The following is a 115,343-nucleotide window of genomic DNA, read 5'->3' on the forward strand; positions in this document are numbered from 1 at the left end:
TTTTGATAAAAATTATAATATTTCAACTGTAATTGAAGAAAACAATAACAATGAAGTACTAAGCGCCAATCTAAGTAATAAAAAGATAAAAGAAATAGAAAAATTTGATTATAATACTTCAGAATTCGAAGAAATAAAGAGTTTTTTCGCCGCAGAGCAAAATTAGTGAGAAGTATAAAATCTCACAAGATTAATTACTAATTAAATCTCACTCTTAGAGTGAGATTTTTAATTTTAAAAAGATATAAAGTTGTAGAATTACTTGCTATTTAACGAGATTTTGGAAGGATAATTCTTTCCTCCTCATCAGGTGGGAGTCCATGTTAAAAATTAAACTTTGCCTTAACAAAGATGACTTTGTTAAGGCGAATCGCCTTCCAAAGTCACTCTATAAAATGAATTTGTTTATTATTTAACTACTTATGCGGATAATTTTTCTTAAAGAAAGGTAACAATAAGAATATGATGGCAATGAATTACTATAGAAAATTAATTTAATTCTTTTCAGTGTAAACAATTAATAATTATAGTCTTATTTCTGAAGGAGTATAAAGTGATTTTTATAGTTGAGGAGATAAAAATATGAAAGAGATAGACATTTCTGGTGGTTCCTATACCTATAAAGTTTATATAGATGAAAGCACAAGCAATTTTAATAATGCATTAAAAAAAAATGATATTCAAATTAATAATAAGTTTTTTATTATAACAGATCATCAAGTTCATTCTATATACAGAGATAGGATAGATGAACTCTTTGAAGAAGTAAATTATAAAGTATTAGCTATACCTTCAGGAGAGAATAATAAAAATTTTAATACCATAGAGAGTATATACAAATTTTTAATGGAAAACTCCTGTGATAGAAGCAGTACTTTAGTGGCTTTTGGGGGAGGAATAGTAGGAGATTTAGTTGGATATGTAGCTGCTACATATATGAGAGGAATGAAGTACATAAGTATTCCTACTACTATTATATCTATGGTAGATAGTTCAGTAGGAGGAAAGGTTGGTTATAACTTTGAAAATATAAAAAATGTCATTGGAACTTTTTATACGCCTATTTTTGTTTTTATATCTATAGATTTTTTAAGAACTCTACCCAACAATGAGTTTATTAATGGTATTGCAGAAGTGATAAAATATGGGATAATTAAAGAAAACCAATTATTATATTATTTAGAACATAATCTGGAAAATATTTTAAATCTAGATAAAGATAAATTGCTTTATATTATTGAAAAATCCTTAAGGATAAAACATGAAGTAGTATCTGTAGATTTCAAAGATAAAGACTATAGAAATATATTAAATTTTGGTCATACAATCGGCCATGGCATTGAAATAGTATCAAATCATGACATAGCACATGGATATGCAGTTGCCTTAGGTATGTTAGTAGAATTGAAACTATCCCAATACAAGTTAAACTTTAAGAAAGAAGACTATGATTACATATATTACCTTATAAATAGCATAGGATTCCCAACAAAGTACAAAGTTGACAATATGGATTTGTTTATGTATGCTATAAAGCATGATAAGAAAACAGAGAACAATCAAATAAAATTTTCATTAATTGAAGAAATAGGGACATCTAAAACTGGAATAGTTATAGATGAAAGTCTTATACAAAAAGCAATGGAAGATAGTATTGAAAGGAGATATTTATGAAATTTGGAATAATTGGAGCCATGGAAGAGGAAGTAGCATCATTAATAGAGGAAATGGAAGTAAGTAGTAAAATAGCAAAAGCTAAAATGGTTTTCCATAGTGGAATTATATATAATAAGGAAGTTGTTATAGTAACAAGTGGCATTGGGAAAGTTAATGCTGCAGTATGTGCTCAAATTTTAGTAGATAAATTTGATGTAGATTACATAATTAATGTTGGAATTGCTGGAGGAGTGGGAGAAAAAATTTATCCAGGTGATATAGTTATTGCAAATAGCCTAGTTCAGCATGACGTTGATACATCAGCATTTGGGGATAAATTAGGTCAAATCCCAAGAATGGATGCCTATGATTTTAAGTGTAGTGATCTTTTAATTAGTCATGGTAAAATTGCTTGTAGTTCAATAGAAAATGTAAATACTTTTGTGGGAAGAATTGTATCTGGAGATCAATTTATTGCCAATAGTGAAAAAATAAAATGGTTAAACAAAGAGTTTAATGCTTTAGCTTGCGAGATGGAAGGTGCAAGTATAGCTCATGTAGCATATCTGAACGATGTGCCTTTCCTTATAATAAGATCCATATCAGATAATGCAAATAATGGAGCTCATATGGACTATGAGAAGTTTAAACCGATTGCAGTTAAAAATTCTAATATTATTTTGAGAAGTATGTTAAAGTCGATGTAGGTGATATTTAATGAAAAACTTACTGGTAGATAATAATAGTGGGCCTAAAATAATGGTTAAAGTTAGGGATGTAATTATTGGTGGTGATAAACCAGTTTTTATATCAGGGCCCTGTTCGGTAGAAAGTTATGATAAAATGAAGGAAATAGCTAGAGAGTTAAAGAATATTGGAGTACATATTTTAAGAGGCGGCGCTTTTAAACCAAGAACTTCACCTTATGATTTTCAGGGATTACACCTAGAAGGAATTAAAATTCTTCATCAGGTAGGAAAAGAGTATGATCTTCCTATAGTCACTGAGATAATGGATGCACGAGATATTGAGAAGTGTATTCCTTATATAGACATGATACAAGTTGGTTCAAGAAATATGTATAACTATACTCTTTTAAAGGAATTAGGAAAGTACCCTCTTCCAATATTATTAAAAAGAGGTATTAGCGCTACGGTATCAGAGTGGTTATATGCGGCAGAGTATATTATGAGTAGTGGAAATTCCCAAGTTGTACTATGTGAACGTGGAATCAGAACTTTTGAAACTTATACAAGGAATACTTTAGATTTAAATTCTGTTGCTGTAATTAAAGAAAATTATAGGCTGCCTATAATAGTTGATCCTAGCCACGGTACTGGAAAGAGGGAATTAGTTCAGTCTATGAGTTTAGCAGCTTTAGCTTGTGGAGCAAATGGACTTATGATTGAAAGTCATGTTTGTCCTGATAATGCTGTATCCGATGCAAGACAAACAGTGAACATGGAAACCTTAAGAAACATAGTTAATAAGGGGAAAAATCTTAGTAATCTATTAGAGTTATCATAGATTATAACTATGCAAATATTTGCTGAGAGATCCTATATAAATTTCTGACACTAAGTATATACTTAATTGATAGCAGTAGAAGTTTATGGTTTCAGGTTAAAGCTAAATTTTGTATTAATATAGTTTTAACTAAGGATACTTAGATAAACTACATGATAATTTAAAATAAAGTTAAGTATTTCAAGTACTTGAGAGAGAAAATACTTAACTTTTTCTGTAGTATATCTATTGGGAAACAAAGTCAAGACATAACTTACACATTACTCCTATCTTGGTTTATTTAAGTCTTTGATGAATAAATTAATCTTTGATTAAGGAAACCTATAGGACGGAGGATGCTAAAGGTTATAGACATATTGAGGTAAATTATGAAAGCGATTTTAAAAGGATGCAAATCAAATTGTAATATAGAAATAACAATTCCAGGAGATAAATCAATTTCACATAGGTCCTTAATAATTGGGGCTATTCCTGAAGGTTCTTATGCTATAAGAAATTTTTCTAATAGTGAAGACTGTAGAACTACTATGGAAGTTATGAAAGTTTTAGGAGTTTCCATTGTTTCACGTGAAAACCAAATAATGGTAAACTCTCCTGGGATTCATAGATTCAATAAGAATGTTGGAATGTTGGATTGTGGAAATTCTGGAACCACAGCAAGACTTATTAGCGGACTAATTTGTGGTGGAAACATTGTTGCAACTCTTATTGGGGATGAGTCTTTGAGTAAAAGACCTATGAAAAGGGTAGTTGATCCATTGACATCAATGGGTGGAAAAGTTAAAAGCTTTAAAGGCACACTTCCAATAAAATTCATAAGTAATCAGGGGTTATCTGCTATAGAGTATGAAATGCCAGTGCCATCAGCACAAGTAAAATCTGCGATTTTAATTGGAGGTTTTTTAGCTAAAGGTAAAACTAAGGTGATAGAAAAGATTTCAACAAGAAATCATACAGAAAATCTTTTTAAGTATTTAGGAGCTAAGGTAACACAAAAAGGAAGGGAAATTTCTATTGAGAACTCTTCTATACAAGCTAAGGATATTTTTGTACCAGGAGACCCATCTTCGGCTTCTTTTTTAGTTTGTGCTGCTCTTTTAGGGGATAATATAAAACTTACTATAAAAGATCTGCTTTTGAATGAGGGTAGGAAAAGTTACTTAAATATATTAATAGCAATGGGTGGAAAAATTGAAGTAATATCTAAAGGTATTGTCAATAATGAACCTATAGGTGATATTATTGTTTATAGTAGTAAACTTAAGGGGATTAAGATACAGCATGATCTTGTACCAAGCATTATAGATGAAATTCCTGTACTTAGTGTAGTTGCAGCCTTTGCAGAAGGCACTACAGTTTTTGAAGGTGTAGAGGAACTAAAGTTTAAGGAAAGTAATAGAATTTCTGGCATAGTTAGAAATTTAAAAGTAATTGATATTGAAGCGATATATAATGATAAGAATTTGATTATTAAGGGTTCAAATAATGTGGCTGAAAAATTGGAAGAAAAAAATGTAGAAATAGAAACAGATAATGACCATAGAATTGCCATGGCTTTCTCCCTCTTACCAATGAAATTAAAAACTGCAATTACAATTGATAACTGGAAGTGTACGGAAATTTCTTTTCCAAAGGCCACAACTTATTTTAGTAAATTTATTAATTTCATCAAATAATGTAATAAAAATTTCAGTAAGGTAGAAAATAAGTAAGGTAGATAGTATAACCTTTATTTAAGGAGTTGATATTATGGATAATACTAAGCTTAACTACTTTAGGGAAAAATTATTAGATGAAAAGAAAGATGTTAATAATTTATTAGAACAAATGAGTGATAATGATACAATTACACCTTTAGTAGAAAGAAACACAGAACTTTCATATTATGATAATCATGGAGCTGACAATGGCGGAGAGCTAAACGATTTACTGAGAGGCCTTGCTTTAGAAGGAAATGAAAAGTCTATAATTGGAAAGATAGACAGAGCTCTTAGGGATATAGAAAATGGAGATTATGGGGTATGTAAGGTATGTGGCAAAAAAATACCAGAAGAGAGATTGGAATTTATTCCTTATGCAGAACATTGCGTTAGCTGTCAAAATAGCATAAATAACGCTATTCCAGAAGATATTTCTGATGCGGCAAGACCTGTAGAGGAAGAGGTAATAGGAAGACCTTTCAGATTAGATAAAGATAGTAGAGATTACACTGGTTTTGATATAGAGGATAGCTATCAAGCGGTTGCCATTTATAATGATAGTGATGGGTTCTATGACACTTTTGAGGACGATGATGTTGAGCACCGTTATGTAGATCCTATGGATTTAATTAGTAATGATCAATATAAACGACAGCTTCCAGATTAGTGGTTAATATTTCTGACAGCTAAAAGCTGTCAGAAATTTATTGTGATTATAGGGGGATAATTATGTTATTAGAAGTAGTTATTATAGTTTTAGGACTATTATTAGACAGAATAAGTAAGCTATGGGCTTTATCAACGTTAAAAGATAGCTTAGGTATAACGATAATTAAGAACTTTTTTGCCTTTGAGTACTTGGAAAACAGAGGTGCAGCTTTTGGAATCCTTCAAAATAAGTTATGGTTATTGGTAGTGATTACAATACTAGTGGCTTCTGGCATGATATTTTATTTAATAAAATTCAAACCTAGTTCAAAGCTTCTTAGAATTTCAATAGCTATGATAGTTTCAGGTGCTATTGGTAATCTTATAGACAGGATATACTATAATTTTGTGGTAGACTTTATTTTAGTTCATTATAAAGAGGCGTATTATTTTCCTACTTTTAATGTAGCAGATATACTTGTTAGTGTAGGAACCTTCTTTTTAATAATTTGTATATTAAAGGACGAGATTTAATGAGTGTTGAAAAATTTGTAGCAAGTGATTTAGAAAAAAATAAAAGAGTTGATTTATTTTTAAGCGAAAAGCTTGAAAATATGTCAAGGTCTTATATTCAAGGAATTATAGAAAAAGAAAGTGTTAAAGTTAATGGGAAGATTATAAAGAGCAATTATAAATTAAGAACCAATGATGAGATATTGGTTGAAATACCAAATCCCATAGAGCTAGAAATAATAGGGGAGAATATTCCCATAGATGTAGTTTATGAAGATAGTGATGTAATAGTGGTAAATAAACCTAAAGATATGGTTGTTCACCCTGCCCCAGGTAATTATACGGGAACTTTAGTAAATGCACTTTTATATCATTGCTCTGACTTATCAGGAATCAACGGCGTCATAAGACCTGGAATAGTCCATAGAATTGATAAAGATACTACTGGAATACTAGTTATTGCAAAAAATGATAATGCTCACAATAAATTGGCTGAACAATTTAAAAATCATAGCATGACTAGAACATATTATGCTTTGGTAGAAGGAAACATAAAAGAGGATGAAGGAACTGTAAACGCACCAATTGACCGTCACCCTGTAGACAGAGTGAAAATGGCAGTTGTAAAAGATGGAAGAGATGCTGTTACTCATTATAAGGTTCTGGAGCGTTTTGGACAATACACATTAGTTAAGTGTAATTTGGAAACGGGAAGAACACATCAAATTAGAGTTCATATGGCATACATTGGACATCCTTTAGTAGGTGATAATGTTTATGGTTACAAGAAACAAAAATTTAATCTTCGTGGACAAGTGCTTCATGCTAAAGAGCTAGGATTCAATCATCCTACAAGTGGTGAGTATGTTCACTTTGATTCTGATCTTCCAGAATACTTTGAAGCAATACTACAAAATTTAAGAAATAGAAAATAAAATATTAAAATTATAAAGGTTTTATAATAAAAGCAATAAGATTTAGGAGTTGTAATAAATATGGAATTAAAATCTGTTTTATTAGATGATAAAGCTATAAAAAGGACTTTGACTAGAATTTCTCACGAAATCATTGAGAAGAACAAAGGTGTTGAAAATTTAGTTCTTGTTGGGATAAAGAGCAGAGGTGTTCCTCTTGCAAATAGAATTGCAGATTTGATAGAACAATTTGAGGGGAAAAAGTTAGAAGTAGGGTCAGTGGACATCACCTTATACCGAGATGATTTAACAACCTTGGGAGAACAGCCTACACTGAATAGTAAAGAAATTGGAATAGATATTAAAGGAAAGAAGATTATACTAGTTGATGATGTACTGTATACTGGACGTACAGTTAGAGCAGCAATTGATGCTATAATTGATATTGGAAGGCCCGAAATGATTCAGCTAGCAGTACTGGTAGATAGAGGGCATAGAGAGTTACCAATAAGAGCAGATTATGTAGGCAAAAATATTCCTACATCAAGAAAAGAAGTCATATCTGTTAAGTTGGAAGAATTTGATGGAGAAGATTTAGTGAATATATTTGAAAATCATTAGGAGATTAAATTATGTATGATATAATTGCAACTACAACTTTTGGGCTAGAAGCTATAACAGCTAAAGAAATAAAAGCTTTGGGATATGAAGACATTATAGTGGAGAATGGTAGGGTAACCTTTCAGGGAGATGAAATGGATATTGCTATTTGTAATATTCATCTTAGAACTGCAGAAAGAGTTTTTATTAAGATGGCAGAATTTAAAGCTACTACTTTTGAGGAATTATTTCAAGGTACTAAAGCAGTAAATTGGGAAGAACTTATACCCATAGATGGTAAAATGCATGTCATTGGAAAATCAGTTAAGTCTCAGCTACATAGTGTTCCGGATTGTCAAGGTATAGTTAAGAAGGCTATTGTAGAAAAAATGAAAGAAAAGTATAATACATCTTGGTTCACTGAGGAAGGACCAGTGTATAAAATTGAAGTTGGGATTTTGAAAGATATAGTGACTCTTTCAGTTGATACTTCAGGAGTTGGATTACATAAAAGAGGTTATAGAGAAAATGCTGGTGAGGCTCCTTTAAAAGAAACTCTTGCTGCAGCTTTAGTACTTTTAACAAAGTTTGATGGTTCAAGACAGCTTATTGATCCATTTTGTGGCTCAGGAACTATAGCCATAGAAGCTGCAATGATTGCTAAAAATATAGCTCCAGGATTAAACAGAACCTTTGTAAGTGAAACTTGGCCTACAATGGATAAGGAACTATGGAAACAGGTTAGACAGGGGGCAAAAGCTGCTGTAAATAGCAAAGATTTTAAAATCCAGGGATCGGACATAGACGGAAGAGTACTAAGAACTGCAATTAATAATGCAGAGAAAGCTGGAGTAAGCAACTATGTGAACTTTCAAAAGCTTCCAATGCAAAGTGTAAGTTCAAAAAAGAAAAATGGATTAATTATTACTAATCCTCCTTATGGTGAAAGATTAGGAGAATTAGAAGAAATAAAAGTTCTTTATAAGGAATTTTCAACCATGTACTCAAATCTTATGGACTGGTCTTGCTACATACTAACATCATTCGAAGAGTTTGAAAAAACTTTTGGTAAAAAAGCAGATAAAAATAGAAAGTTATATAATGGTAGAATTCAATGTTATTACTATCAATATAATGTTAAATAAGTGATAAAAGAAGAACAACTGAATTTCATTAAGGAGTTTAGTTGTTTTTTATTGAAAGCAGATTAAAAAAATAATTGGTAAATTAAAGCATTAAATATTTGTGAAGGGTATTGCTAATATAGTATAATAGATTCATGAGAGTTGAGAGGAGTATGAGGGGGAATATTATGTTATCATATGCTTTAAAAAAATACTTTAAGGGGTTTCACAATTTCTTACCTTTTTTAGTAATTAATTTAGTTTTAAATTTGATCAGTCTTAAAATATTTGATTTGCAATTTGGGGGAAGCTCACTAATGAGAGCAATTAACTTAGGCGAAGAAATAGATTGGAATACTATCGCTTCTGACCCAAAATCCCAAGGGTTAACTATTACGATTTTTGTGGTTATTGGGTTAATGATACTCATAGGTCCAATACTCAATAGCTATATAACTTTAGTTATAAAAAAGTTGATAGACAAAGAGGATATAAATCATGGACATATTCTTAAGGAAAGTTTTAAATTTTACTTTCCTTATTTGGGAGTTATGCTAGCGATTTTTCTTATGATATTAGGTTTGGCAATCGTTACAGGTATAGTTGCAGTGTTGATACCTGTTTTAGGTATAATTGGTGCTATTGCAGGGGGGATATTTATTATATATCTGGCAGTAACATATACACCAAGCGTTTCGTACCTAATTTATTATAACAGCACAATTTCAGAAGCACTTCACTATGGAAAAGAAGTAGGAAAAAAATATTTTTGGAGGATTTTTGGGTTTTTATTAATTGTAAATATAGTAAATAAAATAGTCAGTCTTCCAGACTCATCAAACATAATGGCTTATATAATTGCAACTTTATTAACCTTAGCAATAAATATATTAAATACAACTTATATGGTTACTCTTTGCAAAGGGTATAAAAATCCTGAAATAGAATATGATAATGATTGCCAATAAAGGGTTATAGTAATACTTTTCAAGCAATATAAAACAAATAGCCTTNNAAGGCTATTTGTTTTATATTGTTAAATTGTATTTAAATTAAGGTCTTTAGGTGTTACGTAAATAGTTTTATTTGTATAATAAATAACCATTCCAGGCTTTGCCCCGGAAGCTTTACGAACATTTCTAATTTCTGTATAATCTACAGGAACATTGGAAGAATTTTTAGCTTTGCTATAAAAGGCAGCCAAGGTAGCTGCTTCTAGCAAGGTCGATTCAGGAATATCTCCATTATTTTTAATTATAACGTGAGAACCAGGTATGTTCTTGGTGTGAAACCATATATCATTTTTATTTGCAAATTTTAAGGTTAAATAATCATTTTGGATATTATTTTTGCCTACATATATTTCAATACCATCAGAGGAAATGAAATGTAGTGGCTTTGAAGGCTTTGCTCTTTTATCCTTTATAGATTTTTTAAAAGCCACATATCCAGTTTCCATAAGTTCATTCCTAATATCTTGTATTTCAGTATAATTGTCAGCATTTAAAATATGAGATAATACAGATTGAAGATATTGTTCCTCTTCTTCTGCTAATTTAATTTGAATATTAGCGTTTTCTTCAGATTTCTTTAACTTATTGTATTTCTTAAAATAAGCCTGTGCATTTTCAGAAGGAGATTTGTTTTCCTTAAGAGGAATTTCAATATATTCTTCGGTATCACTATAATAATTTAAAAGAGTTGCACTTTTATCTCCCTTTTTTATACTATAAATATTTGAAGTAATTAGCTCACCGTAAAGATTCAGCATTGGCATTTCTTCACATTCCTTTAAGGTTTGTTTAAGGATATTAATTTTTTTTGTTATCCTATCTAAGTTGTTAGTTACTATTTTCTGAAGATCTGCGCTTCTAGCATTTAGTCTATCTGACTTATCCTTTTCATGGTAATAATCCTCTATGAGCTCACTAGGAAAATCAAATTCTTTATAGTTGAATCCTTTATCAATAAGATTAGTTAATTTTAAGCAATGAAAGTCTTTTAGAATTCCATCATTGCTATAAGACCCCATATTAAAGGCATTTTCTTTAATACTGCTAAGACAATTATTAGTAAAACTAAAGAGTTCCTCTAAATTATCTTTAGAAACAGGGATATTATTAACCTCAGCTCTATAACAAAGTTCTTTAGAAAGAGGTGTACTAATACCAGTTATGATTGTACTAAATAATTTGCTATCTAATGATGCCTCAGCATACTTTTTATTAATTATCTCAATAAATTGGTCTTTTCTGAAAGAGAAAGCATTTAGTTTATCCGATTTGGGAGGATAAATATATTCCATTCCTGGGTAAAGAACTCTGTAACTATTTATATCAGCAGATAAATGCTTTATGCAATCCATAATTTGATTATCTCTTTTTCTAACCAGCGAAATATTACTGTGTCTCCCCATTATCTCTATGATTAAACTATAAACACTATCAAAACCTAGATCATCAGTGCTTTCAAAATCCATAATCAAGATTCTATCACTTTCAACTTGTGTTACATTTACTAATGTAGCAGTATTTAAATATTTTCTTAAAACCATACAGAACATTGGTGGTTGCATAGGGTTTTCTTTAGAATCCTTTGTAAAGCTAACTCTAGCATAATTAGAGCTTGCACTTATTAATAATTTCTTGTTTTTTCTGTTTACTTTAAAGCTTAAAATAATTTCATCTTTTTCAGGCTGATTAATTTTATCTACTCTGCAATTTAAAATTTCATCTTTAATTTCCTTAATTAAGCTATAAAGATATATTCCATCTAGTGCCATATATATCATCCTTTCTAACAGGTAACTAACAGTAGTATATATAGTATAACATTATAGGTAAATATTGAGAATAGTATACCACCATAAATAATAATTTCTCATATACATATAATATGGTAATATTAGTGTATAATATTAAGTTTTGAGGTGGTATCATGAAGTCATTAAAATTTACAAAAATGCATGGAGCAGGTAATAATTTTATTGTTTTTGAAGATATGAATAATAAATTTGAAGATTTAAACACATTAGCTAAAGATTTATGTGATGGAGCCTTTGGGGTAGGTGGTGATGGGATACTAGTAGTTAAAAAAAGCAATACTGCAGACATAGACATGGTGATAATTAATGCAGATGGTTCCTATGCTGCAATGTGTGGAAATGGTATAAGATGTTTTGCTAAGTATGTTTATGAAAAGGGCATTGTTTCAAAAGAGGTAATGAATATTGGGACTGGTGACGGCATTAAAATTGCAAGGTTAGCTGTAGAACAAGGAATAGTTAAAGAAGTAACTATAGATATGGGAATGCCTACTTTTCAGCCAAAAGAAATTCCTGCCTTTGTAGAGGAACCTATAATCAATAAATCTATACGAATTAAAGAAAAGGATTATGTGATTAGTACAATGTTAATGGGAGTACCTCATACTGTAATTATAGACAAATTAGATAATTACGAAGTAGAAGAAGGTAGATTAATAGAAAAATTAGATGTTTTTCCAAAGGGTACTAATGTAAACTTTTGTGAAGTAATAAATAAAAATGAGATAAAAGTTAAAACTTGGGAAAGAGGAGCAGGAGCTACACTAGCTTGTGGAACTGGAGCTTGTGCTTCTGTGGTAGCTTGCAATAACCTTGGTTTAGTGGAGCGAAAGGTAAAAGTTTATATCCCAGGTGGAGTTTTAAATATTGAAGTAACGAATAATGGAATAATGATGACAGGGCCTGCAGTGACAGTTTTTGAAGGAGAAACACTATAGTAAATATATAAATGTAAACATAAATTTAGTAAATTTACTATTCAAGAATTTAAAGTCGCTTAAATTAAAAGTAAATATAAATTTAGTTGAAGGAAGGGATTGTAAAGTTTGCAGTCTCTTTTTGTTACCCATAAAAATCAAATCATTGGTATTCATCTGAAATCTAGATGTCAGGCTTCTTAGAGAAATTACAATGAATTTAAGTAACTCACATTAATTACAAAATAACATTAAACAGTTAATAATTTATTTACAAACTTTAGGTTTATTATAAAAATATAAGGACAAACTTTAAAACAGTTAAATATATTATTCTAATAAATGTTAATTATGTTTAAAAAGGGCTTTTTAGAAGGGAAATGGAGAGGGAGTTGGAAGATATAAACTTTTATTTAGATTTAGATAATGAAAAAATTAATGAAGAAGCAATAAAGTGTTTAACTAAGGAATGTTGTGAGAAGTATATAATATTTCCTTACAAGATTCAGGAAAACATTTTATTCTTAGCTACAACAAGGCCACTGGACAAAAGTGAGGTTAATAAGTTGAGATTCAAGGTAAAAAAAGAGATAAATTATTTTATAGCTGATAAATCACAAATTATTAATTTTATAAACTATTATTACGAAAAGGATTATACAAATAAAGTCTTGCAGGAGCTTAAATGCGAAAAAATTTCAAGTAAAAATAGTAGTGAAGAGGAAAAAGATAAAACAAAGCTATTAAGTGGACCTGTTATAAACCTTGTGGATTCTATTATTTTTAATGGTGTAGCTAAGGGTGCAAGTGATATACATATAGAACCATTTAAAAATAATGTTTTTGTAAGGTTTAGAGTTGATGGAGAATTAGAAGAGTTTAATGTGTATCCAAAATCTATATACGATGCTGTAACTACAAGAATTAAAATTATTTCACGGATGAATATTACGATAAAATACTCACCACAAGATGGAAAATTTTCTAAAGTAATTAATGAAAATGAATATGACTTTAGGGTATCTTCCCTTCCAACTATAAATGGAGAAAAGTTTGTTATAAGAGTTTTGCATAGAAATGATACAGCTCTAACCCTCAGTAATTTAGGGTTTACACTAAAAGGCTGCAATATATTAGAGGGGTTATTAAAAAATAGACAAGGGCTTATTTTAATTACTGGACCAACAGGCAGTGGTAAAACTACCACACTATACTCAATGCTAAAAGAAATTAATACTGTTAATAGAAACTTAGTTACTGTTGAAGAACCAGTGGAATATCATTTAGAAGGTATAAATCAAGTTCAGGTAAATAATCTAAGTGGATTAACTTTTGCAAATACATTAAGGACAATTTTAAGACAAGATCCTGATGTAATTATGGTTGGTGAGATAATTGATGAGGCAACTGCTGAAACAGCAATTCGCGCCGCTCTAACAGGACACTTAGTACTAACAACACTTCATACAAATGATGCAGCAAGCACCATAAACAGGTTAGTTGATATGAGTATACCAACATATCTTATCAGCGACTCGATATTAGCAGTGATTGCACAACGCTTAGCAAGAAGAATATGTAATTATTGCAAAGAAAGTTATAAACCCAATAGTAGTGAAAGGCTAATTTTAAATTTAAATGAGAAACAACAGCTTCATAGGGGGGCAGGGTGCGTAAAATGCAATGGAACAGGATATAAAGGAAGAATAGTGGCCTATGAAATTATGTTAATTAATGAAAATCATAGAAGAATTATTTGTGGTAGTCACAGTAGTGAAGACTTACGAAAATACTCTATTAATAATGGAATGATACCTCTAAGAGATTACTTTAGACAGTTAGTTACCAATGGAGATACAACAGTTGAAGAATACTTAGGTAATCTCCAAGAATTTAACCTCAAGCAGTTTTTGGAGGCAAACTATGCAGTATAAATATGTGGCTACAAATATAGAGGGTAACTATGTTAGAGGGAATAAAAATGCCAAAAATCCTGAAGAACTAATTAAATTATTAAAAGGGGAAAAGCTATTTTGTATAAGTTATAGGAAAACTATGGAACTTGACCTCATGAGCTTCACTAAAGGAACTTCTCACAAGGATATAGCCTTATTTTGCAAATATATGAGCACTTCTTTAAAAGGTGGCATGAATATTTGTGACATATTAAATTTAATATGTTATCAATTCAAGAACAAAAGATTATCTAAAGGTCTAAATAATATTAAAGAAAACATTCAAATAGGAAATACTTTTTCAGAGACCTTAGAGAAATTTCCCAGGGTATTTCCTCCATTCTTCAGAGAGATGGTTTATATAGGAGAAGAAAGTGGAAATTTACAAGAAATTTTTTATAACATGGAGAATTACTATAGTTCAAATTATAAAAGAACTAAAAAACTAATTAGCTCCTTAATTTATCCAGCATTTACATTTTTTTTAACTATAGTTATTACCTTCTTTATGATTACCCAAATCTTGCCTAAATTTATGATACATATTATTAATCTTAAAGGAGAACTTCCTGCTATCACAAGATTTTATTTAAGTATAGGAGACTTTTTAAATAAGTATGGAATGATATTTATATTAGTAGTAATTTTAGCTTTTATTGGAGCTTATTATGCACTGAAAAAATTATACATAAAGGATTTTTCCTTCATACTTGTGAAATTTCCATTCATCAGTTCTATATACAAAAAAGTATTTTATGCTAGGTTTAGTTATTCTATGTACATGCTACTTAGAAGTGGCATAGATGTTATATTAGCTTTAAATATGATTATAAAATGTGAGAGAAAACAATTTTTCAGCGAAAGGATAAAGAAAGCTTCAAAAGCCATTGAAGAAGGAAAATCCATTTATGAAGCGTTTAATTCTACAGGTATTTTCCCTAAGTTTTTTATTTCAATGGTTCATATAGGTGAAGAAAATGGTACTTTAGATAATATGTTAAATACAGCAAATGAGATTTTTGAACAGGACTTAAGTGGAGCTCTAGAAAGATTATCTGTACTTATTGAACCAATACTGATCTTAATCCTTGGAGGAATTGTAGGTACTATTGTACTTGCTATAATGATACCCATGATTAAGTTATCTACAGGGGGAATTTAAGAGTGAAAAAAGGATTTACGCTAATTGAGCTTATAATAACAATTTCATTAATTTCTATTATAGTAACAGCTTCCTTAATATCATTGAAAGGATTTAAGGAATTTAAGGATAATTGTGAAATGGACTATACAGTAAACTATATAATAGAGTTTATTAATAGTGCAAAATGTTTTTCAAGGAGTAAGGGTACCTCGTCAATTATTGTAATAAATGAAGAAGAAAGTGACATACAACTATATTTCAATAGAAGAATGCTTAAAAATTTTAAATTACCCAATAATATAAAAATTAACAGCAATAACGATGACATAGAAATAAGTAGTTTAGGAAAAATTCGTAGTGGTGAGGCGTGTACTATTACCTTAACAAATAGAAGAACAAATGATGATGCACAAATAACTTTAAAGGTAGGAACAGGATATGTCAGTGAAAAAAAGTAAGGGTTTTACACTAATAGAAGTTATAGTGAGCATAAGTATCATTGCTATAGTTTTAATTACTATAATATCTTCTGAAATGTTGACTTTAAAACTAAAAAATCAACAAGAAGTTAAGGATAAAGGCATAATGATTTTAGAAGCTACTAATAAAATAGTGACAAATAATTTATCTTATGGGGAAGTTTTAAATAATTTTGGCAATAATGTAAGATATATTACAAGTTCAAATACCAATATTGACCTAATTAAAAAAAGTAATATTATAAGTCTTTGCACCACAAGTTCAGAACTATCATACCCTTATATGAAAATAAGTGGAGAAAAGGATAAGGATTTTGATGTAATAAAAGTGGTATTGAACTATGTAATTAATAAAAATGAGGATCTAACCTATGTATTTTATAAAGGGAAATATTAAAAAGAATCAGGGCTTTACTCTTATTGAGGTTATAATTTCAATATGTCTTATAACACTAGTGTTTTCACTTCTATTACCAACTTTTTCTGTTCATAGTAACACCTATAATTATCTTTCAAATTACGTTAAAAGTGATATTGCAATAAAAGAAGCTCTGGGATTTATACAGCAGGAAATCCTAGAAAATAGCGAAGAAATAGAAATTAAAGATAATGAAGTACATATTAAAAAAGGACTTAGTGCTAGTGAAACTAACCACAAGCTATATTTTAAAACTGTTAGAAAAGTTGTTTTTCAAGGCTCGGTTATATATGTGTATTTTAAGAATCAAAGCAATGATTTTAGCTTTACACCCCAACCACTATTGTATGAGGTAGAAACTTTCAATGTGGAAGAAAACTTCGGTGTAATTTTTATAAAAATAAAGACTAAGGATGGAAATACTGGTGAAAAAGTTTTTAGTAGAAGTTAACAAGAAAAAGATGAAGCATAAAGGCAGTGTGTTGGTGCTAACATTAATTATTACAAATATAATATTAATGTTCTGCTTATATATAATTGTGAGAGTAGAGAATTTAGTGGTATACAGTGAAAATTTGGCTAGTTATGTGTTGAAAGAAGATAAGAATTTGAAACAAAGAGAGTATGTTTTAACACAACTTAACAACTTGGTCATGACAAATATAGAGGGAATCACAAGGCAGAGTAATACTATCATAGGTATAGATGAATTCTTCAAGGTATATAACAATAATGCCATAGTAACTTATGAAAATTGTATTGCTAAATATAACAGTGCTAAAAAGGAATTCTTAATAGAGACTTTAATTCAAGATGGCTCATCTGTACAAAGTGTGCTTACAGAGAAATTCTATATAGATATTAGTGAGGGAAAACTTAAATACAACTTTTTAAAATTATAAAAAGGAAGGAGAGATTAATATTAGTTCAAATTATTTGCTACAAATAAGTAACGATGCAGTTAGAGCTGTGCCTTTTAGGAAAAATCCTATAATAAGGAATGCAAAACTTTTTAATGAAGCTTTTGTAGATAGAGATTTTTTTATAAGGGTAAAAAACAGAAAACTTACAATAGTTATTGAAGGAGAAGAAATATATATTGAACCTATTACTATTCCGAAGGTAAGAAATTTTCGCATTTATGACTTAGTAAAGAATGAACTAGTCTATAAATTTGACAATATTGATAATATTATATTTCACTATAAGGTTATTGGAGAAAGCGATAAATGTATTAATGTTATAGTATATTGTGCTAATATAGAAAATTATCATATGCTAAAAAAGGAAAGCTATAAGGGTGGTACTTTTACAAAAATTAATTTATTGCAAAATTATCTTCTTAATTATCTTTCTAAAATGATTAATGAAAAAGACTATTATATTGCCTTTAAATACAACAGGTATATTTATTTTTTATTAGTAAGCAAAAACAATTTAATTGCAAATAGGGTTATGAAATTTGATAAAACTTTGAGCACCTACACAGAGGATTTTAAAGATTTTTTAGAGGAGTACAAAGAAGAATATAGTTATATAAATAAAATTTACACCCTAGAAATAGGTTTATCAAATATAGAGTTAGATAATTTTATTGTTACAAAACTAAAGGCAGTAAATAATAGAGAGTTTTTAAATTATATAATTTTAAAGGGGTAAAACATGCGTAAAGATTATATTCCGAATTGGTATATAGAAAAAATTGAAAAAAAAGAAATAAAATATTATAAGTCTTTAACCTTTTCACTTATTTTTATAGTTTTAATTATGGCTGGTTACGCTATGAAAAATATTAGTACATATAATAGTTTGATGTTTGAAAGTAGTAATAAGTTAAATACAAAAAAGGATATTGCTCAAGATGCTGTAGAAAAAAATATAGATATTAACACATTGAAGTATCTTCAAGAGAATATTATTAATAATTCAATAAATCTTGATAAAATAACTATTGATAAGAATACTATTTCAATGATAATTGATGTGAAGGATATGAATGACTATTTAGTTAATATAAAACATTTGGAAGCTAACAGTGACATAATCTATGTATCAAATATAATGGAAAAAGAAAAGCAAAAGTTTTTTGAAGTAAAGGTGAATATTAGAAATGAAAAATATTAAGTATAAAGTAGTAATAATCCTATTAAGTTTTTTATGTATAGCTACCTGTATAACTAATAATAGTTATGAAAGAAAAATTCGTAACTATTATTTACAAGTTAATAATGTTACTGTAGATGCAAAACCTAAAAAAAGGTATACTTTGTACGATGCATTAAATATACTTAATAAATATGATTCTTTAGAAATTCAGAAAATAAACTTAGAGGGAAACAATGAATGTGATATACAAATTAAGTATTGTGGGGACTTTAAAACTTCTTTAGATACTATAGAAGAAATATGCAATATTGAGGAAGTTAGTAAAATAGAAAATATAACAATAAACACGAAGGATAATACTGCTATTTTTAATGTGAAATTTTTACTAATGAAGTAATAGTTAAAAAAATTATAGTTTCTTGAATAGTTTCCTAGTATTGAGTAGAATATATTTAGGAAACTATACAAATGTACATAGGAGATAAGATGAAGGAAAATATAATATTAGTAGGACTAAGCACCTGTGGAAAAACTACTCTAGGAAAAGAAGTTAGTAAAAGGTTAAAAGTAAATTTTATAGATTGTGATAATGTAATAGAACATAAAGAAGGTAAGTGCATAAGTGAAATATTTAAAGTTTCGGGGGAAAACTATTTCAGACAATTGGAAAAGGAATTAATAAGTAGTTTTTTTCAATTACAATCTACTGTTATTAGTACAGGAGGGGGAATGCCTATATACAACAATAATATGGAGTTGTTAAAAAAAATAGGCGTTGTTATATTTTTAAATACCCCAATTGATACACTGATTAGTAGAAATTTAAAAATAAATAATAGACCCCTTATAATAGGAAATACAGCAGAAAAAATAAAGAATATGTATAATCATAGAGTGGATATATATAGAAAGGCTCATTATACTTTAGACACTAGCAATCTAAATATAGAGCAATCTGTGGATGCTATAATTAATTTAGTAAAAACCCATATGAATTTGCAGTATATAAAATAATATATTTGCAAATAGTGTTGAGTTTTGGTAAAATAATTTTGTTAGCGAAAAAAAGAATGTGGATACTTATGAAAAATATAGTATTTTTGGATTCTTATGTACATAGCTAATAAAAGAGTTGACAAAAAATTAACATGAAATAAGGTTTGGTATTAATTTATTTTAATAGGTTATAATAAATGTAACTAACAACGCAATTATACAGGAGGTAACACTGATGATATCAGCAGGAGATTTAAGAAAAGGAACAACTTTTGAAGAGGGTGGACAAGTTTATACTGTAATAGACTTTTTACATGTTAAACCAGGTAAAGGAGCTGCTTTCGTAAGAACTAAATTAAGAAATGCGGTAACTGGTGGGGTTACTGAAACAACTTTTAACCCAACAGCTAAATTACAAGAAGCAGTTATTGAAAGAAAAGAAATGCAATACTTATATTCTGATGGAGAATTATACTACTTCATGGATCAAGAAACTTATGAGCAAATTCCACTTAACTATGAAAAAGTTGAAGAAGCAATTAAGTTCTTAAAAGAAAATATGTATGCTGTTATTAAGTTTTACAAAGGAGAGGCTTTCTCTGTTGAAGCGCCAAACTTTGTTGAATTAGTTATAACTCACACAGAACCAGGAGCAAAAGGAAACTCTACTTCAAACGTTATGAAGCCAGCTACAGTTGAAACTGGTGCAATAGTTCCAGTTCCACTATTCGTAAATGAAGGTGAAACAATTAGAATAGACACAAGAACAGGTGAATATATGGAAAGAGTTTAACTCTTTCATAAAAAGCTAATCGAATTAATTCGATTAGCTTTTTTTCTTTTTGTAATAATAGCATCATTTTTTATGACCTTAGGAAAGAAAACTCTCTCAGCCTCTTCAGATGAGAGCCTTGTGCTAAAAATTAAACTTTATTGTATCAAAGATAACTTTGTTGAGTTAAATCTCCTTTCAAAGCCACTTTGAAAAATGAACTTGTATTATTTAAAAGGGTTTATATTTTTAAAAATAAATTTATATTTTGGTAATAATTGCAGTAGTTACTTAATAACAATTAAGTAAGAAAGGATGATGCTTATGTTAACTAAAGATATATCGGATATATTACCAAACACAATAAAAAATGAAATTCAACGATGCGATAAATTGGACAAGATTCAAGAAATTAGAGTAAAAGTGAATAAACCCTTGTTTTTAGTTTGTGACAACAAGGAATTAAAATTAAATTATAGTTCAACTCTTGAAGATGTAAAGATTATTCTTCAAAGAATGAGCAATTATTCTATTTATGCATTTGAGGATGAAATAAAACAGGGGTATATTACTATCCAAGGTGGACATAGAGTTGGACTGTGTGGAAGCTGTGTTTTGGATAAAAACTCTATTAAAACAATTAAAAATATAGCATCTATAAATATCAGAGTAGCAAGAGAGGTAATAGGTTGTGGAGATAGGATAATACCCTATATTACAAAGGATAATAGAATTCTTAATACTATTATAATTTCTCCACCCAAATGCGGTAAGACTACAATTTTAAGAGATTTAGCAAGATTAATTTCTTATGGAGTTCCTAAGCTTAATTTGTCAGGTAAGAATGTTTCAGTAATTGACGAAAGAAGTGAAATTGGAGCTTGCTTTAGGGGGATACCTCAAATGGATATTGGTATAAGAACAGATATTTTAGATGGATGCCCTAAAAGTGAAGGCATAATCATGGCTATTAGAAGTATGGCTCCACAAGTAGTTATTTGTGATGAAATAGGAACTTATAAGGATATGGAAAGCATTATTTTAGCATTAAATTCAGGAGTGAATCTAATTACTACCATACATGGATTTGATGTTGATGACCTTTATAGAAGACCAGTATTTAAAGAAGTAATGGAAAATAAAGTTTTTGATAAAGCAGTGGTTTTAAGTAATAGAAGGGGTATTGCCACCATAGAATATATATATGATTTTACTAAAGGTGAGAAAGTAAGGGGGGAGAGTTATTGATAAAAATACTGGGAATACTTTTGATTTTAATTTCTTCAACTGTAGTTGGATTTATGTATGGAGAAGGAATGAAGAAAAGAGTTAAGGATTTGAATGAGCTTTTAAGAGGCGTGTATATATTAAAAAATGAAATTAATTACATGCATTCCTTACTACCAGAAGCTCTTATGAAGGTGTCAGAAAAGTGTACAGGTATTATTAAAAAAATATTTGTTGATGCATCAACAATACTTCTAAGTAATGAAGAAGTAGATGTATATACAAGCTTTAAGAAGTCTATTGACATAAATAAATCTAATATAAATCTTACTAAAGAAGATTTAAGTATTTTTTTAGACCTAACTAAGAGTTTAGGAGAACTAGATGTAGACGGGCATAACGATATATTCAGTTTAGTAACTGAAAATTTAAACAAAGCAATAATTGGAGCAGAGAGTAATTTAGAAAAAAGCATTAAGATGTATAGATATCTTGGGTTTTCCTTTGGGGCCATGATTGCAATAGTTTTAATTTAGGAGGGGTAATATGTTAGACATGAGTACAATTTTTAAAATAGCTATAGTGGGAATTGTAATGATAATTCTTGAAAAAGTTTTAAATAGTGGAGGCAAATCAGAATATGCTGTCATAAGCAATTTAGCAGGAGTAATAATTATATTGATGCTTGTAATTAGCTTGATTAGCAAGCTATTTAACTCAGTTCAAACACTATTTTATTTTTAGGAGGGTACTATGGAAATAATTAAAGTAGTTACCTTTGCTCTAGTTGCACTTATAATTGTCATGGTGGTTAAGAATGAAAGAAATGACATAGCGGTGTTCTTAAGTTTGGTTGCTGGAATAATGATTTTTATCTTTATGATTAGTAAGCTCACTATAGTGATAAACTTTTTACAAAGTTTATCCAACAAGGCAAATATAGACGTGGTTTATTTAGATACAGTTTTTAAAGTCCTTGGTATTGCATATTTGTCTTCCTTTTGTAGTGAGGTATGTAAAGATGCTGGTGAAGGTAGTATTGCAGCTAAGGTAGAGTTTGCTGGAAAGATATTAATATTAACCTTAGCCATACCTATACTAATGGCTGTAATGAGAAGTATATTAAAAATAATGTAGAGGTATATTATGAAAAAAATATTATTAATTCTGATGATGATTTTATGGATACCCTTAAATGTCCAGGCCTCGGAGGAAATAAAAATTGACCAGGAACAAATGAATAAAGTTAATGGATTATATAATTATATTTCTAACATGCAAAATGAATATGATTTATTAAGAGATATGTCGCCAAAAGAATTTGTTGAAGCGTACATGAAAAATGGACAAGGATCTTTACAGGAAAAGAAAATCACTAAAATAGCACTAAGTTATATTTTTAAAGAAGTAGTAGCCTCTTTTAAAATAATTGGGGGACTTATTATCATTGCAGTAGTATGCGCCCTTCTAAATAACTTACAAAGTGCATTTAGCAATGAAAGTTTGTCTAATATTGCATATTTTGCGTGCTTTGCAGTGATGATTACTATAATAGCTAAGGGGTTTTATGTGGGGGTAGATTTAGTTCATGATGTAATTTTAGATATAAGCAATTTTATGGCAGCCTTAATGCCGGTTTTAATTGCACTTCTTGCCAGTGTTGGTAGTTTTACGGAAGCTATCGTTATGGATCCTATAATAATGGCAGCCTGTAGCATAGGTGCAAATTTATATTCTACTATTATTATACCCATTATTTGCATGAGTTTTGTACTAGAGTTTGTAAATAATATTTCAGATGGATATAACATTGATAAACTCACGGCTTTATTAAGAAAATGTGCCCTGTGGTCTCAAGGAATAATTCTTACGATCTTTGTAGGAATAATAACTATAAGAGGAATAACTTCAAGTAGTTTAGATTTGGTAACTACGAAGACAGCAAAGTATGCAGTGGATAGCTTCATTCCAGTAGTTGGAAAAACCTTGTCTGATGCTTTTGCTACAGTAGCTAGCTACACAATGCTACTTAAGAGTTCTGTAAGTGTATTAGGGGTACTAGTGTTAATTGGAATTGTGTTAGTTCCAATAATAAAAATAGTTACTATGGCATTTATGTACAAGCTAACTGCGGCATTATTACAACCCGTAAGTGATAAAAAGGTTACTGCTGTAATTGATTCTGCTGGAAGTTCCTTAATTCTTTTGGGATCATGTTTAATAAGTGTGACTATAATGTTCTTTATTATGATAACTATAATTGCAACTACTGGAAAAGGCTTAATACTAGCATAAAACTTTGTAAAAGCAGGTGGTATTATGATTGAAGCATTAAAAACCTGGATAATAACAATTTGCACTGCAGTGTTTTTTACAACTGCAGTACAAATGATACTTCCAGAAGGATCATTAAAAAAATATTCTAATTTTGTTTTAGGATTAATAATATTAGTTGTCATGTTAAATCCCATTGTAAAAATATTTAACCCTAATATAAGCATTAATAATTTAATAGAAACCTCATCAGCCTATATCTCAAAAAAAGAATACGAAGGTGATTTTGAGAAGTATAGGGATGCCAATATTAATAATACTCTTAATGCTTTCAAAAACAATTTAGAAAAACAATGCATTAGGGATTTAGAAAAAACTTTTGGAAAAGATAAGTATAAAGCTAAAGTTAATGCACAGTATGATAAAAAGGACAATATATTCCTAATAAATAGCATAGAAATCGGAATAAATGATGGTTCTGTTGAAAGGGTTAAAAACGTTGAAATAGGCAAGGAAAGTGTTACAGTAGACAGTCCAGATAAAGTGGATAATAAAAAAGCTACGGAAATAAAAGATTATATTAGTTCTAAATATGATATATCCAAAAATAAAATTTATATATACAGAGCAAATTCTGTATACAAAATAAATTAAAACTCATGATTAAAAAGGGGGGAATTTAAATGTTAGAGGAGCTAAAAAATAAGATAACCAGGATACTTAAAGGGGAAGTTAAATTAGTAGAACCTTCGCCAGAAAAACAAGCTGATGATAAAAAAACACCAAAAAACAAAGGGAAAAACTTTATGACAAATATGATGATTTTATTCTTATCAGGAGTACTTTTAGTAATTGTTAGCAGTATATTTAAGCCAGAAATTTTACCTACAGATGAAAACAAATCCAAGGATAAGGCTGTTCAGACAAGTAGCGATGGAATAAACTCACCTACCACAGAAAACTCTTATAAGGAAAAGGTGCAAAATGAGTTAATATCTACTTTAGAACATATTGATGGAGTTGGCAGTGTTCGTGTAATGATTTACTTTGAGGGAGGAGAGGAGCAAATTCCTGCATTTAACACTAACGATTCTACCAGCACTACAGATGAAAAGGATCCTTCAGGAGGGACTAGAAAAATTACACAGGACAATGGAGGGAATACCGTAGTAATGACAAATGAGGGAGACAATCAACAACCCTTTATCCTAAAAAAATATAATCCTAAGATTACTGGAATATGTGTTGTGGCTGAAGGGGCAAGTGATAAGGTTACTGAGCTTAGAGTTCGTCAGGCGGTAACTATACTATTTGGACTGCCAGAAAATAAAGTTCAGGTATATCCTATGAAAAAGTAGCATATAATGTGTTAGAAATAAAAATTTGGGGGGAATAAAAATGAATAAAAAACAAACTATAATTATTTCTGTACTTTTAGTATTAATCGTGTTTGCTGGTTATCTTGCAACACAAGTAAATGGTCCACTTTATGTAACTGATGATCAATTTGTAGGTGAAACTGCAAAAACTTCAACAAAGAGCAATTTTTTCACTGAAGCTGCCTTAAAGCGTGATCAGGATCAAGCTAAAGCTATTCAAAGTTTAAAGAGCTTACTTGATGATGCTAATGTTCCAGCAGAGCAAAAAGCACAAGTTTCAATTGAATATAAAGATTTAGCTCTACAAACTGAAAAAGAAGGCGAAATTGAGTTAACACTTAAAGCTCAAGGTTATGAAGAAGCTTTATGTACACTAGACAAAGAAAAAGCTACAGTATTTGTTAAATCAGAAAAAGAATTAAGTGACCAACAAGTAAGACAAATTAAAGACGTAGTAATGAGTAAATCTAACATAAAAAATATAGAAATTAAGGTTGCTCAATAACATTTGTAAAATTATTCTTAATCTGATATAATGACCTTAGTAACTTTTACCTAATTAAAATAAGGGGGTACTGATATGGAAGAAAATATTTATAATGAACAAGAAGTTGGAATTGTAAAAATTTCAGATGAAGTAGTAAGTGTAATAGCAGGATTAGCAGCAGCTGAAGTAGAAGGTATTGCAGGCATGAGTGCTAGCATAGTTGGTGAAATTAGTCAAATCTTTACTGGTAAGAAAAATGTGTCCAAAGGCGTTAAAGTAAGTGTAGAAAACAACAATGCAATTATTGATTTATATACAGTAGTTGAGTATGGAGTTAGAATACCTGAGCTTGCGCAAAAGGTTCAAACCAATGTAAAGAAGACAGTGGAAACTATGACTGGTTTGACTGTATCAGGTGTTAACATTTATATTCAAAATGTTATACTCCCAAAATCAGATAAAGAAGAGGCAATAGATTAATAAATAAACACCCTCTGAATTCAGAGGGTGTTTCCATGTTTTCATTTTTATTTTCTTCGTAGCTAAAAATCTGTAAAAGTATATGTAAGTCTGTAATTTAAATGAAAATATGGTTAAGATATTATATAGATTACTTTTTAGGTAAAAATATAAAAGCATATACTTGTAAGTAAAAGTTATAATACAATATAGTTATCTACAAAAAAAGAAAATTTTAAGTTTAATTTTATATAAACAACATTTATAATGTTAATACACAGTTTAGATATCATAATATACGGAGGTACAACATGAATAGAAGAAAATCAAGAGAAATAGCAACGCAGTTATTATTTGAAATGTCAATCAATAAGGAAGATTATAGTTTTATTATACATAATTTTAAAGAGAATTCTGATTTAGAGTTACAAGATATAGATTTTCAGTACATAGAGAGAATTCTAAGAGGATTCCAAGTTAATGGTAAAGAAATAGATTCTACCATAGAAAAGTATTTGGTTAAGTGGAAACTAGAAAGATTGCCTAAAATGAACTTAGCAATTTTAAGAATGGCAACTTGTGAGATATTATTTGAAGAAGATATTCCAGAGAGGGTATCAGTAAATGAAGCTATAGAACTTGCTAAGACCTATGGTGATGACAATGCTCCATCCTTCATTAATGCAGTTTTAAACAATCTTGTTAAGAAATAGTTAGGTGTAAGTATGGGAATAAAATTAAGTGGTACAGAAATCGCAAAAAGATTTAGAGCAGAAATAAAAGAAACAATAAGTAGGGAAAAGAATACAGGTAAGAGAGCTCCTTTTTTAGCATCTATAATCATTGGAGAAGATGGAGGCTCTTTATCTTATATTAAAAATCAAATTAAGGTTAGTGAAGAACTGGGAATTAACTACGAAGTATTAAGATTTTCAAAGAACGTGGACGAAAGTGAAATAATAAAGGAAATTATGGAGCTTAATAATAGTGATAAAGTGGACGGAATAATACTACAACTTCCCTTACCTAGCACACTAGACGAAGGCAGGATAACTGAAAGTATATCCTACAAAAAAGACGTGGATAGTTTAACAAATGTGAATATTGGTAAGTTTTACAAAGGAGAAGAGAGTTTCATACCTTGTACAGCAAGAAGTGTACTACAACTAATAAAAAGCAGTTGTGATGAATTAAAGGGAAAAAAAGCAGTGGTTGTGGGAAGAAGTAACATTGTTGGAAAACCAACTTCATACTTATTATTAAATGAACATTGTACAGTAACTATATGTCATTCTAATACTAAAGACTTAAAAACTATTTGTAAAAGTGCAGACATATTAGTCACTGCTTTAGGAATTCCTAACTTTATTACTAGGGAATATATAAAAGATGAAGCTATTGTTATTGATGTTGGGACTACATTAGTAGACGGTAAAATAAGAGGAGATGTAGACTTTGACGATGTAATTGAAATAGCAGCTTGTGTAAGTCCTGTTCCAGGTGGAGTAGGAGCAATGACAACAACTATGTTAATGAAAAATACCTGCGAGGCGTGGTTAAAAAATGTATGCAAAGATACTTACAGTTACAGCAGTAAATAATTATATAAAAAAAATAATAGATAGTGACTTCATACTTAATAACTCCAATGTAAAAGGTGAGTTATCAAATGTAAAAATACATAGTAGTGGACACATTTATTTTTCACTAAAAGATGGATTTAGTAAAATTAATTGTGTTATGTTTAAAAGCAATGCAGTTAGCTTAAATTTCCTTCCTAAGGAAGGAATGAAAGTTATAGTTTCTGGTAAAGTGTCTGTATATGAAAAAGAAGGAAGTTATCAGTTGTATTGTAATTCAATGCAGCTAGAAGGTGAAGGGGAATTATTTATTGCCTTTCAGAAACTAAAAACAGCCCTTGATGAGGAAGGGTTGTTTGACTTTTCAAGAAAAAAGACCTTACCTGTATTTCCAAGAAGAATTGGCATAATTACCTCACCTACAGGTGCAGCGGTAAGAGATATTATTAATGTATCAAAAAGAAGAAATAAGAATTGTAATCTTTTGATATACCCTTCTCTAGTTCAAGGTATTGGAGCTATTGATGAAATAGTGAAGGGCATAGAGACTTTAAATGCAATGACAGATATTGATGTGATTATTTTAGCAAGAGGAGGGGGCTCTATTGAAGAATTATGGGCCTTCAATGAAGAAAAGGTGGCTAGGGCCATAGCAAAATCTAAAAAGCCAATAGTTACTGGGATTGGACATGATACTGATTTTACTATTGCAGATTTTGTAAGTGACAAAAGAGGTGCAACACCATCTCAAGCAGCAGAAATAGTTGTAAGTAATTATGAAGAAATGGCTTATAAGCTAAACAGCTATAAGCATAGAATAGCATCTTCAATGGAAAAAACTATACAAAGGGAATATACAAATTTAGGTATAAATCTAAGGACTTTAAAGTTATATAGTCCTTATAATTATATTGTAAATCAGTATGATAAACTAGAAAACCTTAAAAACAAATTAAGTTTTAATATGAAAATCTTAGTTAATAATAAAAATAATAAGTTAAGTAGTATTGAGAACATTTTAAATTTACACAACCCCCTGGCTATACTTAATAAAGGGTATAGTATAATTCAAGATGGAGATAAAAAAACTATTTCATCTTTAGAAGCACTAAAACAAGAAGCTAAGGTTACAGTTAGATTAAAGGATGGTAATGCCTTGTTTAATATTCAATATTTGGAGGAACAAGATGGCTAAGAAAAAGGAAAGTTATGAAGAAAAGATGCAAAGGTTAGAAGGAATAGTAACTCAAATGGAGAGTAGCGAATTGACCTTGGATGAATCTATTACAAATTATGAAGAAGGCATAAAACTATACAGAGAACTATATAAACTACTAGAAGAAGCTGAAGGAAAAATAAAACTTCTTAGTGATAAGGGAGAAGTTGACTTTATAGAAGAATAAATTATTATAAAGAGGGAAAAAGATGAATTTTAATGGTTATAAACATGAAATAGAAAAGTGGATAGAAAATTATTTTGCTAGTAAACCTAAAAACCATCAAACATATTTTGAGCCAATGAACTATAGTTTAAGTATCGGGGGAAAAAGGATCAGACCAATGCTCATGGTACTTACCTATAATATGTATAATAGAAAGATGGAAGGAGTACTTCCTTTTGCTGCTGCAATGGAGATGATACATACTTATTCTCTTATACATGACGATTTGCCCTGTATGGATGATGATGACTTAAGAAGAGGAAAGCCGACAAATCATAAGGTGTTTGGAGAAGCTATGGCTACTTTGGCTGGTGATGGCCTTTTAAATGAAGCTATGATAATTATGTTTCACCAATGTATGGATGGAGATTTAAAGAAAATAAAAGCAGGAAACATTATTTCAAAAGCAGCTGGTGCAGAAGGTATGATCAAAGGTCAAATTATAGATATAAATAGTGAAGGAAAAGAAATTAGTGAAGATACATTATTAGAAATGCACAGAAATAAAACAGGTGCGCTTATTAAAGCTTCTATTTTAGCAGGAGCTGCTCTAGGGGATGCCTCCGAGGACCATCTTAAAATTCTAGGTGAGTTTGGAGAAAAGTTAGGTTTAGCCTTTCAAGTTAAAGATGATATATTAGATGTAGAAGGAAATTTAGAAACTCTAGGAAAAACTCAAAGTGATTTAAATAATCATAAGACTAATTTTATCACTATGTATGGATTAGATAAATGCAAAGATATATGCAAAAATCTAACTGAAGAATGTTATGAATTGCTAAGTAAAATAGAAAAGAATACAGAAGAATTAAAATCCATAACAAAGTTTTTATTAGAGAGACAATATTAGTTATAGTGTGAATATTTTTTAAGTACAAGGTTTATTCATGTTGTGCTATAATTTGTTCTAAAGGCGGTGACCATAAATATAATGGGAAAATATTTAGAAAGTTATAATGACTTCAATGAAATTAAAAATATGAATATAAAGGAACTTAACTTGTTTGCCGAAGAGATTAGAGAGTTTTTGATAGAAAAGGTTTCTAAAACAGGTGGGCATCTAGCATCAAATCTAGGTGTGGTAGAATTGACATTGAGCTTATATAATGTGTTTAATTTTGATAAAGATAAACTTATTTGGGACGTAGGTCATCAATCCTATGTACATAAGATACTTACTGGAAGAAAAGACCAGTTCGAAACCTTAAGGACTTTTGGAGGTTTAAGTGGGTTTCCTAAGAAAGAGGAAAGTAAGTATGATATGTTTGACACAGGACACAGTAGCACCTCCATTTCTGCAGCAGTAGGAATGGCGAGAGCAAGAGATCTTCACGGCGATAAGTATGATGTTGTTGCTGTGATTGGGGATGGTGCTTTGACCGGTGGAATGGCTCTTGAGGCATTAAATGATGTAGGATATAATAAATCAAAAATGACTATTATTCTTAATGATAATCAAATGTCTATATCCAAAAATGTAGGAGGACTTTCTACATATTTAAGTGAATTAAGAATGGGAACCATATACAATAGATTTAAGAATGATTTTAATTCAACCATAGAAAAAATACCAGGTGTAGGAAAAGGAGTAGTAAACTCCATTAATAAAATTAAAGATTCCTTAAAGCAGCTAGTAGTACCAGGTATGCTTTTTGAAGATATGGGAATAAAGTACTATGGACCTATTGATGGTCATAACATTAAAGAACTAAGCAAAGCTTTTAAGAATGCTCAAAAAGTTCAGGGACCTGTGTTAATACATGTAATTACAACAAAAGGAAAGGGCTATAAGTATGCTGAAAAGTTCCCACATAAGTTTCATGGAGTTGGACCCTTTGATTGTGATAGTGGAGAATTTAGTTCATCAGGAAACAAGTCTTATTCTTCAGTTTTCGGAACTTCTTTAATTCAAGCAGCAGAGGTTAATAAGAATGTTGTTGCCATAACGGCAGCAATGCCAGAAGGAACAGGCTTAGATGGTTTTGCTAAGAAGTATCCAAAAAGATTTTTTGATGTAGGAATTGCAGAACAACATGCAGTAACTATGGCAGCAGGGATGGCGGCTCAAGGGTTAAGACCTGTATTTGCAGTATACTCTACATTTTTACAAAGAGCATACGATCAAATCTTACATGATGTGGCTATACAAAAGCTCCCTGTTATTTTTGCAATTGATAGAGCGGGAATTGTAGGGCAAGATGGTGAAACTCACCAAGGGATTTTTGATCTTTCCTATCTAAGTCATATGCCTAATATGACTATAATGAGCCCTAAGTGTACTGACGAAATGAAAACTATGATTAATTTTGCATTAACTCAAAATTATCCAATTGCCATAAGATATCCTAGAGGGGGCGATGGCTGCAATATTCACTTATCTCCTATGACTACTTTTAAAAAGGGAAAGTGGGAAGTTGTCACTGAAAAGCAAGGGAAAGTTGCAATAATTGCTACTGGAAAAATGGTGCAAAATGCTGTGATTGTTAAGGAAAAACTTCAAAGAGTAGGCATTGAGTGTACTGTAGTAAATGCTTGTTTTATTAAGCCTATTGATAAAAACTTAATTCAGCAGTTTATTGATGAAGGATTTTCATTTGTAACTATTGAAGATAATGTAATAACTGGAGGACTTGGAAGCTTAGTTTTACAATTTATTTCTACTAAAAGCTCAAAAACTAAGGTTTTGAATCTTGGATTTAAGGATGAATTTGTTCCTCATGGCAATGTAGACATATTATATAAAATTTATAATCTAGATGTAGATGGCATATATAGTAGCATTTTAAATATGTTATAGACTAAGGAGAAGCTATGATTGAGGAAAGAATAAGACTTGATGTGCTAGTTTCAGATAAAAAATTAGTACCATCAAGGGAAAAGGCTCGAGAGTATATATTAAGTGGAATAATTTATGTGGATGGGAAATTAGAGAAAAAATGTGGCAGAAAAGTAAACTTAGATGCTAGTATAGAAATAAAAGGCGAAATCTTACCCTATGTAAGTAGGGGGGGACTTAAGCTTGAAAAAGCTATAAAAAAATTTAATATAAACCTTGAGAATAAGGTTTGTTTAGATATTGGTGCATCTACTGGAGGGTTCACTGATTGCATGCTTAAATTTGGAGCTAAAAAAGTTTATGCTATAGATGTAGGTAGTGAACAATTAGCGCATGAATTAAAAGAAGATTCTAGAGTAGTTTCAATGGAAAACACTAACATACGAAATGTAACTAAAGAGCAAATTAGTGAGCTATGTAATTTTGCATCCATAGATGTTTCTTTTATTTCTTTGGATAAAGTAATTCCAAGTGTACTAAATTTAATTAGCCAAGATGGTTCTATTGTGGCATTGGTCAAACCTCAATTTGAGGCAGGAGTTGGAAAGGTAAATAAAAAGGGTGTAGTTAAGGGTAAAAATATACATATGGAAGTATTATATAAAGTGATTACTTTTCTAAAGGAAAACAGTTTAAAGATAATAGGGTTAGACTACTCTGGTATTAAAGGTCCAAATGGAAACATTGAGTATCTAATATATTTTACAAAGGATAATAGCTATATAGGAGAATTCAATACCAATAGTATTTCTGATGTAGTATTTAAGTCACATGAAATACTAAATTCGGAGGATATATGAGAAAAATAGGTATAAATATAAATTCTAATAAAGATGAAGATGGGGAAATATTAAAATATGTATGTAGTGTAGTACAGAAAAATTTTCCGGAAAGTGAGTTATTTATATATAAGGATTCTATACAGCTCCATGAAGAGTTTAGCAAGGGGTTAGATGTAGTCATAGCTCTTGGTGGAGATGGTACCATATTACGAGTAGCTAGAGCATTAGAAAAATATGAAGTACCAATACTAGGTGTTAATATTGGTCATTTGGGATTCTTGGCTAGTGTAGAAATGTCTGAATTTGAAGATGCTATAAAAAATCTTAAAGCTGAAAAATTTCATTTAGAAAATAGGATGATGATAAAGTGCACTTTGCCAAAAAGAGATGATGAAAAGTATTATATTGCTCTAAATGATATTGTAATAAGTAGAGGAACTTTATCTAGAGTTGTGAATTATGATATTTATATTGATGGTAGTTTTTATGCTAAATACAAAGCTGATGGATTAATAATATCTACACCTACAGGTTCTACTGCTTACTCGCTTTCAGCAGGAGGTCCTGTTATTTATCCAACTTTAGATGTAATAACACTTACGCCAGTATGTCCAATTTCCTTTGGAATTAAAACTATAATTCTAGATTCACGTAATAAGATAAGCATTAAGATTAAAGCAAATCATGAAAGTGTGTATTTAACCTCTGATGGACAAAAACTTCTACAGCTTAATAATGACGAAGAAGTTTTTGTTGAAGTACTTTCAAGAAAATGTAAACTCATTAAGTTTGATAACTATGATTATTTTAATATATTAAGAAAAAAAATAATATTAAGATCTAGAGATTGTGAAGGAGACAATTTATGAAAGAACAACGTCATGAGAAGATTTTAGAAATAATTAAAAGCATAGAAATTGAGACCCAAGAAGAGCTGGCAGAAGAACTTAAAAGTAGAGGTATAAATGTAACTCAAGCTACAGTATCTAGAGACATAAAGGAACTAAACCTAATTAAAATACTTTCACATAATGGAAAATATAAATATGCTCAAGTAGCTCAAAACAGAAATGCTAACATCAGCGCATTAGCTACAATTTTTTCTAATACAGCCATTTCAGTTGAGAGAGTGGATAAGATTTTAATAGTAAAAACTATTTCCGCTTCGGCATCACTAGCAGCTGAGGCAATTGATTCATTTAACCTAGAAGGAATTGCAGGCACATTAGCAGGGGATAATACAATTTTTATTGCTGTTAGAACTGACGAGAAGGCAGAGGAATTGCTTCAAGAAATAAAGAAAATGATTAATGAATAGGATGGTAATTAATGCTATTACAATTAAATATTAATAATTTTGCACTTATTGAAAGTTTATCAATAGATTTTCAACAAGGTTTTAATGTTCTTTCAGGGGAAACAGGAGCAGGTAAATCTATACTTATAGATGCTATAAACTTTGTTTTAGGAGGAAAATTCAATAAAAGCCTTATTAGAACTGGTGAAGATAAAACTGTTGTAGAAGCTGTCTTTTCAATAGAGAATATAAAAACAAAACTTGTATTAGATGATCTAGATATTCCCTACGAGGACTTAGTAATTTTAAGTAGAGAAAGCTTTCAATCAGGAAAAACAGTGGCTAAGGTCAATGGAAAAACCATGCTTTTAGCCAAAATTAAAGCTATTAGTGAAACTTTGTTAGATATTCATGGGCAACATGAAAATCAAAATCTTTTAGACAATAATAATCATATCAAATATATAGACTCCTTTGGAGAAAATAAGTTAAAGAAGGTCTTAGAAGAGTATAAAAAAAATTATGAAAAATTATCTGAAATAGAAAGCAAAATAAATGAACTTCAAGGAAGTGAAGGAGAAAAAGAAAAAAATATAGATTTTCTTAAATATCAGATTGAAGAGATAAATAACATTAATCCCAAGGTTGGAGAAGATGTAGAACTAGAAGAAAAATTTTCCTTACTTTCTAATGCAGAAAGAATTGAAAAAAGTTTGAGCATTTCTTATAAAGTATTAAAAGATAGTGATGAAGGAAATACTTCTATTATTGATTCCTTAAACTATGTTATAAGAGAACTAAAGAGTATACAAAAACATAAAGAAGATATTAAAAAAATTTCTGAGGCTCTAGAAAATACTTACTATTTAATAGAACAAAACATTGATGAAATCAGAATGTTGAAAGATAGTATTTATTATGATGAAGGGGAATTAGAATATATAAATTCAAGAATATATCAACTTTCTCTTTGTAAGAAGAAATATGGAAGTACAATTGAGGAGGTTTTAAACTATAAAGATAAAATACAAAGTAAATATGATGAACTAATTAATAGTACTGCTATAGTTGAAAAGCTGCAAAAGGAAAAGAAGGAACTTATGTCTACCATGAAGGCGATAGCTTCGGATATTCACAATATAAGATGCGGCATTAGTGAAGAGCTGGAAAGCCTTGTAAAGAGAGAATTAGATTATGTAGGACTTGATAAAAGTACTTTTAAAATAAATGTAATAGAAACTGATAACCTAATGTCTAATGGAAGTGATAAAGTACACTTTACTATATCAACTAATCCAGGACAACCTTTAGAACCATTAGAAGAAATTGTTTCTGGTGGAGAGCTATCAAGAATAATGTTAGCTCTAAAAACTGTATTTGTAGATAAGGATGAAATTCCTTCAGTTATATTCGATGAGATTGACACAGGAATAAGCGGAAGAATTGCTCAAAGAGTTGCTGAAAAAATGTTTTTAATATCAAAAAAACATCAGGTATTTTGTGTGACGCATTTGCCACAAATTGCTACTATGGCAGATACAAATTACCTAATTGAAAAGCAATGGACTTCTGACACAACTTTTACTAAAGTAAAGAGACTAGGTAAAGAAGAGGTTGAGTTTGAAATTGCCAGAATGATTGGCGGAAGTGAAGTTACTAGACTAACCATTGAGAATGCTAAAGAAATGCTTGATTTAGCTTTTCTTGCAAAAGGCAAAATTAAAGAATAATATTATGAATAACATACATAAAAAATTCAAATAATGTTAAAATATAACTATGAGTTGATAGCTTTTATCGATTCATAGTTTTTTTATTATATAGAATGAAATAAAGAAACTACACTAATAATAAATTTGCTTTTGCCTTCTCTTTCATATAAGTTGCTTTAAGTTTATTTAGTAATTTAGGCATACTATTGCAACTTACATATGTCACATTAATAGATTAAAGTATTATACTATACTATAAAATTAAATTATTAATTCTAAATTCTAAATAATTCTAGATTGGAACTTTTTTGGCTATTATTGAAATATAATGACAACATAAATTTTTAAAAAATGGGGCAATTTAAAGTTAGTATAGAAAACTTATGGGAGGTATAGCATGATGAAAAAAGGTAAAAATATTTTGTGCTGGATATTAATACCGCTGATGTTATTCATCTTTGGTAATTTTAATTTTATAAAGCTTACTTCTATAAATATTGGAGTTCAGAAGTTTGGTAAAGCAGTCACTGCACAATATAGTAAAGATAAAAACTTTTTAACTGCTTCTCAGAGCAGTTTTAACAATGAAAATAAGCCATATGCTAAAGCTTCCGATATTATGCTTTATCCTGGAGGTCAGCCTGTAGGAATTAAATTAAGTACGAAAGGAGCCCTTGTAATTGCCCTTTCTGATATTGAAACTGCAGAGAGAAAGATTCAAAGTCCTGCCGCTGTATCAGGAATTCAAATTGGAGATAGTGTCACAGAAATAAATGGAACGGCAATCAAAAGTTCAGAGGATATTTCTACTTTAGTAAACAGGTCAAATGGAAAAGAAATTAATATAACAATTAATAGAAAGGGAGAAGCAATAAATGTAAAAGTAACTCCAGTTCTAAGCAAAAACGATGAAAAATTTAAAATTGGATTATGGGTTAGGGACTCTACGGCAGGAGTTGGAACATTAACTTTTTATGATCCTAAAACAAAAGGGTTTGCTGCTTTAGGTCATCCAATAACTGATGTGGATACTGGAAATATAATGTCTGTTGAAAATGGAGAAGTAATTGCTTCTAATATTGTATCTGTTAGAAAAGGTGCAAAAGGGAATCCAGGAGAACTCAGGGGAATTTTCATTAATGAGCAACAATCCTTAGGAATCATAAACAATAACACTGAATGCGGTATTTTTGGTAAAGGTAATGATAGTTTAATTAATGAGAAGTTTAATAAACCTATGAAAGTAGCTCTAAAAAGTGAAGTTAAGGTAGGCAAGGCACAAATTTTAACTACTGTTGAAGGTAATGAACCTAAGCTTTATGATATAGTAATAGAAAAATTGCTTCCTCAAGAATCAGCAGGCTCTAAAAGCATGATTATAAAAATTGTAGATCCAGAATGCATTGATAAGACTGGTGGAATTGTACAGGGAATGAGTGGAAGCCCAATAATTCAGAATAACAAAATTGTTGGAGCTGTAACCCATGTTTTAATCAATAAACCAGATACTGGATATGGAATTTACATGGATTGGATGTTAAAAGATGCAGAAATTTTAAAAAATAGCTATGAATAATTCAGAAAACATTGTAAAATAAAAGGTGTTGATTATTCTTGAATAATCTAACATCTTTTATTGTTCTATTTTAATATTGATCTTCTAAAAAAATATTTTTATATAAAAATAATTTTTTTACTGTTTTTAGAAGGATTTATTATAGTTTTGTCGAATTTGTTTATATGAGAAAATGGTAATTTTTAGTAGAAGGGGAGTAATTGAATGGACCAAAATTGTATTAACGTACTAATAGCCGATGATAATAAGGAGTTTTGCAATATTTTAAATGATTATCTTTTAAGTCAAAAAGATATCAATGTAGTAGCAATTGCTAAAGATGGTATTGAGGCTTTAAAATTAATTGGGGAAAAAAGACCGGATTTAATTGTTTTAGATATAATTATGCCACATTTAGATGGATTAGGGGTTTTAGAAAAATTAAACACAATGAATTTAAGCCCTATGCCAAGAATAATAGTGTTGTCTGCAGTAGGACAAGATAAAATAACACAAAGAGCTATAACCTTAGGTGCAGACTACTATGTAGTAAAACCTTTTGATATGGATGTGTTTACTAAGAGAATAAGACAAATGTTTAATAACACAATATCAAGTGATGAAGAAAAGAGATCTGTAGTAGTAAATGATATGTCTGACATTAAGATTAGATCTAATAACGAGCCAATGAATTTAGAGGCAGAAATCACAAGTATTATACATGAAATTGGTGTTCCAGCACATATTAAAGGATATATGTACTTAAGGGAAGCAATAACTTTAGTTGTTAATGATATTGAACTTTTATCTGCGGTAACAAAAGAGTTATATCCAAGTATTGCAAAAAGATATAATACTACTGCAAGTAGAGTTGAGAGAGCTATAAGACATGCTATAGAAGTAGCATGGAGTCGTGGTCAAGTAGACACAATTAACAAGTTATTTGGGTATACTATACACAATGACAAAGGCAAGCCAACTAACTCAGAATTTATTGCTATGGTTGCTGACAAACTAAGATTAAAAAACAAAGTAAGCTAGAGAGTTTAGTGGAATTAAAGGTTTAAGTGGTATGAAAGCTGTAGGACTAAACCAACTGATGATATTTTAAACCATAGATGTAATTAAATTAAAATTGAATATAAGTAAGAATATAGATGCCTTTTATTATTTAAAGTAATTAAAAATAATAAAAGGCATTTTAGTTAACCACGTTTTAGAAGCTTCAGGTCTACCAAGGTATTTATGGGCTGCTTAATAGCCTTACAGCTCCCAGGACTAGGTAAATTGCTTTGGTGTAACAAATGCAGTTTGGACACAAAGATACCTTTGTTCAGTTAAAACCTCCTTTCAAAGCCGAGCTATAAAATGAACTTGTCCATTATTTGAAAATTTATAGGTATATTTCCATTATTATTGTCATAGATATGAACTAATTCATAGTTAAAAACTAAGGGGGAAATATTTATGACAATTAGAAACCTTATAGATAACTTTAATAAACATTTTAGAGAGAATTTTTGGATGTACTTATTGACTATTCTGTTTTTATGTACAGGGGTGATTTTAGGTATTTATAGTGTAAAATATATGAGCAATAACGACAAGAGTAGCTTAATTAATTATGTAACATCTCTAAGTAAATCAAGCACACTAGAAGGCATAAATAATAAGGCAATATTTTTTGAGGCAGTAAAAAGTAATCTTCCAATAATTATTGGATATTGGTTTTTAGGACTAACTATAGTTGGTATACCTGTTATATTAGTTTTAAGCATATTTAAAGGTTTCTCCATAGGTTTTACTATAAGTTTTTTTGTATATAGTTTAAAAGATAGAGGTCTTTTGTTAGCAGTGTTAGGGGTTGTACCACAAAATATTATATACATTCCATGTGTAATTTTTGCATCAGTTCTATCTATTCAATTTTCCTTAAATATGTTAAAGGAAAAATTAAATAAAAATTATAAAGGATATAAAGGAAATAGTATTGCTAGCTATACCTTATCTTTTATATGTATTATGGCAATTATGACAGTTGGATTTTTATTGGAAGCTTTCGTGACACCATCACTAATTAGATTTGCATTAAAAGGCGTAGGCGTTTAATTATATGACAAGTGATGTAAAGAAGTTCTTGATTTCTTATTTTGAGTCTTTACTAATTTTAATAATTATGGGTATAATATTACCATACTTAGTAGATAGCTTCCTGGATTTTATAACTCGTGATTCTAATATCTATCAAAATAGCATTCTTGTTTCAAAAACTATTAACAAACAATTAGAAATATTGTATAATTATGTTTATACTTTTAAAGTACTAATAAGATAGGTAATTTATATAGAATGCCATAGAGATATTTAATTCTATTTTATATCGTGTTTTATATAAGTTTCCTCAAATTATCTTGCAATGTAGAAATATTATTGCAACTTATATATAATGATAAATTAATTAAGCTTTGCCTTTATAATTTATCATTACAATGATTTATTACTATTAAGTAAATCATTATATAAAATTTTAGTTATGTAATAGGAGTTTAGATATAAAGACCTATTACAGGAAATCTTAAAATTTATAAATATTTAGTTAACCTTAAAGAAGTGCCACTATTATCTCTATAAAATTAGTTCTATACCTAGAACGTTTTAATAGTTTAATAGATAGGCACATCATTTATTTATTAATATATATTTTTGTACATGCTATCAGGGATTTATTAGAAATAGATAGAACAAAATAAAGCTATTGCATAGATATATATAATTATATCTTACATTGTCTTTTATATAAGTTTCCCAACATTATCTTACAATGTAAAATAATATTGAAACTTATATAAATAAAAACTAATAAAAAAGTCACAAAACTCTAAGAAAATCTATATAATATTTTTACTTGGTATGCAAAACTAAAATGAAGAGAATATTAATATTAAATAGTATTAAGTAAGAAGGAAGGAAGATAATATGAATAGAAAGGTTACTTTGATTGTTCTAGATAGTGTAGGCATTGGAGCCTTGCCAGATGCAAAGTCATATGGTGATGAGGGAAGCAATACTCTAGGAAATATTGCAAAGGCAGTAAAAGGTTTTTCTTTACCCAATTTAGAAGCTATGGGATTGGGAAATATAGATGGTATGGTTGGTTTTGATAAAAATAACAATCCATCAGGTTCCTATGGAAAATGTGCTGAGTTATCAAAAGGTAAGGATACCATTACTGGACATTGGGAAATTGCAGGGGTTATTTTAGAAACACCTTTAAATACTTATCCTGAAGGTTTCCCAAGAGAGATAATTGAGGAGTTTGAGAGTAAGATTGGAAGAAAAACTCTAGGCAATGTAGTAGCATCAGGTACTGCTATTATTGAAGACCTTGGTGAAGAGCATATGAGAACTGGATACCCTATAATATATACTTCAGCAGATAGTGTATTTCAAATTGCAGCTCATGAAGAAATAATTCCAATTCCTGAGTTATACAAGATGTGTGAAATAGCTAGAGAAATGCTTGTAGGAGATAAAATGGTGGGTAGAGTAATTGCTAGACCATTTTTAGGTACAAATAAAGGAGACTTCACAAGAACTTCTAATAGACATGATTATGCTATAGAGCCTTTTAACAAAACTATGATGGAATATATTAGTGAAGCTAACCAAAGTGTTATGGCAGTTGGAAAAATAAAGGATATTTTTACTGGTAAAGGGGTTACTGATTCTATAACCATTAAAAATAATATGGATGGTGTTGATAAAACACTAGAATTTATGAAAAATGATAAAACGGGATTAATATTTTCTAACTTAGTTGATTTCGATATGAAATTTGGACATAGAAACGATGTTGAAGGCTATGCAAATGCTCTAGTAGAATTTGATAACCGACTTCCCGAAATAATAGAGGCTTTAGGGCAAGAGGATATACTCATCATAACAGCAGATCATGGTTGTGACCCAACAACTGAAAGTACAGACCACTCAAGAGAGTATATACCTGTTCTTGTATATGGAAAGAATATTAAACAAAATATTAATATTGGAACTCGTCAGTGTTTCAGTGATATAGGAAAAACTATACTAGAATTGCTAAATGTTGAAAATGAATTAGTAGGAAAAAGTTTTGCAGATATGATAAAATAATAATTTACAAAGGATTTTAGGAGGATAATTATGGATTTAAGCATGATAAAAGAAAGTGTTGAATATGTAAAAAGCAAATTAAACTTTGAACCTGAAATAGGTGTAATACTAGGATCAGGTCTTGGCGATATGGCGGATACTTTAGAGGAAAGAACTGTTATTAAATATTCAGAAGTACCTAATTTACCAGTATCTACAGTACATGGTCATGCTGGTCAATTTGTAGTTGGAAGATTAGGAGATAAAAAAGTTATAATGATGCAAGGAAGATTCCATTATTATGAAGGTCATAAAATGAATTTACTTGCACTACCAATATATATAATGAAGTATATTGGAGTTAAGTCATTAATAGTTACTAATGCGTGTGGTGGTGCTAACACTGATTTCGTTCCAGGAGATTTAATGATTATTAATGATCACATTAACTTTGCAGGAACTAATCCTCTAATAGGAAAGAATGATGAGGAGATTGGACCAAGATTCCCAGATATGTCAGCTCCATACGATAGAGAATATATGAAGCTTGCAAAAGAAGTTGGAAACTCATTAAATATAGATCTTAAACAAGGAACTTATATGATGTTTACAGGTCCAACTTACGAGACACCAGCTGAAGTTAGAATGGCTAGAATATTAGGAGCAGATGCAGTTGGAATGTCTACAGTTCCAGAAGTTATTGCTGCAAGACATTGTGGTTTAAGAGTACTTGGAATATCATGTATTACAAACATGGCAGCAGGAATACTAGATCAGCCATTAAATCATGAAGAAGTTATTGAAACTTCTACAAGAGTAAAAAGCAAGTTTATTTCTTTAGTAAATGATATCATAGAAAAAATGTAACTATATAATTATACATATTCCTTCTCCTTTGAGAAGGAATATGTGTTTAGGCACATAACTTTAGTTTATAGGGAGGTTTTTATCATGGATTTATTAAAAAGAATAGAAGAAGCAAAAGCCTTTATTCTTAGTAAGCACAGCGAAAAAATTCAGGCTGCCATAATACTTGGAAGTGGATTAGGTGGAATTGTAAAGGATATTGAAAATCAAAAGGTTATCAAATACTCTGATATTCCAGGTTTTCCAGAATCCACTGTAAAGGGCCATGCTGGAGAAATTATAATAGGTGAATTATGTGGAAAAACAGTTCTTGCAATGAATGGTAGATTCCATTACTATGAGGGCTATGATATGCAAACTGTAACTTTTCCAGTGAGAGTTATTAAAGCCTTAGGCATTGAGAATATAATTATTACAAATGCTGCTGGAGGAATGAATCCAATTTTTGAACCAGGAGATTTAATGATAATTACAGATCATATTAATATGATGGGAGCTAATCCTTTAATAGGAGTAAATTATGAAGAACTAGGACCAAGATTTCCTGACATGTCTTCAGCCTATAATAAACAATTAATAGCATTAGCCTTAAGCAGTGCAAAAGCCTTAGATATAAAGGTACAGCAAGGTGTTTACTGCCCTGTTTCAGGACCAACTTATGAAACTGCAGCAGAACTTAAGATGTTAAGATTAATTGGTGGAGATGCGGTTGGAATGTCTACTGTTCCAGAAGTTATTGTTGCTAACCACATGTCAATGAAAGTTTTAGGAATTTCTTGTATAACAGATATGGCAATTGGAGATAGCTTAGAACCACTTGATCACTCAAGAGTGGTGGAAACAGCAAATAAGGCAATGGCTAAATTTATATCCCTAGTAAAAGAAATAATAGAAAAAATGTAGGATTTGTTTTTTAATTAGATATATTTAGGCAAAAATTTCATTCAACTTATAATATAAAAGAAGGTTGGATTATTTAATTATGTATGTTTAGATAGGAGGTGGATGTTTTTAGATTTTCTAAAAACAATTACTATGAGAATGTATGATTTAATTTTAAAAAAGAGAAATGGCAAGGAATTAACAACAGAAGAAATAAACTATTTCATAGAACAATATACTAAGGGTAAAATTCCAGATTATCAGGTATCGGCTTTATTAATGTCAATTTACTTTCAAAAAATGAATGGAAGAGAAACTGCAGATTTAACTATGGCAATGGTTAATTCTGGAGATATTCTTAACTTAAGTGAAATTAATGGAATTAAAGTTGATAAGCATAGTACTGGGGGAGTAGGTGACACTACAACTTTAGTGTTAGGACCTATGGTTGCTGCGTTAGGTGTACCAGTAGCTAAGATGTCTGGTAGAGGGCTTGGACATACAGGCGGGACTATAGATAAGCTTGAATCTTTTAAAGGTTTCTCAGTTGAAATGCCAAGGGAGAAATTTATAAATAACGTAAATAACATAAAAATTGCTGTTGGTGGTCAAACAGGTGAATTAGCACCAGCAGATAAAAAACTTTATGCTCTTAGAGATGTTACTGGAACTGTTGATAATGTTTCCCTTATAGCTTCAAGTATAATGAGCAAAAAAATTGCAGCAGGGGCAGATTGCATAGTTTTAGATGTTAAAGTTGGTGAAGGTGCATTCATGAAGACACCAGAAGCTGCTCAGGAGTTGGCAACTGAAATGGTGAGCATCGGAACTAATGTAGGAAGAAAAACCGTAGCTATAATTTCAGATATGGATCAACCTTTAGGTCTTGGCATTGGTAATGCCTTAGAGGTTGAAGAAGCTATAAACACCTTAAAGGGAAATGGACCTAAAGACTTAGTAGAACTTTGCTTAACTCTCGGAAGCTACATGGTTACTTTAGCTGGTGCAGCAGAAAATGTTGAGGAAGCAAGAACTAAACTTGAGGAAACTATAACCTCAGGAACTGCAATAGCTAAATTAAAAGAATTTGTTAAAGCTCAAGGTGGAGATACCGCTTGTATTGATGATACAAATTTACTTCCTAAAGCAAAATACATAATTCCTGTATTAGCAGATAAAGATGGAGTTGTTGAAAAAATACATGCAGAAAGTATTGGATTAATTGCAATGGAACTTGGTGCAGGAAGAGCAACTAAGGAAAGTGTAATTGATTTAGCAGTGGGAATTGTTCTTAATAAGAAAAGAGGAGAACAGGTAATTAAGGGCGATGTAATAGCTTATATACACAGCAATGATGAGAATAACATTGAAAAAGCTAAGAAGGATATTTTAAATAACTATGTAATTTCTCCAAATTATGTAGATAATATTCCTCTTATACATCATATTGTAGATTAGTTGAAAAGTCAGATTTTTTAAATCTGACTTTTTATATTTTTGGATAATATGTGAGGCTTTAGGTAAAAATAATTCTATAAAAAATTAAATGGAGGTAAGCTATGAAAAAGAAAAGTGCAATATTTAGTTTATTACTATCAATGATATTTTCACTACAACTTTTTGTGGTGCCTGTAAAGGCTTTTGAACCTAAGGCAAAGGAAAATGCTCCTAGTACAAACTCAGTAGGTTTTGAGCCAGATGCTAGGTCAGCACTATTAATAGAACCAACTTCAGGAAAAGTTCTTTATGAAAAAAATTCAAAGGAAAAATTTGCGCCTGCTTCAGTAACAAAGATAATGACAATGCTATTAGCTATGGAAGCCATAGATAGTGGCAAAGTTAAACTAACTGATAAAATTGTTTGTAGTGAAAAAGTTAAATCTATGGGTGGAAGTAGTATGATTCTTGATACTGGTGAAGTTAGGACAGTAGAAGAAATTTTAAAAGGTATCGCAATAGCATCTGGAAATGATGCAGCAGTTGCTATGGCAGAATTTTTAGAGGGTAGTGAAGAAGCTTTTGTTGTTAAAATGAATGAAAAAGCTAAAGCACTAGGTATGAATGATACAAACTTTAAAAATTGTACTGGGTTAAGTGCAGATGGACACTTGTCTACTGCTAATGACATTGCACTAATGTCTATGGAATTACTTAAACATCCAACAATACTAAAATACTCATCAATTTATATGGAAACAATAAGTGATGGTAGAAAATCTCCTATAGAGCTTGTTAACCATAACAAGTTAGTAAGATTCTACAAGGGTTGTGATGGACTTAAAACAGGCTTCACTCAAGAGGCAATGTACTGTATTTCAGCTACAGCAATGAGAAATGATGTAAGGATGCTAGCTGTTATAATGGGAGCTCCAAGTTATAAACAAAGAAATGCAGATGCTAGCAAACTTATGGATTATGGCTTTGCTAAGTTTGAAAGCAAGAATATTATTGCCAAGGACTCAGAAGTTGAAAAAGTTCCTTTAGATAAAAAAGGTGAAAAATTCTATATAGCTAAGGCTAAAGATGATGTTAAAGTAACTATTGAAAGAGGAACAGAGGATCAAATAAATAAAAAAGTTACTATAGATCCAAACTTAAAGGGTATTAAAGAGGGAGATATAGTAGGCTATTGTGAAATATATGTAGGAGATAAGTTAATTAAGAAAATAGAACTATATAGTGATAGAGAAGTAAAACAATCTCAGTTCTTAAATAACATGAAAAATATTCTTACAGAAATTTTCGATAATGCTATATAGTCCATAAATATATGGAGAGTACAATAATACCTTTAAAAAACTTTCAATCAGTTCTATAAAAAAATGCAAAATTGAAACTAGATTTAAAGAAAGTTTCATTGATGTACCTTTATAACTAATATATAAAAGAATAGTTTAACTTAATGAATATTTAAAACTCCTAGGCTTGAAAAACTAGGAGTTTTGTTTTGTGAAAAAGCGGTGTTTTTTATAGATTTTTTAACAACCTAAATAAAATAAATTCAAAGAAGACAGAATTAAAGATTTCAAAAGGTTGTTAAAGTAATATATTGCTACTGGTTAGATTTAGGGTGAATTTTATAAAAAAATAAGTTATAATAAAATGAAACTTTAATATAGGCTTTTCATATCAAAGCTTAATGTATGGTGTACAAGAGCCTTCAGGAAACTTAGTTTAGTTAACCCTTCAGGTGTTTTCTAACTTTAATTATCAATATAAAAACTTAATCATGCATATATTAAAGAAATTTATCTAAATTAGGGAGTTTAATATGTCACTTAGTATTAAAATAACAAATTTTGAAGGGCCATTTGATTTACTATTACATTTAATTAAAAAAAATGAAATGGATATATATAATATTAAGATTTTAGAAATTACAAATCAGTATTTAGATTATTTAAAAGAAATGAAACATATGGACTTGGATATAACCTCTGAATTTATTGTTATTGCAGCTACTTTAATAGAAATTAAATCTAAAATTTTATTACCTAAGCCTAAAGTCGAAAATGAAGAAGAAAATGAAGTGGATGCAACAAAAGAGTTAATAGACAAGATATTATTATATAAAAAATTTAAAGTAGCTGCGGAATTTCTCCTTGAAAGAGAAAAAGAGACAGGTATAATGTTTAGCAAAAAACCTGAGATTATTGAAGAAAAAAATCACAAAGAAACCACAGCGGATTTACTGAAAAATATTACTATGTTAGATTTGTATAATCTATACAATGAGTTAATGAATATCTATTTAAGCAAAATTAACACAGAAGCAACCATTGAAGATAAAATCAAAATGGAAGTTTATAAAATAGAGGATAAGATGGATGAGCTTAAAAATATTATGAATATAAATCCTAAGGTTCATTTTACCAACATTATAATGAGCTACAAGAGTAAAACAGAAGTTATAGTAACCTTTTTGGCACTATTAGAACTAATTAAATTAAAAAATGTAAAAGTAATTCAAGAGGGTAATTTTAAAGATATTTACATAGAAAGGATTGAATAGCATGGATGAATTTAATTTAGAGCAATTAGAAATTGAAGACACTTCCTATAAGAATGTTTATTATTCAATAATAGAATCCTTATTATTTACGAGTGGAGATCCATTACATATTAATACTATAGCTTCAATTATTGAGGGATCCATTGAATTTACTGAAAAGCTTATGGGTGACCTAACAAAAACTTTTGAGGAAGATAAAAGTAGAGGAGTAAGGATAATCAATACCAATAGCGAATATCAAATGGTTACTAAGCCAGCAAATAGTGAACATATACAAAAACTTTTAAAAACTAATATAAGACAATCCTTATCAAGAGCAGCTTTAGAAACACTTGCTATAATTGCCTACAAACAACCAATCACTAGGGTTGAAATAGAAGAGATTAGAGGAGTAAAAAGTGATAGAGCAATAACTACTCTTGTTGAAAAAAGTTTAATAAAAGAGATTGGTAAAAAGGAAGTAGTAGGAAGACCAAATTTGTATAGTACCACAGATGAATTCTTGAAACACTTTAATTTTAATAATTTAGATCAACTACCATCCTTAGAAGACTTTGTAAAAGATATTGACATAGATGATGAAACTCTTTAGCTCTTAAAAGATAATTGAGGATACAATTAAAAGACTGCATTAAAACAGTCTTTTAATTGTATTTATAGTGTTATTCAGCTGGATCACATGGGTTAAAAGGTACTGTTCCCTTTGAAGGATCTTTTACAATGGTTTCGTCACAGCATTCTTTATCACTCTCGTTATCTTTATCCTTCTTAAACATATCTTTAAACATATCCATAAGTTGAGGGATTGTGTCAACAATTTTGTCATAAGTACTATGCTGATCTACTGGAAGCATTCTTATTGAGTCGCCTCTTACAACTAAGAAACCTACTGGTCTAATTGATATACCTGCTCCTGAACCCCCACCAAAAGGGTGTCTGTTAGCCTTTTCAACTTCTCTTGTGTTTTCAAATTCTGTTCCTCCTGAGGCAAAGCCAAAAGAAACCTTTGAGATAGGAATTATTACTGTTCCGTCGTAGGCGGTGACAGGTTCACCTACCACTGTATTTACATCAATCATATCCTTAATGCTTTCCATTGTGCTTTTCATTAAATTTTCTATTGGATGATTATCCATTTTGAACTTCCTCCTTATATTTGGCCTTAGGTACTTTTAATTTTCTTGACCCAAATTTTAAATTGTAGATAATAATAATGCATATATAGATAAGTTTTGCAAAATTAATGAAAATTATACTATTTATTTCAAAATTAAAGTAAAAATTGTTATATGTGGGTTTTATTTCTGATTTAAAATCCTTTAAATTAAAAAATAAGCTTAAGCCGCTAGAAATAAAACTGGTAAATTGATGCAATAAACCGTATAAAATGGCTGTATGAGCGGCATCTTCTAGAGCATAATTAATATTAAATTTTACTTTAAGGGATAACTTAAATTTGTTTTTTCTTAATATAGTTATGATTTTTCTAGCATTATGTGGATTTACCAAATCTTTATGTATAATATCCTCTTCAATTTTTTCACTAGTTTTAATTGAGGCTTTTTTTATCTTTTTCTTTATTCTTCTAGTTATATTAAATTCTTTTCCATAAATTTTTATGTGAGCTTTTTTACCAGAATAATTCAGTGTTATTTTGAGAGGAATAGGTAACAATAATATTGTTAATATAATAAATAAAATTACAAGCAAAGTTTTCAAAATTAGCCCTCCAAAAATTTTATATTTAATATTATATCCACTAAAGTATGGTATATACAAAATTGGTAATTTTATCATGTTAAATTTAATGTAAGGAGTGAAATTATGAAAAATAAATTTTTAAAGTTTTACTCAGTGCTTACTATGGTGTTTTTATTAACTAGTTTTTCAATTGAAGTTTATAGTAAGCCTTTGCGAGTTAATGCAGTAGCAGCTATTGCTATTGATGGTAATACTGGTATAGTTTTATTTGACCAAAATAGCCATAAAGTTATTCCAATGGCTAGTACCACTAAAATCATAACTTGTTTAGTAGCACTGAAATACGGTGATTTAGAACAGAAGTTTGAAATATCTAAAAATGCGGCTTCAATTAGAGGTTCCAAGGTGGGATACAAAAGTGGGGAAAAGGTTTCTTTAAAGGAATTGCTATATGGTTTAATGCTAAAATCTGGAAATGACTGTGCTATTGCAATTGCAGAAGGACTCAGCGGATCTATTGAAAATTTTTGCAAACTCATGAATGAGTATGCACTTGAAATTGGTCTTATGGATAGCCATTTTGAGTCACCTCATGGATTAGATAGTATGTATCATTATTCCTCAGCTTATGATTTAGCTCTTGCAACCATGAAGGCTAAAGAAATAAAAGAGTTTAATGATATTGTTTCAGCAAAGTTAGTTGATGGTGTAGAAAATGGATTTACCAGAAGTTTTCAAAATATAAATAAAATCTTATACCAAGTTCCAGAAGCTAATGGTGTTAAGACTGGATATACAGGAAATGCAGGGAAGTGCTTAGTAAGTTCTATTAAATACGAAAATAGTGATATTATCATTGTAACTTTAAATTGTAATAATAGATGGGAAGAAACAAAAAGAATTTATGATTTTGTAAAGGAAAACTATAATTTTCAAAAGATAGTTTCCAAAGATGAAGTTTTAGGTGAAGTTTGTGTTAAGAACGAAAAAAATAAAGTAGATCTTATTAGCCCAAAAGATATTGTAGTTCCAGTTAGAAAAAATCAAGTTATAAGTAAAGAGATACAAATTCCTAAGAAGCCTTTAAAGAAATTTATAAAACAAGGGGATAATATAGGGATGTTACTAGTTACTAGTGAAAAGGAAGTCCTTATGAAGTATCCCTTAAGGGCTAAAGATAGCTTTGAAAGTAAAAGTATAGTTGAATATATTAAAGAGGTTTTTTAACATAAATATATAAAAGTTGTAACAGTATTCCTACATTACTAAATAAATTAAAAGCAAGCTGTATGAAAGAGAATGCAAAAGTAGGCTTATTATTAGTGTAGTTTCTTTATTCCATTCTATATATTAAATAATGAACAAGTTCATTTTCTTAACAACTTTTGAAGAAAATTTAGACTAAACAAATAGATATTTATGAATAAACTGCGTTTCTGAACAAACATCAATTTGTTGCGCCAAAGCAACTTATCTAGACTGAGTAATTGCCACTTAAGAAGGTGCAGACTTAAAGTTTCTAAAATGTTGTTAAAATTTATTTATTAAGGTAGTTTAAAGAATAGGTATTTACTTCAATAGTTATAAATATGAAGGAAAAATAAGCTGGTGACAAGGAATTGTCAACAGCTTATTTTTATTATATAGGAAACTCAACTTTTTTGCGTCAAAAAGTTCATGGAAGCCTAGAAACACTAGGGTTCAACATGGATGCAAAAATATGCAAGTAGCCACTACTATTTAAAAGGCTGTGTGAATACACGCTTTTGTTCTTTAAAATTTTAATGGTATAAGTTTACAATGTATAAGAGTTTTAAAGAATTATATGGACTATTTTTAAAAAAATAAAACACTGGCCCTGTCAATAGAGTTAAATTCATAAGAGTTAATAAGAAATATAGGCTACTAGGATAGGTTTTTATTTAACTTGTTTCTAAAGCTTAGGGTTAATCTTAAGGTAGTTTTATGTAAAGGGTAAGATTTTATTTAGGATACTAAAGCCCATAACTATAATAGTCTAGGTTAACTATTGGTTTGCAGTAACATTTATAAGGAACTTAAATATTCTAATAGTATAGTAAGCTAGGAGGGCTAAGCATGAGTTATGAACCATATAATTGCATAGATTGTGGCAGTGAATATTGTCCGTGTCATCTAGCTGAGTCAGGTAATTGTATTTTGTGCTCTCATTTAGATGGTAAGGACTTTTGTGACTGTTGTAATTGGAACGGAGTTTGCATCTATCAAGAGTTTGTTCAAAATAATTTCAAGGCGAAGGCAGGAAGAAAGTATCAATGCTGTAAAATCCTTAGTAAAGAAAAAATAGAAGACAAAATGTTAACTTTTAAAATAAAGGTTAGTGACAAGTTGATAAGTGACTTAGTAAATCCAGGTTCCTTTGTATTTGTAAGAAGACCAGATTGTGGATCTACCTTCGATACTCCTATATGCGTTATGAACTGTGATACCGCAGAGGAAACTATTACCCTAACTATGGAGATAAAAGGGGTAAAAACTAAAGCCTTAGATGAATTAGAGGTTGGACAAAATATATTTGTGAAAGGTCCATTTTGGAACGGAATATTAGGACTTAAAGCCCTTTTAGAAACAAAGAACAAGGTTTGTTTACTTATTGCAAGGGGAATAGGTCAAGCTCCTATGGTACCAGTAATCGAAAAATTAAAACAAAATGGTAATGAAATAATAGTGATTGTTGATAAAAAGCCCTTTGAGAATATTTTTATTCAGGATATCTTGAAGCACAACGATTGTCAGGTATTAGAATGCAATACTTTACTTCAAGGTGGAATTTTAAGCCCCGAGTGTAGAAAGCTTCTTTGGGAAATTATTTCAATTAAAGATATATCATTAGTTCACTGTGATGGAGCAGATATTCTTAATTATCAAGTAATGAAGATTGTAGAATCATTAAATAAAAAAATTCACTTTTCTTGCTGTAACAATGAGAAAATGTGCTGTGGTGAAGGCGTATGTGGGTGCTGCACAATTATGAACAATGATGAAAAGTTAAGAAGACTTTGTAAAATGCAAACTGACCCTAAATATGTATTTGAAGGGAGGAGACTATTTTGAAGGTAGTAGTAATTGGCGGAGGATGGGCTGGTTGTGGTGCTGCCATAACAGCTAGAAAAGCAGGGGCCGAAGTAATATTAATAGAAAAGACTGACTTATTACTTGGAGTAGGTAATGTAGGCGGAATCATGAGAAATAACGGCAGATACACTGCAGCTGAAGAACTTATAGCTCTTGGAGCAGGAGATTTAATAAATATTACAGATGCCACTACAAGACATAAAAATGTGGATTTTCCTGGACATGAACATGCCTGGTTATATGATGTAAATAAAATTGAGCCTGCAGTTAGAAGACACTTATTAAATTTAGGAATAAAATTAAATATGGTTACCAGGGTAGTAGATGTAGAAAGATATGACAATAAAATAAAAGGTGTGTATTTATCAGATGGAACCTTTGTAGAAGGAGAGGTATTTGTTGAAACCACAGGATCCACAGGACCAATGGGAAACTGCTTAAGGTATGGCAATGGATGCTCGATGTGTGTGTTAAGATGTCCTGCTTTTGGACCAAGAATAAGTGTAAGTTATAGAGCTGGCATTGAAGATATAAAAGGTGAAAGAGATGAAGATACTTATGGAGCTTTCAGTGGTTCCTGTAAACTAGCTAAGGAAACTTTATCACAGGAAATTATAAAAGAATTAGACGAAAAGGGTGTAGTAGTTTTAAAAGTTCCACAGGAGGACATAAACTTAGATAAGCTAAAACAAAAGGTATGTCAGCAATATGCACTTAAAGAGTTCGCTGAAAATATAGTACTACTAGATACAGGACATGCAAAACTTATGACTTCCTATTATCCCTTAGAAAAGCTTAGAAAAATTCCAGGTCTTGAGGATGCTAAGTTTGTAGACCCATACGCTGGTGGAAAGGGAAACTCTATAAGGTACCTATCAGTAGCTCCAAGAACCGACGACTTAAGAGTAGTAGGACTAGATAATCTATTCTGCGGAGGAGAAAAAAGTGGCTTGTTCGTTGGACACACAGAAGCCATTGCAACAGGCTCTCTAGCTGGTTATAATGCAGTGAGAAGTCAACTAGGAATGCCACTACTCATATTACCAAGACTTCTTGTCATTGGAGATATAATTGCTTATGCCAATGAAAAAGTAATGACCAAAGAAGGCAGAAGAAACAGATACACCTTTGCAGGAGCAGAATATTTCCAAAGGATGAAGGATTTAGGATTATACACTTTAGATAGTGAAGAAATCAAAAACAGAGTGAAAAAAGTAAACTTAGATAATATATTTAATCAAAAGTTAATATAAGAACTTAAAGGAGCAGAAATGTTAGGAGTTTCTGCTCCTTTAGGTTTTTAGGGAAAGAAGCTGGTGGAAATATGGGATAACTAAGGATACATTTCTATAAAGAGGTATGTAATTTGTAAGGGAAGAATTAAGCTAATTTAATAGAAATCCTATGAAACACGCATAAACACTATATATTGTTATAAATATTTAAAGATAACCATAAGTATTGTGGTGTTAGTATAATTTTATAGACACAGTAGGTAGAAATAGAAGGGTGACAGAAACATATATAAAAAATCAATTACAAGAAGGTATTGCTGGTGAACAAATAAGTTAAAGATAATTTATTGCCCACTTTACTGGTGGGGTTGACTTAATGTCTAAAGATTTTTTATGAATTATTGAGAATAGATACAATGACAAATGGAAAGTCCTGTGGAGATAAAGTAGACTTTGAAACAAATAGTACAGATAATGTATATTATACTTATGACAGTGCTGGTAAGCTCGTGTCTATGAATATAAGCACAAAATTTTCTGGAACTACTTGGTAACTCCTACAGAATACTTCTATGTAAGAAATGCCCAAGGTGATATAATTGAATTAATAGATAAGGCAGGAACTCAAGTGGTATCTTACACCTATGACTCATGGGGTAAGTTAATATCTATAAAGGATGCTACTGGTGCGAATATAACAAACAATACAACCCATGTAGGATATAAGAATCCTTATAGATATAGAGGATATAGGTATGATACCGAGACTGGATTGTATTATTTGCAGAGTAGATACTATAATCCAGAGTGGGGAAGATTTATTAATGCTGATGGTATTATAGGACAAACTGAAGAACTTCTTGGACATAATATGTTTGCTTATACAAAAAATAATCCTGTTAGAATGAGTGATAGAAATGGATTTAGACCTGTGTACACTATGCGTGAAGAGACAGAGGAAATGTATAATAACTTCTCTGAAAAAAGTATAGATAAATTACTTACTGAAGTGTTTTGCACTGCGGTAAAATATATAGCGGTTTCACAATTAGCGCAAGTACAGGGAGTGCTAATGGCATGGGATGCAGAAATTACATGGTTATATGAGAATACGGTTGCTAGGCCAAAAGGAATACTGCCAAAGCGTCTACCAGATGAGGATATAAAAAAATGAAGTAGAGGTAATTATACTAGTAAAGAGCAATTGCTAAAATAAATAGTGGTACAGATGATTAAAAATTACTCTAAAAGTAATTATAGTATAAACTGTGAGTTTAGGAGATGAAAATTATGTATAAAACTATTTCAGTAATATGTATTCTTCTTTTATTTATAGTAGCAATGTTAACTAATTTTTCTTTATTATCTAATTCTTTTAGTACAGTACTGATAGTGTTATTAATGATAGCATATTTTATTGGGATTGTGTTCATAAAGTTTGATTTATTTAATAAGGTGATTAGTAAATACAAAAGAAGAAAAAAGTCAACTAATGAGGAAGAGTGTCAAGTTCACTCTTTGAGTATGTAAATTAAAACTACAGATTATAGGTGAAAAGTAATTTATGTGCAAAATTATACTAACGCCAAAGTATGGGATTAATTAATCCTGCCGTAGGTGAAATCTTGGAATATAATGACAACAAAATATCGTTATTTATAGGCAGCAAGGTAAGTGTGGAATTACAGGAAAGACTCTTGTAATAAAAAAAATCGAGGGACATAATTTGATTAAGAAAATGAATTCACCTACAGAGTGGACAAGTAGAAAGGTAGTTTTTTATGGCAAATATACCAGTATTGATATATGTATTTACGGTGTATGTGATAAAATAAAGCAATATTTAGTGGAATCAAATGGATTATTTGATTGGAAGTATCCAGATAGTCCAGATGATGTATCCCTTTTTAAGAGTAAGAATTGCTAGTTTTATGGAGTTTCACATGAAGGGTGTGCATATATACTTACGGAAGAGTCAGGAATACAGTTCAAAGTGTGTGAATTATATGATGACAATGTAAATTTATTTCATGATAAATAAATTTGCAAAATTGTATTAAAGAAATAGGTTATATTTTAAATTTCACCTAGAAAGTATAGTTTATTATAATGATTTAATAATGGAAATAGTGTATGAATAGCAGATTTATAATAGCTGCAACATAAAACTGAATGGGATATTCAATCATTTATACCAAAGTAGGAGGGATAATATGTCATATGATTTAAAACTATTAGTCATTAAGCAAGAGACGTTATATCATACTGATTTTCAATCTTCAATACAACTTAAGAATGAAATTGAAGATGAATTTTATAGATATAGAGAGCTTTGGCCTTTCATGATGGGTACTGATGGTGCATTGTATTCTATGGTAAAAGAAAGTAATGGTTTATTTAATGCTTACACCATTTGCGATTCTGATTTTGAGAAAGATGAGAGAGATATTGAGATGCCGTATTGGATAAAGGATGAGGATGTGAAATATGATTTAACACCTCTAATCATAAGGAGAGAATATCGAGAAGATTTTGAGAAAATAGTTAGAAATTTAATTAACACCTCCCAAACAAAAACAATAATGATATTGGCAAATTATCAAAGCAATAATAAAGAAATAGTTTGTGGAACAGTATCTTTCACGGAATACTTAAAATTATTAGATGAAGGTAAAATATTATTTAATATATGCTATATAATACGAGATTAAAAATTTAAAAACTAAAAGACCAACGAGCAATAGTTTTGGTGGTCTACTTTTATGAATTTGAGGTAGGAGTTATGAAAAAAATAACATTTAAAAATATTATGAAGGAATATGCTAATAAGTTTGATTTCGATGGAATTATTGATTTAGCAGTTTTAATTTTATTCTCAAGTTTTATTATATATCGTGTTTATGGAGGGACTTTTAGCTATACAGCAACTTCTTTAACTTTTTTGATAGTTTCTGTAGCAATGAAAGTATTTAGCAAGAAATATAAACCAAGTAAAATAATTAATTATACACCATTGATATTAATATTTACTGGAGCTGCGATTATAATAACTATATTTTTATTTCGACCTCAATATACACTAAAAGATGCTCGTGAGATTGTAATAAAAGATGCTAAATCAAGGATAACAAATACAATTGAGGTTAATCAGTCATATAAACAAAAAAACAAGTGCATGCAAATTACTTTGTCAAATATGATGATGTGATTAGGATAGAATATAATGAAAAGTTTTACGAGTATGTATTTGATCCGATATCAGGCCAATACTCTGTCAGAACATTCGATATGTCATTGTTGGCGATGGTAAAAAAACTAAACTAGGTATTTTAAAAGTTGATGATGCTGAATTTGCTGTTCCAAGGGTTATGGATTCATGGACGAATATGGGACTACCTGAAGGAATAATTAATAGATTTGCTGAAGGAAAAAATTTAAAAGTCCAGGATTAGGTTCATCAAAGTACAGCTATTAAATGGAAATTATTTTGGTGGATATACCTATAAAACAGATGATTAACATAGTTTATATTAATTCGTTACAAAGAAATTACCATAATTTTTGTAATTGGATATAATTAGGGTTAAGGGGTAAGACAACACTATATTTTATTGGAATCAAATTAATTGCTATAAATGGAAGAAGATATGAATAAGTGTAAAAACTGTAATGTATCAATGGAACAAGGCTTTGCTATTATAAATGATAATCTTCATGGATGGTTAAAAATAGCTAAACAACAAAAGGGCTTTGAAAAATTAGAAAACAAAATTTATGTTGAGATTTGTCCTCAATGTGAACAAATAAAACTATACTCAAAAAATAGAAGTTAATTAATGTTTTTCTTAAATCATGTTTTATTCATAGAATTATGATTAATTTAAAATTATAAAACTATGAGGGTTATGTAGCATCAACATATTATTTGTACTAGTGAATAAAGCTTATATAAGCAATATAAAACACTGTGAAGAGCTTACTTTCTAATATAGTGGATAAACAAAAGAGTCATAAATCAAGATAAGTAGCAATTTGAAGGGGGATAATTTATGGAGATAGTTAAGTTTAATTTAAAGGATAAAAATGAATTACTAGAGTTAGATAAAGAGTGTTTTGGAGCAGATAGTTGGGATAATGAATTATGGCAAACAATTTTAGGGGATTTAGAACATAATATTATTTACTTAGTAAAACAAAATACTGAATTAATTGCATACTTAATGATATACAACTGGGGAAAAGAAAAAAATTACGTTAAAATTACTAATATAGGAACTAAAAGTTCTTTTAGAGGACAAAAATTAGCTCATAAATTATTTGAAACAATGATAAATGAGATGAAAAAAGAAGGAATGAAGGATTTTAGAGGAGAGACAAGAGTTACAAACTATCCAATGCAAAAAGTATTTAGTGATTTTGATTTCAGAAATGTAGAAATTTTTAAGGGATATTATGATAACCCTACTGAAGATGCATTGAGATATCATTTAAGTATATAAATGTGTAATAAATTTCTAATTTAAAGAGTTGGAGTATTTGGTTTTAACTTTCCCATGTTTCTCAAATATCCACTTAATGGCATCCTATTAATATAATGGGTTCCGTATATAGACTCGACTAATGAGAACATTTAAGCAACCACTAAGAAAAAGATATCCAAGCATCTGAAGCGCTAGGACACTTTTTCTCAGTGGCTTATTTTTATGTATCGTAAAACTTAAACTCAACTAATAGGTAGAAAATTCCTAGCTATAGCTTTCATCAGCTTTAAGTCTTAGTTGTAAATTGTCTTTGATTTAATTTTTATGAAAGCAGTGAAAATATATGGATATTATCACAGTAACTATATGGTAAAATAGTATTAAAGAGGAAATGCACAAGGGTTTATTTAAGGTCAAACTAGTAGAATATTCTTCAATAACAAATTTAACTTAGGGGAGGAGCAAAATGAGAAAATGGGTTATATTTATTTTTCTATTATCAGCAGTGCTCATTTTATAGGGATGTAATTCAAGTGTAGATAATTCCTCTAATTCTTCAGAAGTTACAAAAAATAAGGATAAAAAGATAGAGGTATTTCTCCCAAAATTATCGGATACTTACAGCTCTGTATATGAGCATTGGAATGAGTTAAATCTTGATAAAATTATCCTTATGGATAAACCGATTTTAGAATCTAGCGATATTGAAGCTATGGATGATAATAAATTAAAGACAAAAAAGAATTTTATAATAGTTAATGGGACTGGCTTAGAAAATCCATTAATATATAGTGATAAAAGGGATGGAGTTTTAAAATTTGAATACAAGGGAGAAGAATATAAAATTGAGAGCAAATCACCTGAGTTATTCTATAATTACACTATTTACGATATATGTGTAGTAAAAAAAGGTGATAATATTTTTTTTGTTAAGCAAAGGGATTTTAAGAGGGAAAAAGATATTGGTGGTAATGAGATTCCAGGAAGAGAGTACAAGAAGGGGATAATCGGAATACCATATGTCATTGTTGTCGATGGTAAAAAAACTGAACTAGGTATTTTAAAGGTTGATGATGCTGAATTTGCTGTTCCAAGGGCTATGGATTCATGGGCCTATATGAGACTACCTGAAGGAATAATTAATAGGGTTGCTGAAGGAAAAAATTTAAAAGTTCAGGACTAGGTTCATCAAGGTACAGCCATTAAATGAAAATCATTTTGCTTTGTATACCTATAAACTAAATCATTAACATAGTTACGTTAATTCGTTACAAAGAAGTAACCATAATTTTTGTAAGTGAGTGTAATTAGTGGTAAGGGTTAAGAGAACATTGTATATTATTGTGTCATATGAGTAAGTTGTTGTGAATTATATATATTTTTTTAGAGGTTAACCATATAAATTATTATAAGGATGTAAATTTAAAGGGGGAATATTTATGACTATTTTAACAATACTTTTTTCATACATTATATTTACTGTACTATTTAGTAAATTTGGAAAACCTATTGAAGTATATATAAGTAAGTTTAATCTAAAAAAAATAACTAAATGTATTATTCTAATAGGAGCTATGTGTTTATGGGATTTATTAAGAGACTATTTAAACTTAAATGATATTCTATTTGGAGTTGTTGTGGGATTAATAATGGCAATAAGTGGAACTGTATTGAATGTTTTTAAAGATATTCAATAGTTATATAATCAGGACACACTTTTCTTAACAAGCGACTTAATTACAGTATTAAAATGTTTTAAGCTTAGTATAAATAGTTGTAGCTTTCTTGGAATTTTCATATCTTAGAATAAGAAACTACAATATTAGAAATAGCTAGTAATCTAGCACATCACTAATTCTTTGCAAAACAAAAAGAAGGTAGCAATGTACCTTCTAAACTAAAACTGATCATATGTATTTTTAGTTGTTTCAACTACTGCAGCAGATTCCTTTAGTAAATATGCTAACAAGAGATATTTGCACAGAATTTGTTATTAATAATGATATTAAATATTAAGTTTAGAAACTGATTTTGCATTGGACAAATTTACTAACGCAAAGTTATAGTAAAGTTTCATCACTAAATTTGCACGTGACAAATTGACCTGTGCAAATTTTTTGCTATAAATGGATCATGTAGAATCGAAGTATATATATTGCTACATTTAAGTTACTTTCTTTCTAGAAAACTCCAAATAACCTTTATTGTAAAAAATAGCTTGGCAGCTAATATAAAGAAAGGTAATGATAAATACTATTAAGGATAACTACAGAAAGAAGTGAAGTAAGATGAAGAAGGTATTTATAATTTTATGTACAGTAATTTCTATATCATGGTTTCCTACAAGTGTTAGAGCACTTACTTTAAAACCAACCATTGATGTGAAACAAGGAATTCCTTATAAATATACCCCAGAAGAAGGATCAGTTGAAGAATTATATAAAGATATTATTGTAGTACTCATTGAACCATACATTACAGAGGAAATTTCTAAGCAATATGGTATGCTTCTTCAATATGACTTGTCATCTATAGAATTTTTAGAAATAGAAAGATCAGAGTATCGTTCTTTCAATTTCTTAATTAAACTTCAAGTAGACCCCTTTTTGGGAGCACACAATACAGTTGGACTTGATGAAATAGTAATAAAAATAGGAGAAAATAATCCTAAAGTTATAAGCTTTAAACATATAAAAAGCTTTCCACTACCACCACAATTAGAGGAGTACTATAAAGATCTAAAATTGTAAATAGGACTAACAAGTTATAAATTCAAATGAGTCTATACCTATATGTCCTTATTGTGAAAAACAAATGACCACCATAGAAAAAAATAATGAACTATTGGATGTGAATGTTATATATTTGTGCCTTCATTGTAAAAAGGTTTTAGGTATAGGATGTCAATAGTTAATAAAAATTTTCTTGAATTGTGGTATAGGAGTAAATCAAGGCGAAGCAAAGTATTTGGGGGGGATTTAAGTGAAAATAAGAGAATATATAGATACTGATAATTCTCAATGGGTAAGGTGTAGGATTCTATCCTTTTTAGATAGTGCATATTTTGATAATGTACTGCGTGAAAAAGAACACTATAAAAATCCTTCTGTTGAGTTAGTGGCAGAGATTGATGATAAAATTATAGGTTTAATAGATGTAGAATATGAGATTGAAAAAGGAACAGTTTGTTATAGTTCAAATGAATTAGGTGGCGTTATATGGCATATAGCAGTTTTACCCGAATTTAGAAACTTAGGCGTTGCAACCTTGTTGCTAAATGAAGCAATAAATAGGCTGAAAAGCAAAGGTATAAAGAAACTTGAAGCATGGACAAGAGATGATAAATGGGTAAATCATTGGTATAAAAATAGAGGATTTAGCTGGAAGGAATCTTACCTCCATGTTTATGCTGAAGGTGATGAATGCGATATAAGTGCACAATCTAAAATTAATAAATTATTTATATGTAGTAGTTTTGCTCATTACATAGGTAAAGATAAAGATACTATTAAAAAAGCATTCAAAAGGGTGCATGAGTGTAACTTATATGAGTTAACATTGACAAAGTAGTTCAGAGTCTTCTTAAGAAGTAACTTAATTACAGTATTTGAATGTTTTAAAACTTAGTATACTTACTAAAAGATAAAGCCACTAAGAAAACATCAAGGAGCTACAAGCTCTAGAGGCGTTTTCTCAGTGGTTATTTTTATGTGTCATGAAATTTTATCCCAACTAATAAGTAGGCAATTAACAGCTAAAGCTTTCAGTACGGTGAAGTCTTAGATTTTAATTGCCTTGCTTTAAATTGAGTAAAGCATATAAAATAAAACTTTTGATAGCTAGCATTAAAAATTTGAAGAAACATATTATTAATATAAGTTTAAGGTTAACTTTAAAAAGAGATGTAGGAGGTTTTTAATGCTGTTATTTGATGAATACCCTAAAGAAGTAAGTATACCCAGTGAGAAAATGCCTGATGGTAAGGTTATAAATGAAATCTTTGAACTAACTTATACAGCTATGACTACTATAATTCCGTCTGATACTTCAAAGGATGAAGATTTTAATTTGTGGTATGAAAACTTTAAGTTAAGGTTAAAAAGTGGTACAAGATACATTTTGATGAGTAATGATAATATTTTAAAGGGCTATTTAGCATATAGCTTACACTATGAAAATAATTCCATATGTATAGAAGACTTAATTATTAATCCTAAATATCAAGGGGATGGGTTTACAGTAGCACGGTTGATATGCTATTTTTTAATGAAAGTAGAAGGTGAAAATTTAAATAACATTTACACTTATACAAGTAAATTAAATACAAGAATGCAAGGCATTCTGGATAAAGTAGGATTTTCTATAGAGGAATACAACAGTAAAAATATTAAGTATAGAATCCATAAAGAATTAATTACTAATAGATGCTCAAAATTAATTTCTCATTTTCATAAGAAGAACAATTATAACTTTTAAAATATATTTAAAGGGGTTCTTTGATACAAAAGCTTTTATAGAGAACAACAGTAAATATAATTTTATTATTTGGATAGGAATAGTTAAAGAAAGAGAAATAGTTTATGAGAGTTAAGATTGAAATTAAGAGGTAGAATTATGAGTGAAGTATCAATTATAAAAATTACTGATGAAGATATAAATAAGCAGCTAATTAAGCAATTATCCCAGGTGCTAACTTATTCAGAGCCAGAGAATTTTAAAGAGTGTGAGAAGTGGTGGGAACAGTGGTTTTCTGACAAGATACCAGGAGATAAGCTCACAATAATAGCTAAAGAGGAAAATAATATTATAGGGGTTACAAGGTTCTGGAGGACACCATTTTGTAATAATAAATGGCTCATTGAAGGACTTGAGGTAACACCTCCCAAAAGAAGAAAAGGTGTAGGAAAAGCAATTGTTATAGAAGGCATACGCATTTTGAGGGGTATAACTAATGAAAAGATATTTGCTAACATTGCTAGTGAAAACAATGAATCTAAAAGACTACATGAAGGGCTTGGATTTGAAAAAATTAGCAGTGGCTCACTGAATAGTTACGGAGAGTATAGAAATCATATAGATGAATATGTCCTAGAAGTATAGTTACCAATGATTAAATGGTATTAAGTAGATTGTGAAAAGTATGATTGTAAATCATCTGGTAACTATAGAATGCAGAATTTAAAGTATAATGATTTAATAGGTTGCTGCTTAGTCTATTTTCACATATTTTAAAGTTATTACAATATAATTTACTAAAAGTATGTTAAAGATGGTGATTTAATGGTTAAAAGAAAAGCTCAAATAAATTAGGTCGTCTTATCTAAGATTGCAAATAAAAAATACAAATAAAGTAAATTATATGCTATAATACCAGTTGTGAATTATTACAAAATATATAGAAATCAGTGAGGAAATGAACAATGGATAAGATTTTAATTACTGGAGGTAAAGGTTTTTTTGCATCGAGATTTAATGAATATTATAAGGATAAGTATGATATCATTTCCTTATCAAAGGAAGAACTTAATATAGCAGATGAAAAAAAAGTTATATCAAAAATTAAAGAAGTTAATCCAAAGTTTATAGTTCATACTGCGGCTATTGCGGATACACAGGTTTGTGAAAAAAATCCTGAGTATTCTTTTGAAATAAATGTAACAGGAAGTAAAAATATTGCAAAAGCTTCAGATTTAGTAAGAGCTAATTTAATCCATATAAGTTCTGAGCAAGTTTACAACGGGAACTTAGAGGAAGGTCCATATGACGAAAATACAATACCTGTTCCAGATACTGTATATGGAAAGCAAAAGCTTCTTGGGGAACAAGAGGTCAGCAAAATTACAGAAGACGCATGGATTTTAAGATTTAATTGGTTATTTAGTTTTCCAGAAAAGTGTGGTAGGGTAAATGCTAATATTATATGGAATATTACTCGTGCACTATTAAATGGGGAAAAGATGAGAGTTCCCTCAAATGAGTATAGGGGAATGACTTATATATATGATTTGCTTAAAAACTTCAATAAAATATTTGAAATACCTTTTGGAATTTACAATACTGGCAGTGAAAGTAATCTAAGCACTTATGATGTAGCAAAAATTATTTTAGAAGAGATGGATTTATCACATAAAGTTAACCACATATTAATAAAGGACGAAGAAAGATATAAAGAAAGAAAAAGAGACTTAAGAATATCAAATTTAAAACTTAAAAATAATGGCATTGTTTTTTTAGATACTGAAGAAGCTGTTAAAAGATGTATTAAAGATTTTGGATTTAGAGTTTAAGTAATAAGAAAATCTAATTAGCAATGGGGTCACATTACTTAGTAAAACGGTAGTATAATCATAAGTAAGCATACAACCTACTACAATTAGAGACGCAAAATTTTTATTAAGTGTCAATCCAAAGATTAAGTTAAGACTATGGAAGGTTAACGCCTGCAATTTTGCAGGCGTTAACTTTTGAGGAAGAATAAGTTAAATTGCTTCTTTTTTAACCATATTGTGAGTTAGATCTTTTCTTCTGTACACACTTAGGATTAGCCCCACTATAGTCATATTAATGAGTAACTGGGAACCACCAAAGCTCATAAAAGGAAGACTAATACCCATGATAGGAGCAATTCCAAAATTCATTGCAATGTTAAGTAAAAACTCTGTAGTTAAAATTGCTATAAAGCCAGAAACTATGAGCTTTCCGTAAGAATTTTTAGTAACCTTTGCTACACTTATTATTTTTAGTAGGAAAATTATAATTAGTGTAATTATAGCCACGGCGGCAATCCAACCAAAGGTATAGACTATATAAGTAAAAACGAAATCGGTATGAAGTTCAGGAATAGTCTTTGGTTCCATAGTGAAACCATTTCCAAAGGCTCCTGCACTTTCTACGGTTTTCTTTAGTTGAAGATAAATCCAACCACTATTAGTTGGGTCACTAGCAGGATCTAAGAATATTGTAAATCTTCTTAATCTATAAGGTTCAAATAAAGTATAGATAAAAATACTAAAAACTGGTGATATTATACAAAAAAGTACTTGGGATATCTTGGCCTTAGACATAAACATTAAGGTTATGCAAGCAATAAAATATAAAAAACTGTAGGTAGTAGTGGCTGTGAGTGTGAGATAACCAGGAATTATAGTTATGAGTAAACCAGGAACTATAATTAGACCTAGAGCTTTTAAAAATCCTACAAGATTATTCCAATCCCAGCCTTCAAATATTCCCGCAAGAGAAACCACTAAAAATAATAAACAAAAGGGCATTAAATCAATGGTTAAAAATCCTATATAAAAATAGTAATGGCCATTAACAGGAACATTAAAAAATAGTTGTAGAATTAAAACCACTAATGTACCGATGTAAATTTTCTTTGAATAGGGTAAAATTCTTCTGTAATCAAAGAAGTATAATCTTGTGATTAAACCAATTCCTAGGATATAAAATATAAGGTTCTTCTGAAACATTTTTATATAATCAGCTTCAGCCACAGCTCCTTTGCTTTGGATAAAGTACATGGTGACAAGTCCAAAGAGGGAAAAGCATAGTAGAGGTATTATAACACCCCATCCAATTTTTGCTTTATGAGTTTTATTTAACTGTGTTCCTATTAAACTTGGGTCCCCCATATGTGAGAGTGCCTTTTCAGTTGCCTCTTCCTCAGACAATCCAGAGTTTACGAAATCTTCTTTGAGAGTTTCAATATGATCTTGTAATTCTAGGTTTATATCATAGTGAACATCCTTGTTTTTTATAAGCATGCAAACTTTATTTATATAATCCTTAACCTTATTATTTTCCATAATCAATAGCAACCTCCTCCCATAAAATTTTATCTACAGCACCAGAAAATAGGGACCATTCCTGTTTTTTCTCTTTCATATGAAGGTTCCCTTTTTCGGTAATTTTATAGTATTTACGTTTCCTACCTCCTTCACTTTCACTCCAATAGGACTCGATCATAGCTTCTCCTTCAAGAGCATGGAGTATAGGGTACAAGGTCCCTTCCTTAAAACTGAAAACTCCATTAGATTTAAGATCAATAACCTTTATAATTTCGTAACCATACATGGGCCTGCTGTTAAGCAAGCTCAAAACAAGGGTAGTAGTACTTCCTTTTAATAGTTCTTTACTGATTTTCATAGTTTACCTCCTTTATACCTAGACATTATATGCATCGTTTATCTAGGTATAATTTTAAGTACATATTTACCATATGTCAATAGTTTATGAAAAATTTTTAACTAGTAAATAAATATGGTTCGCCCCCTGGGGTTATTAATATAATTTGTTTTGTTATAAGGCAAAATAGCAAAACGCACATGAAAGTTAGAAAGCTCTATTTGTGAGAAGTTGCTAATGAAGCTACTATTATGTTAAGTCTTTAGTGCAAATTGGGTTTTACTTTTACTCCGCGGAAGCCGAAGTGATAGATATATTGTTGCAGTAATTATATGGTAAAATGCAAATGAAAGATTAGTAAAGAAGAGTTTACTTAAAGTCAAACTAGTAAATTAATGTGACTATGACACGAGAGAGGCATAATCTTTTTATACGAGTCCTATAAACTAATTAGTTTGTAGGGAAAGTTACCTATGAAAGATAGAAAAAAGAGTCTCTATCAGATTTGATAGAGACTCTAATTGTAATTTAAATACCTTGCTTTGCAGATGTAACTGATACCTCTACCACTCTAGATAAAAATGAGAATTTTTCTTTCATCATTTGAAATTCTGGACCAGATGTTAGATATTTTGCAGTTCCTTCAACTACAAAGCCAGTTCCTTGATAATCTTTGTAGCCTAATACTTCTTTGCTACCTAAAGTCATCTTAATTTTATTATTTACATTTACATTTTTTTCTGTCTTACGGAATCCATATGCAGGAATTAAAATCCTTTCATCATCAGTAACTACTAAATAAGAGTTCCAAGTATTTGCAATATGTGGTTCAGTGGAATCTCCCCATGATATTACAGTTACTACACCTTCATGTTTTAATACATCATAAAATTTTTCTGTAAGCATTCTATATTTCCTCCTAAGTATTAAATAATATATAAAAGAACTAGATACTATATCTGTGGTAATTTAAACAATATATACAAGGATTATGTAAACAATAGATAGTATATATAATATATATTGCAGATACATGTTATCTACGATTATTATATATACGCTATACTTAAAAGTCAAGAATAAATAAGCATATTATAGATAAATATTATCTATAATATTATTCAGTAGATATTGACTTATAAAAGATAATGAGGTATTCTGTCGGAAGATTATATTATTATGTAAGGGGATGAGTTTATTGCAATTTTCTATAGGAGTAGAGTATGCATTGCATTGTTTATTATATATGGTAGATATTCCAACAGGAAAATCTGTAGGAATTAAAGATTTAGCAACATATCAAGGTGTGTCAGAGACATACTTATCAAAAGTATATACAAAGTTGAGAAAATCGGGAATTGTTAAGTCAATCCCAGGTGTTAACGGCGGGTATGCCTTAGCACGTAGTCCTGAAAACATTACGTTTTGGGATATAGTTGAAGCAGTAGAAGGAACTTCTCCTTTATTTCAATGTGCAGAGATAAGGCAAAATGAGTTATTATTAGATAAGAATAATTTACCTGATACACATACAAAATGTCCTTGTTTAATTAAAGTTGTAATGTTAGAAGCAGAAGAACAAATGAGACAATATTTAAGAAACAAGACTTTACAATGGTTACATGAACAGTTAAATAATAAGATTCCTGAAAAAGACAGAAAGGCAACAATTCAGTGGTTTAATAGTATTAAGCAAAAACAAGTTTAATACATTTTATGATAAATTATACATTAAAAGATGCTTCTTAATTAGGTCGAAACATTCTTAAAAAGCAACTTATTTACATTATTTGAATGCTTTAAAGTTTAATATACTTACTAAAAGATAAAGTCACTAAGAAAACATGAAGGAGCTCCAAGCTCTGGAAGAGTTTTCTCAGGGGCTTATTTTCATACCTCATAAAATATAAAACCATCTAATCTGTAAACTATTTTGGATTAAAGCTTGCTCTACGTTCAGGTATTAATCCAAAATAGTCTTTTAAATTAAAACCTAGGTTGAAATAAATATCTATATGGATTTTCATAAATCATTGCATAGCCTATATTTCATAGAATTTTATAGCCAATAAGTCGAAAAAATCCATATAAATATGATACTAAAGATGTTGAACTTTATAATAGAGTTGAAATAGGTGAACTAAAGGATGGCTGGTACTTAGTTTATTACAATAGTAAGATAAGTTGATATGTATCAACAAAGTATATAAAGAAAATACAGACTAAAATAATTTATAGGTAGCTAGATGGTGATAGCTGATCTAAGAGTCCTAAACAAAATACAACGTAATTAACTAAAATAATGTGTCGAAGTAGGTAAAATAATGTTGATAAACAATTATTAAATTGATGTAAATTGATTTACTGATAATTAATACAAAATAATTGCGTAGACATGTTGCTTTACATGGAATTATGTTGTAAAATATGTATAAATAAAACAAAAGGGGGAGAAAATATGAAAAAAAGCAATTTTAAGTCCATTTTGACAAGAATATGTCTACTATTTACCGTTTGTTTACTAGTTTCATTTAATCCAGTTAAAGCTGAAGCAGCTACAGTAACTGGACAAGATATAGTAACCGAAGCAAAGAAGTATTTGGGTGTACCTTATCAGTGGGGCGGAAATGGTCCAAGCACTTTTGACTGTTCTGGCTATACAAAATATGTATATGGTCAATTTGGAATTAATCTACCTAGAGTAGCTTCTGATCAAGCGTCATCAGGAACATCAGTAGCACAAGGGAATCTGCAGCCAGGAGATTTGGTATTTTGGGGCAGTCCTGCTTATCACGTTGGAATATATATTGGAAATAACCAATATATTCATGCACCACAAGATAATGATGTAGTAAAGATTTCTACATTATCAACATATACTTCAGCTCGTAGAATAATAAAAAAAACAGGCTGGGTGTTATCAAATGGTACTTACTACTATTATAATGCAGATGGTTCATTAAAGACTGGTTGGTTACTTGAAAATAACCAATGGTACTGGTTAAATAATGATGCAAGCAAAGGATCACTTGGAGCTGCTGCAACCCAATGGCGTTATATCGACGGGTATTGGTATTGGTTTAATGACGATGCAAGCAAAGGATCATTATGTAAAATGATGACTGGATGGTTAAATGTCAATGGTGACTGGTACTACTTAAATGATGATACTGCTAAATACGGCGGTCCATATGGTGGTATGTTAATTGGCGATTACACAATAGGAAATAAGCTATATCATTTTAATGAGTATGGAAGATGTACAAATCCATATTAAATAGTAAAAAGGTAGTCTCTAGATAACTAGGGACTACCTTCTTTTATGTTTAAACAGTGATTTTACCAGTTGTTTGTTTTTAAGCGCCGATATAAGATGAAAATGCAGAATTTAAGACTTAAGTTAAGGAAGTAGTCATAGCTAGTGGCAGTATAACTTTGCTTGTGGTAATTATTGTAAGTCTATATTTTTCGAAACATTTTCCTATGTGGCCAAGTCAAGTTATAAATTAACGTCATCATGAATTTAAAGGCGTTTTTTGCTTTATAATGAAACCTAATCAATATAGCTTACATAGTATAATAATAGAGAATTTTATTCGGAGGAAAATATGGAAAAGTATGAAATGTGCTGTCCACTTACGGTAAACACTACTAGAGTTTGTGGTGAAAATTCTATTGATACTGCCTTGGAAATCTACAAAATCGCCTTTAGCGATATGGAACCAAATGTAGTGATTTTGGTAAATAAAAACCAAATTTTTGATGGAATAGCAGCAACTCCACTAGTTCACTTTCCAATTAATGCGCCAATTTTATTCACTGATGGAAATAAGATTAACAAAGAAGTTTTGACTGAAATAAAAAAACTAGACCATGAAAGTCACATGGGGATTCAGGTTATATTAGTTGGTAATATATGCAAGGAAGTGAAAGAAGACTTAGATTACATGGGAATATGCACACATCATATAACTGGGTGCAATCATTATGAGACGGCTTGCGAAGTATTGAAGGCAAGACATATGTTTGAAAATATACTTATCATGTCTGGAGAAGATTATTCAGAGGGGATTGCTTCAACTTATTGGTCTGCTCACCATGGAGATCCCATTTTATTCGTAAAGAAAAACACCATACCTAGGTGTACCTTAGAAGCTATAAAGAAACATGGAGATGTGAACCTGTACATTGTAGGGTCTACTAACACTGTATCAAAAGAAGTTGAAAAGGCCTTGGAGAGACTAGATTGTGTTAATAATGTAAAAAGAATTTCTGGAGACTCACCTTATAGCATTGCAGTAAATTTTGCAGCTTATAAGGATTGTAAAACAGAGTTTGGATGGGGAAGAAACTACAAAGATGGTCATGCTTTTACCTTTGGAACTCTAAATCATCCAATGGAAATTATTGCTGGTGTAGTTTTTGCACATATGGGCAAGCATACACCATTACTTTTAATCAAAAAAGATTGTATTCCTGAAATAGTTGAAAAATATATAAAAGCTGTTAAGTTTTCACCTAAAGAAACGCCGAAACCACCATTTATGCATGGATTTATCCTTGGAGATGTGGAGCAAATCTCTTATTGTACTCAAGTAGAAATAAATAAATTTCTTTCTATTGACCATCATATAATGGAAGTTGAAATGAAAAAAATGATGATGAAAATGAAAGAAGAACATGAAATGGATCACAAACATCATGAAGACCACGAGATTATTCATCATTTTATGAAAGTGATGATGACAAAGATGAACATGGGTATGGAAGGTATGGAGCAGATGGAACACATGAATCATATGTGCCACAAAGACCATGAGGAAGATATGCATCATCTTATGACAAAGCACCATCATCATAAAAATAGCAATAAACTAAAAGGTTGTCATGAGGATATGAAACATTATTGTTAGTATAAAATAACTAAGATAGATTAAGTATTAATGTGATTGAGAATAAGATTTTACTATCCATTGATGAAGGGCAAAGCTTTGAAAGAATTACTAAGGGGTAAACCTTATTTAGCTTTCAATTCTAAGAACTATACACATATTTTATGATTTTATAGTAATAAACCAGCCACTAGTAAATATATTTAAGGAGCTAGGAAGCTCTGGCAAAGATTTCTCAGTGGCTTGTTTTTATGTATCATAAAAATTAAACTTAACTAATCTGTAGACTATTTTGGATTAAAGCTTTCTCTACGTTCAAGTCTTAATCTCAAATAACCCTTTAATTTATAGGTTAAGTTGAAATAAATACACCTAGAAGTTTTAATAAAATCATTACAAAATTTAATTAATTATTAGTGTAATAGGATCTAGGAAAAAACAATAGTTGAATAATAATTTTAGGGATAGTTATTAGAAATACTTTAATTGTGCTTCAGCTTAAAATACAATTAAAGTAAGTACTTGAAGAACTAAGAGATATAAGGGGTAGTAATAAATTTATTACCATGTAACCCTGAACTATCACCTCTATTAAGTGAAGAAATCAAAGATGAAGCTACAGATTAATCTTTAACATAATATGTAGTTCCTTTTCAGAAGTAAGTAGAATTTGTTAATATAGCTAGTATTATTGAAGTTGAACTTAATTCTTAGTCTTTAATATCTTTTATTGAAGAATTTCTTAAATACGTTGTAACGAAATAGAGAAATCAACCACTTATTGTATAGGAGGTGGAATAATGGATGATATAGAACAGATTTACCTAAGCTATGCTCAAACTGTTTATAAATACTTATTTTACTTAACTGGTGATGAGCATCTTTCTGAAGAGTTAACACAAGAAACTTTTTATCAAGCATCGAAGACTATAAATGACTTTAGGGGAGAGTGCAAGGTTTCTGTATGGCTATGCCAAATAGCTAAGTACTTATGGTACAAGCAGCTAGAAAAACAGAGTAAAATAACAAATATACAGTATGAAGAAGCATTGCTTAATTTTCCATCCAAGCAAAATGTTGAAAATGATGTTCTTAAAAACAGCGATAAAATTGAATTATTTCGGATGATAAATACTTTAGATGTTAAGAGTAAGGAAGTAGTTTATCTAAGGTTAACTGGAGAGTTAAGTTTTGCTGAGATAGGGGATATTCTAAATCAAAGTGAAACTTGGGCTAGAGTTACTTTTTATCGTGCTAAGAAAAAATTATTGAAAGGGAGGTTAGCGTGATGCAAGATTTAAATTGCGAGATTATAGAAGATTTATTACCAAGCTACATTGAAAATTTAACAAATGATTTTACCAATAAATCAATAAAAAATCACCTTAATAAATGTAAGGAATGTGAAGAAACCTTTAAGCTATTAAGTGAAGAACTTAAGTGCAATGAACCGAAAGAGGTTAAGAATTTTCAAAGCTTTTTAAGAAAGGTTAAAATAAAAAACATAATTTTAGGGTCTATTTTAGCAATTATATTTTTCTTTATAGCTATTAATGTGTATGAACAACTATTTATTATTCACGGTACACCAGTTAAAAGTAATGAGGTAAACATAAGTGAGGTCGCTGAATTTAGTGATGGACGCATTCAGTGTCGTATTACTGTAAATGGTGATTACATTATCGGTGGGGCTTCAGTAAGTCCAGTTATGGGGACTTCAGATAGTATTATACAGCTAAAAACAACAATTGTTAGTCAAAAATCAAAGGACGATTCACTAACTTCAAAAGGTATTTGCTTTGATCAAAGTTTTGTTATTAATCTTGATGATACAGTTTTTAAAGAAACTAATGCAATATATTTTCAAGGAAAAGATGAGAGTGATAGAGTGCTGATTTGGAAAAAAGGTATGAGTATACCTAAGGCTAATGAGGATTTAGAATTAGAGTATCGTATTAAAAATGGAGAAGTTGAATCGAATTAATTTATTTTTAAGTTATACTATGAGTATTCCTATATTATTTATGATTAAAGATGTAATGAGTTTTAAAAGAATATTTGTTTTATAGAATGATGTGTGCCCATTATAGCATAAAGTTAAAATAGTTAAAATGTATTTATGAGATTTCATTTATATAAAAGCTCTTATAAAGAGCAACAGTAAATTTATTTAAGGATAAAAGTAATTTATATCTACAGGTATATTATTACAGTAATTATATGGTAAAATGAATTGATATTATGGACTATTATTTAGTGAATTGTAATTGTTAAATATATGGAATAAATGGGGGGAGATTTTGTGGAGAAATCGCTAATAAAGAGCAGAATAATTTTGAAATTAGAGGAGGATATTAAACAAGGAAATAATAATGCTTTGGAAGAGTTTTGGGGTAATATAGAAAAAAATGGTGCACCTTTAATAGAAGAACTATCAGGAGATTTAGAAAATGACTTAGTAACATTCATTTATAGAGCAGATGAAGAAGTTGGAAATGTTATATTTATACCTCCAATAGGATGGGAAAAGTTCTTAGAATATAAAATGGAAAAATTATTAAATACAAATTTATGGTATATTACATGTAAAATAAAGAATAATCTACGCTTTGATTATACTATTTCTGTAAATGATTCACTTATTGATAGTGATAAGGGGTGGGAAACGAGAGAAAATAATTTAGTATACGATAGACTTAATAAGAATTTTTTGGTTTTAAGTGGAGAAGATGGCGAAGAAGAAAAGGTTTCTTATGTTGTAATGCCTAAGGCAGAAGAACACTTCTGGGTGAAAGAAAGGATACATATTTTTAAAGGAAATATAGAGGAATATAACTTTCATAGTGACAAGTTAGAAAAAGATCGTAGAATTAGAATCTATACACCACATGGGTATAAAAAAACTAATAAACCATATAAGTTTCTAATTTTAACTGATGGTGATGAGTATTTAAGTCTGCTTTCAGCAAAAAACGTATTGGATAACTTAATTGAAGACAAAAGGATATCACCAATAGTTGTATTATTTATTGATTCAACTGATACAAGATATGAGGAATTATCTTGTAGTGATGATTTTACAGATATTATTGCCAGTGAATTAACTCCATGGTTTAGAAAAAATCACAATATCTCATCTGAACCTAAAGATGGAATAATTGGAGGTCTTAGTTTAGGTGGACTTACTGCGACATATTTAGGTCTAAAACATTCAGAGGTTTTTGGAAATGTACTTTCACAATCAGGATCATTTTGGTACAAGCCAAAAGAATTTAAGGAATATCAAAGCGCTTGTTGGATGAGTACTGAATTTAATAAAATAGAGAAGTTACCCCTTAAATTTTACTTGAATGTCGGAATTCTTGAACCAAAAGATAATATGATTGGTGTTAATAAAAAATTAAGAGATGTACTAGAATCAAAGGGATACGAAGTCAAATATGAAGAATTTAATAGTGGGCATGATTATTTATGCTGGGGAGAAACTCTGGCAAACGGTCTGATTGCATTAATTGGTGATAATAATTAATGCATGGTAATAACTAAAAACTATATGTATGTGTAAGTAGTTGCCTAACTTATTTCTATGTTTTTATATGGTATACTAATTGAACTATGCATACTGTTAGATTTTAGATTGTTGAAGAAGATATAGTTATTAATGGTAGCTAGTAATTGAATAAGGAAAAAGAAAATATAGCAGAGAAGTATATAGCTATAAACGTCATGCGAATAAGTACATTTAGTTGTAAATAGAAAAAAGAGTATAAAAATAACTTATAATATTAAGTTTATCAAATGAGCCACTAGGAAATATATTCAAGGAGCTTCAAGCTCTGGAGAAGTTTTCTTAGTGGCTTATTCTAGATTTTTATTTATGTTTAGTATGAAAGTCATATAAAATAACTTTAGGTGTTTTTCATTTTATTGTAACGAAATAGTAATTGTTGGTACTAATAGATGTAAGGAAGTTGAAGGGAGGGAGCCTATGAAGGAGTTTGATGAGTTGTACAAGCTTTATAGTGAAGGAGTTTATAAATATTTAGTTTACTTAACTGGAAACCTATCTGTTGCAGAAGAGCTCCTTCAAGAGACTTTTTTTCAAGCTTTTAAAAACATAAGTAAATTTAAAGGGGAAAGTAAAATCTCTACTTGGCTCTACGGCATAGCAAGGAATACCTATCTAAAAAATTACAATAGAGAGAAGAAGTATAATTTATGCCATATTGATGAATTAAATAATCATATAAGCTTTGAGGAACCTTTAGATTCTAATTATGAGAAAAAAGAAACTCTTAGAGAAATCTTTTGTGAAATTAATAAGTTAGATCTTGAGTGTAAACAAGTAGTACTTTTAAGAATTAGTGGGGACTTAAGTTTTAAGGATATTGGAGAAATCCTAGGTAAAAGCGAAAGTTGGGCAAGAGTAACTTTTCATAGAACAAAGATAAAGTTGAGAAAGGAGATAGAGCTGTGATCAAAGATATTAACTGTGGAATTATCAAGGATTTATTAGCTTTATACGTAGATGGATTAACCTGTAAGGAAAGTAATGAACTTATTGAAAATCACATTTCACATTGTGCTCAGTGCAATAAATATTTAGAAGAATTAAAAGATGATGGTATTGAATTAAGCAATGCTGCTGAATTAAAGGAGATGCCAGTTTTAGAGAGAGATAACAAGATAATAAAAAGCATTAAGTATAAACTACTGAATATAAGAATTATCTCAGTTGTTTTTGGAGCATTGCTAGCTTTGTTTCTCTTACAGGGAGAAAGGGCTTTTCAATCCATTTTAATTTATCCTTTGTTAGGGGTGGCAACTTATGGGGTTGTAAAAAGAATTTGGTTACCACCAGTTATAGTCACAGTTATTTATTTTTTAGGAAGTGTGATTTTCCTGCAAGAGGGAATACCAATATTAATTTTGGCATTTTTGCATGGCGCTCTTACTCTAGCAGGAACAATTATTGGCTATTGTATTAAAAAAATATGGTTTTACAAATAAGAGGTGGGGTAGTGATGAAAAAGGTATTTATTTTTATACTAGTTGGGTTAATTGGGTTAGTAGGATTTATCTATAATGAATTTAACGGCAATCCAATTAGTAAGTATTTTGTTAAGAAAGAAATTCAGAGTTATCTTTCAACTAACTATGGTGACAAAAATTTGGACATCGTAAAAATTCAATATAATAGCAGAATTAAGAACTATAATACAACTGTGAAATTAAAAAAGGAAGGAATTGAATATTCTATTGAAAAGTTAGAGGATGGCAGTTATTATGATGGCTATTACAATGCTGAGATAATTAACCCTAGGTTTTCAAGGAGAATGGGTGAGGAATTAAGGGGATTTATATATAAAGATTTAAAGGATAAAGTTTCTGATATAAGTAATATAGCTGTAAAATTTGAAATAAAGGGTGGAAAATACCCAATGAACATGGAATATACTAAAGAAATAGAGGAAAAGCCTGAAATTATAATTGAACTTCAAGGCAGTGGAATAACCCAAAAAGAGTTTTTAGATAGGACATTTTTAATTAAGGAACATATTATAAGTGAAGGGTATAAACCTAGAGGAGTTCACTTTAGATTTAATAAAGTGGGGGAGAATGCTGGTTTAATTTATTCTATGAAGCTAGAAGAGAACCAGCTTAATCTTAGTAGAGAGCAGTTTAATAGTGTTAATGCTCATTATGATGAAAGATTAAAAGAGGAGCTAAAAAAGCGTATAGCTAAGAATACTCTTTTACGAGGAGCTTACATCCTCAGTGGTTTTTTAATTACATTAGCTGTGGGGTTGTTTATAAGCTTTTTCGAAAAGAGAAGAAGTACAAATCAGTTAAACAATTGAATTTGCAAATAATTTAGTGGGTAGAAGGTATTTATACTCATTATATACAGAGCAAAAAAAGTGAACTTAGATAATATATTTAATGAAAAGTTGATATAAGAACTTAAAGGAGCAAAATATTAAGAGTTTTGCTCTTTTAAATTTTGATTTTATATGACGATAACTTATGATTAATCTTTACATATATTTCTTTAATCTATTGTAAATTCACTTTCAATTTCTACCTCTCATATTCTCATAAGCATAATAAGCAAAATAATTGAATTTTATTCAAGTTAATATTATATACTTTTCAAGTAATTTTGATATTTATACATTGTCATAGCGTCATTCAAATTAATATATTAACATTATAAGTAAGATATGCATTTGAAACAGCTGTAGCAACTGCTTACTTGCATTGAAGATAAGGACAGGCAATGCAAACAATAAAATATTCACTAGAGAGTACACTAGATCTAGAAATTTAAGTGATGTAAAGTTAAGCTAATCTTACTAATTATTTCAAATAATGCTTATTGCAATAAATTCATGAGTATGAATTTAAATATAAAAACAGCAAAGAGGGATTTTATGGTTATTATTATTTATTCAGTGCTCTTAAGTTTTTTTATATCTTTATTTACTGGTTGGCTTATTATTCCGCTTTTTAAGAGGCTTAAACTTGGACAGAACATAAGAAAAGAAGGGCCACAGAGTCATATTAAAAAATCTGGTACACCTACATTTGGAGGTATTATATTTGCCTTTTCAACTATAACTACAATGTTACTTTATTCAAGGCAATATACTAATGAAGTTAAGGTTGTAATATATGCAATTATAGCTTTTGGTTCTATAGGTTTAATTGATGACTATTTAAAGAAAATACATAAAGATAATGAAGGGTTAACTCCACCACAAAAGATCATCCTATTACTTTTTGTATCAAGTATTTTTGCTTTTTATGCTTATGGTGATGCCACAATTGGATCATCAATTGTAATTCCTTTCACAAAAAAAGTACTTAATCTAAAAATACTTTATATTCCCTTTATCATATTTTATTATGTAGCCACAACTAATGCAGTAAATTTAACTGATGGTTTAGACGGACTTGCAACTTCAGTAACCTTACTTATAATGACATTTTTTACGACATTGAGTTTTAGCATGGGATATTATTCCTTATCAGTATTTTGTGGTGCCTTGTCAGGAGCCTTGTTAGGGTTCTTAAGATATAATTCATATCCAGCCAAAATAATTATGGGCGATACGGGATCCCTAGCTTTAGGTGGAGCTATAGCAACCATAGCTATAATACTTAAAAACCCTTTAATAATCGCTATTGTTGGAGCAATTTATATTATAGAAACCTTATCAGTAATAATACAAACCATATCCTTTAAATTGTTTAGAAAACGTGTATTTAAGATGGCACCAATTCATCACTCCTTTGAATTAAACGGTTGGCATGAAGCCAAGATAGTTACCTTAGCATCAATTGTAACAACAATTTTATGCCTTATAGCATTTTTATCATATTAAATTTTAAAATATAAAATAAGGGACATGATAAGTATAGGTTAGAAGTTCGAAGACAACTTTTCTTGGTGGATTATTTTAATACTCATAGAATTTAAAACAAATAATAGATAGACAATTTATAGCTAAGCTTTTAATATGTACAGGCATTAGTTATTGATTGTCTTTTTTTATTTTAAGAGAAAGTAATCAAAGTTATAGATATATTATTACAGGGTTATATGGCGATTTTGAAAAGATCGCATAGTGGGTTATAGTAGATTATGATGACTAAATAGCTTTCTTGGGCATAGAGGAGAGAATTGTATACATTGGAATGTATCACAGTTTAAATTTAACTAACCTAAGCCACTGGATTGATACTTATAGTTAAAGCAGAAGTAGAATTGAAACAGGATTGCCAATAGTAGTTAAAACACAAGTAAAAAATGAAGGCAAGCATACAGGCACTCATAAGTAGATTTTTACAGTATTCGAAGGAGAAATATTAGTATAAGCTTACTTGGTATGATTGAGAAAGAAGTTGTAATTGAATAGGATTTAAGCTGACCGCTAATTAAGGAATTTAAATTTTTAATTACAGGTCTTTTTGCTTCTAAAAAGTTAGTAATTTTTATTTTGTAGTGACAGTCAGTGTCATTAATCCAGTTTATAATAGAGACATAACTTACACAATGTAAGTATATAAGTTAGGGAAAAAAGAGGAATTATGCGATAAATGTAGAAAAACAAACAAGTTATATTTTCTAAAGGAGTAAAATTTTTCATATGGAGAGATTTAAAGCAGAAGCATTGTTATATATTTATAATAGGCTACTTGAAGGTAAAATAGTTAGAAAGAATGACATAGTAGACAAATTTAATATTAATGAAAGAACTTTTTATAGATATATACAAGATATTAAAAAGTTTGTTGAAAATCCTGATGGTGAGTTAATCGGCGAGAAAGTCATAGCTGATAAAGCAAAAGGAGGATATATTCTTAAAGGCAATCATGAGAAAAATCTTAATGAAAAGGAAGTTTTAGCTATATCTAAAGTTCTTCTAGAAAGTAGAGGTTTTATAAAGACTGAGCTAAGAGATATGTTAGACAAGCTTCTTGATAATTGTATTAGCGAAGATAAGGATAATATTAAAAGAATTATTGGAAATGAATTAGTTAACTATACTCCACCAAAACATAGTAAGGAGCTTTTAGATAAGTTATGGCAAATAAGCAATGCTATAAAAGAACAGAAAATATTGAGTATTGGATATTATAAAATGGGTACTGATGGGGAATTACAAGAAGAAGTTTCTAAAAGAAATATTTACCCACAAGGCTTGCTATTTTCAGAGTATTATTTTTATCTCATAGCTTTTATTGAAGGAAAAAGCTATGAATATCCTGCTATTTATAGGGTAGATAGAATTAGAGATCTAGTTTCCACTGATAAAAACTATAAAGTAGATTATAGTAAAAGATTTCAAGATGGTGAGTTTAGAAAGTTAATTCAATTCATGCAAACAGGAGAACTAGAAAGAGTTAAGTTTAAGTTTACGGGTAGATCCATTGAAGCAGTTTTGGATAGGCTGCCTAATGCTGAAATAATAAAGGAAGAACAAGGAGAATACCTAGTAGAGGCAAAATCATTTGGGAAAGGTATAAAAATGTGGTTACTCAGCCAGGGGGATTCTGTAGAAGTTATTGGCTCTGATAAATTTAGGAAAGAAATGGTGGAAACTATTGAAAGAATTAGAAGAGTATATACATGATTTAAAATTTACAGAAAAAATGTTATTTATAAGAAAGCAAGAATTATAAATAAGAATTTACATTTAAATAATATATTTAGTGTTTGACTGATGGTAATTATATACTAGGAGGTAAATATGGGATTTAAAGATTGGATAAAATACGATTTAATGTGGGGCATAGAGGATAAGCTTTTTGATGCTAAAGTCAAAGTTATAGGTGTTGCAGATATATTTAAGGAAGCATCTGTAGAAGCTAAGGAGGGAATTGTCCAGACAGGCAAAGAATTTGTTGATTTAATGGGGGAAGGAGTAGAGCAGTTAACTGGACAGGATAAGATTAATGAAGCAAATATAATTTATGATAAGCAAGTAAAAAAATATGAGTTAAGTATAGAAAGATATAACAATACAGCAAAAAGAGTAGAAGAATCTATTAATTCTAACATATCAAGAATAAATGATTTTAAAGTAAGGATATTTGAAGAAATATTACCTAGGTTTGTGAATATAGCAAATAAGATAGATGATGTAAGTATAAAATCAAAATTTGATATGAATAAGAATATTAGTATTAAAGAACTTAAAAGTGAGTATCTTCCATGTAGAAGTGTTGTTGTTAATCAATTAAGTAAAATGAATATTACTTTTTCAGTTTTTATTTCTCCAGCATATACAATTTTGAAGATGAGAAAAAATGCAAAAGAATCATTGCAAAGTGCATATGAATTTGAGAAAAAAGTTAATTTAGAGGTTGAGAAAATATTTGCAGAAAGCAGTAGAATCGAAATTGTTTCTTGTTCATTGAATAATATTGGTACATATTTTGAAGATATGAATGATATCACCTTAAAGTTAATTGAGAGATTTGAAGAAAAGTTTGAGAATTTAGACAAAAATAACTTATCCTTATATAGAAGAGATGGATCAAAGAAATTAGATTTAGAGTTATTGCCAGAAGATATTAGAAATTATTATGATGCATGTTTAAATTGTTGTATTGTGTTGAAAGAAATGGCAATGAAATCTTATATAAAAAATAATCAAATAGTAACTTCAGAAGTTGAAAGACTAAATAACAAGTGCTATAAATTCAAGCGTATGCGTATGGGAATGGGGGCTTAGGAATGAATGATAAAAAATGGATTGAGGTATTAAAAAATTGTTCGCCACTAGATATGCCGGAAACTGTACAAGCTTTGGAATTTTATAATAAACAATCTGCAGAAAAGTTAATGGATGAGATTAGCGAGGAGTTCTGTGGCAAGGAAGGAGTAATAAAAGGTTTTGTTGCTCCTGCTATTATTTCTATTATTGACTCACTTTCAATTGAAACTAATATAAAATATTTTAAGAATCTTAGTAGGTGCGGACTTACCGCAGAAAGAATAGCATTAGAGTTTAGTGACTTTTCATATGAAAAGTTTGGATATGCAGGTTGTTCAGAACTATCAGCTGATTTAGAATTTACAAGCAATAGAACATATAATGAAAATGTTAGAAGAAAGATAGATAATACATCTTATAGAGAAAAGGAAAAGGAAAAGCGATTTAAAGACAAGCAATATATCCATTCTGATTATACAAATAGACGCATATATGAAAATGAAAATCAAGCAAACAGAAAAGGTTCAAACGATATAAATAGCAGAGTTACTGAAGTTGATCATATTAAGCCTTTAAAGGAAATTTTCGATGATTTAAAAGATAATATTGCTTTGGATGATAAAGATATTAGGGAAATAGCAAATATTAATGAGAACCTAGCGTATTCTGAAAGAAATATAAATAGAAGTAAAAGAGATGACACTAATACAGAATTCGTAAATTCAAATAAAGCTAAAGCAAAGACATTAGATGATAAAACTAAAGAAACAATGTTGAATTTAGAGAAGATAGCTGTTAATGCATTAGAAAGGAAGCAAAATGAGGTAGTTGTTAGGAATATAAAAAATGCTGAGAAGAGGAAGGAAATAACAAGTAAAATTGCAACTAAGAGTTTTAAAGACAATGGGAAATACGCAGTAGGTGGTATTTCAGCAGATATTTTAATTTGTTTTATGAAAGCAAGTTTCTATGAAATAACTGATTCTATTAGAAATGGAATTAAGCATAACACAAATACAGTTACAAATACCTCAGCATTTGCTTATAGAATTAAAAGGATTGGAAAGTTTATTTTAAGTAGATTAAAGGGTATTGTATCCAATAGCATTTTTGAGTTTACAAAGAATTTAATCATAAGTATTATAAAAGGTTTAATAAATTTATTTGCAGGTGTAATAGCATCTATTGCAAAGATAGTAGTTAAAGGAATAAATTCTATAATTAGAGCAATAAAGATTCTATCATTACCTGAGAGCGAAATAAGTTGGCAAATGAAAGCTGACTCAATAGTAAAATTAATATCTTCAACAGTTATATTATGCTGTGGGGATTTAGTAGAAGGGTTCATAAACAAGGTACCCTTTCTAAATAATTACATAAAGATTGTAAAGCCGATAATAATGGGAGTGTTAGTAGCTTTAGTTGGATATCTTATAGATAAAATGGACTTATTTAATGTTAAAAAGACTCAAAGATTTGAAAGAATTAAAGAAGTCTTTAACTTAAGAATTAAAGAGATTCACGAAAATACAACAGAGTTTGTTGAGTTAACTATAAGTTTACTAGAAGAGCAAGTCAATATATTTAAGGATATCAAGAGTGAATTACAAAAAGCATTGGATAATGATGATAGTTATAAAGTGTTAGCCAATTCCATTAAAATTAAAGAAATCTTTAATATCGACAGTGATAGTTGTATAAAAAATGGTAACAGAAATTCTAGCAGAAGATTAATACAGTTTTAAAGTGAAAAATAAGGTTAAACTAGGAATTTATTTAATAGTGTTGAACCAGAGTAATTACTAGATTATTCTTTGCCAAGGAGTGATATTCAAATTAGTTTCCCTTAAAAATAGAAAGCTGTAAAAGTATGTTTAGTATTTTTAATAATAATGAAAAGTCAGAGGATAGCTTTGATATATAGTTTGACTTAGTAGGGTGGGGAAGATCTTAAGAAATTTAATATAAAAGGGAGAAAAGAAGGAATTTAATTAGGGTGTAGAACTCATTGATAGAGGGGAATGAGTAATAGGGAAAAATCATATAGCAGCATAATATATTAGCTTGATATAAATGTTATAATTTGTGTATGTGGATATTTAAATAGAATTGCTCATGAGATTTTGGATATGTGGAGGGTAGATATGATATTTAAAGATTTTGGAAATAAGGATAAGCCAGTAATGATTTTTCTTCATGGTGGTGGACTGTCCTGGTGGTCATTAAAACCGCAAATTGAAGCACTAAAAAAGGATTATTTTATCATTACACCCATCATTGACGGACACGGTGATGATTGCAATAGCACTTTTGTAAGCATAGAAAAATCAGCAGAAGGGGTTATTGAGTATATAAAGAATAATTGTAATGGAAAAGTTTTTTCAGTTTGTGGTCTTTCCATTGGTGCTCAAATTGTTGTAGAAATATTATCGCGAGAAGCTGATATCACAGAGCATGCAGTTATAGAAAGTGCTTTAGTTTATCCGATGAAGATGGCAACTAAATTAACTGTGCCAATGTACAATTTGTGTTATGGGTTAATTAAAAAAAGATGGTATGCAAAATTGCAGGCTAAAACATTAAATGTTCCTGAAGAATTATTTGAAGCCTATTACATGGACAGTTCACGAATGACAAAAGAATCCCTAATCAATATTGCAAAAAGTAATGGTGATTATTCATTGCCTTCAACATTAGGTAATACCAAAGCAAAAACATTAATACTGGTTGGAGAGAAGGAACTGTCAGTTATGAAAAAGTCTGCAAAACTACTTCACCACACTATAAAAGGCAGTTTTTTAAAAGTCATTGAGAAGAGTGGTCATGGAGAGATTAGTTTAATTCATACAGATAGTTACCTTGACTTATTAGAAGGTTTCTTTGCAAATGCTATAAATTAATGGAACTCCCTTGGAGTTCCATTAAAACTCTTATATTATGAACCCTTTTTTTAGAAGAGCCTTAAGTTAATAAAATGAAATACTTATCTAAACTAAGTGTTTTTAGTGGTTGCTTGAAAACTCTTTTTATATTTTAGCTCTTTAACAAAGCTATAAGCATAAGTGCTTATGATTCCCCCAAGTATCCCTGCTATAATTGCAAACAACAGAGTTTTTGCAACTACTATTGGGTCATTAAAAGCAAAAGGTGTAAAGAATCCAGGTATAGATGAGGCTGTTCCAGGAGCATCTACTTTGATTTTAAAAAGTACAGCTATAATTCCAGCTAAACCTCCACCTATAAAACTTGCAGTATATAAGGGTCCTGAATTTTTAGTAACTAAGTCAGCTTGGGTTAATGGTTCAAGCATTAAGGAAACTAATTTAGACTTATCTTTTATTCCAATTTTTAAGAACATCATACCATTAGCAAAAGCACCACCTACGCAAGCTATACAACCAATTCCCATAGGAAGTCCCTTTAAACTTAACATTGCAGTTAGAGCCATTGAACTAAGTGGAGATGTGCTTATTACAGTTATAATTCCGCCAAGCACAAAACCCATAAATATTGGGGACATAGTTGTAGCATTCACAATGGTAACGCCAATTTCTGTAAGGGCCTTAGTTACTATTGGATTTACTAATGCTGCTATAAGTCTTGCTAAAGGCACAAATAATAACAATATAGAAATCAACTTTAAAGTATCATTTAATTTATTCTTTAGCTTGTCATATACTATGGCTAATAAATAGCCTGCTACAAATCCAGGTAATATTCCAAAGCCAAACACCGCAGCACCAGTAGCGGCAGCCACATCAAACTCAACATCCATTTTTAACATTACAAGTATTGCGCAAATAATTCCTGCTACACTACCAGCGGCTTTCCCTATTTCTACAGCGAAAGCAATGCCTACAGCATCACCTAAAATATATTTATAAATAGCTTCTACCAGAAAGGTTGCTACAGCAGCTCCTGCTAAGCCAGTCATGGCTTTTTCACCCTTATAAGCCTTTGTGCTAAACAGATAAAACATTACTAATACAAGCATTAACGTAAATAAACCTTTTAAAACTTCCATCTTTAACTCCTCCTCATTTTAATTTAAGCATTTAAAGATTTAGAAAGTTATCAATTTATGCTGAGCTCTTACATAAATAGTTCCTAAATATCTAAGAAAATGCTTTGTTTTTCAGGGTCATTTGTATAATTATTAAATAATGAACAAGTTCATTTTGTAGAGCAACTTTAAAAGTAAATTTTAAAAATATATGAAATTTGTTATACTAAATTACCTTGTTAAGGTCTAGAAATTTGAAGGCTGTTTAGCAGCATTTTGTAGAAGATGACAGAGCTAGAACTTCTAGGAAGTTGTTTAATACAAACTATAGATTTAGGATTTGAAAGCATAAAAAGACAGAGAAAAAGGTATTATAAAAAAATTACCCTTTTCTCTGTCTTTTTATCTGAAAGATTTTACGGTACAAACCGTATTACTTCTTCGATGCTACAAATTGTAGTCTCTCCAGAGTTGTATCAAGAAACTGTAATTTACCTGAGAGTTTCAAAGTAATTCGGATCAGTTACTTCTTTCTCCTACGGTGTCAAGCGACTTTTCAGTACTCCATCATCTACATATATATTGATTTATAGTATTATTTTACCATATGAATTTGCTGAACACTAATAGAAATTATTAATTAAACCTAATATAACCATTTGCTACTTCAATGATTTCATGTTTTGGGGGAAGTATGTTGAGAATATATATTTTGTATTTATATGTTAATAATTCGCTTTAAAATTAAAGGATTCGATATAAGATCTAGGAGTATGAATAGATTTAAGTAGCTACTAAGAAAAAGTATCCAAGCAACTAAAATGCTAGGACATTCTTTCTCAGTGGTTTACTCTAACTCATAATAAGATTCAAACTCTCCAAAATGAGTGTGAAAATATATTTAACTCTAACTACCTTTTGACGTGATATACTTAAATAAGATAATTTTATAATATATTTGGAGGTTTGGGAAAATGAACATAAGAAAATTTATAGAGATTATGGCTGTTGCAGAAAATCTTAAAAATAATACAAGACATTCATGGACTTCTTCTAATCGTCATGAAAGTGTAGCAGAGCACAGCTGGCGATTATCTTTAATGGCATACTTTGTAAAGGATGAATTTCCTAAGGTTGATATCAATAAAGTAATATTAATGTGTATTTTTCATGACTTAGGTGAAGCAGTGACAGGGGACATACCTGCATTTTACAAAACTGAAAGCCATGAGATTGTTGAGGATAGAGCGGTTCAACAGCTGCTTGAGAATATACCAGAGCCCTATAAAAAAGAACTTACTATGCTATTTTTAGAAATGCATGAGCAAAAAACTTTAGAAGCCAAAATTTATAAGGCACTGGATAAGATGGAGGCAATAATGCAACATAATGAGGCCAGTATATCAACATGGTTACCTCTTGAGTATGAATTAAACCTTACCTATGGAAAAAAAGAAGTAGAATTCTCAAAGTATATGAAAGAATTGAAACAAGCTATAAATGAAGATACTATAAATAAAATACAGAATTCAAAAGAATCAGTATCATAAACATATGAAGATCTATAGCTGGAGTGATGCATTTTAGTTGTAATTGACACCTTAGCTAATTCTCTTAGAGCGTTAGGTAGATGGTATGAAGCCAAGTAAATAATTAAGGCTAATTTAATGAAAAACTTCTAAAACCAGCACAAGCATTAAGAATTCTTATGTTTTTTTATTCTTAACAATATTAATTGTTATAAATACTTAAAGATTGCCATAAATATTGTTATCTTTAAATATTTTTGACTTAATTAGATTAGTAGCGTAAATTAAAAGATATAATCACTATGAAAACTTTAGCTGAGTTTTCATAGTGATTTTTTATGGAATTTTATAAATAAAATCATCTATGCTCCATGATTTATTTATAGATAGAGAAAATAAAAGATAATTTCTAGTAAGAATGAGTATGAATAAAAAATTTGCTAAATTTATATAAAAAGTTTTGACAAATATAAGCAAGTAGCATATACTGAATATATAAACATATGAACAAGTAAACATATATTCAGTTGAGGTGATATTGGATGGAAAATAATAAAGAAATAATTGATACCTGTAATTGCAATGTTATTCACGAAGATGTTGTAAAAAGAGTTAAAGAAACAATTCCACAAGAGGAAACTTTATATGACTTAGCAGATTTGTTTAAAACTTTTGGGGATAGTACAAGAATAAAAATTATATGTGCATTATTCCAATCGGAAATGTGCGTATGTGATATAGCTGCTTTACTTTGCATGAATCAATCAGCTATTTCACATCAGTTAAGGGTTCTTAAACAAGCTAGGTTAGTTAAGTATAGAAAAGAAGGAAAGGTTGTTTATTATTCCTTAGATGATGATCATGTTAAAGGTATATTTGATCAAGGTTTAGCTCATTTAAAAGAGAAATAAATAGATTTGGGGGGAGTAAGAAATGAGTAATAATAAGATTTCAAAGCCTAATGTAAAAGATAATAAACCAACACAGATAAAATTAGAGTCAAGCACAATGAAGCCAAAAACAATAATGCAGTTAAATACAGTGCAAAAGAAGCCAGTTACAAAGATTAAGAAACAATTCATCTTAGAAGGATTAGATTGTGCCAACTGCGCATCAAAAATAGAAACTAAACTAAATAGTATGGATGGAATTGCTAGTGCTTCAGTTAATTTTGTAACTAAGACTTTGACTATGGAACTAGAAGAAATAACTAAGGTTAATGAGCTAGTTGCTGCATCTATTGAAACAATAAATAAAATTGAATCCCATGTAGTTGTAAAAGAAAAAGTTTCAGGAAAATCAAATAAATTGGTGATAATGTTAGAAGGTTTATGTTGTGCAAACTGTGCAGCAAAAATTGAAAAGGAAGCTGGAAATATTCCTGATGTTAACAGTGTAATTGTTGACTTTGTTGCTCAAAAACTTATTATGGAAGTTGAGAGCAATGCAGATAAAGATAGTATTGTAGAAGAAGTTAAGAAAATTGTTAAAAAAATTGAGCCTGATGTAAAGGTATATGTTTTAGAGGGAAATGGAAATAAAAAGCACAAGGATTCACATGGCCATGAACATGGACATGACCATAGCCATGAAAGTAATAAGAGTGAATTTATAAGACTTGGAGTTGGAGCTTCAATTTTTGCAGTTGCTTCAATGTTTAATTTTAGTTTTTATACAGAGCTAATACTTTATTTAATAAGTTATTTACTTGTTGGTGGAGAAGTTGTGCTTAGAGCTCTTAAGAATATTAGAGGAGGTCAAGTTTTTGATGAAAACTTCCTCATGAGTATAGCAACCATTGGAGCTTTTGCAATTGGTGAGTTTCCAGAAGGAGTAGCTGTTATGCTCTTCTATCAATTAGGTGAAATATTCCAAGGTATGGCTGTTAATCGTTCTAGAAAATCTATAGCAGCTTTAATGGATATAAGACCCGATTTTGCTAACCTGAAAATTGGTGAGGATATTAAAAAGGTATCCCCAGAAGAAGTTAATGTAGGTGATATAATAGTTGTAAAACCAGGAGAAAAAGTTCCTCTAGATGGTAAAGTAATTGAAGGTAACTCTATGGTAGACACTTCTGCTTTAACTGGTGAATCAGTTCCAAGAGAAATAGGTATTGGAGATAATGTACTAGGTGGAGTTATTAATAAAAATGGTCTTTTAACTATAGAAGTAGAAAAAGAATTTGGAGATTCTACTATTGCTAAAATCCTTGATTTAGTCCAAAATGCAAGTAGTAAAAAGGCTCCTACTGAAAACTTTATAACTAAGTTTGCTAGATATTATACACCAATTGTAGTTTTCTCTGCTTTAGCCTTAGCAATACTACCACCACTTCTTATAAGTGGAGCAACATTTTCAGAGTGGATATATAGAGCCTTAGCCTTCCTAGTTGTATCTTGCCCTTGTGCTTTAGTAGTATCTATTCCACTAGGTTTCTTTGGAGGTATTGGTGGGGCTTCAAAAAATGGTATTCTAGTTAAAGGTGGTAACTATCTTGAAGCTTTAAACAACGTTGAGTTAGTTGTATTTGACAAAACAGGAACCCTTACAAAAGGAGTATTTAAGGTAACTGATATACAGCCACAAGGAAATGTTACAAAGGATGAGCTTCTAACTTATGCAGCTTATGCAGAAAGTTATTCTAACCATCCAATAGCAACTTCGATTTTAAAGGCATATGGTATGGATATAGCTAAAGAATCAATTGAGAATTATGAAGAAATATCTGGCCATGGTGTAAAAGTTTCTGTTTTAGGAAAAGAAATCTTTGCAGGTAATCATAAACTGATGATTAGAGAAAATATAGAATATGCACAGATAGAAACTATAGGCACTGTAGTTCATGTAGCTATCAATAAAGAATATGCTGGGTATATTGTAATATCTGATGAAGTTAAAGAAGATTCAGCAGAAGCTATAAAAGCTTTAAAGGCAAGTGGAGTTAGAAAAACTGTTATGCTAACTGGGGATAATAAAACTGTTGGAACTAAAGTTGCCAAAGAATTAGGGCTAGATCAGGTTTATTCAGAATTATTACCAGACCAAAAAGTTGAAAAAGTAGAACTTTTAGATAAAGAAAAGTCTTCTAAGGGTAAGTTAATATTTGTTGGTGATGGAATAAATGATGCTCCAGTTTTAGCTAGAGCTGATATAGGTATTGCAATGGGTGGTGTTGGTTCAGATGCTGCAATTGAAGCCGCTGATGTAGTTATTATGACTGATGAGCCTTCCAAAATTGCAACCGCTATAAGAATAGCTAAGAAAACAAGAACAATAGTAATGCAAAATATAATCTTTGCCTTAGGAATTAAAGCAATAATACTAGTTCTTGTAGCTTTTGGAGTGGGGACTATGTGGGAAGCTGTATTTGGTGATGTTGGTGTTACACTAATTGCAGTATTAAATTCTATGAGAGCAATGAAAACAGAAAAATAACTAAAAACTATGCAGCCATAATTTATGGCTGCATAACTTTTATGGGGGTGTATCTATGGACAACTTGAGCAATAAGAAAATATATAAGAAATGGGCTAAAATATATGATAAGTTTTTTGGAAGTAGTATATTTAATAGTCAAAGAAAATTAGAAATTAATCTTTTAACATTAAATCCAGAAGATAAGATTTTATTTATAGGTGTAGGAACAGGTGAGGATCTTAAGTTTTTGCCTAAGGGAGTACAAGTTACTGGAATAGATATAACTGAGGAAATGCTAGAAGTTGCAAGGAAAAAGGTTGATGTTCTTAATTTAGAGAAGGTTAATATATTGAATATGGATGCAATGAATTTAAGCTTTCAGGATAAAGAATTCGATTACGTTATTTTAAATCTAATTTTATCTGTAGTTCCAGATGGTAATAAGTGTTTAAAAGAAGCTTACAGAGTATTAAAGCCAAATGGAAAAATTGCAATATTTGATAAGTTTGCTGGTGAGGGACAAAGAGAAAGTGTAGTAAAAGCCTTGTTGAATAAATTAACTAAATCCCTTGGAACCGATATAAATAGAAAGTTTTCACAAATAGCAGTGGGCATAAACTTAAAAGTTGTTGAGGAAAGAAAGAGTATATTTGGAGGCCTGTACAAGATTATGATACTAAAAAAAGCTGATTAGATTATATTGTTAATCCCAATTGAACCTAATATATGATATAAATTTATTTAAATTATAAATAAATACAAGAAGTAAAACCTACATTTAATTTTGAAGAAGAAATTTTCATAACTTTATCCATAAAGAGGTTGTCTCAAAGCAGAGTTTTGAGACAACCCATTTAACTTTTTTTATATACTATTTTCCAAGAAAAGAAATCATCAAAATTCCCACAATCATTCCTAAAACATTACCTACTGTTGAGAGCTTACCTTTCCAAATTTCCCTTGAGCTTGGTAAAGTCTCTCGATAAATAATATAAAGTATCATTCCACCAGCAAGGGCAAGGCTAAAACAGATAACCAGAGGTGAGAGAGTCCCTAACAATGTACCTAGTACTGACCCCAATCCCATAGGCAAAGAGGTAATCAGTGAAAAGGCTAGAAGAATGGCGGTATTGGATTTATACTCTCTAAGAAGTATGCCTAATGTTAAACCTTCAGGAATTCCATGAATTACTAATGCTAAAGCAAGATGAAAACCTTTTGTAGAATTACTGCAAAATAGAGAGCCAAAGGCTATACCCCCAGGAATATTATGAATACCAATTCCAATAGCCATTAACATAGCAGCTTTAAAATATCTATGATTTATTCGTGAAGAGGTATGTTCATGATTATGTTCTAATTCGCTATCAAGTAATACAGAAATGATAAGTCCGAATGTAATACCTATTATACCAATATATACACTTCCAACTTCAAAGGACTCTGGTAATAGATCAAAGCATACAATTGCTAGCATTAGTCCACCAACAAACCCTAGTAATGTACCTTTAAATCTTTTGCCACGTTTCTTTACAAAAGACGAAAGTAACATTCCAGTAAGTAAACCAATAAGTGAAATGACAAAACCTAATATCCCCATAGTAAGTGTTGAGATGAAAATGTTATTCATATATACTCCTAAGAATTAATACATAAGTATTTTATGAGTAGTATAGCAACTATATGACTGAATAATAGATATTAACATGAGTTGCAATAAAGATACAGACAATAATCTAGTTGAAGTAACAAACGACTTTGGATTGCTATATTTTTTATTACAGTATCAAGTACTATTGTATTAGTAGAAGATATTTATGATAATAGGAACTTAATTTGCTTCTACAGAAGAGCATAATCATGAGCATAGCCATACAGCTATAACTCATGAACATAGTCACGATGATGGCCATCATAATCATTTTCATGATAAAACTATTGTAGGAAAGCATAGTCATGCCCATACTCATGAGGAACATATTTATTCACATAAGCACTTATTGGATATTCACCATAGTCATGCTCATTAAAATAGTATTAAAATACTTAGGTTATTTATCTCGAAATTATTATTCTGGAAAGTATAGTATAACTTCACCAAAAGGTCTATATGCACTTAAGATAAATGAAAATGAAAAAGTAGACTATCAAATTTTTTAATTCTATTAAGTCTCTTTATGTTAGTATACTTTATGTCTTGATTATGAGATGAAAGCCGGTTAGTTTACATTATGCAACTTTAACCGGCTTTTGTTTTGCCAATAATATTGAAATATGGATTTATAATGGACTACTAGGTAATCTCTACCTAAAAGACAGTGAAGCAAGCTCAAGATTATTTTTCTTTATTAGTCAGTCTATATTCATCTCTTAATGGCCAAAATAATTTAAATTGTAATTTTTCAACTTCTCTCTTTTGCTTATAGCTAACCCTAAGGGTAACATTGTCAGGAATATCTATTCCTGATGGAACATTCTTTAATAATGAGTTAATATGTTTATTTACTTTAAGATTTGTTATTTCGTCAAAAACGTTGTCTAGCATAACATCATAGTTACCACTCATATCTTTAACCACTTCATAAAGTTCTTCTTTATTGGCATATTCATATGAATCTCCAGACCCAATCCACTCCATAAGAGCAGATCTACTAAATCTCCATTCCCTGCCTATTTTTCTAGCTGGTATATGCTCTTCTCTTAATAATTTTATCAACGTTCTTTCTCCCACACCTAAAAAATCGCAGGCCTGTTCCAAATTTAAAATATCATTATCCATCTTCCGCCGCTCCTTTGACATAGAGAATAATTTTTTTTGATTATTTAATTTAAATTATACGATAATTAATATTCTTGGTCAACTTAATAAGTAGCAAGATAGCATTATAGTGTAATTATAATGGTGTTTAATGTGCATATAATTGTATTTTAATGTAATTGGTAGTATTATTGTTAAAAGGGGGGGGATTGCTATGTCAAAACTAAAAATTGAACCTATGAAACAACCAGATAAAATTTTAAACTATTGGAAGAAAGAAAAGTTTTTGGTAACCTGCATTATAGTATTTGGAATAGCTAGTAATACTTCAATGATTCTAGGTCCTATATATCAAGGTAAACTTATAGATTCTATTGCAGAGGGTAATAGCTTATCATCAGTAGTATTAGTTGCTACTTTGTATGCTATGCTCATTGGAATTACTCAGCTGTTTCGTTATTTTAAGCGTTTTTATATAAGACGTTTTGCAAATAGCACAAGTTCAACTATGAGGTTTATGATATACAATAATATAATGAGCAAAAGTACTTCAGAGCTTGATAATGAAAACACTGGTAACCTTATGACAAGAGTAATTTCTGATGTGGATTTATGTGTTGAAGGAATGCGAAAGTTTACAACCGAAGTTTTCGATACTGGTGTGCTTATGATATCCTATCTAATATCAATGCTTTTTTATGATGTGAAAATAACTATGCTTTCTATTATCTTTGTTCCAGTTGCTATGGCAATTGCTGAAAAATTAAAAAGTGTTATTTACAAGTACGCTAGGGAGTATCGAAAGAAAAGCAGCGATATTGCAGATGTTACTTATGATATGATTGAAAATTCCATGCTTTATCGTGTCACTGGTATGGAAGTTAAAAATAGAGCTCGGTATAATGAGGAACTGGAGGATTTAAAGAACAAAGCTATAAAGGCCAGTATATTGGAAAACTCTATGCAGCCTATTTATAACGTTATAGCAATGCTTGGAATAATTATGGTTATTTACCTTGGAGGTACAAAGGTTATTAGAGGAGGCTGGACTGTAGGAAGCTTTTCTACTTATATTGCCATGTTTACAGCTATGGCTACTAAGGCAAGTAAAGCAGCAAAGCTCTTTAATTCCGTTCAAAAGTCTCAGATTTCTTGGAAACGTATTGAACCATATCTTTCAGACTACAAAACTAAGGATAGTTCTTCTAGTATAGATAATAGGGATACCATGTTATCAGTGGAGGGCCTTAGTTTTTCTTATGGTGAAGGCCGTGAAAATATAATCGAGAATATAAGCTTTAAAGCTAAGAAGGGTGAAATTATAGGTATAACTGGATCAATTGCTTCAGGTAAATCTACACTTGGATTATCCCTTTTAGGATTATATCCTTATTTAGGTAGTATTAAAGTTGATGGCAGAGAACTTAATGATTACTCCCAGTATGAGCGAAGCCAAATGATTTCTTATTTAGGGCATAAGCCACAGTTACTTTCTGATTCAATATACAACAATATAACCATGGGCAGTAGCAAAGAAATCTCAGATGTTTTAAAGGATGTTTGCTTTGATACAGATTTGGATGCAATGCAAAAGGGGCAAGATACCTTGGTTGGAAACAGTGGAATAAAATTAAGCGGGGGTCAGCAGGCAAGAATAGCTCTTGCTAGAGCACTTATTAATAAGAATAAAATTATAATATTAGATGACCCTTTTTCAGCAGTTGACATGAAGACAGAAGAAAAAATTATTGAAAACTTAAGAAGCAATTATAAAGACAGTTTGATTATTTTAATTTCTCACCGTTTAGCTATCTTCAATAGGATAAATAGAATAATCTTATTAAAAAATGATACAACCGCTGATATGGGCACACATGAAGAGCTCATGAAAAAATCTGATGTTTATGCCACAATATATAATTTGCAATGTACAGAGGGGGGAGACTATGAAGAGCAATACTTTGATAAAGCAGTCAATGAGTAAAGTAATTAAAAATAATATGAAGCTAAGTGTATTATTACTAGTTGCCATTTGTGGTGTTGTAGTTACAACCTTAATTCCGCCACAGATTTTAAAATATATAGTAGACAACAACCTTGTACCCAAAAACAACGATAAATTACTTGTATTAGCTATTTCTTATATTGTAATAATACTTTTTATAGGAATTTTTGATTTCGTAAAAGAGGCTATTCTTACAATAATGGGACAAAAAATAACTGAAGAGATAAAAATAGAAATGATGGAAAAACTTGAAAAGGTAAATGCAATGTTCTTTTCCTCAAACAGCTCTGGAGCAGTGGTTTCAAGATTTACAAATGATGTTGATGCAATTAGTTCACTGTTTACTAATGGTATAGTTGGAATGATGGTTGACGGCTTTAAGCTTATAGGCATTGTAATTTCAATCTGGATGTTCAGTAGTAGGATTGGATTTGTAACAATATTACTTCTGCCAGCTATTTATGGTATTACGCGGTTTTTTCAAAAGAGGATGCTTAAAGCACAGTTAGAGAATCGAATACTTATAGGTAAGGTAAACAATCATATATCGGAAAGTATAAAAAATATACAGATGATTAAATCCTACAGCAAAGAAAAGTATATGGAAGAGAACTATAAGACACATTTACTTGATAATTATAAAACTGTAGATAAAGTTAATTTTTATGATTCAGTTTACTCACCTTTGATTCAGTTAATTCGTGCAGTTGTTATAGCTTTCATTGTAGTGTTGTCTTCTAGTCAGCTAAATTTTTTGGGCATATCCCTTGGTATGGTTGCAGCAACAATAGAATTAATATCTAACCTGTTTGCACCAATTGAAAACCTTGGTATGGAGCTTCAGAATATTCAGCAGGCCATATCAGGTATTAAAAGGGTAAATGATTTTTATAGTGAACCTGAAGATGAGATTAAGAAAGATGAACTGAAGTCAGAAGATATTATTCAAAATCGTGGAGATGTGAGATTATCTTTTAACCATATTTCCTTTCAATATGAAGAAGGCACTAATATTCTTCAAGATATTAACCTTAGATTAAAACCAAATGAGAAGGTTACTTTTGTAGGAAGGACAGGAGTAGGCAAAACAACATTATTTAAACTTATAATGGGACTTTTAAGGCCAACAAAGGGCAGTATTACTATAAATGGAATAGATGTTTATGAGATATCAAACTCAGAAAAACGTAAGCTTTTTGGGTATGTTGATCAAAACTTTCATGTAATTAAGGGTACTGTGGCAGACCAGATAAGCTTAAAGGATGAAAGTATTTCAAGGGAGCAAATAGAAAAAGCTCTGGATTTTGTAGGACTTAAAGAATATGTAGAATCACTGGAAAAGGGCGTGGATACTAAAGTAGTCAATGATACACTTTTTTCACAAGGACAAAAGCAACTTTTGGCTATAGCCAGGGCTATTGTAACAAATCCACCTATTCTTTTATTAGATGAGATTACGGCAAACCTTGATTCTATCACAGAAGAAAGAATAGTATCTGTACTTGGCAAAGCAAGTGAGGCCCATACCATACTGTCTATATCTCACCGTTTGTCCTCCATGATTGTTAGTGACACTGTTGTTATATTAGAACATGGCAGAGTTAAAAATGCGGGTTCCCCTGAAGTACTTCTTGAAAGTGATGATTGGTACCGCAGTCATATTGCACTTGAGAAACTCACATGGAGTTAATTCATAAGTATACCACAGCCCCTTGAACAAAAAATAATATTAGAATAGGTATCTTAATTATTTGCCAGTAATAATAAACACAGAGTTTGTAGTGGAGATAGAAAAGGAGAGAGAGGGGAATTTTAGGCTTAGGTGAAAACTCTCACTCTAACATTGGCAAACAGCTAAAAACACATTAGATTTTAAGGAACAAGCGTTAACTTCTTAACATAGTATATATTAGGGAGTAAAGTCTCTAATAAAAGTAAAAGGTGACAAATATGAAAAATTTAGAACCTATTAACAATACTTCAATAGATTATTTTCAAGGTATACAAGAAAAATTACAAGCTTTGTCTGTTAATACCTGTACAGGCAATGAAACTGTATTATTAATCCAAGATAATCTTTCTTGGGGATTTAGTTCTATGACTGATGAACTCCAAGCACAAGGAGTAAATTTTTGCACCATAAGTTCAGATCAAATTGGCTCTATTGATTTATCTAGGTTTAAAGAAATAATAATTCCTTCTGCACAATTTCAGCCTTACTATTCAAATATAATGCCAAATGGAGCAATTCTACCTTCCATTGAAGATTTTGTAAGAAGTGGTGGTATATTATCTGCAAATTTAGCTTGGGTTCAATATTATTCTACTGTTGCTACCTTTGTAGGTGGACTTAAGTACCAAGTAAGATACACTGAAAACAATAATATAGCAAATAGCACCCACCCAATAATTACTGCAGCACTTCCTTGCTTTGGTGGTAATTGTGGACAAATCATAGATCAGGGTTATAGAAATGATTTAGATGGCTGGAGTGCATCATCCCATGGATATTTTACTAATTTGCCAGTAGGAACTGTAGTAATTCTTACTGATGAAAATAATAACACAGTTATGATAGAATATCCTTATGGTAGAGGCAGAGTCATAGTAACCTTTACAACTCCAGAATGGGATTATTACTTTGGTGGAAGGAAACTATTAGCAAATGAACTTGCTTATCAAAGTTATCTAGTAAGACGAGGATCTAGAGGACTTCTTGTTGAAGTAGAATAAAGTGTTATGTCCGAGACTATATAAAACAAACCTACTGATTATTAAAAAATCAACTTCTGAAGATGGAATAAGTTTATATAAAAGTATCTAGAGAGTTTATGGTTAGAACTGAAATATTCTTTATCTCCCTCAGACATTAGGTTTGAGGGGTTTTTACATGTAATTATGGTATAATATGGTTTAGCTAATTATGTAGTAGAAAGATAATTTATGAAAATATTAATTTTTTAGTTCAAACTTATGACTATATGTAAAAGATACTCCTTATATGGATAGAACTTTAATATCTTTTTGGTTTGTTAATTATATAGGTTTGAATTAAGAGAGTGGAGGTGTGACTACGTCCCTTGAAATAATCCGTAACGATATAACAAAAGTTCACGCTGATGCAATAGTGAATAGATGATGAGAAAGCATTGTTATGTAAAAACAATCTAATCCAACATATAGAAGATTTCATAAATTACTAAATTACTCATGATGAGTACTATGAACTTTCAGAAAGATGTTATTCAGAGTATGGAGACTTATTAAAAAAAATGTTATCCCGATTTTAATCAAAAATTTATGGAAGTAGTTCCAGAAGCTTGTTTATACTATATTGATGAGCCTGAGTTAGATGATAATAGTAGAGAGATATTTAGAAACATAATTAACAATTTATATAAAACATTGATTGAACTGTAATTAAACTTTATCTCGACTCATTATCCAAATTCAGTGATGAACACTGAATTTAATTGTAGTAAGTTATTATAAAAAGGTAAGCCCCCTGAAATTTTAGCTAACTTGTGGTAAAGTATAGTTAATTGGAAAGAAAGTCCTATACATTAATTATCTCAATTGTTAAGCTAGATTAAGCAGAAAACAATAGCTATTTTATTAATGAAATACAATTAGAAATAAGAATTTTTGTGATTTTTGGAGTGAGATATATGGCAGTTAAAACAAATGTAATGAGATTATTAGATAAAGCGAAAGTAGAGTATAAAAGTCATTGTTATGCAAATACAAATGCTGTTAGTGGCCTTGAGGTTGCAAAGGTTTTGAATCAGAATCCCAAACAAGTGTTCAAAACACTGGTAACTGTAAGTGAAACTAATAAATATTATGTATTCCTAGTTCCTGCGGCAGATGAATTAGATTTTAAAAAAGCTGCTAATAGTGTTAGCGAGAAAGCAGTTAAAATGATTAAATCAAAGGATTTGCTGGAGATTACAGGATATATACACGGGGGATGCTCACCTGTTGGCATGAAAAAGAGTTTTGTAACTACCCTTGATGAATCAGCAGGTAACTTTGAAACCATCATATTTAGTGCTGGGAAAATTGGATATCAAGTAGAGGTAAGCCTTGAAGAATTGAGAAAGGTTATTACCTTTAGTTTATCAGACCTTATTCAATGAGGGTAGAGAATAAGGTTTATGAAATATAAAGTATTTCGTTGATTTACCACTCTGCTTATGCTAAATAAGAATAAATTAATTTGACTATTAAATATCTAGTCAAGATGAAAGGTCGGTAAAAATCCTTGTATTAGGTATTTAAATGATATTAAGATAGGTGATAGGAAATTTCATTATTATAAACTTGATAAAAAGGAACTGTAAGGTAATAGCAACTACTTTAAAAAAGCCTACGTTATGCACGTTACTGAGAATCGTATCATAAGTAGCGGCGATTTTTAGTAGATAAGTGATAACTACAGAGGTTACATTTGATAACCTTGTAACTTAGAACCTCGGATTTTAAGTAAAAAACAATTAGGAATTGTTTTTTACATATTTAATAATCTTTTGGCATGCTATAATTTATTATGAAATGTAAATTTAATTGGGGGGATAGAAATGAACAAATGTAAATTCAAATCAATTACAGTTGATGATATACCTGCAATGGCTGATTTGCTAATAGAAAGACAAAATCTTGAGAGTAAGGTATATCCATTTCTTAAAAATAGCTGTCTTAACATAAAGTATATTACAGATATGTTTGAGGATTTGTTCGTTAATAGTAAAGTGATAGGGATAGGGGCATTTTTTAATGAGGAACTAGTAGGTTATATAATAGGAGAGATAAAGATTGATAGTAGAAGAGGTAGGTATGCATGGGTACCCTATGAGGGAATGGCAATTAGAATGGGTCAATCATCTGAACTTGTAAGAAATCTCTATGCAAAGGTATCAGTTATTTGGCTTGAACAAGGTTGTTTCAATCAATATACTTTAGTACCCCTTGGAAGCCAAGAGTACTATGAGGCCTTCCTTAGATTAAGCTTCTCTATTCAGCAAGTACACTCCATAATGAACATGGAAGAGTACAAGCCTTTTGAAAATGTAGCTGATATAGATATTAGACTTGCCAATAAAACGGATGGTGAAGCTATGGGCAGTATGTCCAAAATAATCCAGTACTATCAAAGTTCGTCACCAACTTTTGAACCTTTATTACCTGAAGTTGTAGCACAAATAAAAGCAGGTTATAAGGGCATAGTAGAGGATGATGATGCAACGGTTCTCATTGCAACTAAGGACATGAAAGAAGTAGGATTCCAAGTATATGGGACTATTAATTCAGGGTTGATATCACCCGATGATGGTATAGAGCTAAGTATTGCGGGTACTTATCCTTCTGAAATGGGAAGTGGAATCGGTAAAAAATTAATGAATGAAGGCTATAAGATTATGAAAGAAAAGGGATATAACAATATAATTACAGATTGGAGAATAACTAATCTTGCTTCTTCCACATTTTGGCCCAAATGTGGATTTAGACCCATAGCTTACAGAATGTTTAGATGTATAGACAATAATGTAGCATGGGCAAACTGTTACAACCCAAGTATTAAGCAGTTGTAGGGAATTCAGTTAAGGCATTTTATCATTTGTCGCTGTTACACAGAGCTATGGATGATAGTCACATCAGTTAGATTTAGCTAGTGTTCATTGTAGGAGAAGAATAAAATAGGAGCAAACAATGGAACTAATTTAGGGACTTTCGGAGGGCTAAAATGAGGTATATAGAAGATAAAGATTTTAAATATAAAGATGAACTGATAAAAAAATTAAAAGATTATAATTTAAAACATACTGGCGAAAAAGATTCATCAACGGAATATTTTTATGCTATCGATGGTGAAAAACTAGTTGGAAGTGTATATGTAAATTATTCTTGGGATTGGGTAAGTATTGGTAGTATGTTTTATGAGAATGTTCATGTTTTAAAAAAGCTGATTTCAGAAGTTAGTCATTATTATAAAAATAAAGCAATAGGCATGAAATTATATACAGAAGTTGAATCTAGAGTAGAAGATTTTAAATCAATTGGTTTTCATATTGGAGGAATTACAAAGGGAACACCAACAACAACTAGATATTTCTATTTGAAGAATATTGATTTTGATATAAAAAGTAATTCACAGACAGAAGTTATAGTTGTCACTGAAAAGGTAGATAAATATAATTCTATTTTATTAAATCAAATAGAGAAGTTTAATAGAGATAATAATATTTATCCAATGGAAGAAAGAAATATAATGTTTGTCGCATTAGATAATGATAAATTTGTTGGAGGAGTTCATGGGAGCATTACTGAAGATTCAATGTATATAGGTTGGCTTGTAGTTGATGAAGCATATAAAGGAAATGGAATTGGTAAAAATCTTATGTGTAAAATAGAGGAAAAAGCAAAAGAGATAAATGTCTATAGCATTAATTTAGGTACAGTAGAGTTTCAAGCAAAAAAATTCTACGAGAAATTAGGATACAAGGTAGTTTTTGTAAAAGACAATGATCCAAAAGGCTATAAATCATATAGTATGTTAAAAAAGATATCGTTAGTTTAAAAATTAATGATCTTATGTATACTGAGATATTCCTTCGGAGTGATTAAAAGAACTTCATATAACAGCAAGGTTTAGTAGATTTTAGACCCTAAGTTTATTAGAAAATTTAAGCAGCCACTAAGAAAATTCTCCAAGGAGCTAGTATCCTATGGAGTAATGTTATCAGTAGCTGTTTTTCTGTGTCTTAAAATTAAAATTCAGTTAATAAATAGACAATTTATAGCTAAAGCTTTTAAGGCTTAGATACAAGTTATCTTTGGTTTAAAATTTACGAAGGTAATGAAAGGGTTACAGGTATATTATTACAGTAATTATATAACAAAATGGAGTTAACTGGATAGTGCATTATAGTTAAATAGGACATACTAATCAATTGTCAGCTAAAGAAATATTATCCTATATCAAGGATGGTAACATGAGTAAAAATAAGATATCCCAAAATTAGTTTTGTGTAACTGTGGGGAATGAGATGTTAGATGAAAATTTTTCAGAGAGGGTCAAAGTATTCATTTTACTTAACAATATAATTTGATAAAGACGAATTTGTTGTATTACACCCAAGTTAAATCGATTACTTATGATATGATGAATCGTATCATAAGTAAATGAGGTTTTTTGATAATATGAACTTGGAGAAGGATAAAGATATATATATTAAATAGTAAAAAACATTAATTCCATAATAAAACTATAAAAAAGGTAGAAGTAGCTAAACACAATATGAGTTAACATCATATTATATAAAGTGGAAAATTACTATGGAGAATGATATATGAAACAAAATGAAATAACTTTAAATAACTCTACAAATTACAATATAATGGAGGATAATTTTAGGCATGGACATCATGGCTGGCATTCTTATTGTCATCCATTTTTATATGAATATTGCTATCATATAAATGATGAAATGATACAAGAACCTTATTATAAATCTCGAAGTAATAAGTTACGCCTTGTTATAAATTTTGATAATGAAAAAGAGTTACCTGACAACTTTCGCAAAACTATTGATTTAGCTAATTTTAAAGATAATAAAGTTATAAACTTAAATGGATTAGCTAATTTAAACGCATCTGCTAGTTCTCAGTTTTCTGAAAATGGTCTTGTGTTTCTTAAACAGTCCATAGGTCATGCTATGCCAATAATTATAGTTGACTTAAGGCAAGAATCACATGGATTCATCAACGGTGTAGCGATAAGTTGGGTAGATAACCATAACAAGGCCAATAAAGGCTTGACTAAAGAAGCCGTTTTAACTGATGAAAATACAAGATTACAAGGCATCTTATTAAACAAGCCAATATATATTGGTGATATAACATTAATACCTAAAAAACTTGAAAATGAAAAAAGGTTAGTTCAAAGCTATGATATGTCATATATGCGCATACCTGTAACAGATAATGAAATACCTAATAATGACATGGTTGATTATTTTATAAAATTCGTTAATTCATTGCTTCCAAATACCTGGCTACATTTTCATTGCAAAGCTGGGGTAGGAAGAACAACTACTTTTATTGTAATGTATGATATGATGAAAAACGCTAAAAATGTCAGTCTCCAAGATATAATGAATAGGCAGGTCTTACTAGGCGGAAAGAATCTACTTAGGGATGAGCAGCTCTTGATGAATCGTTCCGAACGAAGAGCTAAATTAATAAGACGTTTTTATAGGTATTGTGTTGAAAATGATGACAATTTTAAAACTACATGGTCTCAATGGATTAGGCAAAATAGAAATTAAACATTACCATATAAAGTTTTAAAACATATAAATGAATATAAATAAATGTGACTGAATTAAATAAGAAGGTGGTTGGTAAAAGCCTTCGCATTGACTAAAATAACTTCATCTAACAGCGAGGTTTACGGTTCAACTACGCTACACCCAAATTCATTGGTCAAGAGTTAGTAGATTTTAAACCCTAAGTTTATAAGAAAATTTAAGCAGCCACTAAGAAAATTCTCCAAGGAGCTAGTATCTTTTGGAGTAATGTTCTCAGTGGCTGTTTTTCTGTGTCTTAAAATTAAAATTCAATTAATAAAGATACACTTACAGCTAAAGATTTCAAGATTTTCAAGTCTTAGATGCAGATTACCTTTGATTTAAATTTTAGGAATACTATGGATAATTGAAGGTATATTATTACAGTAATTATATGGTAGAATAAGTATAATACTTCGTTGTAGTAAAATTAAACGAACTATAAAGAGAGGTGAAATAGTGATTATCCGTTTAGCCCAAATTAATGATGAAGAAAAAATTTCTTGGTTGATAGCATAGTTTAGAGTGGAATTAAAACAATTTAAAGGTATTATATCAACACTTAAAATAGATCAGGCAAAGGAAGAATTTAAAGAATATATAGAGGCAAAGTATCCAATTTTTGTCGCGGAAAATGATGATAAAGAACTATTAGGTTATTTAGTTTGTAGAATTGATGGTGGTGCGGTTTGGGCAGAATCTCTATTTGTCTCAGATAGTGCAAGGAGAAATGGAATAGCCTCGAAACTATATAAGGAGGCAGAAAAAATTGCATTTGAATTGGGTGGCGATACAGTTTTTAACTGGGTACATCCTAATAATGATAAGATAATAACATTTTTATCTAAAATGGGATATGATGTTTTAAACCTTATTGAAATAAGAAAGCCTTGGAAAAATGAGATATTAACTCAAAAAATATGTGTTGGAAATCATGAGTATAACTATTAATTTTTAATTCGAACTCTTCTTAAATTGTGTACTAAGAGTAAAGTAATGAGAAACATAAAATTTATATTTTCTAAGGGGGTTATATTATGAAATGCAAGATGTGTGAACATCAAAAGAATATTATAAATGATCCATATTTTATTATGGAACTTGAAACAGGATATGTTATCTTAGGATGGTTTCAGAGATTCAAGGGATATACAGTTTTTAACTGCAAAGAACATGGCCCAGAATTACATAATTTAGAACATGATTTTAAAATTAAAAACCTTGAAGAAATGTCCATAGTTGCAGAAGCTGTTTCCAATGTGTTTAAGCCAGATAAAATGAATTATGAGCTCCTTGGAAATGGCTGCCCTCATATTCATTGGCATTTATACCCCAGAGTGAAGGGAGATACTCCTATAGTAAGCTCGGTTTATCAACTACCTAATAGCGAATTGTTTGATGAAGCTAAAAGACCAAGTGAGGAAGTAAGAAAAGATTATATAAATAAAATTAAGAATGAAATTGAAAGATTGCTGGCATTATAAGCATAATCTATAATTGGGGAATCTAGGGTTCTTCTCGTTAAATTTCTAAAAATAAAATTAAATAATTATTATGGGTGCCGTATTACTCAACAATGAATTCTACGGCTTTTAGTATCACAATTTTATTGAAAAGTAACTTAATTGCAGTATTTAAATGCTTTAAAGCTTAATATACTTACTGCAAGGTAAAGCCGCTAAGAAAAGTCCTTAAGGAGCATCATATTAAGCTCTGGAGGAGTTTTCTCAGTGGCTTATTTTTATGTGGCATAAAATTTAAATTTAGCTAATAGGTAGACAAGTAATAGCTAAAGCTTTCACTTTAGCGAAGGCTTAGAGGTAAAATGTTTATAAATTTATTTTAGGAGCAAGGAACCTAATGCTATAGGTATATTATTACAGTAATAATATGGTAGAATAGAATTATAAAGATAGTAGTCTATAGTAAAAAATAGCGAATCAAATAGTAGTTTAAAGGGAGGAATAGGATGAAAAAATTGTTAGGATTCCTATTTATTATCATAGTTATAATTGTTGCTATTCTATTTGGGTTTTATGCTTGTTTTGCTGTAGGTATGATTCATACAGACAGTGCTCAACCAATAACAACGAACTATAGTAAGGAATATAAAACTAACTTTAAAAAAGATTTTCCGTACATTCAAGATATAGACATTTATTATCAGCAAGGCAGAATTAATTTTAATTTTACAGTAAGTCCTCAAATGTCTTTAGAAGAATGTAAACACGTGGTTAAGAAGACTAAAGATGTACTTCAGGATAGAACTGTCACTGAGTCTTTCTTAAAAGGACATAATGAACAAAATGCAATTACCATATGCTTTGATAGTAAAAAAGACATTTATTCATTCAAATGTTCGTATTTTATTCCTACTCCCGATACCACAGATAATCCTAATGCATCTTTAATTAATAATTATAAGATATGGTATCTAACTATTAATAATCAACCGAGTGTACAAATTGAATTCTAAATTTTTAGTGAACAATATTCTTCTATTACGAAGCAATGTGAAGAAAAAGATTGGAGGCAATTTATGGACATAAAGTATCCAGACTATAGTAATTCAATTGTGAATTTATCTTGCTCAGTGCTGAAACATTACGGAGCTGAAAACCACCATGAAACTTTAGAAATATTTGATAACTATTTAAAGAAAAATTATAAAAATGTTGTAGTCATATTATTAGATGGATTAGGCATAAATGCATTAGAAAACCATCTTGATAAAGGAAGCTTTCTTAGAAGGAATCTTGTGACAGAAATATCTACAGTGTTTCCTCCTACTACAACTGCTGCAACAACGTCTATTGAAAGTGGCTTAACACCTATGGAACATGGATGGCTTGGTTGGAGTTTATACTTTAGCGAAATAGATAAGATTGTTAATGTTTTTATTAATAAGGTAGAAAATAGCGGGGAAGAAGCTGCTGATTATCATGTGGCTGGAAAAATAATTCCTTATAAAAATATATATAGTATTATCAATGAAACTGGTAATGCCACTGCTTATAGTGTGTCACCCTTTGGCACCAATAAAGTTTCGTCACACATTGAAATGTTCGAAGAGGTAGAAAGACTTTGTAATCTTTCTGGAGACAAGTATATCTATGCATACTTTCCCCAGCCAGACGCAGCTATGCATGAATATGGTTGCTATAGCAGTGAAGTAACTTCATGGGTGAAAGAATTAAATGAAGGGGTAGAAAAAATGTGCCAGAGGCTAAAGGATACTATTGTTATTGTAACCGCAGACCATGGGCATATTAATTTGAATTACAAGTTTGTTAGCGATTATCCTCAGCTTATAAAGATGCTAGTAAGACCAATTTCCATTGAAAGTAGAGCCACCTGTTTTTATGTAAAAGAAGAGCATAGACAGCAGTTTAAAGAGGAGTTTTACAAAGCCTTTGGCAATGATTTTTTATTATTTTCAAAAGCGGAAGTCATAGAAGGAAATTTATTTGGAGAGGGTCAAGCCCATAGGAAATTTGAGGAGTTTATTGGAGATTTTTTGGCAGTTGCCATTGGGGACAAAGGCATTGCCTACAGCCCTAAATCCAAACAGTTCCTATCAAATCATGCAGGAATGACTAAGCAGGAGATGATGGTCCCATTTATTGTGTTTGAGAGTTGAGTCTGAAATGAAGAAAATTGACTGTAAATTTTCTTGGTAGCGTCGTAAAGGAGGATTATTAACATGAATTACTTGATCAAAAATGTTTTATCTAAACAAGAACTTGAAAAGACCTTTGATTTCTTTAAAATGATTTTTATAGGTATGCCTGTTGTGGATAATCCAGAATATTCCCTTGAAAAATGGGAAGAACGGATGAAAAATCACAGTGATTTGATGCTTTATGCAAGCTTAGATAGCGAAATAATAGGTATTGTTTTTGGTAAAATTAATGATAACTACAGTATTACAATAGGTCCGGTGGCTGTGCACGAAAATTATAGGGGTGTTGGAATAGCAAAAAAGATGATCCTTATGCTTGAGGAACGGGCAAACCATTATGACATTCATTCTATCAGTCTTGGTGCGGTTGAATCTGCCGAAAGATTTTATAGCAAACTTGGGTATACAGGTTCATTGTTAATACAATCTCAAATCCATAGCATAGAGCAACTGCTTTCATTAAACAATAAATATATGGTTGAATTTACAAATATCTACCACGGCAAAGTTAGTCAGGTGTGCTTGGAATTGACCAAGCCAGACAGAGATTTACAGAAAGAATATGAGGCTACTTTTCCTGGTTGCTATACCCAAATGATGTATTGGAAAAATATTAAAACTATAAGTTAAACACATATAAACTAAGAGTATTTCGGTGTGACAAAATCGTCCGATTTTTTATTGGTAGCCTTTTGAAAGGTGATGCTAAATGAAAGTGTTTATTGACAAGATACAGGCATATTAGTACAGTGATTTTATGGTAAAATAGACTTGCAATATATTGATGATGTATAAATGAAATGCAAAAGGAATTACATCTACAATAAGTATTATCCAAGATTTAGTTAGTTCACAATTTATTTGAATTATGACGTAAAAATGCCGTAAAATTCATTACTGAATAATACGGCATTTAGAAAATTATTTGGTTTTAATTTTAGTCGTTAAATAAGAAATGTATGATAGAACTAAATCTAAAATTATTTTATATGAACTCTACAAATTGGAATTTATATACTCGTAATAGACAACACGATTCACTTTTTTGTTTTTATGTGTAATATAAGAGATAATATCAAAAATATTGCAGTTGAAGGTAAAAACAATATGCTGTGAATTAAAGCATCAAGTTCAGCCCCAGTAGAAGCATATGGGCTATACTCTTGAACATTGTAAATATAAAATATACCTCCCAAATAACACATTAATAGTACCATTCCAATTCCAAATAAGATTTTTGCTTTAATACCTTTATTAATTTTAGAACTCATTTAGTAACCTCCTACATAAAAAGTATAATTCTTGATAAAATCTAATGGATAAATTACTATTTACTATGTTGTTTTGCATTTTTCATATGTCACATTAAATTACAACTAGGAATTAACTCATAAGAAAAGTGTATCATACTAACCATTATATTGCATTAATTTCCAATATGCTTCCGCTAACTTTTATTATTAATACCGTATTATTCCGTTTTCAAAGGACATTATTCGTATTATCGATTTTTATAGTTATGTCGCTTAATTATTAAAGTATGTCTTAACCATAGAATTATGATTAATTTAAATATAAAAAAGTATGAAGGTTATGTAGTTTTGCATAGCTTTTTTACTAATTAATAAAGAATATTCGAAAAAGTAATGAAAAGGTACAGGTATATTATTACAGTAATTTTATGGTAGAATAGAAGTAATATTATATTGATTTATACAAACAAGACACTCAAATTTACTTTGGTTAGTAGTGGCCAAGCTTTTGAGAATTCAACGTATATTCCCCAACCAGGTCCAGTCTTGATAAGGGAGGGAATGTCTTGCGGGCTATACGTTGGCAGAGCAAGTAGTTCATAAATTTAGATTCAGAAAAAGGAGAAGAAAATGATAAAATTAAATACTTTTGGAAAAGAAATAAAGGGTGATTTTAGAGAAAGAAATAGAGCTGCTGGTATTGTACTAAATGGTAAAAAAGAAATAATTCTAATGAATTTAACAAACATGTATTTTCATATGTTACCAGGTGGTGGAATGGATGGAAATGAAAATATGGAGGAAGCTTTGTATCGAGAGTTAAAAGAGGAAACAGGTGCAAATGTTCAAATTATTAGTGAGTTAGGGATAGTTGTTGAAAATTTAGAACAAAGGAAAATGAAGCAAATCACATATTTTTATCTTACAAAAGTAGTTGGCGAAATTCAAGAGCCTAATTTCATGCCAGATGAATTGGAGCAAGGGTACCAGGTGGAATGGTATTCCATAGATGATGCTATAAAAATCCTTGAGGAAGAAAACGAGTATGAAGAGTACATAAAACAAAGAGAGTTAGATGCAATAAAAGAAGCAAAAAAATACTTACAGGAAAATGATTTATAATTTTAACTTCGTCCCTCCCTTCGTTTCGTACTGAAAACCTAGGTGGCAAACACCTCATAGGAAGAAGGACTCTGCGACTGCTGTTCAGAAATAGAGATTATTTTTATTAGAGGAGATGTAAGTTATGAAAAAACAAAATGATTATTTTTCAGAATATATCAAAATCAATGGAATAGAACAATACTTGTTACATCACACCATCAGTGCTGAACTTCCTGTTCTTTTGTTTTTACATGGGGGTCCAGGAATGGCAGAGTCAACATTCGCATATGCTTTTCAAAAAGAATTATCAAGTTTTTTTAATATTGTTCATTGGGACCAGAGAGGTGCGGGAAAAACATTAACTAAAGCTAAAAGAAATAGTAACTATCCTTCTTGCGAAGAATTAATAGATGATTTATTTCAAATAGTTACTTACTTGAAAAAGAAATATAAGAAAGAAAAGATTGTTATTTTAGGTCATTCTTGGGGAAGTGTATTGGGAACATTATTTGTGCTGAAATATCCTCAAGAGGTATTATACTACATCGGTGCAGGATAAGTAATAGATATAGTGGAGAATGAAAAGATTGGTTACGAAAAGGTAAAGGAATTAATAATAAAGGCGGGCAATAAAAAGGATTTAGGCTGCCTAGAAAAAATAGGGGTTTATCCCGAAAAAAATTACGAGAAACCTATGATAAAGAAATTACAAAGAGTTAGAATATTGCAAGGAAAGTATAAGGTTGGAATGAATTTTATTCCTATAATAAAAACATTAATTAAAAGCCCACTTTTTAGGTTATCAGATATTACAAGTTTATTTAAAGGTATGAATAATAATAAAAAACTTTGGGAATTTTTATTTTCCCATAGTTTATATGAGGAAAGTCGTGATTATAGAATACCTGTTTTTTATATTCTTGGAGACAGAGATTTTCAAGCCCCGCATACAATAGCAAGTGGTTATTTCGATTCAATTAATGCACCAAACAAAAAAATGTTTATTATAAAAGAAGCTGGTCACTTTATGATGCTTGATCAACCGAAACTGTTTACTAATGCTTTGGCTGATATTTCCAGACTATGAGTAAATACTAAGATTATAAAGTATAAATAAGAGGTAATTAAGCTGCATTCTTCTATAGTACCTTATGGAATAAGCTACTATTTATTTTGAAGAATAAATGTTAAAAGATGTATAGTTATACATAATGAAATGAGGGATAAGGATATGGTAGATAAAGCATTTAGTATGTTCCCTGAAATAAATACAGAAAGATTAAATCTGAGACAGATAAAACAGGAAGATAGGGAAAGTATATATGAAATTTTAAGCAATTTTGAAGTTATAAAATATGATACATTTGAATTGTTTACAAATATGAAGCAGGCTGAGGATATGATTAATTGGTTCGATGAGGCTTTCAAGCAAAACCAAGCCATATTTTGGGGGATTTCTTTTAAAAGTAGCTCTGAAATTATTGGATTTTGCAAATGTGAGATTGAAATCCCAAAAGTAAGAGCAGATTTTGGTTATGATTTGAATCCTAAGCATTGGAATAAAGGTATTATCACTGAAGCATTAAGTGCAATAATGAATTTTACATTTAATGCACTTGATGTTAATAGAATTGAAGCCACAGTATCTACAGAAAATATAGCTTCAATTAAAGTTCTTAAAAAGTTAGGGTTTACTCAGGAAGGTATTTTAAGAGAGCGTAGTTATTTGAGAGGAAGTTACCATGATATGATAATGTTTTCTATTTTGAAAAATGAGTATTTGAGTGCTACATAATAGAGTACTCTGTAAAAGAAGTGTTTCATATGAGTGAGAACAATCTAAGGTAATTTAAGGAATATTTTTATTATGAAAAGCTAGATAAACTCTAATTTCTAGAGTTGAAGTAACATAATTTTAGTTTTAGCTTTTTATCATCTTTCAAATACCTATTTAATTCATCATGTAATATGAAAGGTTCAATATGAACCCTAGGTTTATGAGAAAGTTTAAATAGTCACTAAGAAAAAGATATCCAAGCATATAGTAAAACACTACGAAGTAAAGATTTTTTATGTAATGGGAAGGTGATTTTAATGGAAATTAGACAAGCTGATGAAAGAGTTTTATTAAATTTATGGCAAGAAACAGAGAAAAGTATGGAACCAACTACCCGTTTTTTTATGACAACATTAAAAATGGAAATGCAGAATTTTGGACATGTAATGACGATAATCAAATTGTTGGAGAAATATATGTATTTAAAAAATTATCGGACAATGAATTTGCCGATGGAATACATAGGGCATACTTATGTGCTTTCAGAATAATTAAGGAACTGAGAGGTCAAGGGCTTGGTACGAAACTACTTACTACAGTTTTAGAACATATAAAGAATATGGGGTTTGAAATAGCAACTATTGGAGTTGATGAAACCGAAACAGATAATATACGTTTATATAAGAGAATAGGGTTTACAGAAAAAATAAAGGATTCTTTTGTTGACCCTTGTAATTTAGATGAAAATCAGATGCCAAATTCATGTGAGAAGTTTTGGCTATTACGAAAAAACTTATAGATACAGACTGTTCTTAAAGGATAACCTAATTACAGCATTTGAATACTTTAAAGATTAATAAACTTACTGAAAGAAAAAATAGGACTTTTATAAAAGTCAAATTGTAAAAATAAAACGAATTAATAATTCTTTATAAAGGAGGAAGAAAAAATGTTAAACCATAAGGGAACGCAGCCTATAGAGACCGAAAGGATTTTATTACGCAGATTTAAGCTGAGTGATGCAGTGTATATGTTTAATAATTGGGCCAATGATTGTGAAATTTATAGATTTTTCACAAGAAGCCCCCATAGCCACCTGAGTCAAACAGAGCAAATTATTAACGAGTGGGTTAATGCATATTCAAACGATGATTGCTACAATTGGGCAATTGAATTAAAAGAGATTGGTGAAATAATTGGTCAAATTTCAGTAGTGCATTTAAGTGAAAAGTACTCCCTATGTGAAGTTGGGTTTACCGTAGGTAGGTCGTTTTGGAGCAAAGGCATTGGGACAGAAACCCTGAAAGCTGTTATTAATTATTTATTGAAGGAAATTGGTATTAACAGAATAGAAGGGAAACATAATGTTCTGAATTTCCCATCAGGTAAGGTAATGGAAAAATCAGGGATGACTTTTGAGGGTACTATGCGACAGGCGGATATCAATAGGTCAGGGGAATTTAGTGATCTTGCATTATATTCAATATTAAAGACTGATTTAGCTATATAGTATGAAGAAATTAATTAGTTCCAAATTTTCTTAATTGATGAACAGCAGTAATTTTTATGAACCAACTAAAGTAATTTGATTAGAGGTTAATGTTATGAAAGATATAATTTTTGTAACCAGTAATAAAGGAAAGATTGCCACAGCACAAAATGATTTAAAAAATATCAGAGTATTACCATATGATGCTGAGTTAATTGAACCAAGAAGTGATGATATTAGAGAAATAGCAGAGCAAAAGGTATATCAGGCATATGAAATTGTCAATAAACCTTGTATATCATTGGATTCTGGTTTTTTTATCAAGGAGTTAAAAGGTTTTCCTAAGGCTTATGTAAATCATGCTTTAGATACAATAGGCATAGAGGGGATACTTAAACTAATGAAGGGCATAGATGATCGGTACTGTGAATTCAGGTCATGTTTAGCGTACTATGATGGAAGTGTTGTAAAGTTTTTTGAGAGTAAATCTCCTGGGAGACTTTCTCTAACTGTTAAAGGTATGGATAATAAAAACAAATGGTCTGATTTATGGTATATATTTATTCCTGATAAATTTCAAAAGACTTTAGCAGAGTTTGATGAAGATGATTTTGAAACTTATAACAAAACAAAGGAAGACTCGTGCATTAAGAAGTTTGGAGCATGGTACGATTTAAGCTAAGTATTTTAGTTAGGAATGTTCAGTTATTACCTATAGTAGTAATAAAACACCAACTTTACATCAAGGAGAGTGAGGAAATGGCAAGAGGAATTATTATTTTTGGTGCAGCAGGTTCTGGAAAAACAACCTTAGGAAAATTGGTTGCAGAAAGGCTCCGCTTTCCATATTTTGATATAGACGATTACATTTGGAGAAAAGATACAGTTAAACCTTTTACAGTTATGTATACCTATGAGGAAAAAGTTAACAGACTTACGACAGATATAACAAAGGGAACTCATTTTGTCATGGCAGGCTCCATGGATAGCTTTAATAAGCCATTTGTTCCATTATTTGATTTAGCAATACATATTACCGCTTCAATAGATACTAGAATTACCCGAATTAATAAAAGGGAATTTGAAATACATGGAGATAGAATTACGGAAGGTGGCGATATGTATGAAGGACATTGCTGTTTTCTTGATAACTCAGCAAGATATGATACCGATGGTTCTCCCTCTATGAGTACCCATACACAATTGGCTGATTCCTTACCTTGTAAAGTACTGCTATTAAATGGAGAAGAGGACTTAGATAAGAATGTTGAGATAATAGTCCATGAATATATAAAGTTAAATAGACAAACTGTCAAGGGCACAGATAGGTAGTCAAAAATCACAGGTTTATTATTACAGTAATTATATGGAAATAAGTATAATAGTTTGTTGTAGTAGGATAAAGAGAAACAAACTTTTATGGTACAAGGGAGAGCTTTTGAAATGGAGTTTTTGATCAACAAGTTGAACAATGAAGATATTTCTAAAAAAATATATATTATTGGGGTTGATGGCTTAGGTGGAGCAGGTAAAAGTACACTTGTTAATTCCTTAAAGTTGCAATTGCAAAGTGAAAACTATTATTCTGATGTGTTACATATTGATGATTTTATTCATCCAAAACGTATTAGATATGATTTGTCTAAAGAAGAATGGCATTGCTATTATAATGTACAGTGGAGATATGATTATTTAGTGAAAGAAATTTTGTCTTCTATAAAAAATGGTGAAATAATTGATAAACAAATAGAAATATATGATAAAGAAAATGATAGATATATTACACAGAGAGTCAACTTAGTTCATGGCTCTGTATTAATATTAGAAGGAATATTTTTGCAAAGAAAAGAACTAAAACCCTATTTAGATTTTATAATTTATCTTGATGTACCACGGGAAGTTAGACTAAATAGAGTTTTAGAAAGAGATGGATATATGGGTGGATTGGAAGATATAAAATGCAAATATGAAAAACGATACTTCCCAGCAGAAGAAAAATATATATTAGAATATTCCCCCATTGAAACTGCGGATTTTGTATTAAAGAATAGTTAAATCAATATAAATAGTAATTTGTAGGTGATTTTATGAATATCCAATGGTCAGATTTAATTAAAAAAATGCAATTACAAATAAATAAAAAAGATGCTTTTGATGAAGGGATTTATACATTATTAGAGTTAAGAAAAGAATTGATGAAACAAATAATGGGCTTTAAGGAATTATTGAATAGAGAAGATTTTAATGCGATGCCTTTTATTAATGTAAAAGGATATCATAATAAAACAATTGCCTATTCTTTGTATCATATTTTTAGGATAGAAGATATAGTGTCCAATTCATTGATTAAAAAACGAGAGCAAATATTTTTTAAAGATAACTATGGTGAAAGAATGAAGGCTCACATTATAACAACTGGTAATGAACTGGTCAAACAAGAAATTTCAATATTTTCATCAAAACTAAATTTGGATGAATTATATCAATATATTAGGGATGTTGACGTTTCGACAACACATTTATTAAAAGAACTTTCATATGAGGATTTAAAAATAAAAATGACTGAACAAGATAAGGAATTACTTAAGTTATTGGATGTAGTTAGTAATGATGATAACGCTATTTGGCTAATTGATTATTGGTGTGATAAAAATATTCAGGGATTAATTCAAATGCCATTTTCAAGGCATTGGATAATGCATATCGAAGCCAGTAATCGTATTAAAAATAAAATATATAAAAGCTAACAAATTCCAGTTTCTAGAGTTGAAGCAATACAACTTTAGTTTTTACGTAAGTAATGAAAAGATATAGATGCATTATTACAGTAAATATGTAGTAAGATAGTGTGAATCAAACATATATAATAATTCTAAGTAAGGAGAGGTGGCGAAATTAATGACATTTATTTATTTAATGAACAATAAGAAACCATTAAATAGTGAAATTATAAAGAAGCATGTGGGGTATTTAAAAGAATTAAAATC

The 115,343-nt window shown here is 30.0% G+C and carries 121 protein-coding genes, 1 pseudogene and 1 riboswitch (2 of these 123 cut by a window edge); of the genes and pseudogenes, 112 read left to right on the plus strand and 10 right to left on the minus strand.

Annotated features, from left to right (window positions below; translation table 11 throughout):
* From B3040_RS09985 to B3040_RS10035, 11 genes are all read left to right on the plus strand, one after another.
* Nucleotides 1–166, plus strand: the 3' portion of a protein-coding gene (locus tag B3040_RS09985; protein ID WP_291572783.1) for a DivIVA domain-containing protein. It extends 446 nt beyond the left edge of the window; the window shows 166 of its 612 coding nt (coding positions 447–612); its start codon lies beyond the left edge, outside the window; the stop codon is at nt 164–166.
* Between the two features lie 416 nt (nt 167–582).
* Nucleotides 583–1,674, plus strand: a complete 1,092-nt coding sequence (gene aroB / locus B3040_RS09990; protein WP_291572785.1) for a 3-dehydroquinate synthase — start codon at nt 583–585, stop codon at nt 1,672–1,674.
* Nucleotides 1,671–2,363: a 5'-methylthioadenosine/adenosylhomocysteine nucleosidase gene (locus B3040_RS09995; protein ID WP_291572787.1), complete on the plus strand. Its 693-nt coding sequence runs from the start codon at nt 1,671–1,673 to the stop codon at nt 2,361–2,363. Before aroB ends, B3040_RS09995 begins: the two co-directional genes overlap by 4 nt.
* Nucleotides 2,364–2,373: 10 nt before the next feature.
* Nucleotides 2,374–3,183 carry a 3-deoxy-7-phosphoheptulonate synthase gene (gene aroF / locus B3040_RS10000; protein WP_291572789.1) on the plus strand — a complete coding sequence of 270 codons (810 nt, stop codon included), beginning with the start codon at nt 2,374–2,376 and terminating at the stop codon, nt 3,181–3,183.
* Between the two features lie 368 nt (nt 3,184–3,551).
* Nucleotides 3,552–4,859, plus strand: coding sequence for a 3-phosphoshikimate 1-carboxyvinyltransferase (gene aroA / locus B3040_RS10005; protein WP_291572791.1), 1,308 nt, complete (start codon nt 3,552–3,554; stop codon nt 4,857–4,859).
* A 73-nt stretch (nt 4,860–4,932) separates the two neighbouring features.
* Nucleotides 4,933–5,550, plus strand: coding sequence for a TraR/DksA C4-type zinc finger protein (locus B3040_RS10010; protein WP_291572793.1), 618 nt, complete (start codon nt 4,933–4,935; stop codon nt 5,548–5,550).
* 62 nt (nt 5,551–5,612) lie between these two features.
* Nucleotides 5,613–6,065, plus strand: a complete 453-nt coding sequence (gene lspA, locus B3040_RS10015) for a signal peptidase II (RefSeq protein WP_291572796.1) — start codon at nt 5,613–5,615, stop codon at nt 6,063–6,065.
* Nucleotides 6,065–6,979: an RluA family pseudouridine synthase gene (locus B3040_RS10020; RefSeq protein WP_291572798.1), complete on the plus strand. Its 915-nt coding sequence runs from the start codon at nt 6,065–6,067 to the stop codon at nt 6,977–6,979. The genes lspA and B3040_RS10020 overlap by 1 nt, the downstream gene beginning before the upstream one ends.
* Before the next feature lie 60 nt (nt 6,980–7,039).
* On the plus strand, nt 7,040–7,579 hold the full coding sequence (gene pyrR, locus B3040_RS10025) for a bifunctional pyr operon transcriptional regulator/uracil phosphoribosyltransferase PyrR (protein WP_291572800.1): 540 nt from the start codon (nt 7,040–7,042) through the stop codon (nt 7,577–7,579).
* Between the two features lie 8 nt (nt 7,580–7,587).
* Complete coding sequence (locus tag B3040_RS10030; RefSeq protein WP_291573105.1) at nt 7,588–8,703, plus strand: THUMP domain-containing class I SAM-dependent RNA methyltransferase; 1,116 nt, start codon at nt 7,588–7,590, stop codon at nt 8,701–8,703.
* Between the two features lie 167 nt (nt 8,704–8,870).
* On the plus strand, nt 8,871–9,650 hold the full coding sequence (locus tag B3040_RS10035) for a hypothetical protein (protein ID WP_291572802.1): 780 nt from the start codon (nt 8,871–8,873) through the stop codon (nt 9,648–9,650).
* A gap of 68 nt (nt 9,651–9,718) precedes the next feature.
* Here the strand turns inward: B3040_RS10035 and B3040_RS10040 are convergent, their stop codons facing one another.
* A complete protein-coding gene (locus B3040_RS10040) occupies nt 9,719–11,464 on the minus strand; it encodes an Rqc2 family fibronectin-binding protein (RefSeq protein ID WP_291572804.1) in 1,746 nt (581 codons plus the stop codon).
* A 155-nt stretch (nt 11,465–11,619) separates the two neighbouring features.
* Between B3040_RS10040 and dapF the strand changes: the two genes are divergently transcribed.
* From dapF to scpB, 41 genes are all read left to right on the plus strand, one after another.
* Nucleotides 11,620–12,444, plus strand: coding sequence for a diaminopimelate epimerase (gene dapF / locus B3040_RS10045; RefSeq protein WP_291572806.1), 825 nt, complete (start codon nt 11,620–11,622; stop codon nt 12,442–12,444).
* A gap of 371 nt (nt 12,445–12,815) precedes the next feature.
* On the plus strand, nt 12,816–14,357 hold the full coding sequence (locus tag B3040_RS10050) for a GspE/PulE family protein (RefSeq protein WP_291572808.1): 1,542 nt from the start codon (nt 12,816–12,818) through the stop codon (nt 14,355–14,357).
* Nucleotides 14,347–15,540, plus strand: coding sequence for a type II secretion system F family protein (locus B3040_RS10055; RefSeq protein WP_291572810.1), 1,194 nt, complete (start codon nt 14,347–14,349; stop codon nt 15,538–15,540). The genes B3040_RS10050 and B3040_RS10055 overlap by 11 nt, the downstream gene beginning before the upstream one ends.
* A 2-nt stretch (nt 15,541–15,542) precedes the next feature.
* Nucleotides 15,543–15,980 carry a prepilin-type N-terminal cleavage/methylation domain-containing protein gene (locus tag B3040_RS10060; protein WP_291572812.1) on the plus strand — a complete coding sequence of 146 codons (438 nt, stop codon included), beginning with the start codon at nt 15,543–15,545 and terminating at the stop codon, nt 15,978–15,980.
* Nucleotides 15,961–16,398 (plus strand): prepilin-type N-terminal cleavage/methylation domain-containing protein, encoded by a 438-nt coding sequence (locus tag B3040_RS10065; RefSeq protein WP_291572814.1) that lies wholly within the window; start codon nt 15,961–15,963, stop codon nt 16,396–16,398. Before B3040_RS10060 ends, B3040_RS10065 begins: the two co-directional genes overlap by 20 nt.
* Nucleotides 16,373–16,870, plus strand: a complete 498-nt coding sequence (locus tag B3040_RS10070) for a type II secretion system protein (RefSeq protein WP_291572817.1) — start codon at nt 16,373–16,375, stop codon at nt 16,868–16,870. Before B3040_RS10065 ends, B3040_RS10070 begins: the two co-directional genes overlap by 26 nt.
* A complete protein-coding gene (locus tag B3040_RS10075; RefSeq protein ID WP_291572819.1) occupies nt 16,845–17,321 on the plus strand; it encodes a hypothetical protein in 477 nt (158 codons plus the stop codon). The genes B3040_RS10070 and B3040_RS10075 overlap by 26 nt, the downstream gene beginning before the upstream one ends.
* 34 nt (nt 17,322–17,355) lie before the next feature.
* A complete protein-coding gene (locus tag B3040_RS10080) occupies nt 17,356–18,078 on the plus strand; it encodes a hypothetical protein (protein WP_291572821.1) in 723 nt (240 codons plus the stop codon).
* Between the two features lie 3 nt (nt 18,079–18,081).
* Entirely contained in the window at nt 18,082–18,543 is a 462-nt protein-coding gene (locus tag B3040_RS10085) for a hypothetical protein (RefSeq protein ID WP_291572822.1), read from the plus strand.
* Nucleotides 18,530–18,922: a hypothetical protein gene (locus B3040_RS10090; protein ID WP_291572824.1), complete on the plus strand. Its 393-nt coding sequence runs from the start codon at nt 18,530–18,532 to the stop codon at nt 18,920–18,922. The genes B3040_RS10085 and B3040_RS10090 overlap by 14 nt, the downstream gene beginning before the upstream one ends.
* Nucleotides 18,923–19,011: 89 nt before the next feature.
* The gene (locus B3040_RS10095; protein ID WP_291572826.1) at nt 19,012–19,539 is read left to right on the plus strand and encodes a shikimate kinase; all 528 of its coding nucleotides are present in this window, start codon (nt 19,012–19,014) and stop codon (nt 19,537–19,539) included.
* A gap of 217 nt (nt 19,540–19,756) precedes the next feature.
* A complete protein-coding gene (gene efp / locus B3040_RS10100; RefSeq protein ID WP_017415703.1) occupies nt 19,757–20,314 on the plus strand; it encodes an elongation factor P in 558 nt (185 codons plus the stop codon).
* A gap of 303 nt (nt 20,315–20,617) precedes the next feature.
* Entirely contained in the window at nt 20,618–21,541 is a 924-nt protein-coding gene (spoIIIAA, locus tag B3040_RS10105) for a stage III sporulation protein AA (RefSeq protein ID WP_291572830.1), read from the plus strand.
* Entirely contained in the window at nt 21,538–22,056 is a 519-nt protein-coding gene (spoIIIAB, locus tag B3040_RS10110; protein ID WP_291572832.1) for a stage III sporulation protein SpoIIIAB, read from the plus strand. Before spoIIIAA ends, spoIIIAB begins: the two co-directional genes overlap by 4 nt.
* Nucleotides 22,057–22,066: 10 nt before the next feature.
* The gene (spoIIIAC, locus tag B3040_RS10115; protein WP_017415706.1) at nt 22,067–22,264 is read left to right on the plus strand and encodes a stage III sporulation protein AC; all 198 of its coding nucleotides are present in this window, start codon (nt 22,067–22,069) and stop codon (nt 22,262–22,264) included.
* Nucleotides 22,265–22,273: 9 nt separating this feature from the next.
* On the plus strand, nt 22,274–22,657 hold the full coding sequence (gene spoIIIAD / locus B3040_RS10120; protein WP_291572836.1) for a stage III sporulation protein AD: 384 nt from the start codon (nt 22,274–22,276) through the stop codon (nt 22,655–22,657).
* Nucleotides 22,658–22,666: 9 nt separating this feature from the next.
* Nucleotides 22,667–23,815, plus strand: a complete 1,149-nt coding sequence (gene spoIIIAE / locus B3040_RS10125) for a stage III sporulation protein AE (protein ID WP_291572838.1) — start codon at nt 22,667–22,669, stop codon at nt 23,813–23,815.
* A gap of 24 nt (nt 23,816–23,839) precedes the next feature.
* The gene (spoIIIAF, locus tag B3040_RS10130; protein WP_291572841.1) at nt 23,840–24,448 is read left to right on the plus strand and encodes a stage III sporulation protein AF; all 609 of its coding nucleotides are present in this window, start codon (nt 23,840–23,842) and stop codon (nt 24,446–24,448) included.
* 29 nt (nt 24,449–24,477) lie between these two features.
* On the plus strand, nt 24,478–25,152 hold the full coding sequence (gene spoIIIAG / locus B3040_RS10135; RefSeq protein ID WP_291572843.1) for a stage III sporulation protein AG: 675 nt from the start codon (nt 24,478–24,480) through the stop codon (nt 25,150–25,152).
* Between the two features lie 40 nt (nt 25,153–25,192).
* Entirely contained in the window at nt 25,193–25,678 is a 486-nt protein-coding gene (locus B3040_RS10140) for a SpoIIIAH-like family protein (RefSeq protein ID WP_291572845.1), read from the plus strand.
* 75 nt (nt 25,679–25,753) lie between these two features.
* Nucleotides 25,754–26,140: an Asp23/Gls24 family envelope stress response protein gene (locus B3040_RS10145; RefSeq protein ID WP_291572847.1), complete on the plus strand. Its 387-nt coding sequence runs from the start codon at nt 25,754–25,756 to the stop codon at nt 26,138–26,140.
* Nucleotides 26,141–26,430: 290 nt separating this feature from the next.
* On the plus strand, nt 26,431–26,832 hold the full coding sequence (gene nusB / locus B3040_RS10150; RefSeq protein WP_291572849.1) for a transcription antitermination factor NusB: 402 nt from the start codon (nt 26,431–26,433) through the stop codon (nt 26,830–26,832).
* Nucleotides 26,833–26,844: 12 nt separating this feature from the next.
* A complete protein-coding gene (locus tag B3040_RS10155) occupies nt 26,845–27,720 on the plus strand; it encodes a bifunctional 5,10-methylenetetrahydrofolate dehydrogenase/5,10-methenyltetrahydrofolate cyclohydrolase (protein ID WP_291572851.1) in 876 nt (291 codons plus the stop codon).
* On the plus strand, nt 27,683–28,894 hold the full coding sequence (gene xseA, locus B3040_RS10160) for an exodeoxyribonuclease VII large subunit (RefSeq protein ID WP_291572853.1): 1,212 nt from the start codon (nt 27,683–27,685) through the stop codon (nt 28,892–28,894). The genes B3040_RS10155 and xseA overlap by 38 nt, the downstream gene beginning before the upstream one ends.
* Entirely contained in the window at nt 28,887–29,102 is a 216-nt protein-coding gene (locus B3040_RS10165) for an exodeoxyribonuclease VII small subunit (RefSeq protein ID WP_017415716.1), read from the plus strand. Before xseA ends, B3040_RS10165 begins: the two co-directional genes overlap by 8 nt.
* 22 nt (nt 29,103–29,124) lie before the next feature.
* Nucleotides 29,125–29,991, plus strand: coding sequence for a polyprenyl synthetase family protein (locus B3040_RS10170; RefSeq protein ID WP_291572857.1), 867 nt, complete (start codon nt 29,125–29,127; stop codon nt 29,989–29,991).
* A gap of 81 nt (nt 29,992–30,072) precedes the next feature.
* Nucleotides 30,073–31,938: a 1-deoxy-D-xylulose-5-phosphate synthase gene (dxs, locus tag B3040_RS10175; protein WP_291572859.1), complete on the plus strand. Its 1,866-nt coding sequence runs from the start codon at nt 30,073–30,075 to the stop codon at nt 31,936–31,938.
* Nucleotides 31,939–31,952: 14 nt separating this feature from the next.
* A complete protein-coding gene (locus B3040_RS10180) occupies nt 31,953–32,777 on the plus strand; it encodes a TlyA family RNA methyltransferase (RefSeq protein WP_291572861.1) in 825 nt (274 codons plus the stop codon).
* Nucleotides 32,774–33,628, plus strand: a complete 855-nt coding sequence (locus B3040_RS10185; RefSeq protein ID WP_291572862.1) for an NAD(+)/NADH kinase — start codon at nt 32,774–32,776, stop codon at nt 33,626–33,628. The genes B3040_RS10180 and B3040_RS10185 overlap by 4 nt, the downstream gene beginning before the upstream one ends.
* On the plus strand, nt 33,625–34,077 hold the full coding sequence (locus tag B3040_RS10190; protein WP_017415721.1) for an arginine repressor: 453 nt from the start codon (nt 33,625–33,627) through the stop codon (nt 34,075–34,077). Before B3040_RS10185 ends, B3040_RS10190 begins: the two co-directional genes overlap by 4 nt.
* A gap of 11 nt (nt 34,078–34,088) precedes the next feature.
* Complete coding sequence (gene recN, locus B3040_RS10195) at nt 34,089–35,786, plus strand: DNA repair protein RecN (protein WP_291572864.1); 1,698 nt, start codon at nt 34,089–34,091, stop codon at nt 35,784–35,786.
* Nucleotides 35,787–36,165: 379 nt separating this feature from the next.
* On the plus strand, nt 36,166–37,344 hold the full coding sequence (gene spoIVB / locus B3040_RS10200; protein ID WP_291572866.1) for a SpoIVB peptidase: 1,179 nt from the start codon (nt 36,166–36,168) through the stop codon (nt 37,342–37,344).
* Between the two features lie 204 nt (nt 37,345–37,548).
* Complete coding sequence (spo0A, locus tag B3040_RS10205; RefSeq protein WP_291572868.1) at nt 37,549–38,364, plus strand: sporulation transcription factor Spo0A; 816 nt, start codon at nt 37,549–37,551, stop codon at nt 38,362–38,364.
* A 426-nt stretch (nt 38,365–38,790) separates the two neighbouring features.
* Entirely contained in the window at nt 38,791–39,432 is a 642-nt protein-coding gene (gene spoIIM, locus B3040_RS10210) for a stage II sporulation protein M (RefSeq protein WP_291572871.1), read from the plus strand.
* 867 nt (nt 39,433–40,299) lie between these two features.
* Nucleotides 40,300–41,472, plus strand: coding sequence for a phosphopentomutase (locus B3040_RS10215; RefSeq protein WP_291572873.1), 1,173 nt, complete (start codon nt 40,300–40,302; stop codon nt 41,470–41,472).
* A gap of 30 nt (nt 41,473–41,502) precedes the next feature.
* Nucleotides 41,503–42,318: a purine-nucleoside phosphorylase gene (locus B3040_RS10220; RefSeq protein ID WP_291572875.1), complete on the plus strand. Its 816-nt coding sequence runs from the start codon at nt 41,503–41,505 to the stop codon at nt 42,316–42,318.
* Between the two features lie 84 nt (nt 42,319–42,402).
* A complete protein-coding gene (locus tag B3040_RS10225; protein ID WP_291572877.1) occupies nt 42,403–43,221 on the plus strand; it encodes a purine-nucleoside phosphorylase in 819 nt (272 codons plus the stop codon).
* 132 nt (nt 43,222–43,353) lie between these two features.
* Nucleotides 43,354–44,658 carry a pyrimidine-nucleoside phosphorylase gene (locus tag B3040_RS10230; RefSeq protein WP_291572879.1) on the plus strand — a complete coding sequence of 435 codons (1,305 nt, stop codon included), beginning with the start codon at nt 43,354–43,356 and terminating at the stop codon, nt 44,656–44,658.
* Between the two features lie 101 nt (nt 44,659–44,759).
* The gene (locus B3040_RS10235; RefSeq protein ID WP_291572881.1) at nt 44,760–45,959 is read left to right on the plus strand and encodes a D-alanyl-D-alanine carboxypeptidase family protein; all 1,200 of its coding nucleotides are present in this window, start codon (nt 44,760–44,762) and stop codon (nt 45,957–45,959) included.
* Between the two features lie 512 nt (nt 45,960–46,471).
* Nucleotides 46,472–47,212, plus strand: a complete 741-nt coding sequence (locus B3040_RS10240; protein ID WP_291572883.1) for a segregation/condensation protein A — start codon at nt 46,472–46,474, stop codon at nt 47,210–47,212.
* A gap of 1 nt (nt 47,213) precedes the next feature.
* Nucleotides 47,214–47,804, plus strand: a complete 591-nt coding sequence (scpB, locus tag B3040_RS10245) for an SMC-Scp complex subunit ScpB (RefSeq protein WP_291572885.1) — start codon at nt 47,214–47,216, stop codon at nt 47,802–47,804.
* A 70-nt stretch (nt 47,805–47,874) separates the two neighbouring features.
* Here scpB and ytfJ read toward each other — a convergent pair whose 3' ends face one another.
* A complete protein-coding gene (gene ytfJ / locus B3040_RS10250) occupies nt 47,875–48,348 on the minus strand; it encodes a GerW family sporulation protein (protein WP_291572887.1) in 474 nt (157 codons plus the stop codon).
* The gene (locus B3040_RS10255) at nt 48,341–48,931 is read right to left on the minus strand and encodes a DUF2953 domain-containing protein (RefSeq protein ID WP_291572889.1); all 591 of its coding nucleotides are present in this window, start codon (nt 48,929–48,931) and stop codon (nt 48,341–48,343) included. The genes ytfJ and B3040_RS10255 overlap by 8 nt, the downstream gene beginning before the upstream one ends.
* Nucleotides 48,932–49,036: 105 nt before the next feature.
* Between B3040_RS10255 and B3040_RS10260 the strand changes: the two genes are divergently transcribed.
* The 19 genes and pseudogenes from B3040_RS10260 (at nt 49,037) to B3040_RS10345 (ending at nt 64,030) form a co-directional block, all read left to right on the plus strand.
* Nucleotides 49,037–50,140, plus strand: a complete 1,104-nt coding sequence (locus tag B3040_RS10260; protein ID WP_291572891.1) for a D-alanyl-D-alanine carboxypeptidase family protein — start codon at nt 49,037–49,039, stop codon at nt 50,138–50,140.
* Between the two features lie 870 nt (nt 50,141–51,010).
* Nucleotides 51,011–52,006: a sulfide/dihydroorotate dehydrogenase-like FAD/NAD-binding protein gene (locus B3040_RS10265; protein WP_291572892.1), complete on the plus strand. Its 996-nt coding sequence runs from the start codon at nt 51,011–51,013 to the stop codon at nt 52,004–52,006.
* Nucleotides 52,003–53,280, plus strand: a complete 1,278-nt coding sequence (locus B3040_RS10270; protein ID WP_291572894.1) for an FAD-dependent oxidoreductase — start codon at nt 52,003–52,005, stop codon at nt 53,278–53,280. Before B3040_RS10265 ends, B3040_RS10270 begins: the two co-directional genes overlap by 4 nt.
* A 226-nt stretch (nt 53,281–53,506) precedes the next feature.
* Nucleotides 53,507–53,599 (plus strand): annotated as a pseudogene (locus tag B3040_RS19570) (IS200/IS605 family transposase); the annotation flags it as partial.
* A gap of 64 nt (nt 53,600–53,663) precedes the next feature.
* Nucleotides 53,664–53,816, plus strand: a complete 153-nt coding sequence (locus B3040_RS10275) for a hypothetical protein (protein WP_192812667.1) — start codon at nt 53,664–53,666, stop codon at nt 53,814–53,816.
* Nucleotides 53,810–54,436, plus strand: coding sequence for an RHS repeat-associated core domain-containing protein (locus B3040_RS10280; protein WP_291572899.1), 627 nt, complete (start codon nt 53,810–53,812; stop codon nt 54,434–54,436). The genes B3040_RS10275 and B3040_RS10280 overlap by 7 nt, the downstream gene beginning before the upstream one ends.
* A 116-nt stretch (nt 54,437–54,552) precedes the next feature.
* Nucleotides 54,553–54,792, plus strand: coding sequence for a hypothetical protein (locus B3040_RS10285; protein ID WP_291572901.1), 240 nt, complete (start codon nt 54,553–54,555; stop codon nt 54,790–54,792).
* Nucleotides 54,793–54,988: 196 nt separating this feature from the next.
* Complete coding sequence (locus tag B3040_RS10290) at nt 54,989–55,189, plus strand: hypothetical protein (RefSeq protein WP_291572903.1); 201 nt, start codon at nt 54,989–54,991, stop codon at nt 55,187–55,189.
* Between the two features lie 286 nt (nt 55,190–55,475).
* Entirely contained in the window at nt 55,476–55,973 is a 498-nt protein-coding gene (locus tag B3040_RS10295) for a hypothetical protein (RefSeq protein WP_291572905.1), read from the plus strand.
* 71 nt (nt 55,974–56,044) lie between these two features.
* A complete protein-coding gene (locus tag B3040_RS10300; RefSeq protein ID WP_291572906.1) occupies nt 56,045–56,470 on the plus strand; it encodes a hypothetical protein in 426 nt (141 codons plus the stop codon).
* A gap of 439 nt (nt 56,471–56,909) precedes the next feature.
* Complete coding sequence (locus B3040_RS10305; protein ID WP_291572908.1) at nt 56,910–57,095, plus strand: hypothetical protein; 186 nt, start codon at nt 56,910–56,912, stop codon at nt 57,093–57,095.
* A gap of 216 nt (nt 57,096–57,311) precedes the next feature.
* Nucleotides 57,312–57,761, plus strand: coding sequence for a GNAT family N-acetyltransferase (locus B3040_RS10310; protein ID WP_291572911.1), 450 nt, complete (start codon nt 57,312–57,314; stop codon nt 57,759–57,761).
* Between the two features lie 655 nt (nt 57,762–58,416).
* A complete protein-coding gene (locus tag B3040_RS10315; RefSeq protein ID WP_291572914.1) occupies nt 58,417–58,926 on the plus strand; it encodes a hypothetical protein in 510 nt (169 codons plus the stop codon).
* Between the two features lie 256 nt (nt 58,927–59,182).
* On the plus strand, nt 59,183–59,440 hold the full coding sequence (locus B3040_RS10320; RefSeq protein ID WP_291572917.1) for a hypothetical protein: 258 nt from the start codon (nt 59,183–59,185) through the stop codon (nt 59,438–59,440).
* Between the two features lie 591 nt (nt 59,441–60,031).
* On the plus strand, nt 60,032–60,493 hold the full coding sequence (locus tag B3040_RS10325) for a DUF3888 domain-containing protein (RefSeq protein WP_291572919.1): 462 nt from the start codon (nt 60,032–60,034) through the stop codon (nt 60,491–60,493).
* A 232-nt stretch (nt 60,494–60,725) separates the two neighbouring features.
* Nucleotides 60,726–61,313 carry a GNAT family N-acetyltransferase gene (locus B3040_RS10330; RefSeq protein WP_291572921.1) on the plus strand — a complete coding sequence of 196 codons (588 nt, stop codon included), beginning with the start codon at nt 60,726–60,728 and terminating at the stop codon, nt 61,311–61,313.
* Nucleotides 61,314–61,661: 348 nt separating this feature from the next.
* On the plus strand, nt 61,662–62,219 hold the full coding sequence (locus tag B3040_RS10335) for a GNAT family N-acetyltransferase (RefSeq protein ID WP_291572924.1): 558 nt from the start codon (nt 61,662–61,664) through the stop codon (nt 62,217–62,219).
* 138 nt (nt 62,220–62,357) lie between these two features.
* Nucleotides 62,358–62,843, plus strand: coding sequence for a GNAT family N-acetyltransferase (locus B3040_RS10340; RefSeq protein WP_291572927.1), 486 nt, complete (start codon nt 62,358–62,360; stop codon nt 62,841–62,843).
* Nucleotides 62,844–63,163: 320 nt separating this feature from the next.
* Nucleotides 63,164–64,030 carry an SDR family oxidoreductase gene (locus B3040_RS10345; protein ID WP_291572929.1) on the plus strand — a complete coding sequence of 289 codons (867 nt, stop codon included), beginning with the start codon at nt 63,164–63,166 and terminating at the stop codon, nt 64,028–64,030.
* Nucleotides 64,031–64,222: 192 nt separating this feature from the next.
* Here the strand turns inward: B3040_RS10345 and B3040_RS10350 are convergent, their stop codons facing one another.
* The 3 genes from B3040_RS10350 to B3040_RS10360 all read right to left on the minus strand — a co-directional run bounded on the left by B3040_RS10350 (nt 64,223) and on the right by B3040_RS10360 (nt 66,776).
* On the minus strand, nt 64,223–65,551 hold the full coding sequence (locus B3040_RS10350) for an FtsW/RodA/SpoVE family cell cycle protein (protein ID WP_291572931.1): 1,329 nt from the start codon (nt 65,549–65,551) through the stop codon (nt 64,223–64,225).
* Nucleotides 65,541–65,891 carry a PadR family transcriptional regulator gene (locus B3040_RS10355; RefSeq protein WP_291572934.1) on the minus strand — a complete coding sequence of 117 codons (351 nt, stop codon included), beginning with the start codon at nt 65,889–65,891 and terminating at the stop codon, nt 65,541–65,543. The genes B3040_RS10350 and B3040_RS10355 overlap by 11 nt, the downstream gene beginning before the upstream one ends.
* 507 nt (nt 65,892–66,398) lie before the next feature.
* Entirely contained in the window at nt 66,399–66,776 is a 378-nt protein-coding gene (locus B3040_RS10360) for a pyridoxamine 5'-phosphate oxidase family protein (protein WP_291572938.1), read from the minus strand.
* Nucleotides 66,777–67,068: 292 nt separating this feature from the next.
* Here B3040_RS10360 and B3040_RS10365 point away from each other — a divergent pair, with 292 nt between their 5' ends.
* The 14 genes from B3040_RS10365 to B3040_RS10430 all read left to right on the plus strand — a co-directional run bounded on the left by B3040_RS10365 (nt 67,069) and on the right by B3040_RS10430 (nt 83,888).
* A complete protein-coding gene (locus B3040_RS10365; protein WP_291573107.1) occupies nt 67,069–67,578 on the plus strand; it encodes an RrF2 family transcriptional regulator in 510 nt (169 codons plus the stop codon).
* Nucleotides 67,579–68,328: 750 nt separating this feature from the next.
* The gene (locus B3040_RS10370) at nt 68,329–69,147 is read left to right on the plus strand and encodes a C40 family peptidase (protein WP_291572941.1); all 819 of its coding nucleotides are present in this window, start codon (nt 68,329–68,331) and stop codon (nt 69,145–69,147) included.
* A gap of 331 nt (nt 69,148–69,478) precedes the next feature.
* Nucleotides 69,479–70,783, plus strand: a complete 1,305-nt coding sequence (locus tag B3040_RS10375) for a cell wall-binding repeat-containing protein (RefSeq protein ID WP_291572943.1) — start codon at nt 69,479–69,481, stop codon at nt 70,781–70,783.
* Between the two features lie 779 nt (nt 70,784–71,562).
* A complete protein-coding gene (locus B3040_RS10380; protein ID WP_291572944.1) occupies nt 71,563–72,051 on the plus strand; it encodes an RNA polymerase sigma factor in 489 nt (162 codons plus the stop codon).
* Nucleotides 72,051–72,746 (plus strand): zf-HC2 domain-containing protein, encoded by a 696-nt coding sequence (locus B3040_RS10385; RefSeq protein ID WP_291572946.1) that lies wholly within the window; start codon nt 72,051–72,053, stop codon nt 72,744–72,746. The genes B3040_RS10380 and B3040_RS10385 overlap by 1 nt, the downstream gene beginning before the upstream one ends.
* A gap of 318 nt (nt 72,747–73,064) precedes the next feature.
* Nucleotides 73,065–74,291 (plus strand): alpha/beta hydrolase, encoded by a 1,227-nt coding sequence (locus B3040_RS10390; protein ID WP_291572948.1) that lies wholly within the window; start codon nt 73,065–73,067, stop codon nt 74,289–74,291.
* Between the two features lie 459 nt (nt 74,292–74,750).
* On the plus strand, nt 74,751–75,239 hold the full coding sequence (locus tag B3040_RS10395; protein ID WP_291572950.1) for an RNA polymerase sigma factor: 489 nt from the start codon (nt 74,751–74,753) through the stop codon (nt 75,237–75,239).
* Nucleotides 75,236–75,772: a zf-HC2 domain-containing protein gene (locus tag B3040_RS10400; protein ID WP_291572952.1), complete on the plus strand. Its 537-nt coding sequence runs from the start codon at nt 75,236–75,238 to the stop codon at nt 75,770–75,772. The genes B3040_RS10395 and B3040_RS10400 overlap by 4 nt, the downstream gene beginning before the upstream one ends.
* Nucleotides 75,773–75,786: 14 nt before the next feature.
* Entirely contained in the window at nt 75,787–76,623 is an 837-nt protein-coding gene (locus B3040_RS10405) for a hypothetical protein (RefSeq protein ID WP_291572955.1), read from the plus strand.
* Nucleotides 76,624–77,196: 573 nt separating this feature from the next.
* A complete protein-coding gene (mraY, locus tag B3040_RS10410; protein WP_291572957.1) occupies nt 77,197–78,150 on the plus strand; it encodes a phospho-N-acetylmuramoyl-pentapeptide-transferase in 954 nt (317 codons plus the stop codon).
* A gap of 765 nt (nt 78,151–78,915) precedes the next feature.
* Nucleotides 78,916–79,902 carry a helix-turn-helix transcriptional regulator gene (locus B3040_RS10415; protein WP_291572959.1) on the plus strand — a complete coding sequence of 329 codons (987 nt, stop codon included), beginning with the start codon at nt 78,916–78,918 and terminating at the stop codon, nt 79,900–79,902.
* A gap of 117 nt (nt 79,903–80,019) precedes the next feature.
* On the plus strand, nt 80,020–81,006 hold the full coding sequence (locus B3040_RS10420; protein ID WP_291572962.1) for a hypothetical protein: 987 nt from the start codon (nt 80,020–80,022) through the stop codon (nt 81,004–81,006).
* A gap of 2 nt (nt 81,007–81,008) precedes the next feature.
* Nucleotides 81,009–82,733, plus strand: a complete 1,725-nt coding sequence (locus B3040_RS10425) for a hypothetical protein (RefSeq protein WP_291572964.1) — start codon at nt 81,009–81,011, stop codon at nt 82,731–82,733.
* A gap of 399 nt (nt 82,734–83,132) precedes the next feature.
* Entirely contained in the window at nt 83,133–83,888 is a 756-nt protein-coding gene (locus B3040_RS10430; protein WP_291572965.1) for an alpha/beta fold hydrolase, read from the plus strand.
* A gap of 92 nt (nt 83,889–83,980) precedes the next feature.
* Here the strand turns inward: B3040_RS10430 and B3040_RS10435 are convergent, their stop codons facing one another.
* Complete coding sequence (locus B3040_RS10435; protein ID WP_291572967.1) at nt 83,981–85,012, minus strand: PTS sugar transporter subunit IIC; 1,032 nt, start codon at nt 85,010–85,012, stop codon at nt 83,981–83,983.
* A gap of 363 nt (nt 85,013–85,375) precedes the next feature.
* Nucleotides 85,376–85,470: riboswitch (glycine riboswitch) on the minus strand.
* Between the two features lie 495 nt (nt 85,471–85,965).
* Here B3040_RS10435 and B3040_RS10440 point away from each other — a divergent pair.
* The 4 genes from B3040_RS10440 to B3040_RS10455 all read left to right on the plus strand — a co-directional run bounded on the left by B3040_RS10440 (nt 85,966) and on the right by B3040_RS10455 (nt 90,634).
* Nucleotides 85,966–86,541: an HD domain-containing protein gene (locus B3040_RS10440; protein WP_291572969.1), complete on the plus strand. Its 576-nt coding sequence runs from the start codon at nt 85,966–85,968 to the stop codon at nt 86,539–86,541.
* A gap of 521 nt (nt 86,542–87,062) precedes the next feature.
* Nucleotides 87,063–87,431: an ArsR/SmtB family transcription factor gene (locus B3040_RS10445; protein ID WP_291572971.1), complete on the plus strand. Its 369-nt coding sequence runs from the start codon at nt 87,063–87,065 to the stop codon at nt 87,429–87,431.
* A 22-nt stretch (nt 87,432–87,453) separates the two neighbouring features.
* Nucleotides 87,454–89,958 (plus strand): heavy metal translocating P-type ATPase, encoded by a 2,505-nt coding sequence (locus tag B3040_RS10450; protein ID WP_414632533.1) that lies wholly within the window; start codon nt 87,454–87,456, stop codon nt 89,956–89,958.
* Between the two features lie 55 nt (nt 89,959–90,013).
* A complete protein-coding gene (locus B3040_RS10455) occupies nt 90,014–90,634 on the plus strand; it encodes a class I SAM-dependent methyltransferase (protein WP_291572973.1) in 621 nt (206 codons plus the stop codon).
* A gap of 177 nt (nt 90,635–90,811) precedes the next feature.
* Here the strand turns inward: B3040_RS10455 and B3040_RS10460 are convergent, their stop codons facing one another.
* On the minus strand, nt 90,812–91,540 hold the full coding sequence (locus tag B3040_RS10460; protein WP_291572976.1) for a ZIP family metal transporter: 729 nt from the start codon (nt 91,538–91,540) through the stop codon (nt 90,812–90,814).
* Between the two features lie 735 nt (nt 91,541–92,275).
* A complete protein-coding gene (locus B3040_RS10465; protein ID WP_291572979.1) occupies nt 92,276–92,719 on the minus strand; it encodes a helix-turn-helix domain-containing protein in 444 nt (147 codons plus the stop codon).
* Between the two features lie 193 nt (nt 92,720–92,912).
* Between B3040_RS10465 and B3040_RS10470 the strand changes: the two genes are divergently transcribed.
* The 12 genes from B3040_RS10470 (at nt 92,913) to B3040_RS10525 (ending at nt 107,363) form a co-directional block, all read left to right on the plus strand.
* Nucleotides 92,913–94,682, plus strand: a complete 1,770-nt coding sequence (locus B3040_RS10470) for an ABC transporter ATP-binding protein (RefSeq protein WP_291572981.1) — start codon at nt 92,913–92,915, stop codon at nt 94,680–94,682.
* The gene (locus tag B3040_RS10475) at nt 94,645–96,393 is read left to right on the plus strand and encodes an ABC transporter ATP-binding protein (protein ID WP_291572982.1); all 1,749 of its coding nucleotides are present in this window, start codon (nt 94,645–94,647) and stop codon (nt 96,391–96,393) included. The genes B3040_RS10470 and B3040_RS10475 overlap by 38 nt, the downstream gene beginning before the upstream one ends.
* 260 nt (nt 96,394–96,653) lie before the next feature.
* Nucleotides 96,654–97,436, plus strand: coding sequence for a hypothetical protein (locus tag B3040_RS10480; RefSeq protein ID WP_291573004.1), 783 nt, complete (start codon nt 96,654–96,656; stop codon nt 97,434–97,436).
* A gap of 935 nt (nt 97,437–98,371) precedes the next feature.
* On the plus strand, nt 98,372–98,842 hold the full coding sequence (gene ybaK, locus B3040_RS10485) for a Cys-tRNA(Pro) deacylase (protein ID WP_291573006.1): 471 nt from the start codon (nt 98,372–98,374) through the stop codon (nt 98,840–98,842).
* 441 nt (nt 98,843–99,283) lie between these two features.
* The gene (locus B3040_RS10490) at nt 99,284–100,294 is read left to right on the plus strand and encodes a GNAT family N-acetyltransferase (RefSeq protein ID WP_291573008.1); all 1,011 of its coding nucleotides are present in this window, start codon (nt 99,284–99,286) and stop codon (nt 100,292–100,294) included.
* Nucleotides 100,295–100,446: 152 nt separating this feature from the next.
* Nucleotides 100,447–101,280 carry a GNAT family N-acetyltransferase gene (locus tag B3040_RS10495; protein WP_291573009.1) on the plus strand — a complete coding sequence of 278 codons (834 nt, stop codon included), beginning with the start codon at nt 100,447–100,449 and terminating at the stop codon, nt 101,278–101,280.
* A 772-nt stretch (nt 101,281–102,052) separates the two neighbouring features.
* A complete protein-coding gene (locus tag B3040_RS10500) occupies nt 102,053–103,030 on the plus strand; it encodes a fused DSP-PTPase phosphatase/NAD kinase-like protein (protein ID WP_291573011.1) in 978 nt (325 codons plus the stop codon).
* 546 nt (nt 103,031–103,576) lie between these two features.
* Nucleotides 103,577–104,002: a GNAT family N-acetyltransferase gene (locus B3040_RS10505; protein ID WP_291573013.1), complete on the plus strand. Its 426-nt coding sequence runs from the start codon at nt 103,577–103,579 to the stop codon at nt 104,000–104,002.
* A gap of 86 nt (nt 104,003–104,088) precedes the next feature.
* A complete protein-coding gene (locus tag B3040_RS10510; protein ID WP_291573014.1) occupies nt 104,089–104,535 on the plus strand; it encodes an HIT family protein in 447 nt (148 codons plus the stop codon).
* A 485-nt stretch (nt 104,536–105,020) separates the two neighbouring features.
* Entirely contained in the window at nt 105,021–105,527 is a 507-nt protein-coding gene (locus tag B3040_RS10515; RefSeq protein WP_291573016.1) for a hypothetical protein, read from the plus strand.
* Nucleotides 105,528–105,590: 63 nt separating this feature from the next.
* Nucleotides 105,591–106,691, plus strand: a complete 1,101-nt coding sequence (locus tag B3040_RS10520) for an alkaline phosphatase family protein (RefSeq protein ID WP_291573018.1) — start codon at nt 105,591–105,593, stop codon at nt 106,689–106,691.
* 63 nt (nt 106,692–106,754) lie between these two features.
* Nucleotides 106,755–107,363: a GNAT family N-acetyltransferase gene (locus tag B3040_RS10525; protein ID WP_291573021.1), complete on the plus strand. Its 609-nt coding sequence runs from the start codon at nt 106,755–106,757 to the stop codon at nt 107,361–107,363.
* Nucleotides 107,364–107,770: 407 nt separating this feature from the next.
* Here B3040_RS10525 and B3040_RS10530 read toward each other — a convergent pair whose 3' ends face one another.
* Nucleotides 107,771–108,004: a hypothetical protein gene (locus B3040_RS10530; RefSeq protein WP_291573024.1), complete on the minus strand. Its 234-nt coding sequence runs from the start codon at nt 108,002–108,004 to the stop codon at nt 107,771–107,773.
* 612 nt (nt 108,005–108,616) lie between these two features.
* Between B3040_RS10530 and B3040_RS10535 the strand changes: the two genes are divergently transcribed.
* The 11 genes from B3040_RS10535 to B3040_RS10580 all read left to right on the plus strand — a co-directional run.
* Complete coding sequence (locus B3040_RS10535; protein WP_291573027.1) at nt 108,617–109,108, plus strand: NUDIX domain-containing protein; 492 nt, start codon at nt 108,617–108,619, stop codon at nt 109,106–109,108.
* Nucleotides 109,109–109,232: 124 nt separating this feature from the next.
* On the plus strand, nt 109,233–109,649 hold the full coding sequence (locus B3040_RS19490; protein WP_349679173.1) for an alpha/beta fold hydrolase: 417 nt from the start codon (nt 109,233–109,235) through the stop codon (nt 109,647–109,649).
* Nucleotides 109,650–109,661: 12 nt separating this feature from the next.
* Entirely contained in the window at nt 109,662–110,177 is a 516-nt protein-coding gene (locus B3040_RS19495) for an alpha/beta hydrolase (protein WP_349679174.1), read from the plus strand.
* A 144-nt stretch (nt 110,178–110,321) separates the two neighbouring features.
* Nucleotides 110,322–110,885 carry a GNAT family N-acetyltransferase gene (locus tag B3040_RS10545; RefSeq protein WP_291573029.1) on the plus strand — a complete coding sequence of 188 codons (564 nt, stop codon included), beginning with the start codon at nt 110,322–110,324 and terminating at the stop codon, nt 110,883–110,885.
* A gap of 340 nt (nt 110,886–111,225) precedes the next feature.
* Nucleotides 111,226–111,666 carry a GNAT family N-acetyltransferase gene (locus B3040_RS10550; protein ID WP_291573031.1) on the plus strand — a complete coding sequence of 147 codons (441 nt, stop codon included), beginning with the start codon at nt 111,226–111,228 and terminating at the stop codon, nt 111,664–111,666.
* Nucleotides 111,667–111,816: 150 nt separating this feature from the next.
* Nucleotides 111,817–112,377 (plus strand): GNAT family N-acetyltransferase, encoded by a 561-nt coding sequence (locus tag B3040_RS10555; protein WP_291573033.1) that lies wholly within the window; start codon nt 111,817–111,819, stop codon nt 112,375–112,377.
* Nucleotides 112,378–112,471: 94 nt separating this feature from the next.
* Complete coding sequence (locus B3040_RS10560) at nt 112,472–113,038, plus strand: non-canonical purine NTP pyrophosphatase (RefSeq protein ID WP_291573035.1); 567 nt, start codon at nt 112,472–112,474, stop codon at nt 113,036–113,038.
* A 77-nt stretch (nt 113,039–113,115) separates the two neighbouring features.
* Nucleotides 113,116–113,688, plus strand: a complete 573-nt coding sequence (locus B3040_RS10565; protein WP_291573037.1) for an AAA family ATPase — start codon at nt 113,116–113,118, stop codon at nt 113,686–113,688.
* A 111-nt stretch (nt 113,689–113,799) separates the two neighbouring features.
* A complete protein-coding gene (locus B3040_RS10570) occupies nt 113,800–114,411 on the plus strand; it encodes a P-loop NTPase fold protein (protein ID WP_291573038.1) in 612 nt (203 codons plus the stop codon).
* 32 nt (nt 114,412–114,443) lie between these two features.
* Nucleotides 114,444–115,103 (plus strand): phage head-tail adapter protein, encoded by a 660-nt coding sequence (locus B3040_RS10575; RefSeq protein ID WP_291573041.1) that lies wholly within the window; start codon nt 114,444–114,446, stop codon nt 115,101–115,103.
* 151 nt (nt 115,104–115,254) lie between these two features.
* Nucleotides 115,255–115,343 carry the start of a YciI family protein gene (locus B3040_RS10580; RefSeq protein WP_291573043.1) on the plus strand. 187 nt of this gene lie beyond the right edge of the window, so only the first 89 of its 276 coding nucleotides appear in the window; the start codon lies at nt 115,255–115,257; its stop codon lies beyond the right edge, outside the window.

Source organism: Clostridium sp. UBA4548, from assembly GCF_002387895.1.
Classification (GTDB): Bacteria; Bacillota; Clostridia; order Clostridiales; family Clostridiaceae; genus Clostridium_J.

Bases quoted from the DNA above. Each gene is read 5' to 3' on its own strand.
- B3040_RS10375 (WP_291572943.1), top strand. From the start codon at position 69,479: ATGGAAAAGTATGAAATGTGCTGTCCACTTACGGTAAACACTACTAGA.
- spoIVB (WP_291572866.1), top strand. From the start codon at position 36,166: ATGATGAAAAAAGGTAAAAATATTTTGTGCTGGATATTAATACCGCTG.
- nusB (WP_291572849.1), top strand. From the start codon at position 26,431: ATGAATAGAAGAAAATCAAGAGAAATAGCAACGCAGTTATTATTTGAA.
- B3040_RS10315 (WP_291572914.1), top strand. From the start codon at position 58,417: ATGGATAAACCGATTTTAGAATCTAGCGATATTGAAGCTATGGATGAT.
- B3040_RS10170 (WP_291572857.1), top strand. From the start codon at position 29,125: ATGAATTTTAATGGTTATAAACATGAAATAGAAAAGTGGATAGAAAAT.
- B3040_RS10145 (WP_291572847.1), top strand. From the start codon at position 25,754: ATGGAAGAAAATATTTATAATGAACAAGAAGTTGGAATTGTAAAAATT.
- B3040_RS10475 (WP_291572982.1), top strand. From the start codon at position 94,645: ATGAAGAGCAATACTTTGATAAAGCAGTCAATGAGTAAAGTAATTAAA.
- spoIIIAF (WP_291572841.1), top strand. From the start codon at position 23,840: ATGATTGAAGCATTAAAAACCTGGATAATAACAATTTGCACTGCAGTG.
- aroB (WP_291572785.1), top strand. From the start codon at position 583: ATGAAAGAGATAGACATTTCTGGTGGTTCCTATACCTATAAAGTTTAT.
- B3040_RS10180 (WP_291572861.1), top strand. From the start codon at position 31,953: ATGATTGAGGAAAGAATAAGACTTGATGTGCTAGTTTCAGATAAAAAA.
- B3040_RS10500 (WP_291573011.1), top strand. From the start codon at position 102,053: ATGAAACAAAATGAAATAACTTTAAATAACTCTACAAATTACAATATA.
- B3040_RS10265 (WP_291572892.1), top strand. From the start codon at position 51,011: ATGAGTTATGAACCATATAATTGCATAGATTGTGGCAGTGAATATTGT.
- B3040_RS10480 (WP_291573004.1), top strand. From the start codon at position 96,654: ATGAAAAATTTAGAACCTATTAACAATACTTCAATAGATTATTTTCAA.
- B3040_RS10565 (WP_291573037.1), top strand. From the start codon at position 113,116: ATGGCAAGAGGAATTATTATTTTTGGTGCAGCAGGTTCTGGAAAAACA.
- B3040_RS10035 (WP_291572802.1), top strand. From the start codon at position 8,871: ATGTTATCATATGCTTTAAAAAAATACTTTAAGGGGTTTCACAATTTC.
- B3040_RS10065 (WP_291572814.1), top strand. From the start codon at position 15,961: ATGTCAGTGAAAAAAAGTAAGGGTTTTACACTAATAGAAGTTATAGTG.
- B3040_RS10405 (WP_291572955.1), top strand. From the start codon at position 75,787: ATGAAAAAGGTATTTATTTTTATACTAGTTGGGTTAATTGGGTTAGTA.
- lspA (WP_291572796.1), top strand. From the start codon at position 5,613: ATGTTATTAGAAGTAGTTATTATAGTTTTAGGACTATTATTAGACAGA.
- B3040_RS10370 (WP_291572941.1), top strand. From the start codon at position 68,329: ATGAAAAAAAGCAATTTTAAGTCCATTTTGACAAGAATATGTCTACTA.
- spoIIIAC (WP_017415706.1), top strand. From the start codon at position 22,067: ATGTTAGACATGAGTACAATTTTTAAAATAGCTATAGTGGGAATTGTA.
- B3040_RS10225 (WP_291572877.1), top strand. From the start codon at position 42,403: ATGGATTTATTAAAAAGAATAGAAGAAGCAAAAGCCTTTATTCTTAGT.
- B3040_RS10090 (WP_291572824.1), top strand. From the start codon at position 18,530: ATGAAAAATATTAAGTATAAAGTAGTAATAATCCTATTAAGTTTTTTA.
- B3040_RS10140 (WP_291572845.1), top strand. From the start codon at position 25,193: ATGAATAAAAAACAAACTATAATTATTTCTGTACTTTTAGTATTAATC.
- B3040_RS10490 (WP_291573008.1), top strand. From the start codon at position 99,284: ATGAACAAATGTAAATTCAAATCAATTACAGTTGATGATATACCTGCA.
- B3040_RS10040 (WP_291572804.1), bottom strand. From the start codon at position 11,464: ATGGCACTAGATGGAATATATCTTTATAGCTTAATTAAGGAAATTAAA.
- B3040_RS10550 (WP_291573031.1), top strand. From the start codon at position 111,226: ATGGCAAGAAACAGAGAAAAGTATGGAACCAACTACCCGTTTTTTTAT.
- B3040_RS10155 (WP_291572851.1), top strand. From the start codon at position 26,845: ATGGGAATAAAATTAAGTGGTACAGAAATCGCAAAAAGATTTAGAGCA.
- B3040_RS10535 (WP_291573027.1), top strand. From the start codon at position 108,617: ATGATAAAATTAAATACTTTTGGAAAAGAAATAAAGGGTGATTTTAGA.
- B3040_RS10325 (WP_291572919.1), top strand. From the start codon at position 60,032: ATGAAGAAGGTATTTATAATTTTATGTACAGTAATTTCTATATCATGG.
- B3040_RS10575 (WP_291573041.1), top strand. From the start codon at position 114,444: ATGAATATCCAATGGTCAGATTTAATTAAAAAAATGCAATTACAAATA.
- B3040_RS10465 (WP_291572979.1), bottom strand. From the start codon at position 92,719: ATGGATAATGATATTTTAAATTTGGAACAGGCCTGCGATTTTTTAGGT.
- B3040_RS10570 (WP_291573038.1), top strand. From the start codon at position 113,800: ATGGAGTTTTTGATCAACAAGTTGAACAATGAAGATATTTCTAAAAAA.
- B3040_RS10425 (WP_291572964.1), top strand. From the start codon at position 81,009: ATGAATGATAAAAAATGGATTGAGGTATTAAAAAATTGTTCGCCACTA.
- pyrR (WP_291572800.1), top strand. From the start codon at position 7,040: ATGGAATTAAAATCTGTTTTATTAGATGATAAAGCTATAAAAAGGACT.
- B3040_RS10070 (WP_291572817.1), top strand. From the start codon at position 16,373: ATGTATTTTATAAAGGGAAATATTAAAAAGAATCAGGGCTTTACTCTT.
- B3040_RS10470 (WP_291572981.1), top strand. From the start codon at position 92,913: ATGTCAAAACTAAAAATTGAACCTATGAAACAACCAGATAAAATTTTA.
- B3040_RS10440 (WP_291572969.1), top strand. From the start codon at position 85,966: ATGAACATAAGAAAATTTATAGAGATTATGGCTGTTGCAGAAAATCTT.
- efp (WP_017415703.1), top strand. From the start codon at position 19,757: ATGATATCAGCAGGAGATTTAAGAAAAGGAACAACTTTTGAAGAGGGT.
- B3040_RS10380 (WP_291572944.1), top strand. From the start codon at position 71,563: ATGGATGATATAGAACAGATTTACCTAAGCTATGCTCAAACTGTTTAT.
- B3040_RS19490 (WP_349679173.1), top strand. From the start codon at position 109,233: ATGAAAAAACAAAATGATTATTTTTCAGAATATATCAAAATCAATGGA.
- B3040_RS09995 (WP_291572787.1), top strand. From the start codon at position 1,671: ATGAAATTTGGAATAATTGGAGCCATGGAAGAGGAAGTAGCATCATTA.
- B3040_RS10545 (WP_291573029.1), top strand. From the start codon at position 110,322: ATGGTAGATAAAGCATTTAGTATGTTCCCTGAAATAAATACAGAAAGA.
- B3040_RS10350 (WP_291572931.1), bottom strand. From the start codon at position 65,551: ATGGAAAATAATAAGGTTAAGGATTATATAAATAAAGTTTGCATGCTT.
- B3040_RS10435 (WP_291572967.1), bottom strand. From the start codon at position 85,012: ATGGAAGTTTTAAAAGGTTTATTTACGTTAATGCTTGTATTAGTAATG.
- B3040_RS10055 (WP_291572810.1), top strand. From the start codon at position 14,347: ATGCAGTATAAATATGTGGCTACAAATATAGAGGGTAACTATGTTAGA.
- B3040_RS10295 (WP_291572905.1), top strand. From the start codon at position 55,476: ATGTCATATGATTTAAAACTATTAGTCATTAAGCAAGAGACGTTATAT.
- B3040_RS10285 (WP_291572901.1), top strand. From the start codon at position 54,553: ATGTATAAAACTATTTCAGTAATATGTATTCTTCTTTTATTTATAGTA.
- xseA (WP_291572853.1), top strand. From the start codon at position 27,683: ATGTATGCAAAGATACTTACAGTTACAGCAGTAAATAATTATATAAAA.
- B3040_RS10260 (WP_291572891.1), top strand. From the start codon at position 49,037: ATGAAAAATAAATTTTTAAAGTTTTACTCAGTGCTTACTATGGTGTTT.
- B3040_RS10310 (WP_291572911.1), top strand. From the start codon at position 57,312: ATGGAGATAGTTAAGTTTAATTTAAAGGATAAAAATGAATTACTAGAG.
- B3040_RS10095 (WP_291572826.1), top strand. From the start codon at position 19,012: ATGAAGGAAAATATAATATTAGTAGGACTAAGCACCTGTGGAAAAACT.
- B3040_RS10520 (WP_291573018.1), top strand. From the start codon at position 105,591: ATGGACATAAAGTATCCAGACTATAGTAATTCAATTGTGAATTTATCT.
- dxs (WP_291572859.1), top strand. From the start codon at position 30,073: ATGGGAAAATATTTAGAAAGTTATAATGACTTCAATGAAATTAAAAAT.
- aroA (WP_291572791.1), top strand. From the start codon at position 3,552: ATGAAAGCGATTTTAAAAGGATGCAAATCAAATTGTAATATAGAAATA.
- spoIIIAA (WP_291572830.1), top strand. From the start codon at position 20,618: ATGTTAACTAAAGATATATCGGATATATTACCAAACACAATAAAAAAT.
- B3040_RS10355 (WP_291572934.1), bottom strand. From the start codon at position 65,891: ATGAAAATCAGTAAAGAACTATTAAAAGGAAGTACTACTACCCTTGTT.
- mraY (WP_291572957.1), top strand. From the start codon at position 77,197: ATGGTTATTATTATTTATTCAGTGCTCTTAAGTTTTTTTATATCTTTA.
- B3040_RS10020 (WP_291572798.1), top strand. From the start codon at position 6,065: ATGAGTGTTGAAAAATTTGTAGCAAGTGATTTAGAAAAAAATAAAAGA.
- dapF (WP_291572806.1), top strand. From the start codon at position 11,620: ATGAAGTCATTAAAATTTACAAAAATGCATGGAGCAGGTAATAATTTT.
- spoIIM (WP_291572871.1), top strand. From the start codon at position 38,791: ATGACAATTAGAAACCTTATAGATAACTTTAATAAACATTTTAGAGAG.
- B3040_RS10360 (WP_291572938.1), bottom strand. From the start codon at position 66,776: ATGCTTACAGAAAAATTTTATGATGTATTAAAACATGAAGGTGTAGTA.
- B3040_RS10415 (WP_291572959.1), top strand. From the start codon at position 78,916: ATGGAGAGATTTAAAGCAGAAGCATTGTTATATATTTATAATAGGCTA.
- B3040_RS10345 (WP_291572929.1), top strand. From the start codon at position 63,164: ATGGATAAGATTTTAATTACTGGAGGTAAAGGTTTTTTTGCATCGAGA.
- B3040_RS10460 (WP_291572976.1), bottom strand. From the start codon at position 91,540: ATGGGGATATTAGGTTTTGTCATTTCACTTATTGGTTTACTTACTGGA.
- ytfJ (WP_291572887.1), bottom strand. From the start codon at position 48,348: ATGGATAATCATCCAATAGAAAATTTAATGAAAAGCACAATGGAAAGC.
- B3040_RS10385 (WP_291572946.1), top strand. From the start codon at position 72,051: ATGCAAGATTTAAATTGCGAGATTATAGAAGATTTATTACCAAGCTAC.
- aroF (WP_291572789.1), top strand. From the start codon at position 2,374: ATGAAAAACTTACTGGTAGATAATAATAGTGGGCCTAAAATAATGGTT.
- B3040_RS10560 (WP_291573035.1), top strand. From the start codon at position 112,472: ATGAAAGATATAATTTTTGTAACCAGTAATAAAGGAAAGATTGCCACA.
- B3040_RS10515 (WP_291573016.1), top strand. From the start codon at position 105,021: ATGAAAAAATTGTTAGGATTCCTATTTATTATCATAGTTATAATTGTT.
- B3040_RS10530 (WP_291573024.1), bottom strand. From the start codon at position 108,004: ATGAGTTCTAAAATTAATAAAGGTATTAAAGCAAAAATCTTATTTGGA.
- B3040_RS10300 (WP_291572906.1), top strand. From the start codon at position 56,045: ATGAAAAAAATAACATTTAAAAATATTATGAAGGAATATGCTAATAAG.
- B3040_RS10220 (WP_291572875.1), top strand. From the start codon at position 41,503: ATGGATTTAAGCATGATAAAAGAAAGTGTTGAATATGTAAAAAGCAAA.
- spo0A (WP_291572868.1), top strand. From the start codon at position 37,549: ATGGACCAAAATTGTATTAACGTACTAATAGCCGATGATAATAAGGAG.
- recN (WP_291572864.1), top strand. From the start codon at position 34,089: ATGCTATTACAATTAAATATTAATAATTTTGCACTTATTGAAAGTTTA.
- spoIIIAG (WP_291572843.1), top strand. From the start codon at position 24,478: ATGTTAGAGGAGCTAAAAAATAAGATAACCAGGATACTTAAAGGGGAA.
- B3040_RS10395 (WP_291572950.1), top strand. From the start codon at position 74,751: ATGAAGGAGTTTGATGAGTTGTACAAGCTTTATAGTGAAGGAGTTTAT.
- B3040_RS10085 (WP_291572822.1), top strand. From the start codon at position 18,082: ATGCGTAAAGATTATATTCCGAATTGGTATATAGAAAAAATTGAAAAA.
- B3040_RS10215 (WP_291572873.1), top strand. From the start codon at position 40,300: ATGAATAGAAAGGTTACTTTGATTGTTCTAGATAGTGTAGGCATTGGA.
- B3040_RS10495 (WP_291573009.1), top strand. From the start codon at position 100,447: ATGAGGTATATAGAAGATAAAGATTTTAAATATAAAGATGAACTGATA.
- ybaK (WP_291573006.1), top strand. From the start codon at position 98,372: ATGGCAGTTAAAACAAATGTAATGAGATTATTAGATAAAGCGAAAGTA.
- B3040_RS10450 (WP_414632533.1), top strand. From the start codon at position 87,454: ATGAGTAATAATAAGATTTCAAAGCCTAATGTAAAAGATAATAAACCA.
- B3040_RS10555 (WP_291573033.1), top strand. From the start codon at position 111,817: ATGTTAAACCATAAGGGAACGCAGCCTATAGAGACCGAAAGGATTTTA.
- scpB (WP_291572885.1), top strand. From the start codon at position 47,214: ATGGATGAATTTAATTTAGAGCAATTAGAAATTGAAGACACTTCCTAT.
- B3040_RS10335 (WP_291572924.1), top strand. From the start codon at position 61,662: ATGCTGTTATTTGATGAATACCCTAAAGAAGTAAGTATACCCAGTGAG.
- B3040_RS10010 (WP_291572793.1), top strand. From the start codon at position 4,933: ATGGATAATACTAAGCTTAACTACTTTAGGGAAAAATTATTAGATGAA.
- spoIIIAD (WP_291572836.1), top strand. From the start codon at position 22,274: ATGGAAATAATTAAAGTAGTTACCTTTGCTCTAGTTGCACTTATAATT.
- B3040_RS10235 (WP_291572881.1), top strand. From the start codon at position 44,760: ATGAAAAAGAAAAGTGCAATATTTAGTTTATTACTATCAATGATATTT.
- B3040_RS10305 (WP_291572908.1), top strand. From the start codon at position 56,910: ATGAATAAGTGTAAAAACTGTAATGTATCAATGGAACAAGGCTTTGCT.
- B3040_RS10525 (WP_291573021.1), top strand. From the start codon at position 106,755: ATGAATTACTTGATCAAAAATGTTTTATCTAAACAAGAACTTGAAAAG.
- B3040_RS10230 (WP_291572879.1), top strand. From the start codon at position 43,354: ATGAGAATGTATGATTTAATTTTAAAAAAGAGAAATGGCAAGGAATTA.
- B3040_RS10445 (WP_291572971.1), top strand. From the start codon at position 87,063: ATGGAAAATAATAAAGAAATAATTGATACCTGTAATTGCAATGTTATT.
- B3040_RS10165 (WP_017415716.1), top strand. From the start codon at position 28,887: ATGGCTAAGAAAAAGGAAAGTTATGAAGAAAAGATGCAAAGGTTAGAA.
- B3040_RS10455 (WP_291572973.1), top strand. From the start codon at position 90,014: ATGGACAACTTGAGCAATAAGAAAATATATAAGAAATGGGCTAAAATA.
- B3040_RS10185 (WP_291572862.1), top strand. From the start codon at position 32,774: ATGAGAAAAATAGGTATAAATATAAATTCTAATAAAGATGAAGATGGG.
- B3040_RS10430 (WP_291572965.1), top strand. From the start codon at position 83,133: ATGATATTTAAAGATTTTGGAAATAAGGATAAGCCAGTAATGATTTTT.
- B3040_RS10240 (WP_291572883.1), top strand. From the start codon at position 46,472: ATGTCACTTAGTATTAAAATAACAAATTTTGAAGGGCCATTTGATTTA.
- B3040_RS10190 (WP_017415721.1), top strand. From the start codon at position 33,625: ATGAAAGAACAACGTCATGAGAAGATTTTAGAAATAATTAAAAGCATA.
- B3040_RS10420 (WP_291572962.1), top strand. From the start codon at position 80,020: ATGGGATTTAAAGATTGGATAAAATACGATTTAATGTGGGGCATAGAG.
- B3040_RS10510 (WP_291573014.1), top strand. From the start codon at position 104,089: ATGAAATGCAAGATGTGTGAACATCAAAAGAATATTATAAATGATCCA.
- B3040_RS10320 (WP_291572917.1), top strand. From the start codon at position 59,183: ATGACTATTTTAACAATACTTTTTTCATACATTATATTTACTGTACTA.
- B3040_RS10340 (WP_291572927.1), top strand. From the start codon at position 62,358: ATGAGTGAAGTATCAATTATAAAAATTACTGATGAAGATATAAATAAG.
- spoIIIAE (WP_291572838.1), top strand. From the start codon at position 22,667: ATGAAAAAAATATTATTAATTCTGATGATGATTTTATGGATACCCTTA.